At 35.7% G+C, this 96,495-nt stretch carries 79 protein-coding genes (1 of these 79 running past the window's edge); 24 read left to right on the forward strand and 55 right to left on the reverse strand.

The genetic code is table 11. The annotated features are described in order from the left end of the window. Together RQM59_RS09760 and RQM59_RS09765 are read right to left on the reverse strand one after the other, a co-directional pair. Nucleotides 1–1,429, reverse strand: partial view of an inorganic phosphate transporter gene (locus RQM59_RS09760; protein ID WP_349241920.1) — the 5' portion only. 827 nt of this gene lie to the left of the window's left edge; 1,429 of the gene's 2,256 nt are visible here — the first part of the coding sequence; its start codon is at nt 1,427–1,429; its stop codon lies off the left edge, out of view. A gap of 70 nt (nt 1,430–1,499) precedes the next feature. Beyond that, a complete protein-coding gene (locus RQM59_RS09765) occupies nt 1,500–2,699 on the reverse strand; it encodes a porin (RefSeq protein WP_349241921.1) in 1,200 nt (399 codons plus the stop codon). A 135-nt stretch (nt 2,700–2,834) separates the two neighbouring features. Here RQM59_RS09765 and RQM59_RS09770 point away from each other — a divergent pair, with 135 nt between their 5' ends. Further along, complete coding sequence (locus tag RQM59_RS09770) at nt 2,835–3,194, forward strand: DUF1304 domain-containing protein (protein WP_349241922.1); 360 nt, start codon at nt 2,835–2,837, stop codon at nt 3,192–3,194. Here the strand turns inward: RQM59_RS09770 and tsaB are convergent. From tsaB to cyoE, 10 genes are all read right to left on the reverse strand, one after another. Then, entirely contained in the window at nt 3,189–3,866 is a 678-nt protein-coding gene (gene tsaB / locus RQM59_RS09775) for a tRNA (adenosine(37)-N6)-threonylcarbamoyltransferase complex dimerization subunit type 1 TsaB (protein ID WP_349241923.1), read from the reverse strand. The genes RQM59_RS09770 and tsaB overlap by 6 nt on opposite strands. Nucleotides 3,867–3,951: 85 nt before the next feature. Then, nucleotides 3,952–5,283, reverse strand: a complete 1,332-nt coding sequence (locus tag RQM59_RS09780; RefSeq protein ID WP_349241924.1) for a TolC family protein — start codon at nt 5,281–5,283, stop codon at nt 3,952–3,954. 110 nt (nt 5,284–5,393) lie between these two features. After that, nucleotides 5,394–5,618: a hypothetical protein gene (locus RQM59_RS09785; RefSeq protein WP_349241925.1), complete on the reverse strand. Its 225-nt coding sequence runs from the start codon at nt 5,616–5,618 to the stop codon at nt 5,394–5,396. After that, entirely contained in the window at nt 5,611–6,141 is a 531-nt protein-coding gene (locus tag RQM59_RS09790; RefSeq protein ID WP_349241926.1) for a DUF420 domain-containing protein, read from the reverse strand. The genes RQM59_RS09785 and RQM59_RS09790 overlap by 8 nt, the downstream gene beginning before the upstream one ends. Further along, a complete protein-coding gene (locus RQM59_RS09795) occupies nt 6,134–6,838 on the reverse strand; it encodes an SCO family protein (RefSeq protein WP_349241927.1) in 705 nt (234 codons plus the stop codon). The genes RQM59_RS09790 and RQM59_RS09795 overlap by 8 nt, the downstream gene beginning before the upstream one ends. Nucleotides 6,839–6,844: 6 nt before the next feature. Next, nucleotides 6,845–7,501: a hypothetical protein gene (locus tag RQM59_RS09800; RefSeq protein ID WP_349241928.1), complete on the reverse strand. Its 657-nt coding sequence runs from the start codon at nt 7,499–7,501 to the stop codon at nt 6,845–6,847. A 47-nt stretch (nt 7,502–7,548) separates the two neighbouring features. Next, nucleotides 7,549–7,893, reverse strand: a complete 345-nt coding sequence (locus RQM59_RS09805; RefSeq protein WP_349241929.1) for a cytochrome C oxidase subunit IV family protein — start codon at nt 7,891–7,893, stop codon at nt 7,549–7,551. A 22-nt stretch (nt 7,894–7,915) separates the two neighbouring features. Then, a complete protein-coding gene (locus RQM59_RS09810; protein ID WP_349241930.1) occupies nt 7,916–8,896 on the reverse strand; it encodes a cytochrome c oxidase subunit 3 in 981 nt (326 codons plus the stop codon). A gap of 49 nt (nt 8,897–8,945) precedes the next feature. Continuing rightward, the gene (locus tag RQM59_RS09815) at nt 8,946–9,536 is read right to left on the reverse strand and encodes a cytochrome c oxidase subunit 3 (protein WP_349241931.1); all 591 of its coding nucleotides are present in this window, start codon (nt 9,534–9,536) and stop codon (nt 8,946–8,948) included. 2 nt (nt 9,537–9,538) lie between these two features. Next, on the reverse strand, nt 9,539–10,441 hold the full coding sequence (cyoE, locus tag RQM59_RS09820; RefSeq protein ID WP_349241932.1) for a heme o synthase: 903 nt from the start codon (nt 10,439–10,441) through the stop codon (nt 9,539–9,541). 246 nt (nt 10,442–10,687) lie between these two features. Here cyoE and RQM59_RS09825 point away from each other — a divergent pair, with 246 nt between their 5' ends. The 11 genes from RQM59_RS09825 (at nt 10,688) to RQM59_RS09875 (ending at nt 31,930) form a co-directional block, all read left to right on the forward strand. Next, nucleotides 10,688–12,349 (forward strand): solute:sodium symporter family transporter, encoded by a 1,662-nt coding sequence (locus RQM59_RS09825; RefSeq protein WP_349241933.1) that lies wholly within the window; start codon nt 10,688–10,690, stop codon nt 12,347–12,349. Then, nucleotides 12,346–15,141: a helix-turn-helix and ligand-binding sensor domain-containing protein gene (locus tag RQM59_RS09830; protein ID WP_349241934.1), complete on the forward strand. Its 2,796-nt coding sequence runs from the start codon at nt 12,346–12,348 to the stop codon at nt 15,139–15,141. Before RQM59_RS09825 ends, RQM59_RS09830 begins: the two co-directional genes overlap by 4 nt. A gap of 252 nt (nt 15,142–15,393) precedes the next feature. Beyond that, on the forward strand, nt 15,394–18,561 hold the full coding sequence (locus tag RQM59_RS09835; protein WP_349241935.1) for a glycoside hydrolase family 2 TIM barrel-domain containing protein: 3,168 nt from the start codon (nt 15,394–15,396) through the stop codon (nt 18,559–18,561). Between the two features lie 10 nt (nt 18,562–18,571). Continuing rightward, nucleotides 18,572–20,500, forward strand: coding sequence for a hypothetical protein (locus RQM59_RS09840; protein WP_349241936.1), 1,929 nt, complete (start codon nt 18,572–18,574; stop codon nt 20,498–20,500). Between the two features lie 26 nt (nt 20,501–20,526). After that, the gene (locus RQM59_RS09845) at nt 20,527–21,363 is read left to right on the forward strand and encodes a glycoside hydrolase family 16 protein (protein ID WP_349241937.1); all 837 of its coding nucleotides are present in this window, start codon (nt 20,527–20,529) and stop codon (nt 21,361–21,363) included. Nucleotides 21,364–21,481: 118 nt separating this feature from the next. Next, entirely contained in the window at nt 21,482–24,946 is a 3,465-nt protein-coding gene (locus RQM59_RS09850; RefSeq protein WP_349241938.1) for a hypothetical protein, read from the forward strand. 14 nt (nt 24,947–24,960) lie between these two features. Then, a complete protein-coding gene (locus RQM59_RS09855) occupies nt 24,961–26,253 on the forward strand; it encodes a glycosyl hydrolase family 17 protein (RefSeq protein WP_349241939.1) in 1,293 nt (430 codons plus the stop codon). 13 nt (nt 26,254–26,266) lie between these two features. After that, nucleotides 26,267–27,757 carry a glycoside hydrolase family 30 protein gene (locus tag RQM59_RS09860; RefSeq protein ID WP_349241940.1) on the forward strand — a complete coding sequence of 497 codons (1,491 nt, stop codon included), beginning with the start codon at nt 26,267–26,269 and terminating at the stop codon, nt 27,755–27,757. A gap of 16 nt (nt 27,758–27,773) precedes the next feature. Further along, a complete protein-coding gene (locus RQM59_RS09865; protein ID WP_349241941.1) occupies nt 27,774–29,195 on the forward strand; it encodes an MFS transporter in 1,422 nt (473 codons plus the stop codon). A gap of 25 nt (nt 29,196–29,220) precedes the next feature. Continuing rightward, a complete protein-coding gene (locus RQM59_RS09870; RefSeq protein ID WP_349241942.1) occupies nt 29,221–30,108 on the forward strand; it encodes a glycoside hydrolase family 17 protein in 888 nt (295 codons plus the stop codon). A gap of 259 nt (nt 30,109–30,367) precedes the next feature. Further along, nucleotides 30,368–31,930, forward strand: coding sequence for a T9SS type A sorting domain-containing protein (locus RQM59_RS09875; RefSeq protein WP_349241943.1), 1,563 nt, complete (start codon nt 30,368–30,370; stop codon nt 31,928–31,930). Nucleotides 31,931–32,031: 101 nt separating this feature from the next. Here the strand turns inward: RQM59_RS09875 and RQM59_RS09880 are convergent, their stop codons facing one another. From RQM59_RS09880 to queG, 10 genes are all read right to left on the reverse strand, one after another. Then, nucleotides 32,032–34,092, reverse strand: a complete 2,061-nt coding sequence (locus tag RQM59_RS09880; protein ID WP_349241944.1) for a gliding motility protein RemB — start codon at nt 34,090–34,092, stop codon at nt 32,032–32,034. Between the two features lie 8 nt (nt 34,093–34,100). After that, nucleotides 34,101–34,673 (reverse strand): acyltransferase, encoded by a 573-nt coding sequence (locus RQM59_RS09885; RefSeq protein ID WP_349241945.1) that lies wholly within the window; start codon nt 34,671–34,673, stop codon nt 34,101–34,103. A gap of 110 nt (nt 34,674–34,783) precedes the next feature. Then, the gene (locus RQM59_RS09890; protein WP_349241946.1) at nt 34,784–35,545 is read right to left on the reverse strand and encodes an energy transducer TonB; all 762 of its coding nucleotides are present in this window, start codon (nt 35,543–35,545) and stop codon (nt 34,784–34,786) included. A gap of 100 nt (nt 35,546–35,645) precedes the next feature. After that, the gene (locus RQM59_RS09895) at nt 35,646–36,365 is read right to left on the reverse strand and encodes an energy transducer TonB (protein WP_349241947.1); all 720 of its coding nucleotides are present in this window, start codon (nt 36,363–36,365) and stop codon (nt 35,646–35,648) included. A 64-nt stretch (nt 36,366–36,429) separates the two neighbouring features. Then, nucleotides 36,430–36,810 (reverse strand): VanZ family protein, encoded by a 381-nt coding sequence (locus RQM59_RS09900; protein WP_349241948.1) that lies wholly within the window; start codon nt 36,808–36,810, stop codon nt 36,430–36,432. After that, a complete protein-coding gene (gcvH, locus tag RQM59_RS09905) occupies nt 36,782–37,162 on the reverse strand; it encodes a glycine cleavage system protein GcvH (protein ID WP_349241949.1) in 381 nt (126 codons plus the stop codon). Before gcvH ends, RQM59_RS09900 begins: the two co-directional genes overlap by 29 nt. A gap of 15 nt (nt 37,163–37,177) precedes the next feature. Then, nucleotides 37,178–44,203, reverse strand: coding sequence for a T9SS outer membrane translocon Sov/SprA (sov, locus tag RQM59_RS09910; protein WP_349241950.1), 7,026 nt, complete (start codon nt 44,201–44,203; stop codon nt 37,178–37,180). 67 nt (nt 44,204–44,270) lie between these two features. After that, nucleotides 44,271–44,852, reverse strand: a complete 582-nt coding sequence (gene ruvA / locus RQM59_RS09915; protein WP_349241951.1) for a Holliday junction branch migration protein RuvA — start codon at nt 44,850–44,852, stop codon at nt 44,271–44,273. Nucleotides 44,853–44,880: 28 nt separating this feature from the next. Next, nucleotides 44,881–47,160 carry an NADP-dependent malic enzyme gene (locus RQM59_RS09920; RefSeq protein ID WP_349241952.1) on the reverse strand — a complete coding sequence of 760 codons (2,280 nt, stop codon included), beginning with the start codon at nt 47,158–47,160 and terminating at the stop codon, nt 44,881–44,883. A gap of 62 nt (nt 47,161–47,222) precedes the next feature. After that, nucleotides 47,223–48,152: a tRNA epoxyqueuosine(34) reductase QueG gene (gene queG / locus RQM59_RS09925; RefSeq protein ID WP_349241953.1), complete on the reverse strand. Its 930-nt coding sequence runs from the start codon at nt 48,150–48,152 to the stop codon at nt 47,223–47,225. A 145-nt stretch (nt 48,153–48,297) separates the two neighbouring features. Between queG and RQM59_RS09930 the strand changes: the two genes are divergently transcribed. Both RQM59_RS09930 and moaD read left to right on the forward strand, forming a co-directional pair. Continuing rightward, nucleotides 48,298–50,760 (forward strand): DUF5686 and carboxypeptidase regulatory-like domain-containing protein, encoded by a 2,463-nt coding sequence (locus RQM59_RS09930; protein ID WP_349241954.1) that lies wholly within the window; start codon nt 48,298–48,300, stop codon nt 50,758–50,760. A gap of 19 nt (nt 50,761–50,779) precedes the next feature. Next, nucleotides 50,780–51,022 carry a molybdopterin converting factor subunit 1 gene (gene moaD / locus RQM59_RS09935; protein WP_349241955.1) on the forward strand — a complete coding sequence of 81 codons (243 nt, stop codon included), beginning with the start codon at nt 50,780–50,782 and terminating at the stop codon, nt 51,020–51,022. On the opposite strand, the gene RQM59_RS09940 is transcribed toward moaD, so the two are convergent. Together RQM59_RS09940 and RQM59_RS09945 are read right to left on the reverse strand one after the other, a co-directional pair. Beyond that, on the reverse strand, nt 51,019–51,294 hold the full coding sequence (locus tag RQM59_RS09940; protein WP_349241956.1) for a DUF3817 domain-containing protein: 276 nt from the start codon (nt 51,292–51,294) through the stop codon (nt 51,019–51,021). The genes moaD and RQM59_RS09940 overlap by 4 nt on opposite strands. A gap of 20 nt (nt 51,295–51,314) precedes the next feature. Beyond that, nucleotides 51,315–51,737 (reverse strand): DUF1801 domain-containing protein, encoded by a 423-nt coding sequence (locus RQM59_RS09945; RefSeq protein ID WP_349241957.1) that lies wholly within the window; start codon nt 51,735–51,737, stop codon nt 51,315–51,317. Nucleotides 51,738–51,814: 77 nt separating this feature from the next. Here RQM59_RS09945 and RQM59_RS09950 point away from each other — a divergent pair, with 77 nt between their 5' ends. Continuing rightward, on the forward strand, nt 51,815–52,237 hold the full coding sequence (locus RQM59_RS09950; RefSeq protein WP_349241958.1) for a molybdenum cofactor biosynthesis protein MoaE: 423 nt from the start codon (nt 51,815–51,817) through the stop codon (nt 52,235–52,237). Here the strand turns inward: RQM59_RS09950 and RQM59_RS09955 are convergent. From RQM59_RS09955 to rplU, 12 genes are all read right to left on the reverse strand, one after another. Continuing rightward, nucleotides 52,234–53,322, reverse strand: a complete 1,089-nt coding sequence (locus RQM59_RS09955; protein ID WP_349241959.1) for a ThiF family adenylyltransferase — start codon at nt 53,320–53,322, stop codon at nt 52,234–52,236. The two genes, RQM59_RS09950 and RQM59_RS09955, sit on opposite strands and share 4 nt — an antisense overlap. Nucleotides 53,323–53,419: 97 nt before the next feature. Continuing rightward, complete coding sequence (locus RQM59_RS09960; protein WP_349241960.1) at nt 53,420–54,583, reverse strand: NTP transferase domain-containing protein; 1,164 nt, start codon at nt 54,581–54,583, stop codon at nt 53,420–53,422. A gap of 88 nt (nt 54,584–54,671) precedes the next feature. Further along, nucleotides 54,672–55,145: a cyclic pyranopterin monophosphate synthase MoaC gene (moaC, locus tag RQM59_RS09965; RefSeq protein WP_349241961.1), complete on the reverse strand. Its 474-nt coding sequence runs from the start codon at nt 55,143–55,145 to the stop codon at nt 54,672–54,674. Between the two features lie 123 nt (nt 55,146–55,268). Next, complete coding sequence (locus tag RQM59_RS09970) at nt 55,269–55,586, reverse strand: GIY-YIG nuclease family protein (protein ID WP_349241962.1); 318 nt, start codon at nt 55,584–55,586, stop codon at nt 55,269–55,271. Between the two features lie 59 nt (nt 55,587–55,645). Then, the gene (locus RQM59_RS09975; RefSeq protein WP_349241963.1) at nt 55,646–56,836 is read right to left on the reverse strand and encodes a molybdopterin molybdotransferase MoeA; all 1,191 of its coding nucleotides are present in this window, start codon (nt 56,834–56,836) and stop codon (nt 55,646–55,648) included. A gap of 2 nt (nt 56,837–56,838) precedes the next feature. Further along, a complete protein-coding gene (gene moaA, locus RQM59_RS09980) occupies nt 56,839–57,834 on the reverse strand; it encodes a GTP 3',8-cyclase MoaA (protein ID WP_349241964.1) in 996 nt (331 codons plus the stop codon). After that, complete coding sequence (locus RQM59_RS09985) at nt 57,812–58,246, reverse strand: hypothetical protein (protein WP_349241965.1); 435 nt, start codon at nt 58,244–58,246, stop codon at nt 57,812–57,814. The genes moaA and RQM59_RS09985 overlap by 23 nt, the downstream gene beginning before the upstream one ends. Before the next feature lies 1 nt (nt 58,247). Further along, nucleotides 58,248–58,661 carry a YeeE/YedE family protein gene (locus tag RQM59_RS09990; protein ID WP_349241966.1) on the reverse strand — a complete coding sequence of 138 codons (414 nt, stop codon included), beginning with the start codon at nt 58,659–58,661 and terminating at the stop codon, nt 58,248–58,250. A gap of 3 nt (nt 58,662–58,664) precedes the next feature. After that, a complete protein-coding gene (locus tag RQM59_RS09995) occupies nt 58,665–59,222 on the reverse strand; it encodes a YeeE/YedE family protein (RefSeq protein WP_349241967.1) in 558 nt (185 codons plus the stop codon). Nucleotides 59,223–59,224: 2 nt separating this feature from the next. After that, nucleotides 59,225–60,469 (reverse strand): 3-deoxy-D-manno-octulosonic acid transferase, encoded by a 1,245-nt coding sequence (locus RQM59_RS10000; protein WP_349241968.1) that lies wholly within the window; start codon nt 60,467–60,469, stop codon nt 59,225–59,227. Between the two features lie 80 nt (nt 60,470–60,549). Continuing rightward, nucleotides 60,550–60,810 carry a 50S ribosomal protein L27 gene (gene rpmA / locus RQM59_RS10005; RefSeq protein WP_349241969.1) on the reverse strand — a complete coding sequence of 87 codons (261 nt, stop codon included), beginning with the start codon at nt 60,808–60,810 and terminating at the stop codon, nt 60,550–60,552. A 26-nt stretch (nt 60,811–60,836) separates the two neighbouring features. After that, complete coding sequence (gene rplU / locus RQM59_RS10010) at nt 60,837–61,355, reverse strand: 50S ribosomal protein L21 (RefSeq protein WP_349241970.1); 519 nt, start codon at nt 61,353–61,355, stop codon at nt 60,837–60,839. A gap of 263 nt (nt 61,356–61,618) precedes the next feature. On the opposite strand from rplU, the gene RQM59_RS10015 reads away from it, so the two are divergent. The 3 genes from RQM59_RS10015 (at nt 61,619) to RQM59_RS10025 (ending at nt 65,359) form a co-directional block, all read left to right on the forward strand. Then, the gene (locus tag RQM59_RS10015; protein ID WP_349241971.1) at nt 61,619–62,932 is read left to right on the forward strand and encodes a M16 family metallopeptidase; all 1,314 of its coding nucleotides are present in this window, start codon (nt 61,619–61,621) and stop codon (nt 62,930–62,932) included. 22 nt (nt 62,933–62,954) lie between these two features. Further along, entirely contained in the window at nt 62,955–65,009 is a 2,055-nt protein-coding gene (locus RQM59_RS10020) for an insulinase family protein (RefSeq protein WP_349241972.1), read from the forward strand. A gap of 134 nt (nt 65,010–65,143) precedes the next feature. Further along, entirely contained in the window at nt 65,144–65,359 is a 216-nt protein-coding gene (locus RQM59_RS10025) for a DUF6515 family protein (RefSeq protein WP_349241973.1), read from the forward strand. A gap of 5 nt (nt 65,360–65,364) precedes the next feature. Here the strand turns inward: RQM59_RS10025 and RQM59_RS10030 are convergent, their stop codons facing one another. Continuing rightward, a complete protein-coding gene (locus RQM59_RS10030; protein ID WP_349241974.1) occupies nt 65,365–66,237 on the reverse strand; it encodes a DMT family transporter in 873 nt (290 codons plus the stop codon). Nucleotides 66,238–66,335: 98 nt separating this feature from the next. Between RQM59_RS10030 and RQM59_RS10035 the strand changes: the two genes are divergently transcribed. Together RQM59_RS10035 and RQM59_RS10040 are read left to right on the forward strand one after the other, a co-directional pair. Then, nucleotides 66,336–66,689, forward strand: coding sequence for a cation transporter (locus tag RQM59_RS10035; protein WP_349241975.1), 354 nt, complete (start codon nt 66,336–66,338; stop codon nt 66,687–66,689). A gap of 88 nt (nt 66,690–66,777) precedes the next feature. Next, nucleotides 66,778–67,800, forward strand: a complete 1,023-nt coding sequence (locus RQM59_RS10040) for a COX15/CtaA family protein (protein WP_349241976.1) — start codon at nt 66,778–66,780, stop codon at nt 67,798–67,800. Here the strand turns inward: RQM59_RS10040 and gldD are convergent. Genes gldD through mutY form a run of 4 tightly spaced genes read right to left on the reverse strand, consistent with a single transcriptional unit; the run spans nt 67,797 to nt 71,199 of the window. Beyond that, nucleotides 67,797–68,351, reverse strand: coding sequence for a gliding motility lipoprotein GldD (gene gldD / locus RQM59_RS10045; protein WP_349241977.1), 555 nt, complete (start codon nt 68,349–68,351; stop codon nt 67,797–67,799). The genes RQM59_RS10040 and gldD overlap by 4 nt on opposite strands. Continuing rightward, on the reverse strand, nt 68,344–69,672 hold the full coding sequence (gldE, locus tag RQM59_RS10050; protein WP_349241978.1) for a gliding motility-associated protein GldE: 1,329 nt from the start codon (nt 69,670–69,672) through the stop codon (nt 68,344–68,346). The genes gldD and gldE overlap by 8 nt, the downstream gene beginning before the upstream one ends. A gap of 19 nt (nt 69,673–69,691) precedes the next feature. Beyond that, entirely contained in the window at nt 69,692–70,114 is a 423-nt protein-coding gene (locus tag RQM59_RS10055; RefSeq protein WP_349241979.1) for a single-stranded DNA-binding protein, read from the reverse strand. 38 nt (nt 70,115–70,152) lie between these two features. Continuing rightward, entirely contained in the window at nt 70,153–71,199 is a 1,047-nt protein-coding gene (gene mutY, locus RQM59_RS10060) for an A/G-specific adenine glycosylase (protein ID WP_349241980.1), read from the reverse strand. 131 nt (nt 71,200–71,330) lie between these two features. Between mutY and RQM59_RS10065 the strand changes: the two genes are divergently transcribed. Both RQM59_RS10065 and RQM59_RS10070 read left to right on the forward strand, forming a co-directional pair. After that, nucleotides 71,331–71,621: an HU family DNA-binding protein gene (locus tag RQM59_RS10065; RefSeq protein ID WP_349241981.1), complete on the forward strand. Its 291-nt coding sequence runs from the start codon at nt 71,331–71,333 to the stop codon at nt 71,619–71,621. A 276-nt stretch (nt 71,622–71,897) separates the two neighbouring features. Continuing rightward, nucleotides 71,898–73,427, forward strand: coding sequence for an Rne/Rng family ribonuclease (locus RQM59_RS10070; protein ID WP_349241982.1), 1,530 nt, complete (start codon nt 71,898–71,900; stop codon nt 73,425–73,427). Nucleotides 73,428–73,496: 69 nt separating this feature from the next. Here RQM59_RS10070 and RQM59_RS10075 read toward each other — a convergent pair whose 3' ends face one another. The 5 genes from RQM59_RS10075 to RQM59_RS10095 all read right to left on the reverse strand — a co-directional run bounded on the left by RQM59_RS10075 (nt 73,497) and on the right by RQM59_RS10095 (nt 79,742). Continuing rightward, the gene (locus RQM59_RS10075; protein WP_349241983.1) at nt 73,497–73,844 is read right to left on the reverse strand and encodes a toxin-antitoxin system YwqK family antitoxin; all 348 of its coding nucleotides are present in this window, start codon (nt 73,842–73,844) and stop codon (nt 73,497–73,499) included. A gap of 88 nt (nt 73,845–73,932) precedes the next feature. After that, nucleotides 73,933–76,122 carry a patatin-like phospholipase family protein gene (locus tag RQM59_RS10080; protein WP_349241984.1) on the reverse strand — a complete coding sequence of 730 codons (2,190 nt, stop codon included), beginning with the start codon at nt 76,120–76,122 and terminating at the stop codon, nt 73,933–73,935. Between the two features lies 1 nt (nt 76,123). Continuing rightward, a complete protein-coding gene (gene uvrC / locus RQM59_RS10085; protein WP_349241985.1) occupies nt 76,124–77,914 on the reverse strand; it encodes an excinuclease ABC subunit UvrC in 1,791 nt (596 codons plus the stop codon). A 521-nt stretch (nt 77,915–78,435) separates the two neighbouring features. Then, complete coding sequence (locus tag RQM59_RS10090) at nt 78,436–79,047, reverse strand: lipoprotein signal peptidase (RefSeq protein ID WP_349241986.1); 612 nt, start codon at nt 79,045–79,047, stop codon at nt 78,436–78,438. 35 nt (nt 79,048–79,082) lie between these two features. Continuing rightward, complete coding sequence (locus RQM59_RS10095) at nt 79,083–79,742, reverse strand: hypothetical protein (RefSeq protein WP_349241987.1); 660 nt, start codon at nt 79,740–79,742, stop codon at nt 79,083–79,085. A 112-nt stretch (nt 79,743–79,854) separates the two neighbouring features. On the opposite strand from RQM59_RS10095, the gene RQM59_RS10100 reads away from it, so the two are divergent. Next, entirely contained in the window at nt 79,855–80,661 is an 807-nt protein-coding gene (locus tag RQM59_RS10100) for a hypothetical protein (protein ID WP_349241988.1), read from the forward strand. Between the two features lie 197 nt (nt 80,662–80,858). On the opposite strand, the gene RQM59_RS10105 is transcribed toward RQM59_RS10100, so the two are convergent. From RQM59_RS10105 to RQM59_RS10145, 9 genes are all read right to left on the reverse strand, one after another. Next, on the reverse strand, nt 80,859–81,290 hold the full coding sequence (locus RQM59_RS10105; RefSeq protein ID WP_349241989.1) for a hypothetical protein: 432 nt from the start codon (nt 81,288–81,290) through the stop codon (nt 80,859–80,861). After that, complete coding sequence (locus RQM59_RS10110) at nt 81,265–81,471, reverse strand: hypothetical protein (RefSeq protein ID WP_349241990.1); 207 nt, start codon at nt 81,469–81,471, stop codon at nt 81,265–81,267. Before RQM59_RS10110 ends, RQM59_RS10105 begins: the two co-directional genes overlap by 26 nt. Before the next feature lie 111 nt (nt 81,472–81,582). Continuing rightward, nucleotides 81,583–81,921, reverse strand: a complete 339-nt coding sequence (locus RQM59_RS10115; RefSeq protein WP_349241991.1) for a hypothetical protein — start codon at nt 81,919–81,921, stop codon at nt 81,583–81,585. Nucleotides 81,922–82,124: 203 nt separating this feature from the next. Further along, nucleotides 82,125–82,640, reverse strand: a complete 516-nt coding sequence (locus tag RQM59_RS10120; protein WP_349241992.1) for a PsbP-related protein — start codon at nt 82,638–82,640, stop codon at nt 82,125–82,127. Nucleotides 82,641–83,048: 408 nt separating this feature from the next. Continuing rightward, nucleotides 83,049–87,041, reverse strand: a complete 3,993-nt coding sequence (locus RQM59_RS10125; RefSeq protein ID WP_349241993.1) for a DUF6443 domain-containing protein — start codon at nt 87,039–87,041, stop codon at nt 83,049–83,051. Between the two features lie 6 nt (nt 87,042–87,047). Beyond that, nucleotides 87,048–90,485, reverse strand: a complete 3,438-nt coding sequence (locus RQM59_RS10130) for an RHS repeat domain-containing protein (RefSeq protein ID WP_349241994.1) — start codon at nt 90,483–90,485, stop codon at nt 87,048–87,050. Nucleotides 90,486–90,888: 403 nt separating this feature from the next. Further along, nucleotides 90,889–91,266, reverse strand: a complete 378-nt coding sequence (locus RQM59_RS10135) for a TraR/DksA family transcriptional regulator (protein ID WP_349241995.1) — start codon at nt 91,264–91,266, stop codon at nt 90,889–90,891. 4 nt (nt 91,267–91,270) lie between these two features. Beyond that, entirely contained in the window at nt 91,271–94,675 is a 3,405-nt protein-coding gene (gene ileS / locus RQM59_RS10140; RefSeq protein WP_349241996.1) for an isoleucine--tRNA ligase, read from the reverse strand. 193 nt (nt 94,676–94,868) lie between these two features. Continuing rightward, the gene (locus tag RQM59_RS10145) at nt 94,869–95,624 is read right to left on the reverse strand and encodes a TerB family tellurite resistance protein (protein WP_349241997.1); all 756 of its coding nucleotides are present in this window, start codon (nt 95,622–95,624) and stop codon (nt 94,869–94,871) included. A gap of 82 nt (nt 95,625–95,706) precedes the next feature. On the opposite strand from RQM59_RS10145, the gene RQM59_RS10150 reads away from it, so the two are divergent. Then, on the forward strand, nt 95,707–96,117 hold the full coding sequence (locus RQM59_RS10150) for a BrxA/BrxB family bacilliredoxin (protein WP_349241998.1): 411 nt from the start codon (nt 95,707–95,709) through the stop codon (nt 96,115–96,117). The last annotated feature ends 378 nt before the right edge of the window (nt 96,118–96,495 follow it).

A 96,495-nucleotide genomic window follows, 5' to 3' on the forward strand; every position in this document is an offset into this window, starting at 1 on the left:
TTAAGAACCATCCTCCAACAACGTTGAGTACTCCAGCAACTCTATATACGGCGCTTTCTCTTCCCCAAGCCCTATCTGCTAAAGATGTACCCATCGCGACCATAAATGTAACGTAGGTTGTAGATAATGGTAATTTCATTGATGTTGCAATCGATATTAATATCCCAGCCACAATTAAGTTTACGGATGCTCTTACCAAATCAAATGCAGGCATCTCATAGGTTTTATCTTTTGGTAGTTCAATCACTGGTTTTTGAAATTTAGAATCTACATATACCAACGTCTTTTTTGGCAATACATAACTTAATCCTGCATTTACTCCCATAGCTGCTCTTACCACCACTCTTGATAATGGGTTTGGTTGAAACTTCTCATGGCCTTCTCCCTGACGAGAAAGGTCTATTCCTGTTTTAATAACATTTCTCGCCTTACTGGAGGTCCATAACGTAACCACCATAATTCCTCCTGCGATCAACAATAACCATACATTTGAAGGCACCTTTTCCGCCAGTATTTCCATGGAGAATCCACTCGCTTCTACTCCTGAAACACTCCACGCTTCATAAGAATTCCAGGCAGCAATAGGTACTCCAATAAAGTTTACTAGATCATTTCCTGAAAAGGCCATTGCTAAAGAAAATGTTCCAACTCCAATAATTAGTTTTAGTACATTCACTTTAAACACTTTGATCAACAGTTGAGAAATCAACGTCCAAAAAGCAAAACTTCCTGCAATGATTAGTAGCGTATTATTTTCAATTATATGCTTCACATCTTTATAAAAAGGTGTTCCTTTCATCCCTTTTATAATGATAAAATAAGTGATGGCTGTAATGGCAAATCCACCGAAAATTGCACTTACATAACTCGCTCTTTTTTCAAAATTAAATGAGTAGATCAATCTAGAAATAAATTGTACTATCGCCCCAACTGAAAATGCCACGACGACGGAAAGCAAGATTCCAAAGATAATCTTCGACGCTGTTTCATGATTGATGTAATTCCAAATTGCACTGAAAGTTTCATTGTCATTTGCAGAGATCTTTATCAATGAAATAGCGACTGCTGCTCCTAATAATTCAAAGACAATAGATACGGTTGTAGAAGTGGGCATCCCTAGCGTGTTAAACACGTCTAACAGTAAAATATCTGTGATCATTACCGCCATAAAAATGAACATAATGTCTTGGAACATAAACATGTTAGGGTTAAAAATTCCCTTTCGAGCTACTTCCATCATACCACTTGATGTTACCGCTCCGAAGAACACGCCCACACTGGCAATGATCATGATATTTCTTATAGAAATAGCTTTGGATCCGATGGCTGAGTTTAAAAAATTAACTGCATCATTACTAACACCTACTACTAAGTCTACAATAGCTAATACAGCTAACGCGACAAGCATTAAAATATATGGATCTCCCATCGTTTGGTTTTTATAAGTTTTGCAAATTTACAACCCCTCATAAAGGGACATGTTATGTTTATGTTATATTTTAAAAATGTATATCTACTTGAAATCTAAACATTATTTCATTATTACTTTCTTGAGCATCCAAATAACTTATATCGGTTTGTACTTTTAATTTATGTCCTGCTATATATTTAGAAACACCTAATGTATATTGATTCTCCGACCCTTTCCCTGTAATATTCTTATCCAGAGAAATATTCGTGTAGCGTCCCGACAGTTCTACTGTTTTAGATACTAGATATCCTGTTTGTAAATTCAATCCATTACCCACCTGTACTATATCTCCTGTTAAACTTCCATCGTAGTTTTTTGCTATAGGATCATTAGCACTTCTGCTGGCATATTCCCCCATAAAAGAAAAGCCTTTGTATTTGAACATGGCATCTAAAAAGAAGGTTGAAACATCTGTTTCAAAAAAACCTGCGTCATTTTTCATATAGGCGCCTAAATTACTTCTATTTTTAACAGCATTATTATTTAAATCATAACTTATTCCCAAAGCTAATTTAGGAGTGCTTTCAAAATTTAAATCACTTCCAACATAATCTCCGTTTTCTACGAAATTCCCCATAGGTAAAACCTCTATACGAGCAGTATATTGATAACCTCCTAGGTTTCCAGTTGTGATACCCCTTCCTTCGCCTTGAGAAATCGCAAACATTTCTTTTACGATAAAGTCTTTTGTGATATTAATATGATGCCTTAATTGTATTCCAATACCTCGGTCAACGTTAAACACCCTGTTAAGTAATGAACGATCGACCTGTTGCAGGTCTCCTGACGAAATTACACGTTCTCTATTTCCAGGAAGTTTTGCTTGCCCCAACCATAAAACAAAATTGCCGCTAAAATTCCATTTTAACACAGCATCAAAAAAATATCTGGAAACAGCATTTGTAAATTCTCGGGGTAATGAAATGTCTTTATCAGTGAAGCCTAATTCCAATTTATATTGTAATCTTGAAGTAATGGCAAAACCATCCAGTTTTAATCGTGCCCGCCTTACTGAAAAAAAGGTTACTGGGTTTGTTGTATTATTTGCAGAAGTCCATCTGGATGCGGTTAAAAACTGTGCCCTTGCACCAATTTTTATTGCGTAGGTACTATCCTTGTTTACACGATTCAAAACACCTTCTCCGAATGAGTACTTTTTAGTTTCTTGCGCAGCTACACTCAAAAACAAAAACATATTAATTGTTATAAATAATGACTTTAGTTTCATAGGATGAGCTTGGTCATTAAAAAAGAAGTAACCTTACAGACGCTTTGTCTAAACACAGTACTAACATAGAATCTAATGTTTCAAAAATTAAATTAACAATTTTGATTATCTTTAAAGAAATTACATCTTATTTTTATGGAATATCTTATCACTGGGCTTATTTTATTTGTAGCATTAGAGCATTTTTATTTTTTGGTATTGGAAATGTTTCTTTGGACGAAGCCTAAAACCATCAAAATTTTTGGGTTAAAAAGTAAAGAGCTGGCTGAAGAAACCAAAGTACTGGCTGCAAATCAAGGGTTATATAATGGCTTTTTAAGTGCTGGGTTAATCATTTCTGTTATTCAAAAAGACCTTGATGTAAGCACCTTGTTTTTGTCCTTTGTAATCATAGCGGGTATATATGGTGCTTATTCGACAAAGAAGATTCGTCTTTTTTATGTACAAGCGGTACCAGCCATTATTGCTTTGGTACTGATCTTACTCAAGCTATAATTTCTTTTTTTCTTTATTCGCAATAAAATCCTTTAGGTAAAAAGGTTCGAAGTATGCCACATCTTCCATATCATTCTGTTCATATTTATGATACGATAACGCTGCCATTTCTCTAGCAGACGGGAATTTATCATCTATGAAAATCGCATTTGAATGTGTAATAATTTCTTTACATTTCTGGGCTCCATCTCCTAAAAAATGTACTTTTCCTTCTTCCAAATATTCTTGAAATGAATTCTCATCTATAATTTCTGCTTCAATAGCTCTTACTTCTTCAAAACTTGCGTCAAAAACTGCCGAATACACTTCCATTCTTCTTGCATCTAGCATAGAAATAACCACCCCAGTATCAAACTGAATAGACATGGCTAAAGATTTTAACGTGTTCACAGATATCAAAGGAATATTAAATGCGAAAGCTAATCCCTTAGCGGCAGAAACGCCGATTCTCAAACCAGTATAAGAACCGGGCCCTTTACTTACAGCCACAGCATCGATCTGAGATAACTCGATATTCGCTTCTTTCGTTACTTCCGAGATAAACGGATGTAACTTCTCTGCATGAGAATACTTCATATCTACCAATTCCTTCAAAGCTATGATCTTGCCATTATCAGCAATACTCACAGAGCAATTCTTTGTAGATGTTTCTATATTTAAAATGATAGCCAAAGCAAAAAATTTATAGGTAGCAAAGATATATAAAAAGAAAAACCTCACAGTATTGTGAGGTTTTCAAATAATATTTTGTTTAGTATTAGTTTAGATTCAATTCTCCATAGTAGAACTGTAATACTTTTGTTTTGAACACAAAATCATACTTCGCTCTAATTAAGGTAGATTCAGCACTTACTAATCTATTTCTTACCAAGTCAAAATCAAATAATGACATCGCTCCGAAATTATATCTTTCTTGTGCGTTTTTAAATGCCTCTCTTTGTGAGTCTAAAGAAATCTTTGCCGCTTCATAGCTTTTAGAGGCTGCCTTAGTATCTAAATATGCTTGTTCAATAGTTTGCTGTAAATTCAGTTTTTCACTGTCTAATGCCAACTGTGCTGCATCCTTATTCAAAATTGATTTAGCTACGTTATTCTTATTTTGAAATCCATTAAAAATAGGAATGTTTACAGAAATCCCTACTCCGTGTTGCAACCTGTTATTTAACTGATCAAAGAAACTTTCGTTTGTTTGTCCTGGAAATAAGTTATTCAATTGGTTAAAATAAGAAGTACTTGACCCTAAGTTATAGCTAACCGTAGGTTTCAAAAATGATTTAGAGATTTCGATAGATAAATCAGCATTTTTAATTCCTAGTTCGGCATTCTTAATTTGAGGTTGCGTTTCCAGTGCTTTTTCATATACCATGTTCGAATTCGCATATAGCAATCTTTCAGATGGAGAGCCAACTTCAATTCCCAAAACATCAAATCCTTCATACGGAACCTGTAATAGCTGTGCTAAATTCAACAATGCGATGTTCAAAATATTCTCTTGTGTAATCACATTCTGAGCATCATTAGCAGCAGTAGATTCTACATTTAACAAATCCCCTCTAGGAATAACTCCGGCTTCAAATCTGCTCTTAGCCGCATCAACTTGTTTAGAGCTAATTTCAGCTTGCACTTTTGCCACACCTAAATTCTCTTTAGCAAACAGCACATTCAAGTAACCATTGACAACGAATAGTGAAATATCGTTCTCGATTTTTGCTAAGGTCAATTTACTCGACTCAACACCAAGTTTAGCTTGTTTATAGGTATTTAGGTTTCTGTACCCATTAAATATGGTACCGTTTACGTTTATCCCAAAATTGGCACTTACGTTATTCGTGTTTTTTAGAACTCCATTTTCATCTTGCGATAAACCTGATCTAAAGTTCCCTCCAGAAGAACCGTTTACGCTTGGTAAAAAGTTCCCTTTGGCAATAGCAACATCTTTCTCTGCTAATAAAAGGTTTAACTTATTTTGTTGAACGGTAATGTTTTTATTCAAGGCAGTGTCTACACACTCTCTTAAACTCCATTTTTTTTGTGAATATCCTAGACTTACTACGGCTAGTAATGCGATTAGTAAAAACTTTCTTTTCATGTTGGTTAGATTCTATATCGATATTAAATTTCATATCATTTCGTAAAACGATACGCCTTTAAGACGAGCAAAATTAAAATATGTTACAAGGATAGGCACTTATTAAAATGTTAATTTTTAGCCTTCTTGTGATATTTGTATAAAAAATAGAAGAGAACACCTATTAAAATATAAGGAAAAGCCATTAAATAGGTAATCCCAGAATTAATTCCTTCGGCCATAGATTGATCTCCATTTTCTACCACTGCCTTACACATCGCACATTGCGAAAAAGAATCCTTAGTGAATATAAAAAGGAACAATAGACTTAAAAAAACAGTTCTGAATCTAAACATAGTATGGAGATATCATTATATATACAATTACTCCAGTAATAGCAACGTACAACCATAGTGGAAATGTAAACTTTGCTATTTTCTTATGGCTTGGAAAATTTCCAAGTTTCGCTCTCATATAGGTAAACAGCACAAATGGGATTACCACAATAGACAGTAAAATGTGCGAGATCAGAATGAAGTAATAGACATATTTAACTGTTCCTTCACCACCAAATTCGGTTGGATCTGATGTCATATGATAAGCCACATACATGACCAAAAACAATACTGAGCACACAATTGCTGTTGTATTGAACACTTCATGTAATTTTCTATTTCCTTTTTTAATAAAAACTATGGCTAGAATTAAAAGGACCGCCGTAATTCCATTAATCGTGGCATAAATAGGTGGTAAAAATGATAAAGGCTCTACATTCGGAATTCGAACTCTAAATAGTACCGCAACCACCACAGGAATTAATATGGATAAAATAGTAATTCCTCTTTTATATTGTTTTTCTCTTTTCTCTGTGCTACTCATTTAACAACAGTTTAATATCTTCTTTTAATTCTTTTATTTGATCTGGGAAGCCACTTTCTTTTAGCGCTCTGTAATACAATATTGGGTTTCCTTGTTCATCTTTTCTAGATCGGATATATCCGTTCTTATCGACCAATGCAAATAATCCCGAGTGCTCAAATCCACCATGTTCTTCTTCTCCCTTTCCTACATACAATTTAAATCCTTTGTTAGATAGGTCGTACACTACATCATCTGATTTTCCTGTTAGTAAATGCCAGTTCTTATGCGTAATTCCGTTTCTTTGAGCATACTCTTTTAACACTTTAGGGCTGTCTATATTTGGCGTGATTGATATGGAGGCAATTCCGAAATCATCATCTTTCTCAAATTCATTTTGAACAGTGACCATTTTTCGATTCATGATCGGGCAAATAGTAGGACAGGTCGAAAAGAAAAATTCTACCACATATACTTTATCAGCATAGGTTTCATTATTCACAGTCTCTCCGTGCTGATTTACAAATTCAAATGCTGGCACTTTACCAAATTGAAATAATCCAGATGGATCCGATTTTCTAATCTTTTCAACCTTGTTCAATCGATCTTCCTTAACCACATCTCCATCATTTAACGTACTAATGATCTTAGGAACCGCATAGATTCCAAATAGTAAGATGATAAAAACAACGCCGATATATGAATATTTTTTCTTCATAAAAGATCAAATTTTTCTGTTTCTCTTGTTCTTCTTTAACGCTAATCTATACTCTGCTAACACCACCTTTACATCATCTTTCATCTTATTATTTAACTCGGCAACAGACTGCATATTGTATCCAAATAACATCCCGTCCTCAAAATCTTCGTCGTCGTTTCTTCCTCTTAAGTTTAGGTCCTTATCTATGATAAATGCTCTGGAAGAGTACTTCATAGGGTCTAGCGAATAAGTAGTCTGTAAGCTTTGGTACAGACTATCTATCTGATCATCATTTGCAGCTACAAAATTCCACTTAACCATATTAGTAAAATCGCCAAGATCAGATTTTAACTTATCGACCTGCAATTGACTTTCCTTAGGGTAAATTGCTACAATCTGAAAATCTTTAAAGCCATAGAACGGCTTGTATATTTTTTGATTTAAATTAAAAAAGCTTCCTTTTACCTTATCAACGTCATACCCTAAAAAACATACAATACTGATCTTTCCTTTAAGTTCTAGGGTTCTGCTTGGATCTATCTTTACCACATTCTTAACATTAGAAGTAACCACAGGAAGTTTATTAAAATTATTTATTCCCGTAGATAGTAGCAGAAAAAATGCCAATGGAAAAATAAATAGTGCAAATAAAATTGCCCCTTTTTTCGAAATTTTTTTCATGATGAAAGCTAAAAAAAGGTGGTTAAAACCACCTTATTATAATTTGATTACCATCGTACTAATGGCGCCAATGTTTCGTATAAATAATCTCCTTCGATTAGCAGCAGTGTTACCAGGTATATGATTAGGAATACCGCAGTCCAAACTACAGCTCTTCTAAACCATTTTTTCTCTCCTTCCATATGCATGAAAGTCCAGGTAATATAATACGCTTTTACTAAGGTTAAAATGATAAATATCCAGTTTAACCAGCTTGTTCCTAAGAAGATTCCTAAGTGTAATGAGTCTGGTTTCACAATACCCAACCAAACTTCTATGATCGTAACAACAGATAGTAATCCAAAAACTATCCATATTCTTTTTACATTCGATTCGTGTGCGTGTGCTGCCATCGTTATCTTTCTTATTTTAAAATTATACTAAGTAGAAGAAGGTAAATACAAATACCCAAACTAAATCTACAAAGTGCCAATATAAACCTACTTTTTCTACCATTTCATAGTGACCTCTACGCTCATACGTACCTAAGATCACATTAAAGAAAATGATAATATTAATTACGATTCCTGAGAAAACGTGGAATCCGTGAAATCCTGTAATAAAGAAGAAGAAATCCGCAAAGATGGTATTTCCATATTCGTTCACTTCTAAGTTAGCTCCTTCTACAACCAATTTTGTCTTTGCTAATTCAGCTGCTCCATCTTCTCTAGACAAAATGGTTTTTTTCTTTGTTTCTAAATTGATAAACTCTGTTCTTATTTGAACAGATGAATCTGCATTATATGCTTTTACAATTTGATCTATTGAATAGGTTGCGATGGTTCCTTCAGATTCAAACCATAATCCATTTTCCCTGGTGTGTTGTACTCTATGGTCTTCTCTTTCGCCATGCACAAAATCGGCAATTGCTATTTGATGTCCGTCTTTTACGAATTGTAATACTTTCCCGTCAGTAGTTTTTACAGCTCCGTAAGATCCTTTAATAAAAGTATTCCACTCCCATGCTTGAGATCCTACAAAGATTAAACCTCCAATGATGGTAGCTAGCATATACCAAGCTACCTTCTTCTTTTTCATATGATGTCCAGCATCTACAGCCAATACCATTGTCACAGAAGAAAAGATCAGAATAAATGTCATGAAAGCCACATAATACATCGGATATTCTCCATGTATAAACGGAACGTGAGTAAAAACTTCATCGGCAATAGGCCATGAGTCAATAAACTTAAAACGAGTTAATCCATAAGCAGCTAAAAAACCGGAAAAGGTTAGTGCATCTGATACGATAAAGAACCACATCATCATTTTACCATAGCTAGCTCCAAATGGCTTTACACTACCACCGCTCCATGTTTCCTTTTTTTCTGAATGTTCAGCAACGTTTGCTTCCATAAATTTATGTTAAAAAAAATTTAAAATGTTCGCCAAAATTAATCAATTTTTATTTCCTAATAAAATAGAAAAAGAAAAATAGACAAATCCATAAAACATCTACGAAATGCCAGAAGATCGCACCGAGTTCAAACCCAAGAAAATCGTCTGATTTATACTTATATTTAAAATGATTATAAATTACAACTAACAACACGATAATTCCCGCTGCTACGTGCAATGCATGCATTAATGTGATACCAATTAGAAAAGATGTTGATACTGTACTCCCTTTTCCTGTAAAATACAGTCCGGCTGCTTTTAATTCATTAAACCCTTCATATTGCAGCCAGATAAACAATATCCCAAGAACAAATGTGACTATTAATAGTAATAATGAGATTGCTCTCTTATCTTTTTTTAAGAATACTTGCGACAAGTATAAGGTAATACTGCTGATCACAATTAATATGGTGCTTGTAAACAAGGCTTCTGGCAAATCAAAAGTAACCCAATCATCTCTTTTCATACTTATAATATAGGCACTAGTCAATCCTGCGAAGAACATCAACATACTAATCATTGATATCCACAGCATCGGTTTCGCCGACTTCTTCTTGGCTACGCTATACTCTTCTTGAAGTGTTTCTTTATCTACCATTTTTAATGTAAAAATTTATCGACTACATATACTATTTGTACTACCGTTATATACAGCACACTAGACAACATTAATTTTCTAGCTTCTTTATTATCCTGTGTTTTATACAATTGGTATGCATAATATAACATCACAAAACCAAGCAACACCACAATAACAGCCGTTAACGGATAAATATAAAATGCCCCTGTTACCTTAAATACGGGTGCTACGGAGACAAGAATCATTATACTCGTATAAAACAAAATTTGCTTAATTGCACCTCTGTCTTTTCTATTCATCGGTAACATGCTAAACCCTGCTTTTTTATACTCTTCAAATTGCAACCATCCAATGGCCCAAAAATGTGGGAACTGCCAAAAGAACTGGATCATAAACAAAAACCCTGCTTCAATTCCAAACTGATCTGTAGCTGCCACCCAACCTAACATAAAAGGGATGGCTCCAGGAAACGCTCCAACAAACACCGTAAGTGGTGTTACCGACTTTAGCGGTGTATATGCACAGGTATACAGAAAAATCGAAATCGCACCAAACAATGCACTTTTCGCATTAATAGAATATAAAATAGCTAGGCCAAGAATTGTAAAGCTAATCGCGATAAAGAAAGCAAAACCAACACTCATCCTTCCTGTTGGCAAAGGTCTATTCATCGTTCTTTTCATCAAAGCATCTGTGTCTTTTTCAATAATTTGATTAAAAACATTAGAAGCTCCTACCATCAAAAACCCGCCAATTGCCAATAACGAAAGTGTCGTGTAATTTACACGATCTACTGCCAGTAAATATCCTGCAATAGAAGAAAAAACAACACTCAAGGAAAGACCTACTTTTGTTAGTTGCTTTAAATCGGATAAAAAGCTCTTTATGGATGCTTTATTCTCTATAACTGTAGTAGAATTCATTTAAATAAAATTCGAGTGCAAAGATATTTCATAATAATTGAAATACCATGTTTTTTTATCAATATTCAACCTAAACATAACATATTAGAAGAAAATACATTTTTTGGAAAACATATTTCAAAAAACACCTTCTTTGGATAAAAGGTGCTTTTCACATACCCCAATACAACTACTATACAATACTATTCATTTCTCCCATTTTTAAAAGAAAAAAGCTATCTTAGTAACCAAACATTGTACTACAAAATGATAGGTATTATTTCTTTCGTAGGATTTACAGCGTTGGTTGCTATTATCTCATACTTTGCAACCAGAAACACCAATGAAAACTCTTCTGAAGGATATTTCTTAGGAGGCCGAAGTTTAACTGCAGGAGTAATTGCTGGTTCTTTACTGCTAACAAACCTATCTACTGAGCAGCTTATTGGGCTAAACGGAAATGCTTTTTCCGAAGGTATTTTGGTAATGGCTTGGGAAACACTGGCTGCTATTGCCATGGTAGTTACAGCACTATTTTTACTCCCCAGATATTTAAAAAGTGGGCTGACAACAATTCCCCAGTTTTTAGCAGACCGGTTTGACGTAAGCACTAAAACCTTAACCTCATTCTTATTCTTAACAGGATATATGGTCGTGCTACTTCCTACCATTCTATATACTGGATCTCTTGCAATTAGCGGCATGTTCGACATTCCAGAAATATTGAACGTAACCAAATCTACAGCATTATGGATTTGCATATGGGGTATTGGAGTTATCGGATCTATCTATGCCATTTTTGGAGGTTTAAAAGCCGTGGCTGTTTCTGACACTATCAATGCCATAGGGCTATTGATTGGCGGTATATTAATTCCCATATTGGGTTTACTTGCTATTGGAGATGGAAGTGTTTTTGATGGATTGTCCTTATTGACCGAAAAAGCCTCTGAAAAATTTAATGCTGTCGGTACTAAAACTGATTCAATTCCAATTGCAACCATATTTACAGGTATGATGCTCGTGCAACTTTTCTATTGGGGAACCAATCAACAAATAATCCAAAGAGCACTGGCTGCAAAAAATCTAAAAGAAGGGCAAAAAGGACTTCTATTAGGTTCTTTTATAAAAATACTCGGACCTTTGATTGTCGTAATTCCTGGAATTATTGCTTACTATATGCACGCCAATGGTATGCTAGAAGTTTCCGCTCCTGATGAGGCCTATGGCGAACTGGTTAGAAAAGTGCTCCCAACTGAACTGATCGGGTTTTTTGCGGCTGTCATTTTTGGTGCCATTCTAAGTTCCTTTAACAGCGTACTAAATAGTGCGGTTACATTGTTTGGTGTAGATATTTACAAACAACATATCTCCAAGAATGCCTCAGAAAGAACCGTGGTTAAAAATGGAAAGCTATTCGGAATAATTTTGGCATTAGCTGCGATGTTCATTGCTCCATTCCTAGAGAATCTTTCAAGTATTTTTGAATATTTACAACGGGTAAATGGTATTTATAGCATCCCAATATTAACGATTATCGTTGTTGGTTTCACTACAAAAAGAGTTCCGGCGATTGCTGCTAAGATTGGGTTATTGTCCGGTTCTATATTGTACATTGTCAGCGAGTTTTACGTTCGCCCAAACTTGGTTTCAAATGCATTAAATGAAGCGAAAGAGTTGGGGATTACAAGCCCTGAACGCTTGCAAGAAATAGAAGTGGACGCCTATCCGCACTTCTTGCATATTATGGCTATTTTATTTGTCATAAATGTTATTATCATGTTGATAATTGGAAGATTAAAACCAAGATCCGAAAGTTATGTGCAAACCTACACAAAGCAAGTAGAAATAGTTCCTTGGCCATATGCCAAGAAAGTAGGACTACTCATAATCGGCCTTGTCATATTCACTTTTTATTACTTTAAGCAATGAAGTTAAGATATTTTCTCTATGTTTTTCTGTTGATTCAAATAAGTGTTCTAGCTCAAGAGCTACCTCCTATAGAGGTTTTTACACCTGAAAATTATGGCGCCGAAGATCAGAATTGGGCTATTGACCAAGCAAGCGATGGGTCTATTTATTTTGCCAACAATAAAGGATTGCTTACGTATAATGGAGCGAGATGGAAGCTCTACGAATCAGCAAATGGCTCTATAACCAGGTCTGTAAAAGTTATTGATGATAAGATCTACACTGGTTCTTATATGGATTTTGGATACTGGGAAAAAGATGCGTTTGGTAATTTAAACTACACCTCTTTAACTGCAAATAACACAGTTTCTCTCGAAGAAGATGAAGAGTTTTGGAATATTTTAGAACTAGAACGATGGATACTTTTCCAATCTTTAGATAGAATCTACATCTATGATACTAAAGACAACACGTTTAATGTAATTACCTCAGAAACAAGAATTGTCAAAATCTATAAAGTAGATGATAGTATCTATTTTCAAAAAATTAATCAAGGTCTCTTTATGTTCGAGAACGGAAAAGAGACTATGGTTACGGATCATCAATACGTTAGAGACCGTATCGTTGTTAATATATTTAATGATGACGATCAGCTATTAATTCAAACCAAAGAAGATGGCTTTTTCAGCTTACAAACAGATGGCAATTTAGTTCCATGGGATACTGCGTTGAATACTAAATTAAAAGAATACAGTATTTATAGTAGTATCCAGTTAAAAAATGGTCATTATATATTGGGAACTGTTTCAAATGGTATTATACATGTTAATGACAAAAAAGAAATTGCTTACGAAATAAACCAAAGTACAGGGCTGGGGAATAACACAGTACTTTCCTTATTCGAAGATACTGGAGGTAACGTGTGGCTAGGTTTAGACCATGGTATTAATAATATTAATTTTAACACGTCTTTCAGGGTATATAAAGATGACTTAGGGATCCTTGGATCTACCTACACAACCTTTATTGACAACAACATTCTTTATTTGGGCACAAATCAGGGGCTTTTTTATAAAGACCATACTGTAAATGGCACTTTTAATTTCATAAAAGGAACAGAAGGACAGGTATGGACCATTCAGCAAATAAAAAACACTATATTTTGCGGGCATGACAAAGGAACATTTATCATTTCCAACGGGCGTGCTCAGAAAATTTCCAACGCTCAAGGGACCTGGAAAATTCAAGAGATTAAAGACCAACCTAACTTATTAATTCAGGGGAACTACAATGGACTATATATTATTGAAAGAAAGAATAACGTATGGAGCTTAAAGAATAAACTCGAAGGATTTAATATTTCTTCAAGGTTTTTTGAATTTATTAATGACGACGAAATCTTAGTAAGTCATGAACATAAAGGTGTTTACAAGTTAAAAATAGACCCAACATTGAGCAAAGTTCTTTCCTATGCAAAAACGGCAATAGATAAAAGTATAAAGTCAAGCCTTATAAGCTATCATGGTAAAGTGCTCTATGGCTCTAAAAAAGGTGTCTTTTATTACGAAACTGCCTCAAATACTTTTTTGAAAGACACGATACTGAGTCAACTATATGATTCTTTAGGATACGTTTCCGGAAAATTGATCAACGTTAACGATAGGCTGTTTGCCTTCTCAAAATCAAATATTTCATATGCTCAGCAAGGTAAGCTTAGTTCGAAATACGACCTCTTTGCAATTCCGCTTCCAAACAGTGTAAGAGAAACTAAAGATGGATATGAAAACGTGCTATATATTGGAGATAGTAAATATCTAATGGGTACCACGGATGGGTACACTATTATGGACCTAGGTAAGGACCACTCTATTGAACCCAAAATTGCTTTGGATGCAATCTCTGCCCATAGCATTAATGGCCCTCATACTCCATTAAATCTTGCTCAAAACGTCGCGCTTAAAAACAATGAAAATCACATTCAAATAGCATTTAATGTTTCCGACTACAGTAAATACTTACCCTCTTTATATACATATAGATTACTCGGTTTCAATGATAATTGGAGTGATTGGTCGCCAAAATCTGTCACCTATTTTGAAAACCTACCACATGGCGAATACACTTTTGAAGTCAAAGCTAAACTAGGCGACATTGAAACTGCAAATACAGCAAGCTATAGCTTCAGTATAGATAAGCCATGGTATTTGCGATCATTTGCAGTGATCCTATATATTCTTTCAGGAATGCTTATCGTGTTCTTAACACATATGATCTATAGAGGCTACTATAAAAATCAACGTAAAAAATTATTACACCAAAAAGAAAAAGAATTAGAGATTCAGCAACTGGAGAACAAACAACAGTTAATGCATTTCAAAAATCTGGATCTACAAAAGGATATTGATTCAAAAAATAGGGAGTTAGGCCTTTCAACAATGAACTTGGTAAGAAGAAATGAGTTGTTAAGTACTATAAAAAAAGAACTAAGTCTTATAAAAGAGAAGGGAGATATTAACAATGTAATAAAGTTGATCAATAAGAATTTAAATGCGTCGGATGATTGGAAGTTGTTTGAAGAAGCTTTCGAGAATGCGGATAAAGACTTTATAAAGAAACTTAAATCAAAACATTCTAACCTTACATCTAACGATTTAAGACTATGCACGTATCTAAGGCTTAACCTGTCGTCGAAGGAAATAGCTCCACTGCTAAATATTTCGCCTAGAAGCGTTGAAGTGAAGCGATATAGACTACGTAAAAAGATGAATTTACCGCATGAAGCTAGTTTATCAAACTACATTCTTGATTTGTAAATCCATACACTTCTTTTATTTACCTATACAAAACCACAACATTGTGTTTTTTGCGTCAATTTGTTGAAGCACTGGTTTTATACAAACACCCAACTATTAACAGGGTTTATTTGATAAATTCTCAAAATTCCATAGGTTTTTTTGCAGTGTATACTTTTTATTGAGGTTTTATTTTAATAATCGTCAATTCTTAACATTAAATTTACTATCACACAATTTTAGGCGTGTATAAAGAACTTAAACTTATATAACATGAAAAAAAATCTACTAACGCTCCTACTTCTAGTAAGCACTACATTGATGTTCTCTCAGGCTGATAAAGTCTCTGTACAAAAAGATGCCAATGGAATGCGACTAAAAGTAAATGGCGCAGACTTTATGATCAACGGTATGAATTGGGATTACTTTCCTATTGGTACCAACTTCAATTATAGTTTATGGAACCAATCAGATGACTTCATTAAAGAAGCATTAGATGCAGAAATGGGTCTTTTACAAAACATGGGAATTAATGCAATACGTATGTATACTGGTGTTCAACCCAAATGGATTCAATATATCTACGAGAAATATGGAATTTACACTATGCTTAACCATTCTTTTGGTAGATATGGCTTAACCATTAACGGAGCTTGGGTGCCAGTGACCAACTATTCTGATGCTGATACTCAAAAACTGCTTCTATCAGAGGTTGATAAACTAGTAAATACGTATAAAAATACACCAGGTCTTTTGATGTATCTATTAGGTAATGAAAATAATTATGGTCTTTTTTGGGCAGGTGCAGAAACAGAAGATTTTCCTGATGAAGACGAAAAAAGACAAGCTGTAGGAGAAAGTCGTGGTAGACCAATGTATCGCTTAATGAACGAAGCAGCTAAAAAAATGAAAGCTGTAGACCGTTCTCACCCAGTAGCTATTTGTAACGGGGATCTTCTATTTGTAGATATTGTAGCTGAAGAATGTAAAGATGTTGATATCTATGGCGCTAATACCTATCGTGGAATTTCTTTTACCGATATGTTTGAAGTTGCGAAGAAAAAACTGGACATGCCAATCATGTTTACGGAATTTGGTTCAGATGCTTTTAATGCTAAAAACAATCAGGAAGATCAAAAGATGCAGGCATATTATGATCTTGGGAACTGGAAAGAAATTTATGAAAACGCTGCCGGTTTAGGAAAAGCACAGAATTCAATTGGAGGTTTTACTTTCCAATTTAGTGATGGATGGTGGAAAAAGGGACAAACCAAGAATTTAGATGTACACGATAATGATGCTACCTGGCACAATGGAGGTTACCCTATAGATGTTGCCTCTCCAGGCGCAAATAACATGAATGAAGAATGGTTTGGTATTTGTGCAAAGGGACCCAATAATGAAAAAGGTCTATATACATTGTATCCAAGAGCAGCCTACTATGCGTTAAAAGAAGCACACAAATTTAATCCTTTCGGATTAGGAGCAAGTCAAAAGACTTTAGATGATCATTTTGCTCAAATAAACTTAATGGACGCCGTTTTACGAGCTCGCGGAGACAAAGCAGCTTTAAGTGGTGGGGCTGGATCTAAACTAAGTATTAGTCAGCTTACCGCTCAGTTTACTACATTTCAAACAGGAGGTAGTTTGATTACTACGCCTGACAATCCAGATCCAAACGAAACAAACTATCCAAATCAACTTGGGTTTGATCATATGCAATCATACTTTATTGGAGTTGAAGGAAACCCTTCTCCAAATATGAGAGCAAATGTTACATTTAATGTAATCGGTAATGTTGCTGAAAACCCTATAGATGAGATTTTCTATGAAAATAGAGCTCGTCCATTAACGGTGAGTACGCCTGATGGGAATGCGATCATTACTGATAACAATAGAGTAAATGTCTACAATGCAGAATTCGCATGGAACACCAAAGACTTTGACATAAGAGGATTCTATCGTACTGGACACTATCATTGGGGATATGAAGGTGATTTCTTTGGATTGTATCCAGAAGCGAATTACGGTCCAAATTTAGATATCTATGGAGGTGAGATTCTAGGAGTCGAAGTTGATGGAAAAGGTTCTTTTGATGGATTCAAAGCCGCTTTCGGACCTCAACTTTGGTGGGGAGCGAATCCAACAGCGCTTTTAAAATATCGTAAAAAACTCGGTCACTGGGAAGTTACTGGTATCTACCACAGAGATTTCGAAACGGATATTATCATTGATCCAGTAACCGGAAAAAGGGTATTAGATGCAAATCAGGTTCGAAGTGGTATTATCCCAGCCTTTCCAACAGAAAGAGCCACTCTAGTGCTAGAAAAAAAATTCGGTCATTTCGGTCTAACTTTAGGAGGGATCTGGGCTGGAAGTCCTTTGAATGGAACGAGTTTCCAAGATATAGATGATAACGGAAATGTAGTAGTCGACAGAGTTCAATCTTCAGACAACTACGGATGGAAAGCCAAACTTACCTATCAAAAAGGAACATTCAACTGGTATGCTCAAGGTGGGGTATCAGGTATTGTTGCCAATGGTGGAACAGACCAAACGCAAACATTCACAGGATGGAGATTAAAAGATAACGGAAGTGGAAATCAATCGAACTTCCTTACTGGTTTTACGATAAATAAAGGAAATCTTCAAATTGCACCGAATTTCTTGTGGCAAAAGCCATTAGTAGCACCAATGCCTAACAATTTAGGTGGTGCGGGAAGGCTACGTAATGTAATTGACGACCCTTTCGCAGTAAGAGGAAATAGAGAAACCACTGGTGGAGAGCTGCTATTAACATATGACCCAACACCAGGAACCTGGATGTATGAATGGGACAATGATAGAGCAGAAGATGCAAAATTTGCCATGAACTTAGGTTTTGTATATCGTCATTTGCCAACAACCATGGATGCACATATTGGTTTCTTAGCCAATCGTACTTTCTTTGCTTTCCCTAATTCCGCTCCAGCAGAAGATCTTTGGGAAGTGCACTCAAGAATGGTTTCTAAGATTAGTCCAGAGTTAGGCATCATTGGTAATTTTTATTATGGAAATGGTCAAGCAAATGGTGATAGCGACAGATTGGTAAAAAGATTCGGTGGTGACATTAGAATGATCTACAAAAAAATGAAAATAACATCTATGGTTAAAGTCAATGACTGGGGGCCTTTCGATTATCATCGAGATTTCAACCTTACATTCCCTTTACAACTTATGTTAGATGTATCTACAACTTTAGGGAAACCAGATTGGTTTGTTTTGCCAAGCACAAGAATCGGATTACGTGGAACATGGCGTTCTTTAAATCAGTATTCTCCAAGGTTTTCACCTAATGCTGCTCCACAATTTGGAAATGCACCGATTATCAGTCCTGTAGGATTTCCAAACGGTTCTGAATGGGAAATTAGAACGTACGTTCATATTAACATAGGAAAATAAAACATACACAATGAAGACAATAAAATATATCAAAACAAAGATTTCCATAGCAATGGGGATATTACTTCTGACAACCGCAGGTTGTGAAAGAGATCTTTCAGAAGATGTTGTAGCGGCAACATTTCCTAGTACCGCTGAAGTATATACAGATGCTCCTGTAGGCCTGACAGATGAGTTTTTCATTTCCTTTAATCCTGCAGAAGGTGCTAATCCGAATGGATTTGGGACAGACGACAACGTTGCATATCAAGGAAATTCTTCTATTAGAATTGATGTACCTGGAATTAACGATCCTAATGGTACTTTTATCGGAGGAATTTTTAAAGACAGAGGGAATGGAAGAAACTTAACTTCCTATGACGCCTTAACTTTCTGGGTGAAAGGATCAACCACAGCGACTGTGGGTGTATTCGGTTTTGGTACCGATTTCGAACAAAATAAATATGTTGTAGGTCTTGACAATGTTCATTTATCTACAGACTGGACAAAAGTGGTCATTCCAATTCCTGATGCTTCAAAATTAGTGCAAGAAAAAGGAATGTTCACATTCTCGGCAGGTACCGATAGTACCGGTGGTCTGGGATATACTTTCTGGATTGATGAGATCAGGTTCGAAAAACTGGGTACCATTGCTCAGCCAAGGCCCGCTATTATGAATGGACAAGCCGCTACAGCTCAAACATTTAACGGAGCTGTTGCGATCGTAAATGGACTTACAGAAACATTCAACTTAGCAAATGGTCAAGATGTTACGGTAACGGCGGCTCCGCTTTACTATACATTTACGTCTTCAAACACAGCAGTAGCAACCGTTACCGAAATTGGAGCAGCTGTAGTAAATACAGCAGGAACCACTACCATTACAGCAAGTCTTAACGGAATAGATGCTGCAGGTTCTTTAACTTTAGAATCTCTTGGAGATTTCACAAATGCACCTACACCGACTAGAGATGCATCATTAGTGATTTCTTTATTTAGTGATGCTTATGCAAATGTTCCTGTAGATTACTTTAACGGATTCTGGCAACCATTCCAAACAACAGGATCTGCCGACTTTAATGTAAATGGAGATAACGTATTAAATTATACGAACTTTAATTTTGTAGGTACTAGTTTTAGCAACCCTACAGTAGATGCGACATCTATGACGCACGCCCACTTTGACATCTTTATTCCAGGAACCATTAATCCTGGTTCACAGTTAAAGATCACCATTCGTGACTTTGGAGCTGATGGTGTAGATGGTGGAGGAGACGATACAAATCTAGAAACAACATTAACTACTGCAACACTAGTGGGAGATGCATGGAACAGTATAGATATTCCATTAACAATGGTGAACAAGAATCGTTTAGGACTTATCATTTATGAAAATCTTGGTACGAATCTTACGAATTTCTATGCAGATAATATTTACTTCTATGAAGTACCCACAACGCCAACTGCAGCCGCTCCAGATCCAACACTTCCTGCTGCAAATGTTATTTCGTTGTTTAGTAATGCGTATACAGATGTGACCGTTGATACTTGGAGAACACCTTGGTCTGCTGCAGCGACAGTATTCTCTGATGTTACGATTGCGGGTAATGATACCAAAAAATATGAAAACTTAGGTTTTGTAGGAATTGAAACAGTATCAAATACTGTTGATGCCTCCGCTATGACACACATTCACATGGATGTATGGTCACCAGATTTTACATCATTTAATATAAAACTTGTTGATTTTGGTCCTGATAATGCTTTTGGTGGAGGAGACGATACAGAGCACGAAATTAGTGTTACAGGTCCGGCTCAAGGTGAATGGGTAAGTTTAGACATTCCCTTAAGTGATTTTACGAATTTAACATCTAGAGCTAACATTGCGCAATACATATTGGTTGGGCAACCTTTTGAGGTAACAGATGTATTTATCGATAATATATATTTCCATAATTAATCAGGTTAACATCTAATACGAAAATCATGAAAATAAATAAATTCAATATAAAAGCTTTCTCAACCTATGCGTTATCATGTATCTTGATACTGGGCCTTTCGGGTTGTGAAACAGATGAAACTCAGACAGTAGTAAACTTCACAAATCTAGTATGGCAAGATAACTTCGATACTGATGGTGCGCCAGATGCTGCTAAATGGATCTATGACATTGGTACAGGATCCAATGGATGGGGTAATAATGAGTTACAGTATTATACAGACAGACCAGAGAATGTAAAGGTTCAGAACGGAATGCTAGAAATTACTGCAATTCAAGAATCATATATGGGTTCGGGTTATACATCCGCTAGAATTTTAACAAAAGGACTGTTCGAAAGAACATACGGGAGATTCGAAGCAAGAATTAAATTACCATGGGGTCAAGGAATATGGCCAGCTTTTTGGTTGTTGGGGGACGACTCTAATGGCTCTGTTATTTGGCCTCAAATTGGTGAGATCGATATCATGGAATACCGTGGACAAGAACCTACTATTACACATGGTAGTGTGCACGGACCTGGATACTCAGGAGCAACACCAGTAACTAAAAGTTACGAGTTGACAAACGATCGTTTTGATACTGGCTTCCATGTATTTGGAATTGAGTGGGGCCCAAATTATATCAATTATTACGTTGATGATGTGCTCTATAATCAAATCACGCCAAGTGATGCAAATGGAGAATGGGTCTTTAATGATAATTCATTTTACATCATCATGAATATGGCAGTAGGAGGGTCTTTTGCTGGTTCTCCAGATAATAGCACCGTATTTCCGCAAACCATGTATGTCGATTACGTGCGAGTGTACTCTCAAAACTAAGTAAAACACATATCAGATTTATGCTTGAAGGTGGTTGACCTAACGATCTTCAAGCATCTATATCAAATCCACAACGAAAAAGAACTAATTAAGAAACTCTACAACTAAGAACGTTGAAATGATTAGCGAGACAATTTTGAAAGAAGAAAAGAGATATATAAAAGATATTCGACTCACATCTGTAAACATTGATAATGAAATGTATTACAAGATTTCCAATAGTGAAGGGATGCGTCCCTTCTTTATGAGTATTGTAAGTGACTCCAATCATTGGATGTTCATTTCAAGTAATGGAGGTTTAACAGCAGGAAGAAAAAATGCCGAATACGCCTTGTTCCCATACTATACTGATGATAAAATTACAGAATCAGCAGACATCACTGGGAATAAATCCATTTTTAAAGTTCGTAAGAATGGTAAAGAATACATGTGGGAACCTTTGGCTATAAGATCTTTAGGGAGGTACAACACATCCCAAAACTTGTATAAGAACAAGTATGGAAACAAAATTATATTCGAAGAGATCAATCATGATTTGGAGTTAACATTCAGGTATCAATGGAGTTCTAGCAACATTTTTGGCTTTGTTAAAAAATCTAAGCTAATCAATGCGTCAAATGATCCCGTTGATGTTTCTTTTGTAGATGGGATTCAGAACGTTATGCCCGCAAGCATTGGTGCCGATATTCAAAATCAATCAAGTAATCTTGTCGATGCATACAAGCGCAATGAATTAGAAGAAGCAACAGGGTTGGGCATCTTTGCTCTTAGTGCAATTTTAGTAGACAAAGCAGAGGCTAGTGAAGCTTTAAAGGCAAACATTGCATGGTCCTTAGGTCTTCAAAACCCGACATATTTACTATCATCTCTTCAATTAAACAACTTTAGATCGCGTCAATCAATCTCCCAAGAGGTTGATGTTAAAGCTGAAAAAGGTGCTTATTTTGTGAATGACAAAATTACATTACAAGGAGAATCTTCTAAAGAATGGATGATTATTGCCAATGTAAATCAGAATCATTCAGATATCGCTCGTCTATCTAAACAAATACAAGAAGATGCAGATCTAGCACAAAAAATAAATGATAACATTGCTTTTGGAACTAAGCGCCTTATCGAATTAAATGCCGCATCTGATGCTATTCAAGCTTCAGCAGACAGTTTGCGTGACACACGTCATTTTTCAAACACGCTCTTCAACATCATGAGAGGAGGAATTTTCGATGATGGTTATCAAATCGAAAAATGGGATTTTAATAATTATCTCTCAAATGCAAATAAAAAGGTCGCTCGAACGTCGGAATCTGTTGTGGCAGGTTTACCTGATGTATTCTCTGTAACAACATTACACGAAACTGCATATAATAGTGATGATAAAAACTTTAGACGACTTTGTTTAGAGTACATGCCATTGAAGTTTAGTCGTCGTCATGGAGACCCAAGTCGCCCATGGAATAAATTTTCTATAAATACTAGAAGTGAAGTAGATGGTTCTAAGATCTTAGATTATGAAGGGAACTGGCGAGATATTTTTCAGAATTGGGAAGCACTAGCCCATTCATACCCCGAGTTCATTGAAAGTATGGTGCATAAGTTTTTAAATGCAACCACATTTGATGGCTACAATCCTTATCGAATTACCAAAGATGGTTTTGATTGGGAGACTATAGAACCAGATGATCCCTGGTCATATATTGGGTATTGGGGAGATCATCAAATTATCTATTTGTTGAAATTTCTCGAATTCATCAACAATCACAAACCAAATCAGTTAGAGAGTTTCTTTACAAAAAATCTGTTTGTCTACGCGAATGTTCCTTACAAGATTAAGCCTTATGAAGACTTATTAGCAAACCCTAAAGACACCATTATTTTTGATGAGGATTTGGATCATAAGATTCGTGCTGAACGAGACCAATTAGGTGCTGATGGAGCATTGCTTCGTGATGAGAACAGATTCATTGTAAAAGTGAATTTTATTGAAAAAATATTAGCTACATCGTTAGCAAAATTATCCAATTTTATTCCTGAAGGAGGAATATGGATGAATACACAACGCCCAGAATGGAATGATGCAAACAATGCACTAGTAGGAAATGGCGTATCCATGGTTACGCTTTATTATTTAAGGCGATTCTTTAAGTTCTTTGAAAAGTTGCTGGCTTCTGCACAAGTTGATAGCGTAGAGGTTTCAAATGAGATTTTTGACTTTTTCAATGCTGTTTTAGAAACTTTTGAGCAACACAGAAACCTACTTTCTGATGCCATTTCTGACGGCAATAAAAAATTAATTCTAGACAGTTTAGGAAAAGCTGGAAGTGACTTCAGAACACAAATTTATGAGCATGCATTTACAGGGAGAAAAACGACTCTTTCTATGTCAAAATTGAGAGACTTTGTATCCATAAGTAAATCATATTTAGAGCATTCAATCAAGGCAAATAAACGTTCTGATGATTTATATCATGCATACAATTTAATGACGATAAATACAGACAATTCTATTTCTATTTCCTATTTAAGTGAAATGTTAGAAGGTCAGGTTGCTGTTTTAAGTTCTGGCTACCTCAATGCAAGGGAATCGCTCAATGTATTGAATGCATTAAAACGCAGCAAACTTTTTAGAGAAGATCAATATAGTTATCTGTTGTATCCAAATAAAAAATTGAAGGGATTCTTAGATAGAAATACGATTCCTGAAGACGCGATCTTATCATCCAAATTGTTGCAGGAACTATTAAAAGACGGTAACGTGCAGATTATAGAAAAAGACGTAAACGGAGCATATCATTTTAATGGAAACTTTAAAAATGAAGGTGATGTTTCTGAGGCTTTGAAAAAATTGTCTGGATCAAAATATCAATCACTTTTAGATTCAGATTCACATAAAATATTGAACGCTTTTGAAGAGGTTTTTAATCACAAAGCATTTACAGGAAGATCAGGAACCTTTTATGGTTATGAAGGATTGGGATCTATCTATTGGCATATGGTTTCAAAGCTATTACTAGCCGTTCAAGAGTCTTGCTTAAAGGCGATATCTGATGGAGAAGACGAAGTAGTTGTTGGACATTTACTTGAACACTTCTATGAAATTAATGAAGGAATAGGCGTTCATAAATCACCTCAATTATATGGTGCTTTCCCAACGGACCCTTATTCACATACACCATATGGTAAAGGTGCTCAGCAACCTGGAATGACAGGTCAAGTAAAAGAAGATATTTTAAGCCGATTTGGAGAATTAGGAATCTTTGTGACACAAGGAAAACTATATTTCAACCCTTGCTTATTAAGAAGAGAGGAATTCTTTACTGAACCTACGAATTTTGAATACCTGAGTCTTTCTAAAGAAAAGAGAATAATTGAAATGGAAGAACATTCATTAGGATTCACCTATTGCCAAGTGCCAATTGTATATCAAATTTCAGAAAACGATATGATAAGAATATCATTTAAAGATGGGAGCTCTAAATCTTTCGATCACCTAGTTGTAGATCAAGAGATCAGCGAACAGATCTTTAAGCGCACTGGAAATGTAACTCAGATAATCGCGCACATTAAATCGAGTCATTTAAAATAAAAATGTACAAATCCATGAAGTTGAAATTTTATCTATACACAATAATTCTTTCAAGTATTTTATGGTCTTGTAAAAACGAAAAGAGCAAAAATAATTTGAAAAAAGAACCTAAACAGAAAACAGCATTGACAGCAAAAGATATATTAGGAAATCCAGAATATTTAGCAATCTCTTATGGTGGTTATCGTAAGACCTCTCGAGATGTTCAACCCACTATAGCACAAATAAAAGAAGATATGAAAATTCTTTATGCTATGGGTATAAGAATATTGAGAACATATAATGTTCAATTAGCGCAAGCTCCAAACATTTTAAAAGCAATTCGAGAATTGAAAAAAGAAGATGCAAACTTTGAAATGTACGTTATGTTGGGCGCATGGATCGATTGTAAGAATGCCTGGACCGATAAGGTTCCTGATCATAATATAGAAAGTGAGCAGAATGCTGGAGAAATTGAAAGAGCGGTTACGCTAGCTAACGAATACCCTGATATTGTAAAGATTATTGCGGTTGGAAACGAAGCTATGATAAGGTGGGCAACCAGCTATTATGTACAGCCCAATGTAATTCTAAAATGGGTTAATCATTTACAAGGATTGAAAAAAGAAGGTACGCTATCGAAGGACCTGTGGATTACTAGCTCAGATGATTTTGCATCTTGGGGCGGTGGAGATCCAAGCTATCATGTAAAAGATCTTGAAGATTTAATGAAGGCAGTGGATTATATTTCCATGCATACCTATGCCTATCATAACAGTCACTATAATCCTGAGTTTTGGAAGTCCTCAGAAGAAGATGAAAAGTTATCGGACGTAGAAAAGATAGATGCTGCAATGTTACGGGCAAAGCAATTTGCAATGGACCAATACAAAGCGGTTTCTGAATATATGAAAAGTCTTGGGGTTGACAAACCCATCCATATTGGAGAAACGGGTTGGGCAACAGTATCAAATGGCCATTATGGTCCAACAGGGTCGAGAGCTACTGATGAATACAAGGAAGCGTTGTACTATAAGTCTTTGAGAGATTGGACCAACGAAGCTGGTATATCATGTTTCTACTTTGAAGCTTTTGATGAGCCTTGGAAAGATGCAGCCAATCAAAGTGGTTCCGAAAACCATTTTGGACTTTTCACAGTTGATGGCAAAGCTAAATACGCCCTGTGGAACTTAGTTGATAAAGGCACTTTTGAACACCTTACTAGAGATGGAAATACTATTTCCAAAACCTACCATGGCAAGAAAGAAGATCTAATGAAGGAAGTATTAACACCACCGAAAAAAAAAGAAATGTCTCTAACACACTAAAATAATTTTTACGATGAAACTAATTAGAAAATCCAGTTTTTTTATGCTTATCCTTATGACCATAGCATCTTGTACATCAGAGAAATCATTGTCAGTAGAAGTTTATGAAACTTCCGAAAGCGGACATAAGCTAACTTTAATTTCTGAGTTTTCTAAAATGGATAGCGTCTCGACAATTATTCTAGACCCAGAAAAAAAATACCAAACCATTTCTGGTTTTGGTGGTGCTTTTACTGAGTCTTCTGCATATCTATTAAATAAATTAAGTCAACAAAATCGAGATACGATCTTAAAAGCATACTTCGCCAAAGACGGCGCAAATTATTCATTGACCAGAACTCATATGAATTCTTGTGACTTTTCATTGACTAATTATTCATACACTCCTGTTGCTGGAGATAAGGAATTGAAACACTTTACCATTCAAGAAGATAAAGACGATCTCATTCCTATGATTAAAGATGCTATGGCTATTTCTGAAGATGGCTTTAACATATTCGCTTCTCCCTGGACAGCCGCTCCATGGATGAAAGACAATAACAATTGGGTTGGCGGAAAGCTGCTTCCAGAGTATTATGATACTTGGGCACTTTTCTTTTCAAAATATATTGATGCATATAAAGCGGAAGGGATTGAGATTTGGGGGTTCACTGTGGAAAATGAACCACATGGAAATGGAAATAATTGGGAGAGCATGCATTTCTCTCCAAAAGAAATGACAGATTTTGTTGAATTTCACTTAGGTCCAAAATTAGAAGCTGATGGATATGGAGATAAGATCATTTTAGGATATGATCAAAACAGAGCTGGATTAAAGGAATGGGTAGACGAAATGTATAGAGATGAAAACTCTTCGAAATACTTTGACGGGACAGCAATTCATTGGTACGAAAGCACCTATGATTATTTCCCTGAAGCACTACAATATGCACATAATAAAGCACCCGATAAATATCTGATCGAGACTGAAGGCTGTGTGGATTCTGAGGTTCCAAAATGGCAAGATGATGCTTGGTACTGGAGAAAAGAAGCAACAGATTGGGGCTGGGATTGGGCTTCTGAAAAGGAAAAACATCTACATCCTAAATATGCTCCAGTAAATCGATACGCTCGAGACATCATAGGCTGTCTTAACAATTGGGTAGACGGTTGGGTAGATTGGAATATGGTGTTGGACACGCAAGGTGGACCAAACTGGTTCAAGAATTGGTGCGTGGCTCCAGTAATTGTGGATCCCGAAAAAGATGAAGTCTACTTTACTCCGATATACTATACCATGGCACATTTTAGCAAATACATTAGGCCAGGTGCGGAGGTCATTGATGCTATAAATTCAGATAAAGATTTGATGGTGACTGCTGCGAAAAACCCTGATGGGTCTATCGCTGTTGTTATTTTCAACGAAGGAAAGGAAATGAAAAACTTTGACCTCAATCTAGGTGAAGTTTCTAAAAATATAACGATAAGTCCCCAAGCTATACAAACTATAGTGATTAACAACTAATTAAAATTAACTAATTATGTCACAATCCGTAAAAGTTCCTATTGGTCAAAAAGCTGCTTTTGGAGCAGGTCACTTAATAAATAATTTAATTCCTGGTATTCTAGGGGTTTTTGTAGTAATACTTAAATCTGCAGATGGATTTGGAATGGATACAGTTTTAGCTGGACTTATTGTAGGTATCCCAAGGTTATTTGATGCTATTACTGATCCTGTTATGGGGTATGTGTCCGATAATACAAGTTCAAGTTATGGAAGAAGAAGGCCATACATTTTTATTGGAGCTATACTATCGGGGTTAATATTTGCCATATTATGGCAAGTACACGGAGATAATACCGAAATGTATAATTTTTGGTATTTACTTATTTTCTCAATACTACTAATTTTTGGTAATACTATTTTCTCAACACCATTAATAGCTCTTGGCTATGAAATGACTTCAGATTATAGAGAGAGAACACGTTTAATGAGTTTTGCCAATACAATTGGCCAAGTAGCATGGATGTTAGTTCCTTTTCTATATGTATTGATTCCTGATGACAGCCTTTTCGATACGCAACCGGAAGGAGTTAGAACAGTTGCCTTAATTGCAGGTGTCGTCATAATTATTTTGGGAATTTTACCTGCAATATTTTGTCGCGGAATTGATGCCAGCAAAATGGAAGGAAGAGAAGACATAACTCTTAAAAGTGTTTTTGGCAGCATGGGTAAAATTTTTAAAGGAATTAAGAAAGTTCTTAATAATAAACCCTTTGCAAAACTCTGTTTGGCTACTTTTTTAGTGTTTAACGGATTTCAAATTGTTGCAGAATTTGGGGTGTTTATTATTAATTTTTACATGTTCGATGGTGATTGGGGAGCTTCAAAATGGTGGATCGCATTATTTCCAGCTGTAACTGCAGCTTATACAGCTTTCATTGCAATTCCCATAATCAATTGGATGGCTAATAAATATGGAAAGCGAAAGGCTTTTATTTATGCAACCTTAATTTCTATAGTAGGATACATATTAAAATGGTGGGGATTTGACCCTGAAAATTATTATATGGTATTTCTTCCGATCCCACTAATGGCATTTGGTATGGGATGTTTATTTACGCTAATGATGAGTATGACCGCAGATGTTTGTGACTTAGATGAATTTGAAAATGGTATGCCTCGTAAAGAAGGAACATTTGGCGCTATTTATTGGTGGATGATAAAAGTTGGACAAGGTCTTGCTTTGGTATTTTCCGGAGTTATACTAAAACTACTTGGTTATGATCCTACAGCAACAACACAAACAGCAGAAGCACTTACAGGAATGCGAATTACTGATATAGTTTTACCGGTTATTACAGCTCTTTGCGCTATATGGGTAATGAGAAATTATAGTTTAAATGAGAGTAGAGCAAAAGAAATAAAAGAAGAATTAGTCAAACGACGAGGGGAATTATAAAACAACAAAAAGATAGTATAACATTATGTCGATAAGAGAAGAAAAGTTTTTGGCGCTAGCAAGTATTGACTATGCTGATAAATCTATTGCTGAATTAAGAGCTTTATTCAGAAAAGTGCTAAGATCTGGTATGCATGGTTTATGTTCTAGTCCTTATGTAGAAGGTCAAGAGCCTGGGGATCAATTATCCGAAGAGCAGATAAGAAGGAGATTAAATATTATGGCTCCATATACAAAGTGGATCCGCTCTTTTTCTTGCACAGAGGGCAACGAATTAATTCCTAAAATAGCACATGAATATGGTATAAAAACATTGGTCGGTGCCTGGTTAGGTGATGATCCAGAAGTCAACGAAAAAGAGGTTGCGGGTCTTATCAAACTTGCAAAGCAAGGTTATGTAGATATTGCAGCTGTAGGAAATGAAGTAATGTATAGAGGTGATCTTACGGAAGAAGAGCTTCTTAGCTTTATTTACAAAACAAAAGAAGCGATGCCAAAAGGTATTCCAGTAGGGTATGTAGATGCTTATTATGAGTTTAGCGAACGACCTGTAATTACAGAGGCTTGTGATATTATTCTGGCCAACTGTTATCCTTTTTGGGAAGGATGTGATCAGGATTACTCCCTATTGTATATGAAGGATATGTACAACAGAGCATTAAGAGCGGGTAATGGTAAAAAAGTAATCATATCGGAAACTGGCTGGCCAAGTCAAGGAACAAACTTAGAGGGTGCTTTCCCTTCTGAGGAGAATGCTATTAAGTATTTCATTAATACTCAAAAATGGTCTGAGGAAGAAGGTATTGATATTTTCTATTTCTCATCTTTTGATGAGTCTTGGAAAGTGGGAGATGAAGGTGATGTAGGTGCTTATTGGGGTCTTTGGGACAAGAATGAAAAATTAAAATACTGATTACCTCCTAAAAGTACACTTTAAAAACACAACATTACCACAACATTTTAAAAAATATTGTTTACATTCATAGTAAAAATTAAACATAACACATTGATTATCATTTAATTAAATAATATATGGCACAACAACAAAACATTAACATCTTGTGTAATTTTTGTTGAGGTGACTTCAAAGATATTGAGTCTTAATTGATTTATATTTATCTGATTATCAATTTTTTACAAATAAACTTAATTCAATAAATAAACAAAACATTATGAAAAAAATTACTTTTCTACTTATTTTATTAGTCTCTAGCGGGCTTGCTTTTGCCCAAGCGCCTACAGATAATGCAACAGACCCACCTACAAGAGATGCAGGTGATGTGATCTCTATTTTTAGTGATGCATACACCGATGTTGGTGGATCAGATTTCAACCCAAACTGGGGGCAAGCTGGACTGGGTACAGCGAACACTAGTTTCGATCCAGGTACAGGAAATATTGTGCTGGCGTATCCCAATTTTAACTATCAAGGAGTTCAATTTGGGAGTGCACAGAACATTTCGGCAATGGAAAATTTACATGTCGACATATTTATAGACGGAACATTTAATCCAAATGTTTTTGTAATTAGTTCTGGGGGAGAAATCGCTCATTCAATTACAAACACTGGTGCTCGCACCTGGATAAGTGTAGATATCCCTGTTGCCGGAATCACAGGAGACCTTACTAATGCTATACAATTCAAGTTTGACGGTGGTAATGGAACTACAGATGCTATCTATGTAGACAACTTATATTTCTGGAAAAGTCCAGTTGACCCAACTACTGATGCGACTCTAAGCGATCTTCAAGTGGACGGAAACACTGTGGCTGGTTTTAGCCCAACGACTGAAACGTACAACCATGGTCTTGCTCCAGGTTCGCCTGTACCTACGGTTACAGCTACTACTACAAATGGCAGCGCTTCTACTAATATAACACAAGCTCCAGCAGTTCCAGGAGATGCTACGGTTGTGGTAACCGCGCAAGATGGTACTACTATGAAAACATATACGATTTCTTTCTTCGAAGAAGGACCAGGAACAGCAGCTCCTACTCCTCCGGCAAGAAATGCCTGGGATGTAATATCGATATATAGTGATGAGTATACAGACGTGACCAGTAATTTTGATGCAGGATGGTGTGGCGCATCTTCTGTAGAGGAAGTAATGATCGCTGGGAATGCAACTCAAAAATACAAGAACAATGCATGTCAAGGAATAGATTTTGCTGCAAATAGAGTAGATGCTACTGGTTTCACTCACATGCATATCGATTTTTACACTACCGAAACTAATCTTGTTGGTAAAGTATTCAATCTGAAATTAGTTGACTTTGGTGCTGGCTCTGGAGAAGTATCATCTGTTGAAATTAATCTTAATGATGCTTCATCACCGGCTATTGTCAGTGGTTCTTGGGTTTCGGTGGATGTTGCTGTAGACCTTTCCACCTTTACAGGTTTAGCGCAAGCGGCAATTACGTCTAACTTAAACGGAACTGTATGGTATGATAACTTCTATGTATACAGAGCAGCTACGGCTAGCACAAAAGATAATGATCTTATTGAGTCTAGTGTATATCCTAACCCTTCTTCTAATGGTTGGAACATTAGCACACCAAATAATATAATCAGATCTGTAGAAATCTTTAACATCTTAGGTAAGAAGATTTCTGTTCAAAAAGGGAATGACAGAAACGAGGTAACTATCTCAACAGAAGGTATTGCTACTGGTGTTTACATTGCCAAAATAAGTACAGATATTGGTATAAAAACTGTGAAATTGATTAGAAATTAATTGATGGTTGATTAGCATAGCCATCTGGCTATGGCTTTTCAAGATTTTTTGTAAGATTGCTAAGAGGCGTTGTTTTAGGAGTTCAGCGCCTCTTTTTATATTTAAAAATCTAAGTACCAATTAAAAAGATCAGCCCTTAAACCAACGGTAAACCATGTTGTTGTTTCTTTCTGAAAAGTAGTTGAAGTAGTTTCTGGAGAAAAATTTCTGAATGTAAATCCTGCAAATAGGCTTAACCCATTAGAAGGATTCAACAAATAATTTGCTTGTACTTCTCCTATTAAAATTGTCGCGGCATTTCCTTGAGCCAATTCATTTCCTGTATCCCCAACACGAATATCATACGATTGATAAATATCTCCTCCATAACTTACGGTTTGGTCGAAATCAAATCCTTTCTTCCCTAAAATTAATTTGGCGCTTCCAGACCATCTATCTTTCTTATACCTTACAATTCCAACTAGCTCCCAAAAATTAGCTCCCCATAAATGCGCTAACGGCTGACTATAGTGTCCATAATTTAAAACAGGGTTCCTGTGTGCAAATGTGTATGGTCTTGCGTAGTTAAATTCTCCTTGTAAAAAAAGATTCTCTACACGGAAAGCATCAAAATATTTTGCTCCTATCTGATACGCAAATTTATTTCTCCAATCGCTTAAATCTCCCAAATTACCCACTGAAAATTCATCAATGATCAATTGCGTATATAATGATGTTTTTTCTGAAAGCTTATACTTGGCTGTAAGCCCTAAAATGGCATTACCAGCATCTTCTCCTCGATTAAATTCTACCGATCGATAAAAGATCAAGGGGTTTAAAAATCCTGCATCAATCCCATTCTCTCCAGCAGACATAGCAGTTTCAAAAAGCCCTAAATTAAGCCTATCTGAAACATTAATACTTAAATAATGAGCAGCTACATACTTTCTAGCATGTTCATTCCCTATTACAGCTGCCTGCCGTACATCATTGGCCCAAAGCCAAACATTGGTATACTGAAATTTCCAAAAACTGAATTTAGCCTTTAAGTATAAAGATGGCGTTGCGACATCAGATAAAATAAAAGATCGATATCCATCACCAATAAAATTCTTCCCATGTCCAAACTGGAACTGCATATACTTGCTTGGCGTATAGGACAAGTATCCTTCAGCTACAGGATAATCAAAAGCATCTTCTTTAAAAGCTTTGGCTTTTCCCCTACCGGGCACTAATCCTGCGGAAAAAGCAGGCTTAAAGTTGGGAGATGGATTAGTAATGAATTGATTTACATAGTTTGCAAACCTACCTTGGCTTTCATAGATTGTAGCAGAGAAAGAAAACTTTTCGCCAAAGCCTCCATTTATTCTGAATATCCTTGAGTTATTATAAGTGTACGAAACTTCATCTGAATTATCTTTTCCAAACTGAACATCAAACAAAAAGTCTAATGTAAACCAATAATCATCTTCTTTTACTTGCAATAAATGCTCATTCCACAATTTCTTTCCAAACCATGATTTCACTCCTGGTTTATAAAATTGTTTTTTCTGTGCAGTCAGATCTAAATACTCACTCATCTCCGAATAAATATATGGTTTTGATGCTGTATGTGTTCCTTTGGCTTTGTGGAGCGCAAACTCATAGTCTACATAATTTTGATGTGTAAACGGAATATTCAGCTGACTCTGATGCTCTAAAAAGATAGAATCTGGCGTAACATTCTTAGCTACTACTTCTTTGATATCTAACTTTGGCATCTCCTTTTTCTCGACGACCTCAATTTTCTCTGAACCATCACTTAACGGAAACTCTAAAGGAAGAATAAACTGCATCTCTATTGCGTGATTATTATACGTAGCTGGCTGAATTTTTGGAAATTTTGCAAAGACTCTCTCTACCTCTTTCTTTAATTCCTCGTACGGGGAGTTTAAATACAACAATCTAAAATCTCCAGAATTAGACACTAGAAAAATGGCATTTACCAAACCTTTAAACCCTTCCTTCTCAATAATTGAAGGCTCTTTAAATTCTTTAAAAAACAACTCTTTTGTTTGTTTGTAAAAACAATCCTTAACAGACGTTATCGTTTCTCCTTGACATGTATCAAAAACAGGAAATTTTTCTGATTGAGAAAAACAAATAGACGGTAAAAGAAATACTAAAAACAAGAATTTTCGCATATGCCGAATTACAATTTGGTTACTTTATTGTTATCTAACTTATAAGTGACTTTACTTTCTGGACATATTGCTTTCCCTTCATCGTCAAAATGAAGCCTGTGGCCATACTCACTAATCCAACCTATCTGCTTTGAAGGGTTTCCTACAACTAGAGCATACGGTAATACTTCTTTTACGACCACAGCTCCGGCCCCAATAAAAGCATATTCTCCAATATCATTACCACAAACAATTGTTGCATTGGCACCAATACTAGCTCCTTTTTTGACAATTGTTCTTTTATACTCATCTTTTCTTTGCACCGCGCTACGAGGATTGATAACGTTTGTAAATACCATTGAAGGGCCTAAAAAAACATCATCTTCACAGATAACCCCAGTATAGATAGATACATTGTTCTGAACTTTCACATTATTTCCCAGAATCACATCTGGAGAAATGACTACATTCTGTCCGACATTGCATTTCTCTCCCATTTTTGAGTTGGGCATTACATGGCTAAAGTGCCAAATTTTTGTTCCATTTCCTATTTCACAGCCTTCATCTATGACAGCTGTTTCGTGTGCAAAAAAAGAATTCACTTTGTATATTGTTTAGTATACTGTGAAATTACAACTATTTATTTATTTGTCAATAGATGGCCTTCTTTTTTAAAAGATAAAAACCCAATCAAATTGATTGGGTTTTTAAGTTATTCTACTATTACTTTCATGGGTAAGGTATATTTAACACCTACTGGAGTTCCGCGTTGCATTCCTGGTTTCATTTTAGGGAGTTTCTTTACAATCCTAATAGCTTCTTTTCTTAACCTAGGATGTGGTGCTTTTACCTTGATGTCTGTAATCACGCCTTCCTTATTGATCACAAAGAGCATTATTACATTCTTTTTCCCAGCAGATAATCCTAATTCATTCGGTAATTCAGCGTCGAACTTTTTTGCAAAGTGTCGTTGCATTTTTTTATTAAAACAAGCCCTTAACTCATCATTATCTCCTTTACATCCAGGAAATGTTGGCACTTTTTCCATAGTAAGAAACGTAACATCGTTTTCTAATGGAGGATCATCATCCAATCCATCGGATGTCATTCCATCAAGCAGATTATCAATTTTCTTGAGTTCGTCATCTGTTGTTGGTAATTTTGTTTCAATAGTCTTCCTATCATCTGGCACCTTCTTTATATCGATCAAAGGCTTCGGCTTCGGTTTAGGCTCAATCTGTTTTGGCTGTTCAGCTTTGACCACTTTTTTCTCTTTTTGCACGGGTAGTATCGCATCTGGGAGATAGTCAGGTTCAGTAGGGTCATAACGCATATCGATTATGGCAAGGTCTTGTTCTGTTTCATATTCTATAAAAACATGCACTATAAATAGCACTAGGACAAGGCCTATTTGCATAAAGATGGTTGAAAATTTTTCTAATTGCTTTTTCGGATTTTTTTTAAATGGTTGCATAGCTTTCGTTTTTAATATTACAACCATACTAAACCAAATAGCGTGCCAACAAAAAAGCTCAATCTTTCGATTGAGCTTTTTTATATATGATGAGTAATGCTTATTCTACATCGATTCTCATTGGTAATGTATATTTTACACCTACTGGTTTACCTCTTTGTCTTCCTGGTTTCATTTTAGGAAGTAATTTGATAATTCTAATTGCTTCTTTCTGCAATCTTGGGTGTGGTGCTTTTGCTCTAATATCAACAATATTACCTTGTCTATCTATTTTAAATAGCATAATTAAACGCTTCTTTCCAGATGATAATCCTAACTCGTTAGGCAGCTCTGAATCGAACTTTCTTGCAAAGTGCTTTTGCATTTTCTTATTAAAGCATTTCTTCAGTTCCGCTTTACCTCCCTTACATCCAGGAAATACAGGTACGTCTTCAATAATCATAAAGCTTACATCCTCTACAACTTCCTCTTCTTCTTCCACTTCTTCAATTTCTTCCACCTCTACGGCTTCCGTTTCGTCAGTTTCAGTAGATTCGATCACAGTCTCTTCAACTTCTTTCTCATCTTCTACAACTTCAATTTTTTCTGGAGTTGGTGGTGGTGGAGCTTTTGGCTTTACTGGTTCCACTCTCTCAGTAATCGGAATATCCTCTTCCATGTCAGCATTCATGCTAATATCTCCTAAGTCACCAAATTGTCTGTCGAAAGTTTTCTTTTCAATGGCTACATATGTAACAAAAAGAGCTAAAACCAAACCAAGCTGCATAAAAATCTTGCTATAGTTCTCTAAGTTTGATTTTGGGTTTTTCTTAATTTCCATCTTAAAAAGTTTTTAATAGATTGCTAATTTAATTAAATTATTATGTGATTTACAACCTTTAACATTAAATATCCGCTTTTTTTCCTTTAAAAGTTTTAAAAATCATAAAACCTATGGCGATACCTAATGAATTTGCGACAACATCTAATAAACTTGCACTTCTATATGTGGTTAAACGTCCTTGCAATACCTCAATAATTATGCCGAAAAGCAGACACGCGATTAAAATTACACTATAAGGTATTGTATTAAATTTCACATCTCGACTCACTAACCAACTAATAGTAAGCACCATATAAGCAAAAGTATGCTGTACCTTGTCAAGATTAGATATGTCGACAATTGGTTTCGGGTGCGTTTTAATTAGGCTCAATAGCGTAATTAAAATAGTAATGGCAATTGAAATGTATAAGCTATTATCCTTTAATAAGGTTTTGATACGCATCAGCATCTAATAAATCTGCTATTTGGGACGAATCAGCAATGGCTGCCTTTATCATCCATCCCTTCCCATAAGGGTCAGAATTCACTAATTCTGGTTCATCTTCTAATTCTTCATTAAATTCCGTTACCTCCCCTGTTAACGGCATAAAAAGATCTGATACTGTCTTTACAGCTTCTACAGAACCGAAAACTTCATCCTTATCGACAGTATCATCTAACGTGTCTACGTCAACATAAACAATATCACCTAACTCTCCTTGAGCAAAATCTGTTATACCAATAGTAGCGATTTCTCCCTCTATTTTAATCCATTCATGATCTTTGGTATACTTTAATTCTGATGGAATATTCATTGTACTATTTTTTAATTAATTACCTAAATTATAAATTATATTAAATCCGCCGTTTATTGTTTGTCTTGGGAATGTTGTAGAAATAGCATACTTAGACGTTTGATGGTTGTAATAGAACGACGCCGTTAAATTACTATTTAATCTGTAATCTGCTGTTAGTTTCAATGAAAATAATTTCTGTCCTCCACTAATCTGATCATTATCCACATCTATCGATCTGATAAGTGTTAGGTTGTCACGAAGTGAAACATCTGCTCTAATATTAACATCTCCTTTCAACGTTTCTTTCTTCCCTGTAAATCTAGTAGTCATCTTTACGTCTTTAATAATATATCCTATCCCAAACACATATTCAATTCCTTTTATATCTGTCAACGTATTATTATTAAAGTTCATTGTTAAGGTTCTATCTTTTCTTACCTCACCAATAAACGAAAAGGAATTTCTCATTTTCATATCTACTTTTATCAAAGGAGAAAACTCGTCTACTAAAGTCACGGCAGAAACTAATAATTCAGGATGGTAGCTCCCTGAGGAATTTGTTCCTGAAGGATTTGCTTCATCATACTGGAAATTGTTACTGAAACTAGAAACAGTATATGAAGAATTGTATCCATGACTTACGGAGAAGTTAGAAAAGTTCTTTTTAAACCATTTAAACTTCATAAATCCGTTATATCGTAAATTCCAGTTAGGGATCGGAATATTTCTAAACAACCCTGTCTCTACTTTATTAGGATCTTTTCCTGAGTATGCCGCAATAAAAGCTGGTAAAAGTACTTGCTGAGAAGTCTCTTGGTACCCACTAACAGGAAGCCCTGTTTCCGCTGCCAATCTAGTTGCTATAGTTGCTCTGTAATCTCTGAACGTCTGAAACAACTGATCGTTATTCTTAAATGATGTAGAAAACATAGAGAAGCTAGTACTAAAGTTTCCTGTTTCAAAAGCGGGTGTATCTTGTATTACGTTATCTACTACATCTAATTGCTGAGAAAGATCACGTGTATTGATCTTATTTCCTCTAACCTCAATACTTAAGTCTTTGAAAGGTTTTAAAGAAAAGTTATAATCTAGCTTATTGTAGTGTGTTCTGCTATATGTTCTGTTATAGTATTCGTCATTAGGAGCTCTTGAAATCAGCCATCCATTTTGCAATGCTCTGGTTCTAATATCAACCTGACTACCAAAGGCAAATGCCGTTGTTGGTCCTCCAAAAAAGTTAAACTCTGGAGTATATCCTGGTAACAATTGCCCATTATTCTCCGCATAACTGATTTTACCCGTTTTTACCGAGGTAACTACGTCGTATATTCCTTTGATAATTTTTTGCCCCACAGACTTCTTCTTCGTAGTACTTACCTGTCTCGGTCCTCTTGGCAAACCTTTTGGCGTTTGCGCTCTCTTTTTCTTCTTTTTAATAAGATTCTCAAGCTTTATATCTCTATAGAATCGCGCAAAGTTAAATGTGGTATTTATATTATGGGTATTTGCATTTTGGATCATATTCCCAATAAGATCTACATAACTTTGTGATGCAGCTCTCCAATCAAAATCTGCCGTATATCCATAATCCGCAGTGATAAAATTAAGATAAGGAATCTTATTAATCGGTAATTTATATGTCGCGTTTAATTTTTGGTGATAATGATCAGGTCTTCCTACAGCGAAAAACTTATCGAAGATCTCTAATTCTTCATTGCTTCCAAAACTATCATAGATGTAACTATTTGTAGCGTTAAAGTTTACCGAAATTGATTTTGTAAGATCTAAGCCGATTGTATAATCCCAATCGAACAAAAATCTTCGCTGTGTAAGTTTTGGTTGAGGCGATAACCCTGTTACTAAATTTCTCGATTGTTGCTCACTAAAATTTCTATTGATTCTCGTATTAACAGCAATTGTTGTTGGAATAGGGTTAATATTTAGATCTCTTAATAGCTGTAAATATTTACTTCTTAATGCCTTTGAGTTTTTAAATGGCTCAATAAACTTGGACTTAGGACTGAAGTTATATGATGCAGTAGCCGTAACGGTTTTATTCGCATACTTTTGAATATTATAATCTCTATGATACTCTTCATTATACGCATAGGAAACTGCCACGTTTTCAACATCATAAAATCTTGGCTTTTTAGTAGATGCCGGGTTTCTATTTTTCTTTACATTAATAAAACTAATACTTCGCCTTTTAGTATAGTCTCTTGAGAATTGACTATTGGGGTTCGATTCAACCGCATCACTCAACACTACATCTTGATATTGAGGGTCAAACTTAGGATCTTTAAACTCTTCCCCAATACTATAATTCATCGGTAATTGTATTCCCCATTTTTTAGGCATCATCTTACCAAGGTTCACACTTGTTGTCACATTATATTGCTTGGTTTCATCAAGTGATCGCTGACTAACTCTATCTTCTACATTTCCAAAACCGATCGTTTGCATTCTACCAGAAACACTAATGTCTGCAATATCAGCAAAATTAGCATCAGCATTTACTACAGCAGCCCAACCTCCATCATTATCAAATCCAGAAGAACGCAATTCGTTAAACCATATCTCCGCACTTCGATCTGCTGCTACGGTATTTTTTACCCCCAACATAACAGTACGTATTTGGGCCATAGTAGGGTTCCCTTTTACACGTATCGTAAACTGCTTTGGATCTGTAGGTGACGGCGTTGGATATAATTGATTTATCGGTGCATTATCTGCATCTCTGGTAAGCTTTATTTTACCAAATTCTTCGATAGCGGCTTCTAAATTATTTAGTTCAGGCCAAACGGTTGTTGGTTGACTCGCATCGTTTGCCGAAACTTTTAAAGGAATTTCTATTTGATAGAAGTTATCGTTCAAGTCAGTTCCAAGCCTTATAATCGCCACTAGGTCATCATCTTCAACAATATTCTGACTCATATTTGTTACAAAAAAATCATCCACGTGCATAAACATCTTCAATTGTTTATATCTTCTTAAGTCAACGCTAATATTTTTATAGATTGCTCTAATTTTATTTTGTGGTAGATCTGTTACTTTTAACGATACAGATTGCTCATTTTGTTGTTGCACCGTTGTACTTCCTTGTAATCGTTCTCTTTCTATACCTGGAGGTAGTACATAACGCCCTTCATTTTGCTCAATATTTACCACTCCAACTTCAAAACTATTTAATTCGGCCAATGTCAATTCTTGATCTGGGACAATAGCTGGATCCAAGGTTCTCACATATCTTCTCCAATCTCCTCTAACCAGGTCTAACTCTCCAAAACGCAGTACAACTGGCATTTTGAACTTCGTCATAAACATTCTGATAAAACGGATACTATTGAAATCTGAAATTCCGTTAACAGGGGTTCCACTACGAATAGGGACTCTAAATTGATACCAAGTGGTATTCTGAGTCGCTCCATTTTCCAAAGTAACCTCAGTTGTTTTACTATCTACAATGAAATTTTGCCCTACAACCAGATCATTTTTGTTTAACGAAACCTTATACTCATAATAACTTTCCACAGTATTCATTGTCTGGTCTCTGTTAATATCCTCAACATCTGGATATGTAGTAGAAGATGTTGGAAATGACTCTGGAGATTGATTTAGTGTTGGTGAGTTTCCTTGTGTATTGTTAAAGAATTTATATCTACTGATGATAGATGCGTCTACCGCATCTTGATTACTTCCTCTATAATACACAAAGTCATCCGATGAAGGGTCTCCATTAAAGATGGTCGCTATTTGAGCATCGGTTAAGCCAAGATCGGCCTTGATTTTATTCGCTTCTTCTAAATTTGTCAACCCATCCAATCCTAAATCTTGATTCGTTCTTGAAGCATCTGACTCATCGAACGCATATAGAATAGATTGTGCCAAAGGCATATCTCCCCAATTCGTTCTAGTTACATTTACATTATTGACTTTTAACCCATCAGCAGGAAGTCCATTCTCGTACATCTTTCTGTTATCTTTCAGAATATCTTCCGAGATATTACCTAAATGGAAATACAATTCTCCAACTTGATTTTGTGCATCTTGTGGATTTACACCAGCTGGTAATCCTTCCGCATTTGTAATAGAGTAATTCTCGTAGGGGTCCATCACCCAAAACTGAATGTATTCTACATTGGCCTGGTCAAAATTATTTGTCGTCAATGCACGCATAATTCCACCCCATCTGTCTTCTGGATTGTTAAAGGTTCCATCTGTATTTACATTGATCCCTGTATCATAATTATAAGTTCCTCTTTCATTAGGGAAAAATGCAAAATCCAAGGTTCTAATTAGGGCGTTTTGCGTAACATCAAGTTCTACATTTGGAAAAAGCTCTCTAAAATTAATCTGACGTGTTTCTGCCCTTGACAAATCATCTGCACTTATATTTCCGGGACTAGGTCCAGCTCCATAAAATATTTGGTCAATATTATACCAAGCAAATCTCGATCTACCAAAGTTATAATCCAACTGATCGCTATTTCCGTTGAAACCTGGAAATTCTCTTGGAGTACTGGCAGTGTGCCAATCTAGCGGAGTTAATAAGCTGATCGGTATTTGTGATGCCTCAAAATCGTCTATATAAGAAGTTGCCTGTCCGGTTACATCAATCCCACTAGGAGATCCTGGTAATAGGTAGGCCATATCCGCACGTATAGAAAAATTGGAAGGCGCATCTGTATCGACAAACGGAAGCTTATTTACCAATTTGGTTAGGTAAGGAACTTCAGAAGAATAATCAACATTTACCCCGAACATTGTATTATTAATTGGCTCTTGTCCAAAATTAACTTTAGGAGTTAAAGGTCTTTCATTTACATTTAAGATCGTTCCTCCTAATACAAAATTATCTGAAAAACGGTGCTCAACATCTACTCCCATAAAGGTTTTTCTTTGCTGATTGAAAACCGAATTGTTTTCTGTAGATACTTGAATAGGTGTTCCTGAACTTTGCAATCCAGGGTCTATAATTTGTACTCTTCCTAACTGATAATCCACCACAAAATCGATTCCTTCTACCAACTGTCTTCCTCCTGCAGTTACTGTAACAGAACCTCTAGGGACATTGAATGCATTTAGCGGAATCCCTCCTGCATTATCTGATTTGAAATATCCTTTTAAGAGATATTTATCTTTGTTTTGAAAATTGTTCTTTGCGTTGATCTTTGTCTCTAAATATAGTTCCTTAAATACGTATGTATCGATATCTGATTGAACGGTTAATTGATCTTCTAAGTTTGTACCGAAAGGTTCAGGTTCTGGAAAAATAACATATCCGTTCTGAGAGTTTACTGTAATTCCTTCGACGTAGTCAAAAAATCCATCGCTATTCTGGAACTGACTCTGATCTAATTGATCCAAGTGCATTACTCTCAATAATGGTTGTGTGGAAATCCCTGGGGTTAACGCATTTTGAAGTGTGTTCGACGGGATTCCAGTTTGATCATCTCGATATTGCACTTCAAATCTAAATCCATCTTGTGTCAAAGGAAAGGCCCCTAATGCATATACATTCTTCATCATTAGATCCCAGGTTGGAAATGCTTCTTCCACTCCTGCCACTGTTCTCTTGGTTGTTAAGATCTCACTTCTCAATAACTTCACGGCTAAATTAGAGGGTGCTAGTACACCATCATTAGAAAACTCCCCTACTTTATATGAAGTTTCTGTACTTCCTACTACTGTATATTCATAGGCAACAGCTAATACTTCCCCATCGTTCAATCTTCTTTGTAAAGAGATAAAACCTAATTGCGGGTGTAATGTAAATTCATTAGGACTTAACTTTCTTGCGTTCTGCAATAAGCTATAATCTGTCCCTTGCTGCATATTTAAAGGTGGTCCTGTAAAACTTGGTGTCGTTTGTAACGTATTATCTACGGTCGAAATATCTCTAATGCCATTTCCAGATAACAAATTGAATATATCATTCGCTCCATTGTCTGGCAAGTTTGTTGGCTGCCCTGTTATAGAAACACTTGGTGGTTGATTTGGAGAAGCTGCATCATATACTAAGGTATTTACTAATCTGCTTGGGTCGGATTCTCCAATATCTGCAAATGCTACAATACTTCTAAAATCTTCTACACTAGCAGATCTATTTGTAATCCAAACCTCTACTCTGGTGATATTTACGGGGCTACTTATAAGTGGATAATTCTTTAATGCGTTTGCATAATTATTTCGAAAGAATTGGGATAAGAAAAAGTGTCTGTCGGTATCATAATCCGTGGTTCTTAGCTCAAATTCCTGAATGGAAGAACCTGCCTGAGCTGTAACGGTAGTGCTTTCGGAATTCTGTTGCGAAAACACCGTGGTAATATGGGTCTTCCCAAATTGTAATTTTGCCTTTACACCAAACAAACTTTGAGACCCATTGATCAAAGAGTTTTTTATAGGCATTGCTACGTTACCCGCTTCGATACCTTGCAGAATATCATCTTCAGTAGGTGTATATTCTATTTTTATCAAGTTTTGAAAATCAAAAGTCGATTGTGTATCATAGTTAGCGGTTAACTGCAATCTGTCACCTACTTTTGCTTGAATGCTTGCATTAATTTGTTGATCAAAGTCAAAAGTAAAACTACTTCTATTCTGTTCAGATAGCTGCGGATTATCAGTATTCTGATAAATAAATCCAAGTTTTAAGTTAATACTTCCAGACGGTGTAATTTGAATCTTATTACTTCCAAAAATATCCGTGAAAAATTTTGAATTCACATAATAGGTAGGTAATAAGTTCTTCTGAGCATCCTTCGCTCCCTTCAATTTACTGTTTGTAGCTCTAACCTTATTCTTAAAGTATTCCAACATATCTCTTTGCAACCTGTATTTTGCATATTCTTCAGGTGTCATATATATGGGAACCCTTACATAGTAGTCTCCTATTTTCTCTAAAAAAACATATTTATTTAAAACCTTGTCAAAGATCACTTTTAATTTAGAAGGATCTTTTAAAAACAGTCCTCCCTTTTGAAAATGAGTGAAATTATAGCGTAGCTTGGTGGTATCTTTTTTTACCGCAGTCGAATCAGATTTAGTTTGTGCATGCATAACTCCGTTTACTCCAAGAGTAAACAGCAACAAAAAAACGATGTGCTTTACAAAGTTATTCAATTGATTATAAATTCTTTAACGCCCTTTTAATAAGTGATTCTACGGTTGACTCTGGGGATTCTTTTAAAATAGCAGTCACAACTTTTTCTGATTGCTTTCTTGAAAACCCCAAAACTTCTAATGCTGATAACGCTTCATCCTTGTTAGTATTGCTTTCGGAAATAGAAACTTCATCAATATCAAATGTTTTCAAAATCTTATCTTTTAGATCTACGATTACACGTTGTGCGGTTTTAGCTCCAATTCCTTTTACGGATTGAATCGTAGCAACATTATCTGAAGCAATCGCTTGTTGCACCTCTTCTGCTGACATAGAAGAAAGCATGGTCCTGGCAATACTTGGCCCAACACCTGAAACAGAGATGAGTAACTTAAACACTTCTCTTTCTGTTTTACTTACAAAACCATATAAGGTATGAGCATCCTCTCTAATAGAAAGGTGTGTGTATAATTTAACTGCCTCTTCTTCTGGCAAGCTTGAAAATGTATTCAAAGAAATGTGCAATAGATAACCAACTCCTGAACAATCTACCACGACGTATGTTGGATTTTTCTCAACAAGTCTTCCCCTAATCTGTGTAATCATGATCTAATTTCTGGCTCTAATGTAATAATTATTTCTTTCGTTTTAGCCTTTGTTGGGCGTCAACTATCGCAACAGCTGCCATATTTACCATTTCGTCTACACTTGCACCTAACTGTAACACATGGGCAGGCTTTCTAAACCCTAAAATAATAGGTCCTACTGATTCTGCCTCATCTACCTGCTTTAGCAGTTTGTAGGTAATATTTGCTGACTCTAGATTTGGAAAGATCAACACATTGACCTTTTTACCATTTAACTTTGAAAAAGGAAATTCTTTAGCCAACATTTCTGGGTTCAATGCAAAATCGGCTTGCAACTCTCCATCAATATTTACTTGCGGGAAGTTTCTATGAATATAAGAAACTGCCTCGCTGATCTTCTTAGAGCTTTCCGACTTTGAAGAACCGAAATTCGAGAAAGAAAGCATGGCAATATTTGGCTTCATACCAAACATTTTTGCCAATTGATATGTCATTTGAGAGATCTTAGCCAAATCTTTTGCTGTCGGATTAATATTAATCGTGGTATCCGCTAAGAACATTGGTCCTTGCTTCGTTAACATCAAGTTCGTTGCTGCTATTCTTGTAACTCCTCTATCCTTTCCAATCAACTCCATCATGGGTTTTACCACAGTTCTATAGGGTCTAGAATATCCAGTAATCAAAGAATCTGCTTCTCCTTCATTTACCATCATTGCTGCGAAATAATTACGTTCTCGCATTAATTTTTTAGCCTGAAATAGATTGATCCCTTTACGTTGTCTTGTTTTCCAATAAATCTCTCCAAATCGATCTCTCCGTTCCGCTTCCTCATCCGTTTTAGGGTCAATGATTGGAACATCAGCTTCAAAACCAAGCTCTTCTTTTAACTCTAAGATTACTTCTTTTCTTCCTAAAAGAATGGGTTTTCCCATTCCTTCCTCATATACTCTTTGTGCTGCTTTTAATACATCTAAATGATCTGCTTCTGCAAAAACAATTGTTCTTGGATCTCTTTTAGCTCTATTGTGCAACAATCGAATTTCCTTACTTCCTGTTCCTGATCTATCCATTAAAGATTCTCGATACTTATCCCAATCATCAATAGGTTCTTTTGCCACACCTGATTCCATAGCAGCTTTCGCAATCGCTGGTGGTATTTCATAGATCAATCTAGGATCAAAAGGTTTAGGAATGATATATTCTTTCCCAAAGGATAAACTTACTTCATCGTAGACAATATTTACTTGCTCCGGAACGGACTTCTTCGCTAAGTCTGCCAATGCTAATACTGCCGCCATCTTCATCTCTTCATTGATTTTCGTTGCTCTAACATCTAAAGCTCCCCTAAAAATAAAAGGGAAACCTAATACATTATTCACCTGATTAGGGTGATCGGATCTTCCTGTAGCCATGATAATGTCTTTTCTGGTCGCTATGGCAAGATCATAACTGATTTCAGGTTCTGGATTAGCCATGGCAAAAACAACAGGATCTTTAGCCATAGATAATAACATTTCTGGAGACACTACATTTCCTTTAGACAGTCCAATAAAGACATCCGAGTTTTGCATTGCTTCTTCTAACGTGTGTACATCTAAATCTGTTGCAAATTCTGCCTTTTGCGAAGTAAGGTTGTCTCTATCCTTTCGGATTACCCCTTTACTATCACACATGACAATATTTTCCTTTTTTGCTCCAAGTCTTAGGTATAATCTAGTACAAGATATTGCGGCAGCTCCCGCTCCATTAACAACTATCTTTATCTTAGAAAAGTCCTTTTCTATAATTTCAACTGCATTTTTAAGTGCCGCTGCAGAGATAATTGCCGTTCCATGCTGATCATCATGCATCACGGGAATATCTAACTCTTCCTTCAATCTTCTTTCTATCTCAAAAGCCTCAGGTGCCTTTATATCTTCCAAATTAATTCCTCCAAAAGTCGGAGAAATTGCCTTTACGGTCTCCACAAATTTATCAACATCAGTAGCATCGATCTCAATATCAAAAACATCAATGTCTGCAAAGATCTTGAACAACAGTCCTTTCCCTTCCATTACTGGCTTAGAAGCTTCAGGGCCTATATCACCTAGCCCTAAAACCGCAGTACCATTAGATATTACAGCAACTAAATTACCTTTGGCTGTATATTTATATACATTATTTTTATCCTTTGCTATCTCTAAACAAGGTTCTGCAACTCCCGGTGAATATGCCAAAGAAAGGTCGTGCTGAGTAGCGTATTTCTTTGTGGGAACAACTGCTATCTTTCCGGGTTTTGGCTTTGCATGATACAGCAAGGCCTCATGTCTTTTTCTAGATTCGCTCATCTATTTTATGGTTGTTTTGACGTACAAATATAGCCTTTTCAGCGTAAGTAGACGGTGGATTCTTATTCTTTTAAAAACTGAATGTTTCTTGTAATTCCTGAGTATTTTGTTCTTTTCACAGCAGATTTTTTGAACACCTTTTTAAAGGTATCCTCAGTTATTTCTTCCCACTCTTTTTTGGTCATTTCTAGCAGCTCTTTTTTTGGCTGGAACAATGGTTCTTTGTGACCAGTTGAAAAACGATTCCATGGGCACACATCCTGACATATATCGCATCCAAACATCCAGTCTTCCATGTGATCTTTAAACTGACTTGGAGTATTCTCTCTTAGCTCTATGGTAAAATACGAGATACATTTGCTACCATCTATAGTACTGTTGGGCAATATGGCGTCGGTTGGGCATGCATCAATGCACTTGGTGCAATCACCACAATGATCTGTTGTAAAAGGAGTATCATATTCGAGTTCTAAATCGACAATAAGTTCCGCTAAAAAAAAGAAAGACCCTTGCTGTTTTTGAATTAACAGTGTGTGTTTTCCGTTCCAACCTAAGCCGGCTTTCTCTGCCCAAGCTCTTTCCAAGACGGGAGCTGAATCCACAAATGCCCTTCCAGAAACTTCGCCGATTTCATTCTGTATCGCATGCAATAACTCCCTTAGCTTACCCTTTATCACGTGATGGTAATCCTCTCCATAGGCATACTTTGAAATGTGATATGAATCTGCTCGTTGCTCTTGTTCGGGGTAATAATTGTAGCTCAATGAAATTACTGACTTTGCTCCGTCGACTAACAATCGAGGATCTAATCTTTTATCAAAATGGTTTTCCATGTAGTGCATTTTTCCATGAAAACTATTTTTAAGCCAATCTTCTAATCTGGGAGCTTCCTTTTCCAAAAAGGTTGCTTCTGCAATCCCACAATCCAAAAACCCTAAGCGCTTGGCCTCGGTTTTTATAAAACGTGTATATTGTTCCTTCTTAGTTGACATAAAACCAAAAATACTGAAAACAACTTTTTCATAAGGGGTTGCGTCTATATATTTTTAAGAGTTTATTGTATCTTGTTTAACAAAATTTAAAGAGTTGATGTTATTGGCATGATATATGTTTGCCAAATCAACAAATTAACTATTCATGAAAAAAATTACTACGCTATTCTTTATTTTGATTTCCTCATCTCTGCTGGCTCAGATCAAAGGAAATATTACCAGTAAAAAAGGAGACCCTTTATCTTTTGTAAGTATTTACTTAGACAAAACGATTACGGGAACCACCTCAAATGATAATGGTGATTACGAATTAAACATTACCAAAACCGGAAATTACACCGTGGTATTTCAGTTTCTAGGTTATAAAACCTTAAAAAAGAATGTTTCGGTCACTTCTTTTCCATTTGCTCTAAATGCTGTTTTAGAAGAAGAACAGGTGGTGCTTGATGAAATCTCGATTTCCACTCAAGAAAACCCTGCAAATGCAATTATTAGAAATGTTATCGCAAACAAAGAAAAGAATACGGATAAGTTGGCAAAATTTACCGCTAAATTCTATTCACGCGGACTTTATAGAATAAAAAATGCACCAAAAAAATTCCTTGGTCAAACTCTAGGTGATCTAGGAGGTGGCTTAGATTCGACTCGTAGTGGAATCATTTACCTCTCGGAGACGATCTCTGAAATTCATCAACAAAAAAGACCGAAGCAGTTTAAAGAAAAAATTATCGCCTCAAAAGTAAGTGGTCGTGATAATGGCATCAGTTTTAACAGAGCTGAAGATGTAAATCTAAACTTCTATGACAATAATATTGAGTTCGGAAATGATCTTGTTTCTCCTATCTCAAATGCGGCTTTTGGCTATTATCGATTTAAATTGGAAGGAACGTTTTACGACAAAAACGGAAAGTTGATTAACAAGATTAATATTATTCCAAAGCGAAAAAATGATCGTGTTTTTGGTGGATCCATCTATATTGTTGAAGACGATTGGGCTTTATATGGTGCGGATGTAACAGTAACAGGGGCACAAATAAATATCCCCGCTGTTGATGTTTTGAGGTTAAAGCAAAACTTTAATTATTCTGAAGGAAATGATGCCTGGGTATTGATTTCTCAAACCATAGATTTCAAAATAGGATTCCTTGGATTTAATATTGATGGTCGTTTTTCTGCAGCATATTCTGAATATGATTTTGTTCAAAATTTTGAAGAATCCACTTTTTCAAATGAAGTGTTGACTTTTGCAAAAGAGGCAACAAAAAAAGATACTACTTACTGGAACAAATTGCGTCCAGTCCCATTAACTAGTGAAGAGATAAAAGATTATGTTATCAAGGATAGCATTAAGGTTGTTAGAAAGTCGAAAAAGTATTTAGATTCTATTGATGGAGTTCGAAATAAATTTAATTGGTTGAATCCAATAACTGGGTACCGATATAGAAACTCTTACGAAAAGTGGTCTCTTACATTTGATTCACCTATAGATAAAATCAGTTTTAACACAGTACAAGGCTGGAACTCTACCGTTGGATTAAATTACTTTAAGAGAGAAAATGATAAAGGAAAATGGTGGAATGCTGGTCTAAATGTAAACTATGGACTTTCTGATGACCGAGTACGACCTGTCTTTTATTTTACCAAAAAATGGGATAATATTTCCAGACCGATCTTTAATTTTTCAGCTGGAGTAGAAACTTCTCAGTTTAATTATAGACAACCTATTTCCAGTTTCTATAATATGATCTATTCGCTTACTCGCGAACGAAATTACATGAAGATCTATGAGAAGACATTTGCTCGCATAGGGTATAGACAAGAAGTTTCTAATGGAGTACGGTTAAACACCTCTTTGGAATATGCCGATAGAAAACCACTATTCAATACCACAAATTACACGATTTTTGGAAAGGATCATAGCTATACTTCCAATAATCCTTTAGATCCAACAGCAACTACAGCTCCTTTCTCTCAACATAAGATATGGACCTTTAATGCTGGTGCAAGTATTGTTTTTGGTCAAAAGTATTTATCATATCCTGACAGTAAAATTAATATTGGAAACCCAAAGTATCCAAGATTATATGTTGGATATCGAAAAATGTTTGGTGCAGACAATTCAAACTTAAACTCTGACTTGTTCATTGCTAGACTACGTCAAAACGTAAATACAGGAAACGTAGGGTTGTTTAGATACAACATTCGATCTGGAATTTTCTTAAAACAAAAGAATCTGGCTTTTATGGATTACTTACATCCAAACGGAAATCAGATCAGCGTAAGTGATGGTCAATATATGAATCGATTTAACCTACTAGAATATTATAAGTTAAGCACTAATGATAAATATGCAGAATTCCACGCAGAACATAACTTTAGAGGATATCTTTTAGGAAAAGTACCATTGCTTAATAAATTGAACTTTCATTTAGTTGCTGGTGCAAAAGCACTATTTACTGGAGATCAAAAACCATATACAGAATATTCTGTTGGACTTGATAATATAGGATTTGGAAAATGGCGCTTTTTACGTGTAGATTATGTCCGTTCAAACTTTAATGGTATTCAAAATGATGGATTCATGTTTGGCATTAGCCTGTTCAATTAATAAGACTTATTTTTGATACATGAAATTAGATATTCTTCTTTTTGGTATCACCACAGACCTGGTAGGAACTTCTAATCTAGAAATAGAGGTTCCTGCTAGCTCTTCGGTTGCTCATTTTAAGAATGAAATGACTACCAAATTTCCGCAACTAACAAACATTCAAACATATGCTATTGCGGTAAACGAAAGCTATGCTACTGATGAGACGCTACTGCAAGAGAATGATGTCGTTGCTATTATCCCTCCTGTAAGCGGAGGTTAATCTCTCAAGTATTTCTTATCTACATAGAATGTTCCAAAAGGAATAATGGAAGCTACTAATACGATTCCGAATATTTTGTTGTTCCATTTCATTTCTGAACGCAACATAAATGCTAAGATTACATAGAGCATAAATAAAATTCCATGTGGCATTCCTAACATTTTTACATACGTTGGATCGTCACCAAAATACTTAATAGGTGTGGCAATAAATAAGAGTAATAAATAAGAAACTCCTTCTAAAAAGCTAACAATTCTGAATATGTTTTTCACGATTCTTTGTTTAAATAGGGTTATAGACCCAATGTTGGTAAGTGTTTTATTCTATGATATTTCAATGCTGTAGCAATACATTTTTTAAGTTCAGCTTTAGGGATCTCTTCTTCTAATGGGAATATTATAGCACGACTTCCCTCAAATTCAAACACATTATGATAAATCAATTTAAATGTAGGGATCAACTTACTGGTACATTGCAAGTACATGGAATATTGATTGGGTGTTTTTGCTTTCCAATCTATACGAATCGTACTCCCCTTCTTGGTTAGATAACTAGGTTCTCCCCATTTTAAAGTCTCTTCCAAAGTTGTAACGTCTTCCATCTCCTCAGCTGTTTCCAAAATCAGCTTTCGAAGTGCGTTCATCTTAGGCCTCACCTCATTAGGATAATTCTTAAAAATAGCAGTTACTGCAGGGTTTGTTTTTACATCTAACATAGATCTTGCATTGACACTACAAAAGAGTATTCATTGAATACAAAGATACGCTTTCAATTCCCTATTTTTGTATACAGATGCACAATACTTCTGTTAAAATAACAAAGGAAAAACTTGACCTCAACGAATGCTATCAGTTTGTTACTGACGATGCATGTGGAGGCATTGCTGCTTTTGTTGGCACTGTTCGAAACAGCACTCAAAGCAAGGAAGTGACACAACTTGACTTTTCTACCTATAAGCCCATGGCTTTAAAAGAAATGCAAAAGATCGCTGATCTGGCATTGGAAAAATTTGAGATACAAAAAATTGCGATCCATCATGCAGAAGGATTGCTGCAAATTGCCGATGTTCCTGTAATTATCACTGCGAGTGCACCTCATAGAAAAGCGGCATTTGAAGCCTGTCAGTTTGCGATTGATACCCTAAAAGAAACTGTACCTATTTGGAAAAAAGAACACTTTTCAGATGGTGAAGTTTGGGTGAATGCACATCCTTAATATTCAGAAACTCCTCCTGCCAAACTCACCACTTTTGCTTTAGGATATCTTTCTTTAAGCATGGCAGTTGCCTTAAAACTAGTGACACCACGTTGACAGATCATTACGTAGGTTTTCTCTGGGTCTATTTCGAAATTTTCAATATCCAGTTCTTCAATAGGAATTGTTTGATCGACTTGAAAAGGAAGTTTTAAATTGGGTAGTACTGCAATCAATTCTAGATTTCTCACATTCGTTCGAAATGACAACCTCTTCTTCAATTCTTCTGAAGAAATCAACCAATCCTGATCTTGCGTATCACAAGAAGCATCGTAGTAAGATTCATTTTCAAAAATAGTTTGAATTTCTTCCTTCGTGACTTTTGACGTTAGTTTCATTTTTAGCTGTGAATTCTGAAGTGCATTGTAGATCAACAATTCATTTTGTAATGGTTTTCCAACACCAGTGATCATTTTCAATACTTCATTTACCTGTGCAGTAGCAATCATTCCTACAATGGCATTCATCGTACCTGCTTCCTCACAATTAGGGATATCCGTGTTCATTGTAGGAAAAGCATCACGTAGGTTAGCCGAGTAACGATTATCATCAAGCTTCATATTAAACACACTTACATAGCCATCAAATTTATACAAGGACCCGTACACCAATGGTTTTCCCAACAAAACACATGCATCGTTTAGCAGATACTTTGTAGGTAAACTATCCGTTCCATCAACAATAATGTCATATACAGAAATCAACTCGACAACACTGTTTTTTGTTATTGGCTTTTTTGAGAATGTTACTTTAGTAAACGGAGCTCTTTGTTGAATAAACTTTGCCAACACTTCCGATTTGTATTTTCCAACATCGTCCATGGCGTAAAATACTTGACGATGCAGGTTAGTACAATCCACAGTATCAAAGTCAACTAAGTGAATTTCTCCTATTCCGCTCGCGGCTAAATACACTCCTATTGGACTTCCCAAACCTCCGCAACCCACTACCAGGACTTTTGATTCTTGTAGTTTTTGCTGACCAGTTTCACCTATTTCGGATAACGTGATCTGGCGTTTGAAGATTTCTGATTTATTGATTTCCATTCTACTCTTTTGTGTCATTTCGATATGCGTTTGAAAAACAATTGAGAAATCTGGTATGAGATTCCTCCTCATAAACTCGTTCGGAATGACAGAACAACTAATTAATTATTTCTTTCTTCGCTGCCTGATATTCTTCTGGAGTATTCACATTTCTAATTAAATGATCTTCCACTTCAATAACCTCAACATCTGAGTTGATTAACATCTTACGTGGACAGGAATATCCTTGCGCTAAATATTGCAATAAAACAGAATAGGCCTTTGGTTCGTAAATAGTGATCAGTGGCTCTGGAAATTGTTTTCCTTTTCCTTTCACCGCTGTAGCAACTTTAGACGGGTTTCTTTTTTGCAACAGCAATTTTACAAGATCTTCATTCACAAAAGGAAGATCTGTTGCAAGTACCATCCAGGCACTATTCGGATCCTTTTGAAAAGCTGAACAAATACCTCCAAATGGACCTAAATTGAAAAATGTATCGGGTATGGAATCCTTATATTGAGATTTCTCGACTTCGCTCGAAATGACATTGGATACCCTTTTGTCACCTTGAGCAGAGTCGAAAGGTCTTACAGAATAAAAAGTGTCAAAACCCTGTGCTTCTAGTAATTCTTTAACAAATTGTTTTTGTGGTTTTCCATGATAGTTCAGTTCTGATTTATCCTCACCCATCCGTGTGCTTTTGCCGCCTGTCAATACTAAGCCTTTTACTTTTGGTATTGCCGCAAGCATCAATTTGAAAACATGTTGTTTTATCTTATCAATCTCATCAATCCCGTATTGCGGAATATGTTCCCAATTTGAAAATTTTTTCTTGAGAGCATCAAAAGGGGCTATCTCATCTGTCAACTTTACAAAAAATTGTATGTCCGTTATTTGATCAATGCGTTTATTGATGGAAGTCTCCTTTTCCGGGTCCAATAACACAATCTGTTTACTTCCGGCATAATGATTTCCGTTGATGAACACATAGTCAAACTGTGAAAACTGAATACGTTGCACATATTCATTTATAGGCCCTGATGTTGTAATACTTAAGTTACCCTCATGATGAAAAGTAAAATCGGAAAGCTTATTGTCTTCCACATCTTTCGCATGAGAAGCATCAAAATAAGCCAGTTTAAACTGGGACAATTCACTTGAAACATGATACACAAGGTCAGCAATAATTCCACATTTGGCTCCTAAGATGGAAATCTCATTGGGTGCAAAATTTCCATTCTTTCTTTTAGTAATATTTGTATGTTTTTGATGTTTTTTCATTTTCGCTTGTCATTTCGAACGAATGTGAGAAATATTTTAAGAGATTCCTCGTCGCCCTGCTCTATCGGAATCACATTGCTCTACTAATTCAATTAATCTTAATATCTGATTTACCTCCAGTTTTTTCTAACAATTTCAGTTCTTTAATTACCATTTGTTGCGAAATGGATTTACACATATCATAAATGGTCAAACAAGTAGCTGATGCTCCTGTTAATGCTTCCATCTCAACACCTGTTTTTCCTTCGATAGTTACCGTACATAGCACTTCAATATGTTCATCTCCCATCATATTAATGTCAATATCAACACCATTGATCAACAATGGGTGACACATAGGAATGATCTCTGAAGTCTTTTTTACAGCCTGAATTCCGGCAATAATCGCCGTTTGAAAAACTGGACCTTTTTTGGTAGTGAGTTCTTCATTCTCAAAATGAGAAATCACGGCTTTACCTAAATACATCGTGGCCTTGGCAATGGCTGTTCGTTTGGTAACATCTTTACCTGAAACATCCACCATTTTAGGTTGATTCTTTTTATTGATGTGTGAAAAACTCATTTAAAAGGTTTTAATTTTTATGTCACGTCGAGTGAATTTCATTTCCTGAATGAAGGAAGTGAAATTTGTATCGAGATGTCATTATAGTTGAAAATTTCTCGATGCAATTTTTATTCACTTTGTTCAAAAAATCACTCGAACTGACAACTGTTTTTTAAATTTCTTTTTAGCTAAGTTAGGAAGTTTTTCAAATTCATTATTGATAAGTGCTTCTTTTTTAGCTCTAGACCATCTCTTTATTTGCTTTTCTGTTTCAATAACAATTTCCACATTTGTAAACTCAGCACGAAAAACCAATTTTATTGGTCTTCTTTTATAAGTATAACTATTATTGTACAAACCTATTTGATGCTCTTCTAATCTAATCCATAAGTTTGAGGTAATGCCCGTGTAATATGCATTATCAGAACATTCAAGAATGTATATGTTGTAAATTTTCATAACAATTAAATAGTTCTCGATACAATTTTTGTTGTTACAAAAATCACTCGAACTGACAATCAGTTTCTATATCTTATAAACGGATATGTCTCTCCTTTTTTTAATTCTGTTTGTTCTTTTGGTAGTCGAATAAATCCATCTGCCCGTACTAAACTTGCTAAGTCTCCAGAGCCATTTCCTTTAACTGGAATAGCAACCAAATGTCCATACTTTACCTCAATTCGAACTTGTAAAAAATAGGCCAACGACGGTTTAAACGAAACATCTCCCCCTAAAATTACCGTTTCTTCTTTAAGTTCAAATCCACTTGACTTGGCAAACCAAGGATAAAAATACGCCAAACAATTTACATAAGTAGATATTGGGTTTCCTGGGAACGCAAATACAGATTTCTCATTTCGTATCCCATACCAAAAGGGCTTCCCTGGTCTTTGAGCTACCCTATGGAATAGCTTTTCAACACCTAATTCTTCTAGTACTTCAGGCAAATAATCAAACTTTCCTTTACTTACTGCTCCACTAAAAAGCAACGCATCGTATTCCTCTAAATAAGTTCCTATTTTCTCTTTAAGTTGCTCTTTATCATCTGTAATATGTGCGGTCTCAGCTTTAATTTTTAGCTCTTCTAGTAAAGCTACCAAGGTAAAAGCATTACTCCTTCGAATCTGATGTGCTTCTGGAATTTCATTTACTTCCACCAATTCGTCACCCGTAGAAACAATCATAATTCTAGGTGTTTTCGCAACTTTTACAGTGGATTTTCCCACAGTTGCAATCACGCCAATTTCCGCCGCTGTGATCCGGGTATTCTTGACTACTAGAACGTCTCCTTGGTTTCGATCCTTTCCTTTAGTGTGTATATTCTTTCCTTTTTCTAATGTATCTAGTTGAATAGTGGCTGTTCCATTCTCAATAGCTACATCTTCATATCGTATAACGGTATCTGTGTTTTCTGGTAATACTGCACCCGTCATTACTTCTATACAATTAGAAGCTATGCTCATGGTTTTTTGCTTAGCTCCAGCAGCCTGAACGCCTTCGACTTTAAAATCTCGAATCCCTTGCTCAAAAAAACGATGGTTGATCGCAATACCATCCATCGCTACACGGTTAAAGGGAGGGAAATCTCTATCCGCTAAGATGTCCTCTTTCAACACTCTTCCAACGGATTTCAGAAAAGGAATTTCCTCCACTCCAAAATCCTGGGTGTTATTTAAAATAGTTTGTAAAGCTTCTTGTACTGAAATCATAATTATCCTCCAATGGTTGACATACTCTCAGAGACATCTCCTTTTTTACGATTTGCTTCTGCCACAAATCCATTTTCAGGCTTTTCCTTAACTAAGGACAAGAACAATTCTTTTAGATCTTCGTTACTCGCTCCTTTTCTCAAAAAATCTCGAATATTAAATACACCATCATCGAATAGGCAATTCTTAAACGTTCCGGTAGGAGTGACCCTAATTCGATTACAGTCGCTACAAATAGTTCTTGTAAAAGCTGGGATAATTCCTACGCTTCCTTTATGCCCATCAATACTAAAGTTTCTAGAGGTAGATGATTTTTCAGAAACAATAGGTACTATTTCAAATTGAGATTTAATTTCTTCCAGAATTTTGGCGTAATTCCAATTTTCTTTCATTTCACGTTGACCTTTCCCATTAAAAGGCATTTCTTCAATAAAACGAACGGCCACATTCTTGTCTTTTGTTAACGCTACAAAATCAACAATTTCATCCGTATTGAATCCCGCTTGTACAACCACATTCAATTTTAAATTCAAACTACTTTTCTCTAAAGCTTCAAAAGTCTCATATACTTCAGGAAATACATCTCGTCTAGTAATCTGATGGAATTTTTCTTTTTGCAGGCTATCGATACTCAAATTGATGTGTTTTATTTTTTCTAGCTGTTCCAATGTTGGAATATGCTTAGAAATCATGGCGCCATTCGTAGTAATATTAATCGCTTCTAACAGATCGTTGAAGGATAACATTTCCAAAAATTTGACAAAATCTTTACGAACAAAAGGCTCGCCTCCGGTCAACCGCACTTTAGTCACCCCTAGTTCTGTTAATACTCGAATAATGCGATACATTTCTTTAAACGTCAATAAATCTGCACGAGGTGCTATTTCAATTCCGTGTGCAGGCATGCAATATTGACAACGTAAATTACATCTATCTGTTACCGCTAAACGAACATAGTCCATTTGTCTTCCAAAACTATCTATTAACTGCTGCTGCATTTTCAAATGGTTTTAAGTCAGGTTCGTGAATCTTAGCTTTTGCTTCCAAAGAGCGAAATACATCCCAACTGTAATATTTTTGAATCTCACTTTTAAAATCCTCTACTAGATGAGGAAATTCTTTCATTAGGTCGGGAAACGTTTTGCTAGTTCCCTTTCTCATATAATAATACATAATTTGTAATGAAGCATATGTTACGGTGGCGTTAAACTTCATCGTTGCGTCGTATTTTATAGCAAAATCATATATCTGTTTACACATATTCTCAATCGACTGAGCCAATCCATATTTCTCTAGATGAATATACCCGAGTCGTAAATGTGCTTCATGAGAAAAATAGAGAGGAGGGAACTTGCCGTCTCTGAATTTCTGCTCATAGACTTCATCTGAAAATCGATAATGTTTCTCCAATCTAACTTGGTAATTTCTTACTTAATAATCCATATATAAAAGCTCCAAATATTGCTCCCAAAAGCACTATTAAAATGGTTAGAGCTCCATGTCCAATTAATACAAAAATAGGACCTGGACATGCTCCTGCTAAAGCCCAACCTAATCCAAAGATACTTCCGCCTACAAAGGTTCGTATAAATCCTTTTTTCTTTGGTTTTACATTGATCGAGTTTCCTTTAAAATCCTTTATAATTCCTCTTTTAAACAATTGCATAAGGATAATACCAATTGCAACTGCTGATCCTATCACACCATACATATGGAACGATTGAAACTTGAACATCTCATATATTCTGTACCACGAAACCACTTCTGATTTACTCAGTATGATTCCAAATACTATCCCGATAATTAAAAATTTTCCGTTCTTCATAGCTTAAAAAATTAAGGGAAATAAAACCCATATCATTAATAATCCTCCTGCAAAAAAGCCGATTACTGCAATAAGTGAAGGTAATTGCAAGCTACTCATTCCCGTAATAGCATGACCTGATGTACATCCTCCTGCATACCTAGTTCCAAATCCTATACATAAACCCGCTACGAGCAATATTGCTATTCCTTTTAGAGACAATAGATTATCCGTGCTAAAGATCTCTGACGGTAAATATTCTTTCCCAGCATTGGCAAAACCTAGCTCAGCTAGCTCCGTTACCGTTTCTGGGTTTAAATCAATGGCTTGAGATGGCATTAAAAATTCATTAGAGATCAATCCTCCTAGAATGATTCCTACTACAAAGATCAGACTCCATTTTCTGGCTTTCCAGTCTGTTTTAAAATAATCTGAAAACTTACCTGCTCCTCCAATGGTGCAAAATGTCTCTAGATTGGTTGAAACTCCAAAGCTTCTTCCAAAATAGAACATCAAAAATAGAATAAAGGCAATGGCGGGTCCTGCGACATACCAAGGCCAGGGTTGTGAAATAAATTCCATAGTTATGTATTTAGTTGTTTGCTTATATAACTCATGATCATAGAGGTTGCTCCTATATTTTCTTCAACATATTTTCTGTTGATCGCCCCTGTTTTTCCTCTAAAGTCACGGTCCGTTTTTAATTGTATAAAGATAGTTGAAAAGCTCGATTGATCCTTAATAGAAATGCACCCTTTTAGTGCAACGAGATCAACGGCTTCTTTAAACTTACTATAATAGTTTCCAATAACTACTGGAATGCCAAAAGTTGCTGGTTCTAAAATGTTATGCACTCCATTAGATGATAGTCCTCCTCCAACATATGCAGCATCAGCATAAGAGTATACTTTAGTCAATAGTCCTACAGTATCTACAATTAAGACCTGATAATCCTCTAAGGTTTTCCCTTCTTTTTCCGAGAAAAGTACAGTTTTCTTATGAATTGATTCTTTTAATAAACGAATAGCTTTCTCATTCATATTATGAGGAGCTATGATAAACTTTTCGTTCTCTGATGCCTCCTTGTTTATATACGATACAAAAAGATGCTCATCCTCTGACCATGTGCTACCAGCCACCATAGTATACTTACCATCTTTGAATTTTTCTACAAAATCTAATCGATTGTCTTGTTGCAGTATCTCAAATACCCGATCAAATCGAGTATCTCCACTGACGGATACATTGCTACATTTAATATTCTCTAATAGTTCTTTAGAAGCCACATCTTGCACAAAAAAATGATCGAATGTTTTCAAGGTTTTTCTAAACCAAGCCCCATAACTCTTGAAAAAAGATTGATCTTTTCTAAAGATTCCTGAAACTAATATTGCGGGTATTGATTTGGCGTTTAACTCATTTAAAAGATTTGGCCAAAATTCGTACTTAATAAATATGGCTAATTCTGGTTGTACTACGTTAACAAATTTCTTGACATTCCTTTTAGTATCAAATGGCAAATAACAAACCACATCGGCCAATTCGTAGTCCTTTTGAATCTCGTATCCTGATGGAGAAAAAAAAGTAACTAGTATTTTACGTGTTGGGTATTCTCTTTTTATTGCTTCAATAACTGGTCTTCCTTGTTCAAATTCCCCTAGGGAAGCTGCATGAAACCAAATAACATTGTTATGTCCGGAAAGTTCAGAAAGTTTTGAGAACGCCTCTTTTCTTCCTTGTATAAACAACTTCATCTTTGGGTTAAACTGCGCTACAATTCTTAGAAAGAAAAAAGTGATTTGCGCTGAAATGTTATACAAGAAATTCATTCTGGTAAATGTACAAAATACAGGTATAAAAAAACGTCCAAACAATGTTTGGACGTTTTTATTTTTAATCTCTTTATTTCTTAAGCTTCAAAAGGAACTATAGAAACATATGATCTGTTATCTCTCTTCTTTTGGAAGTTTACAACACCGTCTACTTTCGCATGTAATGTATGGTCTTTCCCCATATATACATTTTCTCCAGGATAGTGAGTTGTACCTCTTTGACGAACAATAATGTTCCCAGCAATTGCAGCTTGTCCTCCAAAAATTTTAACGCCAAGTCGTTTCGATTCTGATTCTCTACCATTCTTCGAACTACCTACACCTTTTTTATGTGCCATGATTATTGGTTTTAAAATTATTATTCTTATTTACTTAACGCATCAATTAATTCTGCTTTCTTTAAAGAAGTGTATCCTTTGATACCTTTCTCTTTAGCTAAAGCTTTTAATTCTGCAACAGTCATTGAACTTAAATCGTTAGATGCTGTTTCTTTAACCTCAGCTTTTGGAGCTTCTACTGCTTTTTCCTTTTTAGGAGCAGCCGCTTTCTTAGCTGTTGCTTTCTTAGCACCTGAAGCAGCGATATTTTCAATTTGAATTTCGCTTAAATACTGACGGTGACCGTTTTTCTTTTTGTAACCTTTTCTTCTTTTCTTCTTGAAAACGATTACTTTATCACCTTTAAGGTGATTTAAAATCTTAGCCGTTACTGCGGCTCCTTCTATAGCTGGGGCGCCAATAGTTACATTCCCCTTATCTTCTACAAGCATTACTTTGTCGAAAGTTACTTTCGCACCTTCTTTTTCTTGTAAACGGTGAACGTAAACCTTTTGGTCTTTTGCAACTTTAAACTGCTGCCCTGCTATCTCTACAATTGCGTACATACGTTAATGTTTATATTAGCTTTTACGTTTATTAAGCATCTCCTTGTCGAAAATGCGGGTGCAAATATACATATTTTTTAATGCATAACAAGCCAAAACTAGTAAAATAACTTGCATAAAATCAAAAGAATATACCTTCTTATTTTCTTCAAATTATTTTTTAGTTCTTATTTTTGGTGATAAAATTTTGACTTTCTAAAAAAATTGTAACAAATGGACGGTAGAAGCGTCATACAGAACAACTTTAATAAATTAACAAATCGATGAAAAAAAGTATTATAGCACTGGCTTCAGTGCTTTTAGTTGCATTTTCTTCAAGTGCTCAAAAAGTTGAGTTTGAAGAGTATGATTTAGACAATGGAATGCATGTAATATTGCATAAGGACAACTCTGCTCCTGTAGTAGTAGTTTCTACTTTCTATCATGTTGGCGCAAAAGATGAGCAACCAGATAGAACAGGAATGGCACATTTCTTCGAGCACTTGCTGTTTGAAGGAACTAAAAATATTAAAAAAGGAGAGTGGGACAACATCGTTTCTTCTAATGGAGGAAGCGGAAATGCAACTACCGATGATGACAGAACATATTATTACGAAGTATTTCCTTCTAATAAATTAGCTACTGGATTATGGTTAGAATCAGAAAGGCTTATGCACCCTGTAATTACTCAAAAAGGAGTTGACACTCAGAATGAAGTTGTAAAAGAAGAAAAGAGATTACGTGTAGATAATCAACCTTACGGTCGTTTTTTAGAATATGTTAAGAAGAATATGTTTAAAAAGCATCCATACAAAGGGACAACCATCGGTAAGATGGAGCATTTAGATGCGGCTACATTAGACGAGTTTTTAGCTTTTAATAAGAAATTTTATGTTCCTAATAATGGAACTTTAGTAGTTGCTGGAGATATTAATATCAAGGAAGCTAAGAAAATGATTCAGGATTATTTTGGGGCAATTCCTAGAGGTAAAGATATCGAGCGAAATTTCCCAAAAGAAGATCCTATTACGCAGCAGATAAACGCAAAGGCTTACGATCCAAATATCGGGATTCCTGCGATCATGGCAGCGTATAGAACTCCTTCTATGAAGACAAGAGATTCTAGAGTTTTAGACATGATCTCTACCTATTTAAGTACAGGAAGAAGTTCTGTCTTATATAAAAAATTAGTTGACACAAAGAAAATGGCACTACAAACCGGTGCGATTAACTTTAGTCAAGAAGATTATGGTACCTACATCTTATTTGGTTTACCACAAGGAAAAACGACTTTAGCAGACATCATTAAGGAAATTGATGAAGAAGTTGTTAAAATTCAAACAGACTTAATCTCTGAGAAAGCATATCAAAAATTGCAAAATCAATTTGAAAACAACTTTGTAAATGCGAATTCTAATGTACAAGGTATTGCAAGTTCATTAGCTCGTTATCATGTGCTTTTTGGAAATACGAATTTGATTAATACGGAAATTGACATCTTTAGATCTATTACTAGAGAAGAAATAAGAGAAGTAGCAAAGAAGTATTTAAACCCGAATCAACGTTTAATCTTAGAGTATTTACCTGAGAAAAAATAATATCAAAAGACATTTTATAATTATGAAAACAAAAATTTTATCAATCGTAGCAATTTTGACGATGTCTTTTGCATTGCATGCGCAAGTAGACAGAACAAAACAACCTCCTTCTGGACCTGCTCCAAAAGTGAAATTGGGTAAGCCTAAGAAGTTTACACTTAAAAACGGGTTGACCGTGATTATGGTAGAAAACCATAAACTTCCTAGAGCTTCAGCGAGTTTAACAATAGATAATAAACCTTATTTTGAAGGTGATAAAGCTGGTGTTTCTGGTATGATGGGTAGTCTTCTAGGTAGAGGTACTGCAAACATTTCTAAAGATGATTTTAATGAGAAAGTAGATTTTTTAGGAGCTCGAGTTAATTTCAGCAGTTCTGGTGCTTTCGCTTCTTCGTTAAAGAGATATTTCCCAGAAATATTAGGTTTAATGGCTGATGGTGTTAAAAATTCAAATTTTACACAAGAAGAATTTGATAAAGAAGTAAAGATAACATTAGACAATATTAAAAGTAGCGAGAAAAGTGTTACTGCTGCAGCACGTAGAGTTGAAGATCTATTGACCTATGGTGCAAATCATCCTTTTGGTGAGTTTACGTCAAATGAAAGTGTAAACAATATCACATTAGCTGATGTTAAAGCAAATTACAATACCTATTACAGACCTAATAATGCTTATTTAATTATTCAGGGTGATATCAATCCAAAAGCAACCAAAAAATTAGTGAAAAAACTTTTTGGTGATTGGAAGGCAGGGACGATTCCTACTTCTGAGGTACCAAAACCTAAAAATGTTGAGACCACTGAGATTGACTTCATAAACATGCCAAATGCAGTACAATCTGAAATTGCAGTGATTAACAACATCGACTTAAAATTGGGAGACAAAGATTACTTTGCTGCTTTACTTGCGAATAGAATTTTAGGTGGTGGTGGAACTGCACGTTTGTACTCTAACCTTAGAGAGGATAAAGGATACACGTATGGTTCTTACTCAAGAGTTAGACAAAGTAGAAATGCAGCTACATTTAGAGCAACAGCTAGTGTTCGAAATATGGTAACTGATAGTTCTGTGGTTGAGATCATGAAAGAGATCAACAAGATTCGTTATGAAAAAGTAACCGAAGATGAGTTGGAAAATGCAAAAGCACAATACGTAGGAAGCTTTGTTATTAATGTACAACAGCCTGCTACAGCAGCTCGTTATGCATTAAACATTCTTCTATATGACTTACCTTCTAACTTCTACGAAACGTATTTAGAGCAAATCAATGCTGTGACCATTGAAGATGTTCAAAATGCAGCGATTAAGTATTTCAAAGGAGACAAAGCTAGAATCGTAATTACAGGAAAGGGTATTGACGTTTTAAAGAATTTAGAAAAGAATCCTGATTACAAGATCCATTATTTTGATAAATATGGGAACCCTACAGAGAAACCTGAAATGACACTACCAATTCCTGCTGGAGTTACTGCTGCTACTGTTGTAGATAATTATTTTAAAGCTATTGGAGGTAAAGAAAAAGTAAATGCTGTTAAAACGTTAATGGTTACCTCTGAAGCATCTTTTAATGGTGCTCCACTAACTTTAGTAACTAAAAACGCTGCTCCAAATAAATCATCTTTAATCTTAACAGGTTTTGGACAGACATTGCAAAAGCAAGTTTTTGATGGAGAGAAAGGATACAGCGAAGCTCAAGGTCGAAAAACAGACATGACCGCTAAAGAAGTAGAGGAAGCTAAGGCTAAAACAAGCCCGTTTGGAGATGGTGCTAATAAAGCTGGAAAGCTTGACAGAATTGAGCCATTAGATGGTAGTAATGCTTATGTAATTATCTTAAAAGATGGTAGAGAGGTGTTTTACGATGTAAAATCTGGTTTAAGAGTAAAGTCAGTAAACATTGTAAAAGGTCCTGACGGAAAAGACGTTAGAATTCCAACTACCTTCTCTGATTACAAAGCTGTAAACGGTATTCTTATGCCACACAAAATTGATCGTTCTACTGGACGAGCGACATTAAACTTCGTAGTAAAAGAAGTAAAAATGGATGAAGGTGTAACAGACAAAGATTTTGAATAATCGTTAATTTTATAGTATAGAAAAGCCGCTACTAGTAGCGGCTTTTTTTATGCCTTGGATGATCTCTTTTCCTCACAGAAATAAACCTTTTTCTTTTTTGCAGGTCTTATTTATGAACTCAAAAACGAATTATCATGAAGAAATTAGCAGTCATTGTATTTTTGATTTCCGCTTTTGGATTTCAATCCTGCGCCGTAAGAGTAGTCGAAAGAAGCCAACCCAATGTCGTTGTTGTTAAAAAAGCTCCTAGAAACCATCGTGTAGTAGTAATAAAAAAGAAACGTTACTATACCTGGGGAGGAAAATACTATAGAAAAACCAGACGTGGATATGTTCGTGTAAGGGTATAGCACCTTTATTTCGCTTTATTCACCAAATAGACTCCAAACAAAATAATAGCTCCTCCAAGTAATTGCATAATGTGCAAGCTTTCTTCATCGAACATTCCCCACATAACAGCTACCAAAGGGATTAAATAAGTTACTGAAGATGAAAAAACGGGTGTAGATATCTGCACCAATTTATTGAACATTACTTTAGCAATCCCCGTTCCAATCACCGCCAGAACAGTAATATATCCTACTGCAGAAGTCGTTTCTTCATTAATCTCAAATGTTGAGAAAAATCCTGTAAAGTATAATACCAATAATACGGGAATGATCAACAGTAAAAAGTTTCCTGTGGTGATGGCCAACGCACTAATATCATGTAAATACTTCTTTACAATATTCACATTAAACGCATACCCCACAGAGGATATAATAACCAATACTGCGTACCAGTAATTTTGATCTGGATTGACATGGGCGCCTTTCAAAACTAATATCAAGGTTCCGATGAGTCCGATGAGGATCCCTATAAGCTGTTTTCTTTTAAAAGCAAACCCAAATACCAAAGCTCCTACAATAAATGTGTTAAAAGGAGTTAATGAATTTAATATAGCTGGAATGGAACTGTCAATCTTTGTAATGGCATATGCAAATAAAAAAGCTGGGAAAAACGTCCCCAAAATCGCTGTGTAAAAGATATAGATCCAATGTCTTTTTTGGATCTGCTTAATACTTTTATATCCTATGAGTACTAAAAAAGCCGCCGTAATCAACATTCGTAAAGCCCCAACTTGAATTGGTGTGAGTCCTATGAGTGCTTTCTTCATTAAGATAAATGAACTTCCCCAAATAATAGAGAGAATTATTAAGTAGAACCACTTCTGTTGTTGGTTGTTCATAGGTCGCTGTTAAAGTCTATACAAAACTCGAACAATTCTATGGATAAACAGGCATTTATGTATAAATTTGCATAATAAACGTATAACAAAAAGCAATCATGAAGTTTAGCAAAGTCGTTTTAGTTTTAGCGCTTAGTATTTTTTCTTTAAGCTCTTGTAAACAAGCAGCAAAAAAAGAGGTCGAGGCACCTAAAAAAGTCTTGGCACAAAATCCGCAATCCGTCTCTTTAAGCATTTCAGGAATGACATGCGAGATTGGATGTGCAAAGCTAATTCAATCAAAACTTTCTAAAAAAGAAGGTGTAAAAATGGCAAAAGTGATCTTTAAAGATAGTACCGCAACAGTTGCATTTGATGCAAATACTATTTCTAAAAAAGAGATCATTGGCTTTATAGATGGAATTGCTGATGGTGAATTATATAAAGCAACAGAACTAACAGCAGAAAAATAATTTTTCTGATTACAATACTTAAAAAGGCTTCTATCTATAGAGGCCTTTTTGCGTTTTAGGTCGTATCTTTGTACAAACCTTATTTTTAATGAACAAACGCTTTCCTTTCATCGTAAAAGCGACATTAATTAGCCTTTACTTAATATTTATTGCCGGATCGGTTGTGCGAATGACTGGATCTGGAATGGGTTGTCCAGATTGGCCGAAGTGTTTTGGCTATTTGATTCCTCCTACTTCTGAAGAACAAATTACCTGGGCTCCAAACAAAGCGTATAAAGAGGGCATGATCATTATTAAAGATGAAGCCTTATACGTGGCTGAAAGTGACCTTACCACAAAGACCATATTTAATCCAGAAAATTGGTCGGCATATACCAAACATGACTACGCGAAGTTTAATAAATTTCATACGTGGACAGAATACATCAATAGATTGGTAAGCGTTCTTGCTGGATTTGTATTCTTATTCTTGTTGGTTGGCGCCGTTAAGTTTTGGAAAGAAAACAAGTGGATCACCATTCTTTCTGTTATCGCTTTTATTTTAATGCTATTTGAAGCCTGGCTAGGAAAAACAGTAGTAGACAGTAACCTCACACCGGCGATCATTACGGTTCATATGGTAGTTGGATTAGTGATTGTAGGGCTTATATTAAAAGTTCTTTTTATTATTTCAGAAAAAGAAAACACCTATGCTTATCATTCATTATTCAATAAATTATTGATCATATCCGTAATTTTTTCCTTGGTTCAAATTGCGTTAGGAACACAGGTTCGTCAATTTATAGACGAACAGGTAAAACTGTTTGGTTTTGAAAATAAAGAATATAGTTTAATGGCTCCTAATTTCAAGTTTTACTTCCATCGATCTTTTACCATTGCCATCGTATTGGTAAACTTTGCATTGCTATACTTCAATCAAGTTAAAAAGCTAGGATATACATTAGTTAATTGGGTGATTGTTCTATTGTTTTTAGAAACAATTACCGGAATATTAATGTACTATGCAGATTTTCCAATGGGTACGCAAGCTGTACATTTGTTGTCCGGTGCGTTGTTATTTGGAGTGCAATTCTATTTATGGTTGCAAAGTAGAAAACTGGCAACGAATTAATTTTCCCATTTTAAGGTTTCCATCAATTTCATAATATCTTTTTTGATATAGGCGACCGCTGGTAATACAGAATCGTAATTCGGTTTGGTATAAAAGTACAGCGAGCCTTTGATAAAGTTCTTAGTACTATCCGTAATATGGAATTGAATTTGGGATGCAGCGTTTCCTGTAATTTCATACAAACTTCCATAGACATGCTGGCTTTCATTCAAATAGTCCTTTGGAACGATCTGTTCCGCTTTAACGGCATGTTTGTATACTAACTTTTCAGATTCAATGAGGAGTTCCTTTAAATTTCCTTCCACAGGTCTGTACGTGATATCGATAGAAGCCTTTAGCTTCGGATACTTGATCTTCAGCCAATTATTCTTTTCTTCTTTCAATTCTGCTTTATCAGAAACTAAAAAACTATAAGGTCTTTCTACTGCCAATTCGCTATAATCAGCAGGAGCGTAGTTCAAGCTCAAATATGCCTTTGGTTTAGGCAATACATCATCCTTACAAGATAGAACGAGAATAAAGATTGTAATGACGAATAGAATTTTACGCATGTGTTCTTTGAGCTTTAATTTGAATGATTCGCTTTCTATCTAAAGCTTCAATGGTAAACGTATAATCTTTGAAGTTTATTTTCTCGCCCTTACGAGGAAATTTTCTTGACACTTCCAATATAAATCCAGCAAGGGTTTCTGACTCCCCTTTTTCTTCTTCAAAAACTTCTTCATCCTCTTCGAAGATCTTGCAGAAGTCTTTTATATTTATTTTTCCGTCAAACACATAGGTGTTCTCATCTATTTTAGAATAGGATAGGTCGTCCGTATCAAACTCATCATTAATATCGCCTACAATCTCCTCTATAACGTCTTCTAAGGTAACTATTCCGCTTGTCCCACCGTATTCATCAACCACAATAGCCAAATGGTTCTTCTTGTCTTGAAATTCGCTTAATAGATCATCCAGTTTTTTATTTTCAGGGACAAAGAAGGGTTCTCTTAATAGTTTTTGCCACTTAAACTGTTTTTTATTCAAATGCGCCAACAGATCTTTGGCATAAAGCACCCCCACTATATTGTCTATAGTATCTTGATAAACAGGATTCCTGGAATATCCGTTCTTGAGGATTTTCTTCATCACCTCCTCATAAGACTCATCGTTCGATAATGCAAAAATATCAATCCTTGGTTTCATGATCTGCACCGTTTCGGTACTTCCAAAATTCACAATACCCTCCAAGATCTTTTGCTCATCCTTAGTAGTCGATTCATCAGAGGTTAATTCTAATGCCTGAGAAAGTGTTTCTACAGAGAAATTAGAATTTTTACTCCCTAGTCGTTTTTCTATAATCTGTGTGAAATGTATCAGTGGATAACTGAACGGCGTTAACATAGTATTCAAAAAATTAATGGGCCTACACATTAAATTAGAAAAAGACAATGCTTTTCTAGAAGCATATACTTTGGGTAATACTTCTCCAAACAAAAGAATCAGAAATGTAATAAGCACTACTTCAATTAAAAATCGAACGTGTACTTCTACTATGTATAAATCTAAATTGTAATCCAGGTTACTAAATACAGTTTCACCAATTGTAGCAAAAAGTAATACGATAAGGATATTAATAAAGTTATTGGTTATTAATATGGTTGCCAGCAATTTTTTGGGTTTCTCCAATAATTTCACCACTGTACTTTCCTCTTTAGAGTTTTCTGATAACGTATCCAGGTCCGTTTGAGAAAGTGAAAAAAAGGCAACTTCGGTCCCCGAAATTAATGCTGAACAAATAAGAAGTATGATCAGTACAATAGTATTAATAAGAAGTAAACTATCTATACTTGAAGAAATTAGAAATATACGAAAGGGTTCTGGATCCAAACTTTACAAATTAATTAAACTAAAATGGCAGATCATCGTCTTCTGATATACTATTTTTTGGTGTAGTATCTGCAGGTGGTGTCGGATTACCAGTATCTTGTTGTTCTTTTTTAGTAGACAAGAATGTCATATCAACCACATGAATTTCCGTTGTATATCTTTTTTGTCCTTCTTGTTCCCATTGTCTGGTTTTCAATCTACCTTCACAATAAATTTTATCTCCCTTGCTTAAATATTTTTCACAAATCTCAGCCAGTTTATTTCGAACCACGATGTTGTGCCATTCCGTGGTGGTAACTTTTTCGCCAGTTTGTCTATTGGTATAGCTTTCATTTGTAGCAATAGGGAATCTTCCAATAGAATTTCCTCCATCAAAATAGTGCATCTTCACCTCATCTCCTAAATGTCCTATTAATATAACTTTGTTAATTGTTCCAGCCATTGCATTATAAATTTACCTACTCAAATGTACTAAAAAAATCAATCCGTTTTTGTGGAAAAAGATCTAATAAAGTTCGAAATCAAAATAGGCACTGGATATTGCTCAATCTTATTCCATAAGATGTCGCTTTTCACAACCTCTTCATCTTCTACAATCCAAAATTTAGTATATAAATGCTGATGTGAAAGTTTGTGTATTATTTCTTTTTCATTGAACAATGAAAGACTCGCTCTCTTAGAAAACAGTTGCTTAAACTCTTTTGTGTTCACAATTGTTTTTGCGTCGATCAAGTCATCGCTTTCAATTAGCGGGAATTCAAACAATCCTTGCCATATCCCTTTCCCTTTTCTTTCAGTCAAGATCGTATTTCCTTGTTCTCCATTTAGCACCAAATAATTAAAGTAACGCTTTTTAATTTTTAGCTTCTTCTCTTTAAACGGAAGTTCTTTAATGGTCTTATGCTTTAATGCTAAACAACTTTCAGATAACGGACAGGTATCGCACAAAGGGTTTTGAGGCTTGCAATGCAATGCTCCAAATTCCATAATCGCTTGATTAGAGGTTCCCGGTTGGGTTGGGTCGATCAATTCTTGCGCTAGTGCTTTGAACTCTTTTATCCCTTTGGATGAATTAATAGCCGTGCCCATATTAAAATACCTTGCCAACACTCGATATACATTTCCGTCTACAACGGCATGTGGTTCTTTAAAGCAAATGGATGAAATTGCAGAAGCTGTATAATCTCCAACGCCCTTTAATTGAATGATCTTATCATAACTGTTTGGGAAGACACCTCCAAAATCATTCACCACCTGTTTTGCGGCAAAATGCAAATTTCTGGCTCTTGAATAATATCCCAATCCTTGCCATAGTTTTAAGACATGAGTTTCAGACGCTTCGGCAAGCTCAAAAACGGTGGGAAACTCCTTTACAAATGTTAAATAATACGGGGTTCCTTGGGCCACTCTAGTTTGTTGCAATATAATTTCTGACAACCAAACAAAGTATGGGTTTTTAGTCTTGCGCCATGGCAAGTCCCTATCGTTTTGTAAATACCACTGTATTAATACTTTAGAAAAGTCCATTATTAAATTTCAGAATTGCAATATTACATCATAATATTAATATAATTTTATTGGTTATGCTTTTCCGAATAGATTAATTATCATATATTTGCCTCCGCATTTTTGAAAATAAATAACTAAAAACAAGAAACATGACGAAAGCAGATATTGTATCAAAAATCTCTGATAAATCGGGTATTGAAAAGGCAGATGTATTAGCAACCGTAGAAGCATTTATGACTGAGGTAAAGGGTGCATTGGAAAATGGTGATAATGTATATTTAAGAGGCTTTGGTAGTTTTATTATTAAGACTAGAGCTGAAAAAACAGGAAGAAATATTTCTAAGAACACAACGATTAAAATTCCTGCACACAACATACCAGCTTTTAAACCTGCGAAGACCTTTACTGAAGGAGTAAAGAGCAAAGTAGTTGTAAAGTAACAAACAATAATCAAAATCGTAACGATTTTAAAACAAACTGACAATTATGCCAAGTGGTAAAAAAAGAAAGAGAGCAAAGATCTCTACACACAAACGCAAGAAAAGAGCTAGAGCAAACAGACATAAGAAAAAGTAAGGTAACTTACTTTTTCTTTTAGCTTTTATTTAGCTTACAAGTTCATTGACATTGAGGTTTCGTAAACCTCGCACGGTATTATAATACCTGACAATTTTAAACCATCTGCACAATTATGTGTAGTATAAAACCATTTCAGTATGAAAACAGAATTAATAATTCGATCAAATTCATCTGATATTGATTTTGCCTTACTAAAAGATGGAAAACTTATTGAATTAAATAGGGAAACATCAGATAATAAATTTTCGGTTGGCGATATTTTTTTAGCCAAAATAGGAAAAGTATTAACTGGTTTAAACGCGGCCTTTGTAAATGTAGGATACCCAAAAGATGGGTTTTTACATTATCATGATTTGGGTGCGCAAGTACAATCTCTAAACAAATTCCTTAAGAAAGTAAGCACAGGTAAGTATAAAGAATTCACTTTAAAAAACTTCCGTTTTGAAAAAGACATTAATAAAGACGGTAGCATTAATAATGTACTAAAATCAGGTCAAAACTTATTAGTACAGATTGTAAAAGAACCTATATCTACAAAAGGGCCAAGAATTAGCTCAGAGCTTTCAATAGCTGGTAGATTTTTAGTTTTAGTTCCTTTTTCTAATAGAATCTCGGTATCTCAGAAAATAGAAGATGCCAATGAAAAAGAACGTTTGAAAAGATTAGCAAAGAGTATAAGACCAAAGGGATTTGGTGTTATTTTAAGAACTGTAGCCGAAGGTAAAAAGGTGGCAGAACTTGATAAAGATTTGCAGAACTCATTAGATCGTTGGAAGACTATGTGTAAACGTATTCCAAACACAAATACACCAACCAAGATATTGAGCGAATTAAACAGAGCATCTTCGATTTTAAGAGATGTGATGAATGACTCTTTTACAAGTATCATAACTAATGATGAAGTTCTTAAATTAGAAATTAAAGACTATTTAAGAGAGATCTATCCTGAAAAGGAAAAGATTGTAAAACTTCATAGATCACAAGTTCCTATTTTTGAAAAATATGGAATTGAGCGCCAAATAAAAACGTCTTTTGGAAAGACGGTTTCTATGAGTAAAGGTGCTTATTTAGTTATCGAGCATACAGAAGCGCTACACGTTATTGATGTGAACAGCGGAAATCGCTCCAATAAGGCCGGTTCTCAAGAAGAAACTGCCTTAGAGGTTAATTTAATTGCAGCTACAGAAGTAGCAAGACAATTACAATTACGTGATATGGGTGGGATTATTGTGATCGATTTTATAGACATGCACAAAGCTGAAAACAGAAATAAGTTGTATCAGCATTTAAAAGAGCAAATGTCTTTTGATCGTACAAAGCACAAAATATTACCACCAAGTAAATTTGGTTTAGTACAAATTACACGTCAACGAGTTAGACCTGAGTTGAGTATAAAAACAACTGAACCGAATCCAAATAAAAATGGAGAAGTAGAAGCTCCTATTGTCTTAATTGACAAAATTGAAGCGGAAATAGAAAAGATAATTTCTAATCCTAAGAATAAGAAGATTGCATTAAATGTGCACCCTTTTATAGCTTCTCATTTAACCAAAGGAGTTTCTTCCATTAGATTTGGATGGTACTTAAAGTACAAAAAGTGGATTACCATTATACCTAGAGACGCTTACACATACTTACACTATAAATTTAAAATAGATCGTAAGTAAGGCAATATGTATATCAAAAAACCCGCATCTGTAAAAGATGCGGGTTTTTAATTTTATATGAAATCCAAATTAATTTACTGCTACGCGGGTATCCTGCTTCCAGGTATTTACACTTGCAATAGCATTATTCTTGTAATTAATTTCTGTTAAAAGATCTTTGTTCCACATAAACCATTTGCCGACTTTTTTACCATCTTTATAATGACCAATGGCGATCTTATTTCCTTTCTTATCAAACTGTGTCCATTCTCCAGTTAACTTCTTGTTCTTAAAGTATCCCTGTTTTTCAATAGACCCATCTTCATAATAATATGTAGCTTTTACTAAATCTCCTGATATTTCGTATGTAGGTTGTTTGTCTTGCGCTTGCATTAAAGAAATTGACAGTATGCAAACAATAAATAGTAGCTTTTTCATGATATAATAAGGTCTTAATTAACGTTCTTCTTACAAATATAAGAAAAAATTTACATTAAAAGAACTATTACGTAACATTAAATTAACATTAGAACCAAAATCCAAGGTTAAACAACCAAAAATGATTCTTAGTATCTGGAGACCAACTATACTTCAGTTCTATGGGCCCTAGGAAGGTTTTTAGGCCATAACCCACAGCATATCCTGATAAGACATCTTTAAAAAGGTTCCCATCTGCAAAGACATTATTAGATATTCTGGCGTAATTCGCTATAAAACTGACATAGTTGTTTTTCAAAAATTGATATCTCAGCTCAAACTGGGACCTCAAAAAGGTGTCTCCAGATAAGGATGCAAATTCATATCCATACATCTTAATGAATGTATTGATGAAGTTTTGATTATATCCTCCTAAATAGAAATCAAATACATCGTTCGTTGGGCTGCTAAAAGAAAAGCCTGCTTCATTCGTATATTGAAAAGTAATATTCTTTAAAAAAGTAGTAGCAAAACCGAGTGTTCCCTTAGCCTGTGAAAACTGTTTGAAGTCGTTGTCAAAATTAGAGGACCATACATACCATTTAAAACCTAAATCTGCATAAAATCCTTTGGTCGGAAATGAATTATTATCATACGTATCTAACTTCAAGTACCCTAAAAGATTGAAATAGCTACTATTGTCAAATATGGTACTGTTGCTATTTCCAGAGATTACAGTTTCCGTCTCAATCTTAACTTTTTTTAACTCAACTCCTCCACCCATGGCAAACTTTCTACCAAAGGTTGTTTGTACGAATGCAGCATTTGTGAAATCCGAATACTTCAGGTTTATTTTATTTACATTCTGATTTCCCTGAAAGTTGAATTTTGTATTGGTGCTAAACTGATCGTACCTAGACCTAAAACCATAACTCACATAGAACCCGTTATCCACAAAATAGTCCAGATTATATCTGATCTGATCCCCTAGAATAAGGTCTATAGATAGCTGATCATTTCGAATCAATAAACCTTTATTAGTGTAGTCCAGTAATATTCCCGTTTCATATAATTGGTCGTAGTGCGCCCCTAATCTAATGTTTGCTTTATCTCTCTGTTCTATTAAACGTATGTAAAGTTCATTCTTCTTTTTATCAAGATGGTATTCAATTTTATCATAGTTGTTCGTAGCAGTTAAAAAATCCATCTTCTTGTCCAGCTCCTGATGGGTAATGCTATCGCCAACTTGCAGGTTTAATTTCCCAAGTACATAAGCTCTGGTATATTGCTTTGCGCCAATAACATTGATCGTTTCCAAGGCGTACTTTTTAGTATCGATCAGGATCTCATCTCGCTTCTTCGCTTTGACCTTTTGGATTGATGCTATTTTTTTAAAGATCTCTTTAAACTTTTTCGCAACGGTATCGCCAGCTTGCAATATCTCTTCTTTCTTAGCAAAATCTGCCGCATTAAATTCATAGATCTCCGGCTTGATGTATACATCTACGTGCTTCTTCTGTCCATCACTTTTCCCATAAGTCTGGAAACTTATGATCTGATTGAGAATGGAGACCAATGAATTTAGCTTTTCCTTTTTAATCAATTTGCCTTGAACATCTACTCCGATAATGAAATCTACATCTTTTGATTTCATATATTCTGCTGGAAAATTATTCACTACCCCGCCATCAATGATCAGTTTTCCATCCACTTCCACTGGATTCAAAAACGTTGGGAAAGAACCACTAGCTCTCAGTGCTAAGGGCAAAGACCCTTTTTCAAAAATAACCTGTTCTCCTATTTCTACATCTGTTCCAATACAGAAAAAAGGAATTGGCAATTTGCTAAAGTCTTTAATAGAGTCTACCGGAGATAAAAGATAGGTCAGTAATTTTAGTACATTCTGACCTTTAGAAACACCTCTTGGTAGGCCTATCTTGTTATTTTTTACGGGTAACGTGATTGCATACTTTTCTCCGAACTCCTTTTCAAAAAAAGGCAAGGCACTTCTTGGCAACTTGTCTTGTAAAAGGCTCAGAAAGTCTATTTCTTTCACCATTTTTTCTATCTGGAAAGCCGAATATCCTGAGGCGTACAATCCTCCAACAATAGCCCCCATACTCGTCCCGCCAATATAGTCGATCTTGATTCCTGCTTTTTCTATTTCCTTTAAAACGCCAATATGGGCAAACCCTTTAGCACCACCACCACTTAAAACCAATCCTACCTTAGGTGGACTTTTTTGAGCAAATATCATGGAAGATATCGTTAACGATAGTAGGAATACAATTTTTTTCATGTCACTTGGTGTGGAAATAATCAAAGATCTTACGGGCTCGAGAATTTCCGATTTCTTCTTTTAACTCTTCAAAGGTAGCATTTTTGACACGCTTAGCCGATTTGAATTTTTTTAATAACGTGATAATCGTCTGCTTTCCAATATCTGGAACTTGTTCTAATTCAGATTGAATAGCACTCTTACTTCTTTTGTTCCTGTGAAAGGTAATTCCGAAGCGGTGCGCTTCATTTCTTAAAAACTGAATGATCTTTAAGGTTTCTGATTTCTTATCTAAATACATGGGAATTGAATCTCCGGGATAGTAGATCTCCTCCAATCGTTTGGCAATCCCAATAATAGCAATCTTTCCTCGTAAGCCTAAAACATCTAAACTTTTCAACGCTGATGATAATTGTCCTTTTCCACCGTCTATCACAATTAACTGAGGTAACGGCTGATCTTCTGTTAATAATCGCTTATAACGTCTAAAAACTACCTCTTCCATCGAAGCAAAGTCATCTGGACCCTCTACGGTTTTGATATTATAATGTCGGTATTCTTTTTTACTTGGTTTTCCATCTTTGAAAACTACGCAAGCAGCTACGGGGTGCGTTCCCTGAATGTTTGAATTGTCAAAGCATTCAATATGTCGCGGCTCTGATTTTAGACGTAGGTCTTTTTGCATCTGCGCCATAATCCGTTTCACATGTCTATCCGGATCTACGATCTTGATTTGTTTAAACTGCTCTTGACGGTAGTATTTAGCATTGCGCTCAGAGAGTTCAACAATTCGTTTTTTATCTCCTAATTTTGGTACAGTAACCTTTACAGTATCTCCTACATCAACTTTAAACGGCACATAGATCTCTTTAGAAACAGAATTAAAACGTTGTCGTATCTCTATAATAAAAAGCTCTAAAAGCTCTTTATCTGTTTCTTCTAATTTCTTTTTGATCTCCGTAGTATGGGATTGGATAATTGCTCCGTTAGCAATCTTGAAGAAATTGGCATATCCATAGCTTTCATCAGAAATAATGGAGAATACATCTACATTATTGATACTTGGGTTAATAATAGTCGACTTCGCCTGATAATTTGATAATAAGGCTACCTTCTCTTTAATTTTTTGAGCCTCTTCAAACTCCATACTCGATGCAAAATCCGTCATCATTTCCTGAAACTTATCCAAACTTTCTTTAAAGTTTCCCTTAATGATATTTCGAATTGCTTTGATCGTTTGATCATACGCTCCTTCCGTTTGAAAACCTTCACAAGGTCCTTTGCAATTCCCTAAATGGTATTCTAAACATACCTTATATTTTCCTGCTTCGATCTTAATTTCACTTAGATCATAGTTGCAGGTTCTTAATGGATAGAGTTCCTTAATCAAATCTAGCAAAGCCTTTACAGTTCGAACACTCGTATAAGGTCCAAAATATTCAGATCCATCTTTGATCACCCTTCGAGTCATAAATACTCTTGGAAAACGCTCCTTCTTGATACAGATCCATGGATAGGATTTATCATCTTTTAACAAGATATTATAGCGAGGCTGATATTTCTTGATCAGGTTATTCTCTAACAACAACGCATCGGTTTCTGTGTTGACTACAATATGTTTCATATACGCAATCTTGCGTACCAAAATACGGGTCTTGGCGTTCTCATGATTCTTGGTAAAGTAAGAGGCAACGCGCTTCTTTAAATTCTTTGCTTTACCCACATAAATGATCACGTCGTTTTTATCAAAATACTGATAAACGCCGGGTGAGTTTGGTAAGGTCTTTATTTGCAAAGTGAGTTCCGCAGACATACTGCTAAGTTAAAACTATTTGTATAGAATTTGAATTCAAAATAAGAATAACTTGTAGTTCAATTTTTAAGATATCTCGACTTACTTCGTAAGCTAACTTCGTTCAAAATATTTTGAATTCATTAATGCTCGATATGACAAAAAATTACTTGATATCATAATCTATTGCATCTATCATTACGAGAAATTTTTTATTTCGAAGTAATCTCAACATGAAGAACTTGCATATAAAAGATTACTTCATTTCTTTCGCAATGACCAAACCCCTTTCAACTTTAGTTTTTGTTTATTATTCTTTTCCTTAGATGAAAAGAATCAAAAATCAAGGTCTGAACTTTCAGCGATCCCTTTGTTTCTTGAAAACTGAAAGAAATGAACTCGGCTTTCAGTCTCAGACAGCATTTCTTTCTAAACGTTCTCTTCGAAAGAGTGATCCTCGCCTGCAAGTTCTAAACCCACATATTGGAGAAAGTTCATGAATTTACCTGTTTGCCAACAGGCTAGGTTCTCAAAAGCGTAGTTTATGCTTTTGCTTCCTTCGGAAATGCTTTTTTGCTGAAAATGAATAATAAGATTACCCCAGCTGTAATATAGGCATCTGCCATATTAAAGATATATGGGAAAAAAGAGAAGGTATCCCCACCTATGATTGGAATCCAACTTGGCCATGTAGCGTTTTGAATAATCGGGAAATAGAACATGTCTACCACTTTTCCATGAAATAGAGAACCATAGGGTTGTTCGGCAAATAGTGTTGCAACTCCTTGCTGTGGTGTATCAAAGATAACCCCATAAAAAACAGAGTCGATAATGTTTCCGATTGCACCTGAAAAGATCAATGCAATAGCCACTACAACCACTGTTGGCATATTCTTTTTCAAGGTGGTAACCAACCAATAAATAATAACTGGCACTACTAATAATCGAAATAAGGTTAAAAAGAGTTTTCCAATACTGCCTCCAAATTCGATTCCCATCGCCATTCCATTATTCTCTACAAATTGAATCTGAAACCAATCAAAGATCTCGTAGGATTCAAACAATCTAAAATGCGTCTTTACATAGATCTTTGAAATCTGATCTATCAATATCGCGAGTACAATTGTAATGATGGCAATGTTCTTCTTAGACATCTAGGTGTAAAATTTAGAAAGCAAAAATAGTAATATTATGTTGTTTTTTTAGATGTTAACACAACATTAGCGTTAATGGATCGCACACGAAGCTGTTTCTGTCCTTTTTCTTTCTTTTTATAAGTCGATTTTACTAGTTGTCTGTTTACCATAATCTTTCCTTTACGTGTTTGTAGGTCCAAGACAATCTCTTTAGAAACAGTAGCGTGTATAACCCCAGCAAACAATTCCACAACTACAACTCCCTTAATTGATGGGATTCGTATGTTGCCTTTATCGATCCGTACTTTTAAAGTGCCCTCATACCCCTTGCTTTGTATATCTACCATCCCAGCTTCGATGGTTACTTTTTTATGTTTTGGAATCTTAACCACCGCAGTGACATTTGTTGGTGGTGCTAAGGGAAATTGGTGGATCTTATCATTAATAGCATGTGTTTTCTTTACTACCGCTTTTACGTTTAGTACACAGCTTTTATCTTCGCAGGTAAAACTTTCTAGCACCCCAAGCTCATTCATATCTAGCAAGGTCATTTCGATGCTGTTCGTTTCCGACTCTTCGATTTTTAGGTTGTCTATCCCCTCTATAGTTATATAGATAGCTGTTGCTTCACTTTGAATGGTACGAACCACTTTTTGTTGGGCCAATAACCCTAAGGTACTTAACAGAAATACGATAAAAATAAACACTCTCATAAACTACCTCGAAGATAGGTATAAAAAGCGTGTTAACCATCTTTCACCTTTTCTAGATGCGCCGAACGTCACAAGGTTTTTATTACAATATGACACCTCTTTATTACAAACATTGACACAGCCATTCGATGACCTTAAAAACAGGCTAGCTTTGGGTACCCCTTCAAACTCCATAGAACATATGAAACATGTTGATGTAATTGAAGACCCTACTGCTATCCTATTAAAAAAAGTGGCTATTTATGCCAAAAAGTTTAAAGATTTTGACCCGCGGATTATTGCGGGTTGTGCTTTGTGTTATAAACACAGTCCGCTCTATCGACAACACATCGCTTCGTCGAGTTTTGGTAAAACTATGGGCTGGCGCTTGACACATGCCTGGACTCAAGATCCAAAACGCTATAGCAACCTTAAGATGGTTGGTCCATTAGATCTAGGTTTATTTTCTGTTAGGATCGATGCTATTTTAGGAAACAACCAGTTGCTCGACTTTGTTGAGGAGGCAAAACAACTACCCATCTTTACAAGCTACATTCATGCTACTCAGAACTTCATACTCAATTTATTGGCTAACGAAGACATTCATTGGTTGACCTATAAAACATCTTCTTCTAATCGAAAGTTTTTGGAATTATGCAAAAGCTATAGTCCAACATTTAGAGCAGTCTCTGAAAAAGGAAACGGAGATGGTTGGGACCTTGTAAAGATTTGGTCTGAAAACCCTGAGAAAATTACTGGTTTACGAGATATTTTTCCGTTGGATATTGCAATTTACTGTGTTCGGCTAGATAGCATAATCTATGATACAGATCTGACATCATTTGCTACAAAGATCAATGCAGGTGAATACGCTTCTTTCTTACCCATGGAGGTCATGAAGTTTGTTTGCCAAATTCAAAATGAATGGGGTATTTCTTAAAATGGTTTTAAAACAAAAACCCGATGGCGCGGACTTGTAGTCCGTGACCTCCTCTCTAAAGATACCAAAAACAAAACCACCATAACACACAAGGGAGTTACAGTGGTTTTTATACTTATCTAAAATTTAATTTAGTTCTTTTCCTTTACCACACGAATCATTCGTGCGGGAGCGGGGGATCGGGTTGCTATCGGTTTTTATTTAAATTCTGTAACTTTTATAGAGTGATTAATTATGTCCAATACTAATTGTTCATTTTCGTTTCTATCATTTTTATTAAATAAAGATTCTCTTAGATCTAAAATACTTTTAAACTTGCTATTGTCTAAAATTACATAATAACAACGGCGTCTACTATCTTTTTCATTATGAACGTTTAAAAATGATTCCTTTTCTCTTAATGAATCAGGATATTTAACTATAAATGATGGCAATTCCTTCTCCTTATTGTATAAATTGATTTTCTCTATATAGGGGCTAAAAATTAATTCATAAGCTGTCTTTTTATTACTCTGAGCAATAATATTCGCTAGTGCTTTATTATTGCTATCTGTTTTACTAGAATTACTTTGACACCCAATGGTTGCCAATAATAAACATATACTAATTGTTCGGTAAAATTTTTCCATCTTTTTTTACTGGTTTACTTGTTCCTTTTGGTTTTTGATACACTGGTTCTTTTCCTTGTTTTTTAAGTTTTTTAGATGCCCTTAATACTGCATCTTTTTCAATACCTTCTCTACCTCCATATCTATGCTCCATTTGTAAATTTATTGCTTTCATTACTTTATAACGAAACTCGTTTATCATTTTAATCTTTTCTGCATCACTTTTTAGGTTATTTACTGTCTTTACAAAAGATTGAACAAGGTTATCTAAACACCCAATATAAGTGTTTCCGCTAACCTTTATTGTAAATTCCTAATCATATAATACTTCTATTATTTGATCGTAGTGACCTTCTTCATGAGCTTTAACTTCATCATATAAACCAGGGTTCTCAACACTCAATGAACTAAGTCTAGAAAGGGAGCCATGAGTTACTACCGCAATTTCTACTTTTAAATCATATGTATCACCCCATGGAACAAAATATACATTCTGTACTGCAGCAAAACCTAAATCATGTACTGTTTTAATTTCTTCTTCAGATTTTTTCTCAACTTTCAAAGGATCTATATACTTTTTACTAGCTAAACCACTAGATAAGCTAATACGTCCTCCCGTAAATGCATTTCCATTTAACCAAGCTTCGTCCATATCCGATGGCGCGGATTTGCTTTCCGTGACATCTCCTCTAAAATACAACTAAAAACAAAACCACCATAACATCTAAGGGAGTTATGGTGGTTTTTATATACATCTAAAATTTAATTTAGTTCTTTTCCTTTACCACACGAATCACTTCGACAAGCTAAGTGCAGGAAATCGTGCGGGAGCGGGGTGGCAAAGTCATAATTCAACTATTTTAATTTAAAGCTATTAAAAACTTTTTCTATTGATTTAGAATAATCATCAAACTCAACAGAATCGCTTGAAAAAGTCAAGATATAATACTTTTGTTTATGCGCATAAAATTGCTGAATAAAAGTATAATTAGCGCTTTCTTGTGAAATCTGAAAAACCAATCTTAAACAATTATCACCATCTACAACAAATCTCTTTTTCTCTATTATTTTAGCTATGTTTTCTATTTGTTTTTCAGCATTATTAAAATACTGTTCGTAACTTTTATAATTTGTTTTATCTTCAATCAAATTCACATTTTCAATAAATGATGAAGCTGAGTTCTGTTCTTTCTTAGTTTTCAAAGCAAAAATAGTATTCGCTTCTCCGCTCTCATCCAAATCAAAAAATACCGGATACTGAACAGAAAAATTAGCTCTAACAAGACTTTGGGTTTCATCTTGCTTACACCCATAAAATACCATAAACGTTAAAACAAACGATAAGACTATTAATTTATTTTTATATATCATAACTATATTAAACTTACTTATTTGTTAATATAAAAACTACTTGATAAAAGAGTATAAAAAAATAGAAGACATAAAATCTTACAAAATTAAACATTATCAAGATAAGACTCTCTTCAAAGTTGGAATCAATTTTTTTCATTACCGTAATCAAAAAACCACCTCCATAATGAGTTACAAAACTTATTAAACTAATAATAACTAAATTAACAAAATTTCTATTATTTAAAGAAATATTCTCCAGTTGAAAAAGGTGTAGAATCAATATTAATGCTAAAATTGAAATTAACCCTATTTCAAGTTTCGAATTAAGTCGAATCTTTTTTGTATTTATACAAAAGATTAAAAAATTGGCTATCCCAAAAAATAATAAATAAATAAATTCCTTCATATTGATACTAATTGTATGTTTTATAATTTTTTCTCCACTGCATACCCTTCACTCGAAACTTTTAACCCAAGTTTAATACCGCCTCCAAGGCCTGCATTAAACCCAAAACCAGATTCGAATGCACCATTTTTTCCGCCAACGACCTTTGCATGACCTCCAATATGTGCGCTACCTAATGACCCTCCAATAGTAAGTTCGACATTTATGCCAAATATAGTAAAAGATGGGTTAACTTCTCCTTTCACAGCTGCAACACCGGCATCTGCTTTTACCTCTAATCCTGCCTTCCCATTATTTCCAATATACGCTCCTCCGCTTATTCCAGCATTTGCCGTCCATAAAGTACCTTTTGCAGCTAACGCTACATTATTATCTTTAGTACCTAACCTAACATCCGTTTTAATCTGAGCACCATGAACATCTACTCCAAGTTCAGCTTTACCTTTCTCGGCATATGCAGTATAACCTCCGCTTGCCATTGTAACTTCTACATTTGCTCTCCCATATTTTCCCTCAGCTTTGGCTCTTGCTTTATATCCGTAGAATCTCTCTCCCTTCTCCGTAGTTTCTGTGAACATTGACCTATCGGTTGCGAAAGTGCTAGAGGCTTTTATAACTACTTCGTCTAATTGATTTACCACATTTTCACCAACAGCAACACCCTTGCCTTCATATACTATTTCTGGAGGACAATCTCCTCCTGAGCAAGGTGCCATTCCATCAGGGTCAAGGAAAAATATTGGGTTGTTGAATGCATAATTGTACGGAGAATGCCTACGCATCTTTTCAGCTAATGGATCAACATTCATCCAACGCCCTAAAGCTGCATCATAATTCCTTGCAGATATATCATACCAGTCTAGTCCAAGTTCTTCATTGTATTCCTTTCCTCCAAATTTCCAACGCTGCGCTGTACTATTCCCGTTAGAACTAATGACAGAATTGTATCCTTGATGTTTGAGTCCAAAGGGATAGTAATTTGACTCTTCTATGATCTCCAAACTTGTAGCACTTGGGTTATTTTGATTGGTATCTGTATAGGATATACGAATATTACCCAAATGATCTTTGTATTGATAAACATATTCATAACCACTGGCATTGGTATGTTTTACATAGCCTTCTGCGGTATTAAAGAACTGCAGCTTGTTATTTTCATAGATAAAGTTTCCTGCGTACTGTGTATTGGTAAAACTACCATCTCGTACTCTTTTACGAATCTTCGTTCCCGCTGCATCATAGGTATATTGGATGTACTTATTATTTCCAAAGTCTACCAACGTCGGCAAGTTTAAGTGATTATAGTTAATATTTAGAATCCCTTTATTCTCATCTTTTTTCATGTTCCCATTGACATCATAGCTATAGTCATCTCCTGAATTTGAACCATCTTCAAAACTTCCGGCTCCGTCAATTAATTCCTCTACTTTTTCTAATTGATTCCCATTATCATAGGTATACGCCAGATAATCCATAGCGACACTTTGGTTAGCCCCTCCTTTTTTATGTCTTTTTAGTAGATTCAAATTCCCGTTCTTATCATACGAGATGTCAAATACTCTAAACCAGTTAGTTTCGGTATTGTCTATAGCATCATAATTTGCTTCTGTAATTCTATTGAGCGCATCGTAGCTATAGGTATAAAACCTTTCTTTATTGTCATTGGCCGTTTTCCAACGTGTTTGACTAATATTTCCGTTAAATAATGCTGTACCGGAGGTAGGATCATTATAACGTAGGTTAAAGTTAAACAGATCATTGTCATTATTGGTGTCGTTATTAATATTTGTCAGCCAGCCTCGTATGTTATAGGTATAATCTACCGTTTGTAATCGACTCCCTGTCGTTTTCCCACCAACGCCTTTGCTTTCTAACTGCCCTAGCTCATCATACAAATTACTCACAACTACCTCTGAAGTTGCCGCTCCGTTAATGTTATTGGTTTGGGTCAGTAATCTTCCTGTATGATCATAGGTAAAAGCATCAATGAGTGTATGGGTACCATTCCCAGTATCATTGATATTGACATGGGTACTGGTCGTCTCTTCTACACGTCCTGTAAAATGGATTTTGCTTTGTACAATATCGGTAGTGCCTAAAAAATCATTTTTGCTATATGCATAGATCGGTTGCCCTTTGTCGTCATAATAGGTTACTGATGTAATCCAATTACTCGTTCCTAATACTTTTACCTTACTTCCAGTGGCTAAACCAACAGTGTTTGTTGTAGGAGTTACCGTATATACCGGAGTTGGTACAGTCCCTCCAGCCAGATTAAAGGTGTAATTATCATAATAATTTACCGTTAACACTTCCAAGTTACTCGTCGGGAAATTGTTGTTGGTATAGTAGGTGCTATCATAGCCTGTTCCTGAACTTACCTTTGTCTCATACTGATCAAATACGGCATCGTTCTGGCTGCTAAACGTACTTTGCATGGCTACTCTGGTACTCGATGATCCATGGTCATAGATTCCTGTATACACTACTCTTCCTAACACATCGTACTTAGTAAAGAGCCACTCGTTATTTCCGGCTTGAATCGCATCTTGAGTCATTACTGGGCGATCCAACTTGTCATACACAATATACTCCCATCCTTTACCCGGAATCTTCTTCTCTACCAGTCGGTTCCTATGGTCGTATTTGTATTGGTAACACAACTCACTCAGTACAGTACTCGTTGGGATACCGATGCTACCTTCTGCTTTAGGAGGCAGTACATAGGTGAGATTCCCATAATCGTCATAGATATAGTAGGTGTCATGTGATTGACTATTGTTATAGGTACGTTTTAGGATCACCTGACCGCTTTTGTTTTTAAACTCTTCGGTAGTATGGTTTACGCCATCTGCTACTACCCAGTTCTCGTCCTTGGTAATCGTCTTAGAAAGTACTCCTAATGGATAATGTCCTGTACCTCCTCCTAAGGTAGGCGTGTAGGTGTTATTCGCAAAGCTTAAACTCACGGTATACTTTCGTACCTCCGTAGCATGATTTACATCATATTCAAAACGGATACTGTGTCCATCTGAATATTCCTTTCCTGAGATAGCTGCTCCTTTTACCCAAGCATTTCCAGGTGCGGTTTGTTCAAAAACTCTACCTAGTGCAGAGTTTTCTAATACCTTTTCTGAATACGGATTAGTTGTATTCTGATACTTAACAGTATTGTAAAATGCCTCTGTAGCTGCCAAGGTTGCTGTCTTGTAATAGCCGTCATTGTCTGTGCTTGCATAGGGCAAGTATTCTTTGGTTTGTCTGCCATACTCGTCGTATTGCATATGCGTTACAATGTCTTTTTTATTGGGGCTTTGTCTAATGCCAATACTTTGCAATGGTCTTCCAAGTCCATCAAAATAAGTCACACTTTCGCTCACATTGTCTCGATCATTTTGCAGTGTGTTTTCTATGTTCGTCGTCGCCTTTTGCGCAGTGATCGTATAGACATAATTGTAGTCCGATAAACTTTGTGTACTCGGACACCCTGTAGAGCTACCGTTTCCGCTTTGCGTAGGACACTGGTCGTCACTATTGGATACATAACCCGATGGTTGTGTACATTGTACCAACGAACTTGCCGGATCTCCCAGTCCGTCGCCATCGGTATCTGCATACCAGGTAGGCGCTCCCGCACTTCCCACGGTTACCAAAATAGCAGATCCTACTCCCCAGGTGTTCGTGATCAGGTTTTTAGGTCTGATATAATAAAACCCTGAAGCGGTTACTGTATAGGTGCTGGTAGCAGGATAAGCTGTGCTGGTTCCTTTCTTTAAGGTTCCCTGCCAATACCACATCTCTCCGGGAGGAATTGTTCCTGAATTTTGAATGGTTACACTGGTACAGGTCTGACTATGAATCGTAGGTACCGGCGGTGTGGTCTGATACAGCGTTGCTGCTGTCGTTGTTGTTTTGTTTTCTATAACTGACCTGCCTTCTTTGGCAAAGATCAATGCGGTGCTTAGTATACAAATAGCTAAGACTACTTTCTTTATGTTATATAACTTTTTCATAGCTGCTTAGTTTTTATAGTGGTACTCGTTCTTACTCAATACATTCCCATCATGATCTTTTATATATTGTAGTCTGTTAAAACTATCATATACATAATAGGCGGTTCGTCCTCTAGGATCGGTGATGCTGGTCACGCCAATAAGTGGATCATAGGTAAATGAGGTTACACGTGCATTGGGTAAAGCGTTTCGAAGTGTTGTTATTGCGCTTCGTAAAGCCCCTTCATTTCCAGCAGTTCCTTCTGTGCGATCATTATCATTGTTAGAAGCTGTTTGGATTGCTGCTATATAACTGCTTACCTGAGTAGATGTTGCGTTCTCTATCTTTGCCACAGGAACTGTCTCATCATATCCCCAGATATAGACAATACTAGTGCCATCCGTTTTACTCACTTCTTTTACATTCCCATTCGCATAGTAATCATGGTACACAATACGATCTTCTAAAGAAGCGCCTCCTTTAGAGGTCTCTACACGTTTGGGTAGTGCTAAACCTGAGAAGAGTTCAAAGTTGGTACGCACTGTAGATAACAGGCTCGTATTCTTTTTAGTCTCCACCTGCACCACTGCTGCTACCTGATTCGTTCCTGTTGGATTTCCTGTCGTAGGTGCTTTCATCTTATGGATCGCGTTATATTCACCTGTTGAAAGATTATCATACCCTAAAGAGCTCACAGTTCCCACATCTACCGGATAGTAATTGATCGTTTCGATCAAATCTCCATTACTATCGGTCATGGTACTTCCTTTTTGTTGGTAATGGTTATTGTAATCGTAATTATAGGTAGTCGTATTCTCTAGTGTACCCGTATCATTGTATGTTTTTTCCGTCGTTTCTTTTAGATCCAAAGATCCTCCTGTTAACTGGTAGGTTTTATACTTTAGATCCAGGTTTATATCGCTAAATACCCCTATATCGTTGTATACAGCAATCAGAGATGTTCGATGTAGGTTTCTGTCTTTATAATAGAAATTTTCTACCCCAGTCAGGTTATCTTCAATTTCGTCGTCCTGTTCTTGTGGCGTGAAAATAAAATCTACCGGTAAGAATCCTGATGGACCTGAGAGTGTTGTTTCATTGGTTACCGTAGTATTTCCGTAGAGATACTTATTATTGATCTCTTTTCGAAGTGTATACCCAGTAATACCACCCGTATTGTCTTTGTCTGCTCGATATATCTTCGTATAAATCGCTTTTCCTCGTATCCATTCATTATTCGTGGGAATATGATATGGAAATTCCCAATAGTTCCCTGTATTGGCAATATTGGTAAATCTGTATTCTGTTTTTCCTATATTGTTGTCTCGTTCTCCATAGAACTCAGTCACAAATGAATATCCTATACTATTACCTCCTAAACTGGTCAGTGGGCTTCCTCCTCCTGAAGGATATTTATAGGTAACAGGAACTCCTCCTACGGTCTGTGCCATAATATCATAGAAAAAAGGGATTCCAAAACACAATCCACTGGTGAAAGACGGAACTCCATTGTTTACAATGCTATAATCGTATTCTTTACTAGATACTACACCTCCATTGTCTAGGTGCTCGATCTTTTTGATTCGTTTCCCCGCTCCATATAAATAGTCTGGATCTGCGATAATACCCCAATCAGTGTTAATAGTAAAGTTATGATCAATAGAAGTGTGGTCAATCCCATTAAGTGGAGTCGCTGTGATCTTGTATTCAGTAATTTTTGTAGCGTTCATAGACCCTGTATACAAAGGTAAACTTTGTGAACCTCCTATAACACCAGAAAAACTAACTCCAGTTATACCAGAAACGATCTTTGTAAAGGTAAAAGAGAAGTTACAATTAGGAAGTGTGCTTCCCACCGGTAGTAAGGACTGACAAAAGATCTCATAATTTCCTGTAGATCCTGTGGAATTATCTTCAATAAGCACCGTTTTTTCATAGGCTGTTCCGTTAAAGGTCATATTAGCCTTGGTAAGACTGTGTGTTCTGTTATCTCTAGGATTGGATTCTGCCGTTAATATGGAGTTGTAAAATAAAGGTTTTTGAACCACGTTGTGTTCAAAGGTTAGTTGCACTTTTCCTCCTGTAGGGTACTCGATGTTTTGTAGCATCCCCGCCTCCGAGTACATCTCATTGACATTTCTTCTAATGGGATTTGCTCCCTGATAAAAGGTTAAGAAAGCGCCATTGTCTGCGCCATTAAAGTAGCCCCAGCTATCTTGTGAATTTGAAAAACGATTCGGTAAGGTAATCGGGCTGTAGTTGAACTTCGTTTTAGGAAGGGCTGCTGCCCCTTTTTTCTCTTGCACACTGGTTAGCATTAATCGCTTTTTAGCGGTAGCATCCAACAAGTAGTAGGTGTTATTTATATTGCTGGTTCCATAAGAATCTGCATCTGAGTAGGTATACTCCATATCCATTTCTTTGATAAGTACGTTATTCTTATCGAAAATTTGCACTTTATCTAAGGCTTTGGATCCCGTGAGATCCTGACGGTCTGTTGTTTCACTTACAAAAACGATCTTCCCAGTTGGAAAGGTGATCTCTGATAGCTGCTGTTGATAAGAGTCCATCTCTGAACCATAAGAAGTTGAGACATTGTTTTCTCGTTTATCATAAGAACGTCTAACATAACTTGAGTTTTCCAAATTATAACTAAAATCAATCTTATCTCCTGACAGCGTTTCTATCTGTAATAATTGCCAAGAGCTATAGTTGGTTTCACTAGCCCCTGGAGGATTCGCAGAATAATTTCCTGATTGAGGAATCACATAACTCGTGGTGGTAATATCATGGTTTCTTGCTGTAACCAACGTACCTCGTAGTATCTCTCCGTAAATAAATTTATTTCCAGATTTATCGGTAATGGTAAAGCTCTTGTAATTGTTGGTTACATTATCAAAATCATACTCAATAATAATATCATCATATTCTTGTAATAAAGGATCTCCTGTTTCTCTGTCCATGATAAATGAACCGCTAGTACCTCCGGCATTAAAACTGAATAGATCCGGAACCAGATCTGATTGAGTGCTAGTGCCTTCTCTAGAAATAATGGCACGTCTAGAAGTTTCACTAGCAAATACTCCTGTTGCCGATGTAGCATTTGGTGTATCTCCATAAACCGTTAAATAGTCCGATCTATTATCTGCCTGACCTCTAACTTGTCTAGATAAAGAACCTCCGTACGAAAGGGCCCAGCCAATTCCGACTCTTGGTGCTACTTCTTCCACCATCACACCTCTGGCATGGTAGCTCAAATTAATAGGAATACTGATTCCTTTTGCGTTGATTGTGTAAATGGGAATACTGATATTGGGAACTCCTGTATAATGTGATACTGGAACTTCCGTAAATTTTCCCAGAGATGCGGCCTCTGGTGTTGGCGGAATAATTTTGGGTAATTCCTGAGATTGGACGTAGAACGTCCCTAGTGCCAATACGGCACTGAACAATAATCTTTTCATGAAATTTGATTTTGGTTGTTTGTTAGCAATTACTTCTTTTTCTTTCATCCTGAACTTGATTCAGGAACTAGCTAATTTATTTATCCATTAATAAAGGGGTTCTATAGCTAACTTCTGTTAAAAACAAATGTTAGTATAGCATATAGTTATTGCAAACAGCAATACTATTGTGTTCTTAGATAAAAAAGTCTTTTGTAAAAAAGTGGTAATCTCTCATTCGCAATTTTTAACTAGCAATCTTTTTTATCTCTTTCGCTGTCAAATATAACGAAAAAAAATCCTACTAATTTTATATTGCTTCTTAAAAATTTACTAACACCATAAATTTCAAGGGCTCAGGCCCATGTTTTTTTGGCAGTGCATACAGGCGCATAAAAAAAGCTTCCCGTTAGGAAGCTTTTTTCTATTGTTTTCTTTTGGCCTCAATGCTCAAGGTAGCATGAGGAACCAGTTTTAAGCGTTCTTTTTGTATCAGTTTTCCTGTGACTCTGCAGATTCCGTAGGTCTTATTTTCAATACGGATCAACGCATTCTTTAAGTCTCTAATAAACTTTTCTTGACGAATTGCTAATTGCACATTTGCTTCTTTGCTCATCGTTTCTGATCCTTCCTCGAAAGATTTAAATTGAGGAGATGTATCGTCTGTACCATTATTTAATCCGTTCTTATAAGAACTCTGCAATAATGCTAAGTCTTCTTCTGCTCGCTCTATTTTCTTTTGGATAATTCCCTTAAACTCTTGTAAGTCCTCGTCCGAATATTTTGTTTGAGTATCTGGCATAATCTTACATTTTTTCTATTAATATTTTACTTGTGATGGTATCGAATTCAATCTCTGTCCCATCTGTTAACTCGTCTACAAAAACCATTTCATTGGTTAATGTTTCGCTCATAATGTATTCTTTATTCTCCGAAATAGATTGCTCTAGATCTTCAAATTTTAGCACGGTTAGTTTAATACGATCGGTAACTTCAAATCCATTGTCTTTACGTGCATTTTGAATTCTATTTACCAATTCTCTTGCAACTCCCTCTTTTTTAAGCTCCTCAGTAATGGTAACATCTAACGCTACTGTTATACTATTTTGATTCGCTACTAACCAGCCTTCAATATCTTTTGAGGATATTTCTACATCAGCGCCCCCTAATTTAATAATTTTTCCATTAATTTCTACAGAAATTTCTCCTTCTTTTTCGATCGTTGCAATCTCTTCTTTAGAGAAATTTTGTATCACATTGGAAATCAACCTCATGTCTTTTCCATACTTTGGCCCCAACACTTTAAAGTTCGGTTTTATCTGTTTTACCAAAATATCTGATGCATCTTCCAATAAGGCAATCTCTTTAATATTTACCTCATGCTTTATCAAATCAGAAACAGCTAGTATTGCTTCTTTCTGCTCACTGCTTTCTACAGGGATCATGATTTTTTGTAGCGGTTGACGCACTTTTATCTTCTCCTTAGCTCTTAACGACAATACTAATGAAGAAATTGTCTGAGCATTCTCCATTTTACGTTCTAAGCTCTTATCTACATAGGAGACGTCAAACTCAGGGAATTGTGACAGGTGTACACTTTCAAATCCTTCTTTTTTGGTCACTGCATTTAGATCTAAGTACAATTTATCCATAAAGAATGGGGCAATCGGCGCTCCTAATTTGGCAATAGTCACCATACACGTATACAACGTTTGGTATGCTGATATTTTATCTTGCTGATAATCGCCTTTCCAGAATCTTCTTCTGCTTAAACGCACATACCAGTTACTCAAATAATCTTGTGTGAAATCTGAAATAGCTCTGGCTGCTCTGGTCGGCTCGTATGCTGCATAGAACTTGTCTACCTTTTCGATTAAGGTATGCAATTCAGAAAGAATCCAACGATCTAGTTCTGGTCTTTCTGTTAATGGAATATCTGCTTCCGCATACGCGAACCCGTCTAGATTTGTATATAGTGAAAAGAATGAATAGGTATTATATAAGGTTCCGAAGAACTTACGTTTTACCTCATCAATACCATCAATATCAAATTTTAAGTTATCCCATGGGTTTGCATTCGCGATCATATACCAACGTGTAGCATCTGCTCCATAGGTATCTAATGTTTCAAAAGGGTCTGTCGCATTTCCTAAACGCTTTGACATCTTTTGTCCGTTCTTATCCAACACCAATCCATTGGAAACAACATTTTTATACGCCACAGAATCAAACACCATCGTTCCGATAGCGTGTAGTGTATAGAACCATCCTCTGGTCTGGTCTACTCCTTCTGCAATAAAGTCTGCTGGGAAGGATTTGTTCTCATCGATCAATTCTTTGTTCTCGAACGGATAGTGCCATTGCGCATATGGCATAGATCCTGAATCGAACCATACGTCAATTAAGTCACTTTCCCTTTTCATTGGTTGCCCTGATGGAGAAACTAGTACAATCTGATCTACAATATTTTTATGTAAGTCTATCGTTGCATAGTTTTCATCCGTCATATTTCCTACTTCAAACTCCGCAAAAATATCGGCTTCGAGAACTCCTGCTTCCACCGCCTTTTTCATTTCTGCTTTCAACTCCGCTACGGATCCAATACAGATCTCTTCTTTCTTATCTTCCGTTCTCCAGATAGGTAATGGAATTCCCCAATAACGAGATCGCGATAAGTTCCAATCATTTGCATTTGCCAACCAATTTCCAAAACGTCCTTCTCCGGTCGATTTTGGTTTCCAATTGATGGTCGAGTTCAACTCATGCATTCTATCTTTAACATCGGTAACCTTGATAAACCAAGAATCCAATGGATAATACAAGATAGGTTTATCGGTTCTCCAACAGTTTGGATAACTGTGTTTGTATTTTTCGACCTTAAAGGCTTTATTTTCTGTTTTTAACTTGATAGCCAATTCTACATCTACCGATTTATCCGGAGCGTCTCCATCGGCATAGTATTCATTCTTGACATACTTTCCTGCGAACTCACCCATTTCTGATCTAAAGCGGCCTTGCAAATCTACTAAGGGTACCAGATTATCATTATCGTCTTTTACCAGCATTGGTGGAACCTCTGGAGTTGCTTGTTTTGCCACTAAGGCATCGTCTGCTCCAAACGTAGGTGCTGTATGCACGATTCCAGTACCATCTTCGGTAGTTACAAAGTCACCCGTAATTACTCTGAACGCATTTTCCGGGTTGTCGTTTGGCAATGCATACTGCAACAATTGTTCGTAACGAATATCTACCAGATCTGTTCCTTTGCATTCTGTTGCAATCAGGAATGGTATTTTTTTATCTTCTTTGGAGTAATTTTTTAGCGCTTCTACATCTTCTGTTTGGAAGTACTTTCCAGTAAATTGTTTTCCTACCAAGTTCTTCGCTAAAATGACATGAACAGGTTCAAAAGTATATTGATTATAGGTAGCCACAACTACATAATCGATCTTTGGCCCAACCGTTAACGCCGTATTACTTGGTAATGTCCAAGGTGTGGTGGTCCATGCCAGGAAATGTAAATGATCAAACTTTTGAAGGAATTCTGGCAAGGTATTTTCCACAGCCTTAAACTGTGCTACCACAGTCGTATCTGTTACATCTTGATAGGTTCCTGGTTGATTTAACTCGTGCGAACTTAACCCTGTTCCTGCTTTTGGCGAATAGGGCTGGATAGTGTATCCTTTATACAACAAGCTCTTGTCATAGATCTGTTTTAACAACCACCAAACACTCTCCATGTATTTTGGCTCATAGGTAATATATGGATCATCCATATTTACCCAATACCCCATTTGTTTGGTTAGGTTATTCCAAATATCTGTATAACGCATTACTGCTTTTCTGCAGGCAGCATTGTATTCTTCTACAGAAATGGTTTTTCCAATATCTTCTTTTGTGATTCCAAGCTCTTTTTCTACACCTAACTCAATAGGTAATCCGTGTGTATCCCAACCCGCTTTTCTTTTCACTTGGTATCCTTTCATCGTCTTATAACGAGGAAAAATATCCTTAATCGCACGTGCTAATACATGGTGTACTCCAGGTAATCCGTTTGCCGATGGTGGTCCTTCAAAAAACACATATGGCGTATTGCCTTCTCTGGTAGAAACACTTTTATCAAAGATATTATTCTCTTCCCAATAGGCTAAAATTTCGCTAGCTACATTTGGCAAGTTAAGTCCTTTATATTCAGGGAATTTCGTACTCATAAATCACAAATTCTAATAAGATTGCGAAATTACGTATTTTCTTGTAATTCTGTTCTTAAAAGCCTGTAAATTCTAACTACGCTATTCTCACTATCATTTTGATATGAGTCTCCATATTGAAACGATTGAGAAATCTCTTTTGAGAAGTCAGATTTCTCTCATACCTTGGTAATGACGGAAGTAATTAATATGCTTAAGCTATGCCTCGCTCTTTTTTAATAGTTTCGTAAGCTGCTTGTATACTCTGGAACTTTTCTTGCGCTCCTTTTACATGCTCCTTACCGAGTCCTTGCAATTTATCTGGGTGGTATTTTTTTGCCATTTTTCGGTACGCTTTTTTCACCTCTGCATCGGTAGCAGACTTTGTAACTTCTAAGATCTTATAAGCATTTCCTGTGGTGCTATAGAACATCGCTTTGATCGATTCAAAATCGTATTGATTGATATACAGATACCCCGCCATTTTTCGGATCTCTTCTACCTCGACATCTGAAACGAATCCATCTGCTTTGGCGATTCCGAATAAAAAGTGGATCAATTGCAAACGTGAAGCGTGCGGCATGTGTTGTCTGATCTGCATGCATACTTGTCTGGCAGACACTTCTTTCTTAACAATTCCTTTGAATAAAGCAAAGGCTTTATTCGCTCTTTCTTTGCCATACATCCCAATAAACTGTGTTCTTACAAAACTCAATTCTCTTTCGTCTACTTTTCCATCTGCTTTAATTACTATAGAAGCCAACACCAAAAGGCTAATTTCAAAATCTCCGCTTTGTGTATTTACACTTCTACCAGCATAGCGTTTCTGAAATTCTTTTTGCTCTTTTACAAAATCCTCTTTAGAAAAAGCATCTACAGCACTTCCTGCTGCAAAGCCAATAATTGCTCCAATGGGGCCTCCAAAAGTGAACCCAATTCCGGCTCCTAACCATTTCGAAAAATTTGACATGTATTCAATCTTAATTGCTCCAAATATACATATTTGATTGCGTTTTTATCATTATCTTTGTATCCTAAATTTTTAAGAAATTATGTATCCAGAAGAATTAGTAAAACCAATGCGTGAAGAATTGACAAATCAAGGTTTTTCGGCGCTATATACGGAAGGTGATGTGGACAGTGCTTTATCTAAAGAAGGTACTACGTTAGTAATGGTAAACTCTGTGTGCGGATGTGCAGCAGGAACAGCAAGACCTGGTACGTTAGCATCATTATTAGGTGATAAAAAGCCAGATCATTTAACCACTGTTTTTGCAGGGGTTGATAAAGAATCTACTCAGAAAGCAAGAGAGTATATGATTCCATTTCCTCCTTCTTCACCAGCAGTGGCGTTGTTTAAGGATGGTGAGTTGGTTCATATGTTAGAGCGTCATCATATTGAAGGAAGGTCTGCTCAAATGATTGCAGAGAACTTAGTAACTGCTTATGATGAATTTTGTTAGTCTTTCGAAACAAGACTTTTTAGAAGCATGAGACAAGATTAAAAACCAAACGATATCGTTTGGTTTTTCCTTTTAAAACAAAGATCATAGCTTTTATGAGGCTAAAAATTGCAAAACAACTCCCTTAAAATCCTACGCTACTTCGTATCTACATAATGGTTTTTTGCCTGTTATGTAAAAATAATTATTTTTTGACGCAACCTTTTTAATTTTTCTACATCTCCTTAGAAAGGAATATTATTATACTAACATAATTAACAATCATGAGAAAAATTTTAAAATTAACATTAGTTGCTGCTATACTAAGTTTTAGTTTTGGTTGTAATGAAGATATACTAGACAATAGTGGTGTATCTGGAACAAGCCAACAAACTACGA

Origin of the sequence: Asprobacillus argus (assembly GCF_032248395.1) — a bacterium.
Lineage (GTDB): Bacteria > Bacteroidota > Bacteroidia > Flavobacteriales > Flavobacteriaceae > Polaribacter > Polaribacter argus.

Bases quoted from the DNA above. Each gene is read 5' to 3' on its own strand.
- RQM59_RS09765 (WP_349241921.1), bottom strand. From the start codon at position 2,699: ATGAAACTAAAGTCATTATTTATAACAATTAATATGTTTTTGTTTTTG.
- RQM59_RS09770 (WP_349241922.1), top strand. From the start codon at position 2,835: ATGGAATATCTTATCACTGGGCTTATTTTATTTGTAGCATTAGAGCAT.
- RQM59_RS09780 (WP_349241924.1), bottom strand. From the start codon at position 5,283: ATGAAAAGAAAGTTTTTACTAATCGCATTACTAGCCGTAGTAAGTCTA.
- RQM59_RS09785 (WP_349241925.1), bottom strand. From the start codon at position 5,618: ATGTTTAGATTCAGAACTGTTTTTTTAAGTCTATTGTTCCTTTTTATA.
- RQM59_RS09790 (WP_349241926.1), bottom strand. From the start codon at position 6,141: ATGAGTAGCACAGAGAAAAGAGAAAAACAATATAAAAGAGGAATTACT.
- RQM59_RS09795 (WP_349241927.1), bottom strand. From the start codon at position 6,838: ATGAAGAAAAAATATTCATATATCGGCGTTGTTTTTATCATCTTACTA.
- RQM59_RS09800 (WP_349241928.1), bottom strand. From the start codon at position 7,501: ATGAAAAAAATTTCGAAAAAAGGGGCAATTTTATTTGCACTATTTATT.
- RQM59_RS09805 (WP_349241929.1), bottom strand. From the start codon at position 7,893: ATGGCAGCACACGCACACGAATCGAATGTAAAAAGAATATGGATAGTT.
- RQM59_RS09810 (WP_349241930.1), bottom strand. From the start codon at position 8,896: ATGGAAGCAAACGTTGCTGAACATTCAGAAAAAAAGGAAACATGGAGC.
- RQM59_RS09815 (WP_349241931.1), bottom strand. From the start codon at position 9,536: ATGGTAGATAAAGAAACACTTCAAGAAGAGTATAGCGTAGCCAAGAAG.
- cyoE (WP_349241932.1), bottom strand. From the start codon at position 10,441: ATGAATTCTACTACAGTTATAGAGAATAAAGCATCCATAAAGAGCTTT.
- RQM59_RS09825 (WP_349241933.1), top strand. From the start codon at position 10,688: ATGATAGGTATTATTTCTTTCGTAGGATTTACAGCGTTGGTTGCTATT.
- RQM59_RS09830 (WP_349241934.1), top strand. From the start codon at position 12,346: ATGAAGTTAAGATATTTTCTCTATGTTTTTCTGTTGATTCAAATAAGT.
- RQM59_RS09835 (WP_349241935.1), top strand. From the start codon at position 15,394: ATGAAAAAAAATCTACTAACGCTCCTACTTCTAGTAAGCACTACATTG.
- RQM59_RS09840 (WP_349241936.1), top strand. From the start codon at position 18,572: ATGAAGACAATAAAATATATCAAAACAAAGATTTCCATAGCAATGGGG.
- RQM59_RS09845 (WP_349241937.1), top strand. From the start codon at position 20,527: ATGAAAATAAATAAATTCAATATAAAAGCTTTCTCAACCTATGCGTTA.
- RQM59_RS09850 (WP_349241938.1), top strand. From the start codon at position 21,482: ATGATTAGCGAGACAATTTTGAAAGAAGAAAAGAGATATATAAAAGAT.
- RQM59_RS09855 (WP_349241939.1), top strand. From the start codon at position 24,961: ATGAAGTTGAAATTTTATCTATACACAATAATTCTTTCAAGTATTTTA.
- RQM59_RS09860 (WP_349241940.1), top strand. From the start codon at position 26,267: ATGAAACTAATTAGAAAATCCAGTTTTTTTATGCTTATCCTTATGACC.
- RQM59_RS09865 (WP_349241941.1), top strand. From the start codon at position 27,774: ATGTCACAATCCGTAAAAGTTCCTATTGGTCAAAAAGCTGCTTTTGGA.
- RQM59_RS09870 (WP_349241942.1), top strand. From the start codon at position 29,221: ATGTCGATAAGAGAAGAAAAGTTTTTGGCGCTAGCAAGTATTGACTAT.
- RQM59_RS09875 (WP_349241943.1), top strand. From the start codon at position 30,368: ATGAAAAAAATTACTTTTCTACTTATTTTATTAGTCTCTAGCGGGCTT.
- RQM59_RS09880 (WP_349241944.1), bottom strand. From the start codon at position 34,092: ATGCGAAAATTCTTGTTTTTAGTATTTCTTTTACCGTCTATTTGTTTT.
- RQM59_RS09890 (WP_349241946.1), bottom strand. From the start codon at position 35,545: ATGCAACCATTTAAAAAAAATCCGAAAAAGCAATTAGAAAAATTTTCA.
- RQM59_RS09895 (WP_349241947.1), bottom strand. From the start codon at position 36,365: ATGGAAATTAAGAAAAACCCAAAATCAAACTTAGAGAACTATAGCAAG.
- RQM59_RS09900 (WP_349241948.1), bottom strand. From the start codon at position 36,810: ATGCGTATCAAAACCTTATTAAAGGATAATAGCTTATACATTTCAATT.
- gcvH (WP_349241949.1), bottom strand. From the start codon at position 37,162: ATGAATATTCCATCAGAATTAAAGTATACCAAAGATCATGAATGGATT.
- sov (WP_349241950.1), bottom strand. From the start codon at position 44,203: ATGCATGCACAAACTAAATCTGATTCGACTGCGGTAAAAAAAGATACC.
- ruvA (WP_349241951.1), bottom strand. From the start codon at position 44,852: ATGATTACACAGATTAGGGGAAGACTTGTTGAGAAAAATCCAACATAC.
- RQM59_RS09920 (WP_349241952.1), bottom strand. From the start codon at position 47,160: ATGAGCGAATCTAGAAAAAGACATGAGGCCTTGCTGTATCATGCAAAG.
- queG (WP_349241953.1), bottom strand. From the start codon at position 48,152: ATGTCAACTAAGAAGGAACAATATACACGTTTTATAAAAACCGAGGCC.
- RQM59_RS09930 (WP_349241954.1), top strand. From the start codon at position 48,298: ATGAAAAAAATTACTACGCTATTCTTTATTTTGATTTCCTCATCTCTG.
- moaD (WP_349241955.1), top strand. From the start codon at position 50,780: ATGAAATTAGATATTCTTCTTTTTGGTATCACCACAGACCTGGTAGGA.
- RQM59_RS09945 (WP_349241957.1), bottom strand. From the start codon at position 51,737: ATGTTAGATGTAAAAACAAACCCTGCAGTAACTGCTATTTTTAAGAAT.
- RQM59_RS09950 (WP_349241958.1), top strand. From the start codon at position 51,815: ATGCACAATACTTCTGTTAAAATAACAAAGGAAAAACTTGACCTCAAC.
- RQM59_RS09955 (WP_349241959.1), bottom strand. From the start codon at position 53,322: ATGGAAATCAATAAATCAGAAATCTTCAAACGCCAGATCACGTTATCC.
- RQM59_RS09960 (WP_349241960.1), bottom strand. From the start codon at position 54,583: ATGAAAAAACATCAAAAACATACAAATATTACTAAAAGAAAGAATGGA.
- moaC (WP_349241961.1), bottom strand. From the start codon at position 55,145: ATGAGTTTTTCACACATCAATAAAAAGAATCAACCTAAAATGGTGGAT.
- RQM59_RS09970 (WP_349241962.1), bottom strand. From the start codon at position 55,586: ATGAAAATTTACAACATATACATTCTTGAATGTTCTGATAATGCATAT.
- RQM59_RS09975 (WP_349241963.1), bottom strand. From the start codon at position 56,836: ATGATTTCAGTACAAGAAGCTTTACAAACTATTTTAAATAACACCCAG.
- moaA (WP_349241964.1), bottom strand. From the start codon at position 57,834: ATGCAGCAGCAGTTAATAGATAGTTTTGGAAGACAAATGGACTATGTT.
- RQM59_RS09990 (WP_349241966.1), bottom strand. From the start codon at position 58,661: ATGAAGAACGGAAAATTTTTAATTATCGGGATAGTATTTGGAATCATA.
- RQM59_RS09995 (WP_349241967.1), bottom strand. From the start codon at position 59,222: ATGGAATTTATTTCACAACCCTGGCCTTGGTATGTCGCAGGACCCGCC.
- RQM59_RS10000 (WP_349241968.1), bottom strand. From the start codon at position 60,469: ATGAATTTCTTGTATAACATTTCAGCGCAAATCACTTTTTTCTTTCTA.
- rpmA (WP_349241969.1), bottom strand. From the start codon at position 60,810: ATGGCACATAAAAAAGGTGTAGGTAGTTCGAAGAATGGTAGAGAATCA.
- rplU (WP_349241970.1), bottom strand. From the start codon at position 61,355: ATGTACGCAATTGTAGAGATAGCAGGGCAGCAGTTTAAAGTTGCAAAA.
- RQM59_RS10015 (WP_349241971.1), top strand. From the start codon at position 61,619: ATGAAAAAAAGTATTATAGCACTGGCTTCAGTGCTTTTAGTTGCATTT.
- RQM59_RS10020 (WP_349241972.1), top strand. From the start codon at position 62,955: ATGAAAACAAAAATTTTATCAATCGTAGCAATTTTGACGATGTCTTTT.
- RQM59_RS10025 (WP_349241973.1), top strand. From the start codon at position 65,144: ATGAAGAAATTAGCAGTCATTGTATTTTTGATTTCCGCTTTTGGATTT.
- RQM59_RS10030 (WP_349241974.1), bottom strand. From the start codon at position 66,237: ATGAACAACCAACAACAGAAGTGGTTCTACTTAATAATTCTCTCTATT.
- RQM59_RS10035 (WP_349241975.1), top strand. From the start codon at position 66,336: ATGAAGTTTAGCAAAGTCGTTTTAGTTTTAGCGCTTAGTATTTTTTCT.
- RQM59_RS10040 (WP_349241976.1), top strand. From the start codon at position 66,778: ATGAACAAACGCTTTCCTTTCATCGTAAAAGCGACATTAATTAGCCTT.
- gldD (WP_349241977.1), bottom strand. From the start codon at position 68,351: ATGCGTAAAATTCTATTCGTCATTACAATCTTTATTCTCGTTCTATCT.
- RQM59_RS10055 (WP_349241979.1), bottom strand. From the start codon at position 70,114: ATGGCTGGAACAATTAACAAAGTTATATTAATAGGACATTTAGGAGAT.
- mutY (WP_349241980.1), bottom strand. From the start codon at position 71,199: ATGGACTTTTCTAAAGTATTAATACAGTGGTATTTACAAAACGATAGG.
- RQM59_RS10065 (WP_349241981.1), top strand. From the start codon at position 71,331: ATGACGAAAGCAGATATTGTATCAAAAATCTCTGATAAATCGGGTATT.
- RQM59_RS10070 (WP_349241982.1), top strand. From the start codon at position 71,898: ATGAAAACAGAATTAATAATTCGATCAAATTCATCTGATATTGATTTT.
- RQM59_RS10075 (WP_349241983.1), bottom strand. From the start codon at position 73,844: ATGAAAAAGCTACTATTTATTGTTTGCATACTGTCAATTTCTTTAATG.
- RQM59_RS10080 (WP_349241984.1), bottom strand. From the start codon at position 76,122: ATGAAAAAAATTGTATTCCTACTATCGTTAACGATATCTTCCATGATA.
- uvrC (WP_349241985.1), bottom strand. From the start codon at position 77,914: ATGTCTGCGGAACTCACTTTGCAAATAAAGACCTTACCAAACTCACCC.
- RQM59_RS10090 (WP_349241986.1), bottom strand. From the start codon at position 79,047: ATGTCTAAGAAGAACATTGCCATCATTACAATTGTACTCGCGATATTG.
- RQM59_RS10095 (WP_349241987.1), bottom strand. From the start codon at position 79,742: ATGAGAGTGTTTATTTTTATCGTATTTCTGTTAAGTACCTTAGGGTTA.
- RQM59_RS10105 (WP_349241989.1), bottom strand. From the start codon at position 81,290: ATGGAAAAATTTTACCGAACAATTAGTATATGTTTATTATTGGCAACC.
- RQM59_RS10110 (WP_349241990.1), bottom strand. From the start codon at position 81,471: ATGATAAACGAGTTTCGTTATAAAGTAATGAAAGCAATAAATTTACAA.
- RQM59_RS10115 (WP_349241991.1), bottom strand. From the start codon at position 81,921: ATGGACGAAGCTTGGTTAAATGGAAATGCATTTACGGGAGGACGTATT.
- RQM59_RS10120 (WP_349241992.1), bottom strand. From the start codon at position 82,640: ATGATATATAAAAATAAATTAATAGTCTTATCGTTTGTTTTAACGTTT.
- RQM59_RS10125 (WP_349241993.1), bottom strand. From the start codon at position 87,041: ATGAAAAAGTTATATAACATAAAGAAAGTAGTCTTAGCTATTTGTATA.
- RQM59_RS10130 (WP_349241994.1), bottom strand. From the start codon at position 90,485: ATGAAAAGATTATTGTTCAGTGCCGTATTGGCACTAGGGACGTTCTAC.
- RQM59_RS10135 (WP_349241995.1), bottom strand. From the start codon at position 91,266: ATGCCAGATACTCAAACAAAATATTCGGACGAGGACTTACAAGAGTTT.
- ileS (WP_349241996.1), bottom strand. From the start codon at position 94,675: ATGAGTACGAAATTCCCTGAATATAAAGGACTTAACTTGCCAAATGTA.
- RQM59_RS10145 (WP_349241997.1), bottom strand. From the start codon at position 95,624: ATGTCAAATTTTTCGAAATGGTTAGGAGCCGGAATTGGGTTCACTTTT.
- RQM59_RS10150 (WP_349241998.1), top strand. From the start codon at position 95,707: ATGTATCCAGAAGAATTAGTAAAACCAATGCGTGAAGAATTGACAAAT.